This is a genomic window from Nonomuraea composti (genome assembly GCF_012034275.1).
Taxonomy (GTDB): domain Bacteria; phylum Actinomycetota; class Actinomycetes; order Streptosporangiales; family Streptosporangiaceae; genus Nonomuraea; species Nonomuraea composti.
Genome location: NZ_JAATEP010000049.1, coordinates 1 through 88,186, shown reverse-complemented (window position 1 = coordinate 88,186; position 88,186 = coordinate 1). Strand labels below are relative to the sequence as shown.

Here is an 88,186-nt window from a genome sequence, read left to right as displayed (position 1 = left end):
ATGTGCTCCAGGTCCTCTTCGAGAACGACGCCCTTGTCTGCGCGCCCGCCCGCCTCCTGCATCCCGTACGCGACATCCCACCCTTCGATTCCGCCCGGCTTCAAGTACCGGACTGGACGGGCATCGACATCACCAAGGAGTCGCAGGGACGCACCCGCGACGCCGACTCCATCCAAGCACGGATGATCCAAGTGGTCCTGGCGCGTGGCCCCTGGGACGTGGTCGTCGATGACGACGGCTCCGGCGAGGTCGCCGACATCGTCGCTCTCCGCGAGACGGAGCGCGAGCTGCACATCCTGCTCGTGCACTGCAAGTACTCATCGGAGCCGCAGGCAGGCGCACGGGTAGAAGATCTCTACGAAGTGTGCGGCCAGGCCAACAAGTCAGCCGCCTATCGCCGCGACATTACCGCCATGCTGACCACCCTGATCAACCGCGCCCGGAACAGGCAGAGGAAATACGGTCATAGCGGCATCGAGGCCGGCACCTCCGAAAGACTCCTCCGCTTGCGGGACACAGCCAGGACTCGTAAGCCGCACCTCACCATCGCCATCGCGCAGCCTGGCATGAGCCAGACCAGAGCCAGCCGTAAGCAGATGGAACTCCTGGCCAGTACCGAGGTCTATCTCCGCGAGATCGCGAATGCCGGTTTCGAGGTGTATTGCAACGTATAGATGAAGAACGGGCGACGGACTAACGGGATCGACGCGGGACTTCACCGCCGGGCACACCCGCGGTGGGAAGCAGTGCCGGATCTCCCGGCGCCGCACCCGGCCAGGCGGTACCGCTTCTTTCCTGCGTTGACTTCTGAAACCGCGCCGCGACGACTCTCCAGCAGCTACCGTAATCGGCAGCCTACCGGCGGCAACCTATTCGGAGGTCCGGCAATACCGCGCTGTCCTAAAGGAGCAGGCACTGCCTGCGGCAGCGCCGATGTCGACTGTGATCAGTCGTGGACTCTCAAGAGCAGGACTCAAGGAGTGAGGTCGATCCCGACGACACTCCCACCATGCTCGATGACCTTGATCTTCTGTTCGACTCCCCCGGCGAGCCCTCGAGCCCAAGGCGCCCGAATGCCTGTGAGAGTTCCTCGTACCTGGTTGACGGTCTGCTTGACGGTCAGCGTCGTGGCCTCCTCCCGCTCCTCCCCAAGCAAGGCGAGCGGCTGCTTGAACAATCCCTCCAGAATCCGGCGCAAAGAATCAACAAGCACGGCGAAGTCGGCCTCCTCGGCCGAGGAGAGCTGGTGCCGCTCGTGGATGTCAAGCGCATCGCGTATAGCGCTACGTAGGCTCCGGAGCGTGGCGCGAGCGATCTCAACGTGAGCACTCAGCAGCAGGACACGGCGTGGTGCCCCGGCAACGACTGCGGTCTCAGGAAGCAGCACCTCGACCTCTTCTTGGCCCTCGGCCCGAAGAACTTCCAAGGCGAAGGTACTAAGGTCCTGGCCGCCGCGCATCAAAGTCTCCGACGGTAGATCGCCTAGCCTCACCGCGTCTCTCTTTCCCCGGCTCCGCCGTTGTGGTTACCTTCGTAGCCGATGACTTCCCCGTTTTCGGTCACCGTGCCGATGCGCTGCCGCACAACGCCGCTGGCATCGCCTCGTATGCCGAGGAGGCGGCCCGCGACTCGCCGCACCTTCTGCGTCACAGTCACCGGACTCGTTGCACTTTCCTGACCGGCTCTGACGATCTCCAGCACGATCCAGCAGACCACCGTCACCGCCAGGGCCGCCGCCAGCGCCCAGCTCCATGCGCTTGTCACCAGATTCGTCAGGACACCCGCGGTGACACCACACAGGACAGAGCCACCCGCGATCAGTCCAGGCCTCCACCGACTACTCACGTCGCCTCCTGAGACTTCCTGACTACCGCGATGCTAACCCGCCAGCGAGGACGGCACAGATTCCTGGAACGGTCTACCCACTTCATGATCTGCGTCGTATGGTGACATCAAGATTTCGTGGGGGGGAAGGTCACATGGTCGATTCGCCACATCTCGAAGGACTTCGCCTGGACCCAGGCATCCGTGATCTCCTTACCGGATTTCGCCAGCATGCCTTGTACAACTACGGCGAAATGATCGCCGTGAAGCAGGTCGTCGAGCACCCGGTGGATCATGATGAGATCGAGCAACCCCTTCTCACGGCGGTAACGGCGGTATTCGCCGAACCGGATAACTTTGACGATCTGTTCAATCATCTGCGCGCTCCGGGCTCCGTACTTGTGCTGAACCTGCCCCCGAATGCGGGCCGTACCACTCTCGCCTATGCTCTGCTGGCCCGTCTCCAAGACGAAGGGCTGACTAGGCAGGTGCGGACGCTCCGATACGGTGGAGCGAGCGACTTTCCTATCCGGCGGCTACCGCACGAGAAGAACCAGGGTTTTCTGCTGGTGCTGCCAGCCGATGAGGAGGAGTCGGAGTACCAGGTTTCACCGCAGTTTGGAAGCCGAATCCACACTCTTACGAATGAGCTGAGAAGCCTGGACAATCGGCTCATTGTTCTCACTTACCCGCAGCAATGGCGTCGTATCAGCATGGGTGCTCCCGAGGGGGTCGCACCCGCAGTCAGCATCGTGGCTCCGTCCGGGATCGCAGCGAGTTGGCTGGCCGCCGAAGAGCCAAACCTCCCCCGCCAGCTTTGGCTCAATAACGCAGAGATTCAGAAGCTCCTGCGCGGCGGGACTCCCACGGACACTCTGCAGATCGTCGACCTCATCATGTCGGCGCACAGGAAAACGCTCGGTTATTCGTTGGAGCAGCCCAACTATCAGGCTGACACCGATGAAGGACGTGCCGAATTCCATAAGCTGGTGACCGAGGTGACCGAGGCTCGCCGCAACTGGAGAGGCAAGCTCCTCGAATGGCACAGGGCAGAAGGACGGACAAGCGTCGAACGCAACTTCCTTCTCGCCGCGTCCGTGCTCCGCGGCGCTCCCGTCGCGAACGTGTACGCCAGCGCCGCAGCCCTCAGCACCACGTTCAAAGAGAAGGCAGAGCTCTCGACCAGCGGACAGTCCTCACCCGGGGTCATCGAACTGCTCGACACGGTAGAAGGCGAAGTAACTGAGAAGGGGACGATCACTTTCGTCAGGCCCGGGTGGGATGACGCGGTCCTGGAGTACTTCTGGACCGACCGCCCCCTGGCTAGGCGACCATTCCTCACATGGCTTGCCGAAGCTCCCATTAAAGACCGCCAGGAGGCGCTGGAAGGCCTCACCCAGCAGGAGCGCGAGGCGCTGGCACAACGCATCGTCTCCTTCGCCCTTCGCTGGGCCGTACGCCACCGGCGGCAGGAACCCCTCAGCGCCCTGGCCGCCGCCTGGCACACCTCGCAGGCCGAGAGCCGAACCAGGCGCATGTGGAACGTCCTGATCGAGTTGCTATCCAGCGCAGCAGCGCAAGAAACGTCCTCCTACCTGCACGAGATGCTCTTGAACTGGTCCAAGAGCGATCGTCCGGCACTACAGACGGCCGTCATCGCCGTATGCGCTAGCGACTTCGGTCAGGTGCACACGGTCAAGGCGTTCCGACGGCTGAAGAAGGCCGCCACGCCCCCTGACACACAGGTAACCGCTACGTTGCGAGTGACGGTTCGTAAGCTGTGGGCCGAAGCTCACCTGCGTCAAGCGCTTCTGGAGTTCATCACGAACTGGTGCCGTGAGCCAGGCGAGGAGGGTGCCGGCGGGCATCAGGCGTTCGCCGCCCTCGCCAGCGCCCCCAGCCCCACCGACCCTTCCCTGCCGCTCCTGCTGGACAGCAGCGATGAGCAAGAGCGGGATCGCACCGTGGGCATGCTGCCTATCGGCTGGACAACGCTGCTTGATCAGGAGCCAGGCTCCGCGCAGTCGGCAGAAGCCAAGGACGCGGTACGGCTGTGGATGTCAGCCGCACTCCACGACGAGAGGCTAGGAGAACCCATATTGGGCTCCTTGCGGCAGGCGGTCGCGCCGCGCGGCCCGGAAGGATCCCAGCGGCGACGTGATCGCCTACGCACCTACGTGGTGGCGTGGTCACAAGAGGGTGAACCGACACTACGAGAGCAGCGAGAAACGATGTACGCCCGGCTTTCCCAGCTGCTTGATAACGACTTGAGCGCATCAGTGCAACAACAATTGCACCAGTACACCGTCGACGAGGAACCATAAGCCGATATGGAGTTCCTGCATCGGCGCGCACGCACGGCCGAAGCTGCGCCGACGTTGGTCGGTGTCTTCATGGACCGGCTGGATACCGCGAACGCCGGGCTAGCCTTCGATGTCCGCATCCGCATCGAATGGCGGCGCGATCTCTTCGCGCCAGGTGCGCTCGCCACTCCACGTATGATCGCACGCACAGTTCGCGAAATCGTGGCAGCAACAGTCAAAGAGACGAGCGTCTTGCGCACGCAGGACGCCGAAGAGAAAACCGATGCGATGTTGCGCAACATATTGCCCGTGCAGGGCGAAGGATTCGAAGTCCTTCGGGCTAGTGTGACCTTGAAGGCTGATGAAGAAACCATAAACGCTGCCAAGCAGATAGAGAGACTGCTGCATGAGCAAGAACTAGATAAGCTCGCGCGCAGGCAGGTCAAGGCGCGAGCGGACTTCCTGCGCGAGGTGATTTTCGCCGATCCTGCGTCCGCCTATGTGTACACGTTGCTCGACGTTCCGCAACGTGCCGGCGGGCCGGTGAAGGACGTGAACATTGACGAGATGGTCCGGCGGGTCAATGAATGGAACCCAGAATCTCGCTGGGTGGTCATTGCTCAGGTCCTGACCGACTTCGTCAATAGCCTCACCGAGAGCGGGCGCAAAGATTTGCTAAAAGTTTTTTCTACTGCTATCAACACCTTGGGCACAGCCGAGCAGTCGGAAGCACTCTCACGAGCAATGCACCTGTCTGAGGACCGCTGAAGCTTTTCAAGCTCCGTGGCGGCTGTCCTGGTCACAGCATGATCGTAACGCCAGTGTTCGGCCGGTGACATGAAGAAGCTCCTGATAGACGGGTTGACCACTACAACCCACACCGTCGCAACCAGTACTTCAGGTATCGTGCCGCCGTCGATTTGTCGCCCCAAACGCTGAAGTACGTGGCCGGGAGGATCCGGCGCCATCGTAAGGCGATCGGGTCGGCCTGGCGGCGACTGAACCCCGGCCGGCAGGCGCTGCTGGTGCTGGTCTACCTACGCAGGGCGAAACGTTCACCGAGCTCGGGCCGGGTTCGCGGTGTCGCCGGCGACCGCGTGACGGTACGTGGAGGAGACGGTCGCGCTCCTGTCGGCCCGCTCGCCCAAGCTCGGTCAGGCGCTGCGCAAGGGCAAGCGGGACGGGCTGCTGAACCGCCCCCGGATTCGGTGGAGACTCCAACAAACCCGGCGCGGTTCAGATCGACAGGAACCCTCTTCAAGCACGGACAGTAATGTGTGGCGCTGAGGTAGAGTGTCGGGACTCGCCATGAGCAGCCGTCACCGGCCCACCCGATATGAATCCGCCTGCCAAATCATCACGACTGAACGGCTACAGTGATCGGCCTCGGTCACGGCCGGATATAAACAGGCACCCGCATCTGAAGAGCGGTACCGCCTCGCAGGGTTCTCGTCGCGAATATCACCTTGACCAGCACAAACGCCCGTCAAGCGATGGACGATGGGAGGTCCTGGTCGAGGAGCCGGTGAACATCCGAGTACAACCGCATATCGCCCATCAGTGGATATGTTGGGCTCGAAATGACTGGAGCTCTCCTAAAGCGGGTGCCGCAGGTTCGAATCCTGCCGGGGGCACTCACCTAGATCGGCATTTCAGGTACCTGACCTGCGGTTTCACAGCCGCAGGTCTTTGTTTTTACGCCCTTGGTAGGCAGCAGGCGGCGTCCGCATGCAGTCGTAAGACCATGATCAGGGGACATACGCGGGATGATCTTGCTGGCGTTTCCCCAGGTCGGGCCACGATTTAGGTCGCCACGTTCGCCGGTACCCGCTTCCGGCCGCGCGTCATGGGGCGAACGCAGCCAGCCTGATCGTTCCAAATACGTGCGTAACCTCCGCTTGAAGTTCACACTCACCGGCCCAGTACGCGGGCCGCTCCGGCAACAACGGTGGTCGCCAGCACCCAGCCAGCCGCGATCAGCCCGTAAGTCAGCCACTGCGTCGCTCCTCCTGGGTTGAACGCCGATTGCTGGCCCAGATCCCCGATGGGAAGCAGCAGATCAAGGGCATAGATCACGGCGTTGAAGTGCGGTGACTCGCCCGGCTTCAGCGGTGGCGGAGGCGACACCGAGTAGATGACACCGCCGATGGCCAGCAGGACAACGAGCCAAGTGGCCGCCCGCCACGGCTTGTAGCCGAAGCCGACCGTGACGTCCTGCAGAAGGCCCCACACCCGGCCGAGCAGCACGCGATCATGCTGCTGACGCCGTTCCTTCGCGTACAGGACGGCACGGGCCTCATCATGCTGGCCCTCGGAAACGTAGGAGGCGGCGAGCTGCTCGTACGGCTGCGGGTGGAATTCCTTGCCGGAGAGCCAGCGTACCCGCTCACGCGCGAAACACCGCGGCTCCAGCACCGTGTATGTCAGCCCGTTGACACGCAGCGGACGGGGCCAACGCGCAGGATCGTCGCGCAGCAGTGCCACACGGACGCGTTCAAGGATGACCGCTCCGTCGACATCGCGCCCCGGTAGAAGGGCAAGCTCGGCGGCCTGCAGCCCACGCGCGTCGAGCGCGGCGCTGCCGGGATTGGCGAGCACGGCGCCCTCAAGGTTCAGGTCGAGCGTGATCTGGGTGTCGACGAAGCGGACTTCACCGTGGGCCGTCATGCCGCCGCACACGACATCCGAGCCGACCTCGTTACGGGTGAAGCGCAGTGCAACGGCGCCCGGATTGTCGAGTACGGCGTCGCCGAGCAGGACCCGGCCGGAGGTACGGCTGTTGCGGATGCGCACCTCACCGCGGGCCCGTAGGTAGCGCAATCGCAGTGGCCCTTCGAAGGTAGAACTGTCGACCTGCAGACAGATGTCGCGGCCGTTGTCCAGGTGCGCGCCCTCCAGGAGAAGGCCACCGCCCACCGTGGTGCCGACGAGGCTGATCCGGCCGGCTGCCACGGTCACGCCCGAAGCATCGAGGGAGCCGATGGACGCGCGGTCGAGTGTCAGGCAAGGACCATCCTCGTTACGCAAGTCCGCGCCCGTCAGGCACAGGTTCGCATCCAGCCGAGCGCCGACCAGGCGGATCTCACCAGAGGCCGCGAACCCTTCCATACACCAGACACCGCCGTTCACGGCCAGCCCGCCGCCGCTCAACGCCGCACCGGCACGGCCGTCCAGTCTGGCGCCGTTCAACCTGAGACTGGCACCGATGTGAGCGTTCATCAGACGCACACCGCCATCGGCTCGCAGCCGGTCGGCGATGAGGCGGCCCTCGACTACGGCGTTGTCGGCATTCAACGCGTAGGAGTCGCCGACCGCCGCAGCATAGGCGACCTCTGGGGAGGCCTCCGCGCCCGAGTCTGGGCGGGTTGGGGCGCCGTGGAGGACGGCGTCCTCCAGGGTGACCGAGCCCGTTACACGCAGCCCACGCAGCACCACCGGGCCATCCGCGCGCAAGCCCTGGTCGAGTTCCAAGCTGCCGTCCACATTGAGCCCGTCGGCGGCCACCGCGACGCCGGAGGAGTGCGGGCCCACCACCGCCGCGCGCAGCGAGACATCACCGAGCACGCACGCCCGGTCCAGCCTGATCCCACCGGAGACGATACTGCGGTAGAAGTTGAGAATCCCGTCCAGCCGCATCCGGGCTCCATTGAAGCCGGACAGGCTACTGTCGACGATCCTGACCGTCTTCGTGGTCGCTTCGACCAGGCGTAATTCGCTATCGAAGGAGCACCCTTCGCACGACAGCGGATACTCGACTGTCGCTCCCATGAGGTCGAGCCGCCCGACGACGCGGGCGCCCCGCAACCTGATCGCCGGCGACCAACCAGGTTCGGCCTCGGCCACCCCCAAGAGCAGCGCCCTGACCACCTCAGCCCTGACCGTTCGCGCCAGGCTCCACGACTCCCCACGAGCCGGATCGCCCCCCTTGGCCTCTCCGGTACGCAGATCCAGCCATTCACCGCGCACAAAAGGCCGCCAGCAGCGCGCGTTCCGCGCCGCGAAGCTCACCGAAATTCGCCTCTATCGCCACCGTCCCATCGAAGACCGACCGACCCAATGCCGGCAATCCCGGCTGACGTTGCCATGCTGAGACGGCCACCTGGTGCGGCAAGCGGGACGGCGTGGCCGACGTGACAGGTGACCGTGCCGGCGGCGGTGTCGATGGCGAAGTCGTCCAGGGTGAACCCGCCGATCATGACGGGCTTGAGCGCGGACGGTTTGATCAGCAGCCGGTGCCCGGCGGTGGTCAGGGCGGCGCGTAGTCCGACGGCGTCGTAGGCGGCATCGGCAAGGATCTGCAGCGGCCCGTGTTCACCGGCCAGCAGGCCGGGGGCGACGGCGGTCTCGTGGTGGGCGGCTCCGGCACCAGGGCGCAGGGCCACGGCCCGTGAACAGGCCGGTCTCCGGCTCGACAGCCAGGTGGGCCTTGTAGCCGTCGTCACGCTGCTATCCGCTCTTGGGAATGTGGCCCACGACGATCGGCGGCTGGTGCCAGCGGCATATGGAACGCCTGGCGACATTCGCCGTGATGACCGAGTGCGCGTCACAGCGGCATGCGGGCGAGCAGGGCCGGGCACAGACCTCGTTGCACACCCTCAGGGGTTCTCTCCCGGGTGAGCCAAGCCTCGAAGATCTCAGAGGTCTTACGACTCTTTCCTGGCGGGCTGTCCTGCTCCAGCCACCACCAACCATTCGCGGTGTCGAGCTGCCACCTGTCACGCCCGCTATGCAGCGTGACGGTGGAGGCGCCGGATCGCTCGTAGAGGACCACTCCCTGCTGCTCCTTGAGCCGCCGCCAGGTGTGATCGTCGGCCACCACCTCCAGCGAGTTCGGCAGCGGCCAGGGCGTGAGTGCCTCCGCGTACAACGTGCCCGCCAGTTCGCCGAGGCTCGGGTCGCGGACGAACGTCATGTTCGCCTGGTCCATGGCGTGCTCGTAATAGCGCACCGCCTCCGTGAGCGCGGTGGTGCCGTCGAGTCTCATGCCCATCTCTATGCCACCGGTGAGGCCCAGATCGGTCAGGAAGTTCGCGGAGAACAGGGCGCCGTGCCTACCGTCCGCGATCGCGGCCTTGGCGTGGTTCAGCCTGTCGGGAACTATTTCAACGCCAACCTCGGTTCAGATACCCTCGTCTTCAGGTAGCTACCGAACCGCCGCTATCAACATCGCGACGGAGGCTTCTATGGCCTTGGAATCGTCGAGCGCAAATCCGAACCAGAATGGCAGTGAGGGCCTTCGGATACTAGCAGCGCATTCCGCCCCCGTAATGGGCGTTTCCGCCGGTTTTGTCGGCGCCGAACCGGTCGTTGTATCGGGCGGGTATGACGCGCTGGTTCGGATGTGGAATCCGCTCACCGGCGAGCCAATCGGCGCGCCACTCATGGGACACCAGGGGTGGGTGCGGAGTGTGTTCCTCGGACAGGCTCAGGGCCGGAGCCTGATCGCGTCGGTCGGGTACGACAGCCGGATCCACCGGTGGGACGCGGCCACCGGGAACGCGCTCGGCGAGCCCCTCACCGGTCACCAGGGGCCTTTGCGAAGCGTCGTGATGGGCCAAGCCGCCAGCGGGTCGCTGATCGCGTCAGCCGGTAACGATGCGGTGATCCGGCGATGGGATGCGATCAGTGGTGAGGCGCTCGGCTCGCCGTCTGAAGGGCACACGGACCGGATACAGGCGCTGGCCTTCGGCACCGCTGACGGCGAGGACATCATCATCTCCGCGGCACACGATGGAACGGTCCGCCGCTGGAGCGCCGCATCCGGCGCTCCCATCGGCGACCCGATGACCGGGCACGAAGGAGCGGTTCGCGCGCTGGCGGTCGGACAGCGCGAAGGCAGGTCCGTCATCGCGTCTGGTGGCTTCGACAAAGCCGTCCGATTGTGGGACGCGAGCACCGGCGAGCTGCTGTCGGTGTGCCTGACCGGTCACGAGGACCGAGTGCAGGCAATCGCCGGGGCGCCCTCTCGGCGCCATCTGCTGGTCACCGGCGGATACGACAGCACCGTGCGAGTCTGGCATCTGGAATTCGCCGCAGAGATCTGCAGCCCGATGCGAGCGCACAAGGACTGGGTGTGGACCGTTGTCACGCTGGAGGTCGCCACAGGGATGGTCGTCGTCTCCGGCAGCGACGACGGTAGCATCGTGATCTGGCCGATTGATACTCCTGCCGAAGAGCAGCCCGCAACCTTCCGGGAGATTGTCGCAGCCACCGGTCAGCCGGGCCCGGGATCCAAGGTACGCGGCACTACCCCGGCTGCAGCGACAATCGATTCGGTGTTCGTGGAGGACCAGCTCGAGCGGCAGATCCTCGCGGCGCACATCATCGGCATTTACGAGCAGCTCTCCGCCGACCCCCGCAACGACGTAGTCGTAGTTCACGTCGACGGGCCGTGGGGCTCCGGGAAGAGCACGCTCGTGCAGCTACTTAGGAAGAGACTCGGCGCCAGCGGGCAGAGCCCCGGCAGGTTTGTCCGCATGCCGGCGCGCGAGCTGCTCATGCCGGTGGTGGCGGGCTACGATGCCTGGCGGGAAAGCGTCGTTGCTCCGGACTGGTGGTCGCTCTCGACGGCGTTGAACAGGGCAGTTCGCCACGCGAGAGCGGGCTGGACCCGGATGGCCATGACGGTGTTCGGCGGCCTCGCCCGGTTCGTACGCTCGCCGGTCGCCGTATCGTCCACGATCATCTTCCTGGTGACGGCGTACCTGCTCGCCTCCGGGAAGGTCAGTAGCGAGTTAAAGAGCCTCGCGACCGGAGTGACCGCCCTGTCCGCGGCTGCGGTGCTGTCGTCGACCCTGGCTAGAGCTCTGTTCTGGTCCGCGCCCGCCCTTGGGCGGCTGCACCTGCGAACCGAGGAGAACCCCTTGGGCTCGGTCATCGCGATGATTGCATGGCTGCGGCGGTGGAGCCCGCGCTCCCCCGCGGCGCAGCGAGCCGCCGACAACACCACCGGTAACTTGGTCGCCGTCAGTGTGGCGTGGCTCGCGGCGGGCCTGGCGATCCACCACTATTCGGCGCAGCGCCCGCACGGTCTCACGTTAGTTGTGGCGTCAACGGTCGCGGGCACGGCATATCTTAGCTGGTACGCCGTGCGTCATCCGCGCAGGCATGGTGCCCTGCGGATCGTGTTCACGGCCTGCGCCAGCGTGCCGGTCCTGTCTGCAGCGGCAACCGTGGTTCCGCTGTGGGAGCTTCTTTGGGAACCGTTGCTGCTCGCAACGATCGTCCTCGCCGACCACGTCTTCTGGTCGATGAGCCTCGCTAAGGCCCATACACGCAGGCCCCTGCTGCTTGTCGTAGACGAGCTGGACCGGTGCGAGGCGGAACGGGTCGTGCAGTTGATGCGGTCTGTGCACACACTCATGCGCGCGCCTGCGGACCCTAGCCTGGTCAGACGCTGGTCCAGCCCCGCACCGCTGCTGGTCCTCGTCCTAGCCGATGGCGACTGGCTGCGATCCGCATTCGTCGATGTGTTTGAGAGTTTCAAAGATGCGCGACCGGAGACTCGGTTGGGCGGCGATTTTCTGCACAAGATCTTCGATCACAGCGTTCTGATCCCTGAGCTCTCCGTCGTCCAGACGCAGCGGATGATCGATCTGGCCACGGGCTTCTCCGCACGGGACAGCCAACGGAGCTCAGCGAACCACCTGACCGCCCGGCGCTCACGTGAGGCGCAGGAACGGGTGGCGAGCGCATTGGATGCCGCAGCACACCTGGGCCACCGCAATGCGGATTTGCAGGAGGCCATCGATCATCCCGACCTTGACCGTCGTGACCGACTGGCGGCAGAAGTCTCCCGGGTCCAGGCCGAGGCCACGGCGGCCGCCGCAGAGGACCGTGCGCGGCATCTGCTCGCCGCCTATCACGAGGTGCTTCCGCCAAACCCTCGGATGATCAAGCGGATCGCCAACGCGTGGGGGATGCTGCTGGCCGTCCAGAGCTGCACCGGACATACGGAAACGCTCGACACCATGGCTCGGGCTGCGATTCTCTACGTGAGCTATCCCAACCTGTTGAGAGCGGTCAGAGCTGGCGAGGACCTATCGGCGGTCAGGCGCAAGCTCGCAGAGGAGACCGGCACAGATCGTCGGCTGGAGCAGCTGTTAACACGACCGGACGGCTCGAAAGTTCCCCTCGAGTCGATCGCGCGATGCTATGGCCGGAGCAGTCTGCCCCCGGACGCCGAGGCGTTCCTCGACGCGGGGCTTTAGGTTGGCCTGAGATTGTGAGCTCAGCAGATTCACCAGGGCCGGCAGCAAGCATCACTTGATCACCGAGGCCACCGGCATCCCGCTCGCGGTGATCTTGACCGGTGCCAACCGCAACGACGTCACCTCGGCTAATTCCTGGAACGACTTCACTGGGTGGTGGAGCGAACGGTGGTGTGGCTGGCCCGCCAGCTCATCAAATGGCTCACGGTCTGAAGACACCCGCATCTGAAGAGCGGGAGCGCCTTGTGATTTCCTGCTCTCAACATGACCCTGACCTGCTTGAACACCCATCGTGCCGGCACCCGTAGGAGACCTACCTCAAACAGCCCGATGAACGTCGAGCGCGCCCACATATCCACACATCTTTAGACAATCTGGACTCGTTGTTGCTGGAGCTCTCCTAAGACCCCATGCCACTTCGTGGCGCCCTCGGATAAGTGAAACTTGGGGTGCGTCGCCCGCTGACGTCGTACTCGCTTGGACCTGCGAGGCCGTTCTAAAGACTGACGCTGGAGCCTGCCCGGTAGGTACCCCGGATTGCCGCTACGAGCGCGTGTCACAGCATCTCGATGTTGTCGCGGGCTCCGCGGACGACGCACCTCATCCATCCTCGGGGGCAGAGCACGGAGGCGCAATGGAGGTCGTCCACCCGGCGGTGGCCGGGATCGACGTGCACAAAAAGATCTTATGGGTGGCCATCCGGCTGCCCGGCGAACACCGGCCGTTCATCCGGAGCTACCGCACCTTCTGGCGGGCGCTGCAGAAAATGGCCGCCGAACTGGTCGAGCTCGGTGTCACCGACGTGGCGATGGAATCGACCGGCGTCTACTGGTGGCCCGTCTACCATGCGCTGGCCCAGACGGGCCGGATCGAGCTGTGCGTGGCCAACGCCGAGCACCTCAAGAGCGTCCCGGGTCGCAAAACCGACATCCGTGACTGCCAATGGATCGCCGAACTGCACCAATTCGGCCTGCTACGGCCGAGCTTCATCCCCGCCCAGAACGTGGCGGCACTGCGGCACCGCACCCGCTACCGCAAGAAACTCATCGAGGTCCGCACGAGTGAGGGACAGCGGCTGGCCAAGGTGCTGGAGGACGCCGGGATCAAAATCGACTCCGTCACCTCCAAACTGCTGTGCCTCTCCGGCCGGGACATGATCGAAGCGCTGATCGCCGGAGAACGCGACCCGCACGTGCTGGCAGGCCTGGCCCGCGGCGTCCTGCGGCACAAACACGAGGATCTGGTCGCGGCCTGCGACGGGCGCTTCACCGACACCCACGCCGCCATGTGCCGCCTGCATCTGGACGCCTACGACCACACCACCGGCAAGATCACCGAACTCGACGGCCTGGTCGCCGAAGCCGCCACCGTCTTCGAGCCGGTCATCACCCGGCTGATGACCATCGTTGGGATCGGACGGCGCACCGCCGAGGTGATCGTCGCCGAGACCGGCGCGGACATGTCCCGCTTCCCTGCCCCCGAACAGCTGGCCGCCTGGGCCGGGCTGGCCCCGGCAACCGGGAGTCAGCGGGTAAACGCCGGAGAGCCACCACCCGTAAGGGCAACAAACACCTCAAAGCCCCCATGGTCGAAGCCGCCTGGGGCACCTCCCGCACCCGATCCAGGATCGGAGCCCGGCTGCGCCGCCTGGTACGCCGCTTCGGCAAGCAGCACGCCAAGAAGGCCGCGGTCGCCACCGCCCACACGCTGCTACGCGTCTGCTGGGTGGTCATGGCTCGAGGCGAGGACTACCGCGAAGACGGTGGCGACTTCTACGACCGGCGCGAAGCCCGCCAGGCCCACTATCTGGCCACCCGCTACCAAAAGACTCTGGAACGTCTCGGCTACCAGGTCACCCTGATCGCACCTGGTCCCGGCCCAGCAGATCACCCCGAACCCGATCAACCACAGGAACCGGCAGCCTGAAATCCCGCAGGTCAGTGGCCGGTCACACCATCACGACCGCGCCACCGATCCCGTCTGCCCATCTACTGTTCGCCGCCGCGCGATGGTCGGGACCCAAGTTTCGTCACAGCAGCGCGAAGAGCTTTCTCTGCGCCTCGATCCCTGATGGCGCTTGGAAGATCCTCAGAAGCGCCTCCGACCTGCAGTTTCACAAATGCACTTACAACCACACACACAGCAACACGTACGGCTGGAGCAGCTACCTACGTCCCTTTCCTGGCATCTGGCGACCTAGCGCACCCACGCGGGAGACTGCGGATCGCCGACAGGTAGAACCGGAGATCTCCGCGGCTGATTCGCCACCGGGCCGGACTCGATGTGCCACCTCCAGCAGCGTCCGCTACGAGCCCGAACTTCGAAGCTTTCACCCGACGCGAACCCAGCCGAGGGACTCAGGCATTCAATGGCTGTACGCTTCTCGCCGAGCAAAAAGGTGCAGGATGCTTACTTTCTTCCCCTGGTCCGGCATAAGACGCTTGAACTTCCTATATAGAAAGTCGCGATCTTGGAACACTAAATGACCGCATCGAAATGATCGCTCTATCTCCTTACTGCATAGCCGCACATCAGAGCCTGATATCCAGGCATGCCGAAGGTATTGGCTCAAAGTGAGCGAATGGCCTCCCAGCGCGTCGGTAAAGGAGTAGCCTCATGGGCTGTAACGACAAGATCCCCGGCACGGTGAGGTGCCGGGGATCATACAAGTCGTTACGGCCGGACCTGCTCGTCCCGCGGCAACCAACTTGCAATTGAGCGTTGCCAGTCTAGCTTGCCGCGGGCGTCTTGGCAGGTCCGGCACTGAATCCGTTGGTGCACTACCTGAAGGGACAGAACGTGATCACTATTCGACTTACCGGCTCGGCCTCAATCCCCGAGCCTTGGGGCCGCTACGTGCGGACCGTCATCATCGTAATTGTGTTGTTCGTGGTATGGGTGAACAGGGAGGCTCTGGCCGCGATGCTCTGACTCTGACGTCACGGGTGGGGCGTCCACGCTACTGGACGTCCCACACTCGCTCGAGGCGTACCGCTTGCCGCTGTCCACGACAATCGGTAGAGCCGCGATCCCGGAGGCGCGAGCGGTGGGAGTGCCCATCTGCGGACGGTCTTGCTTGCGCACCCCGGCCGTCCGCCTGAAGGCCGGGTCTCGTCCGCAGGCCTTAGCAAAGACGATCTGCGACCAATTCTCTCGTCCGGCCAGCCGCGCTATCAGCATGTTAGAGGGCGTTCTGTGAACCTCCGTCCGGTCTGAGTTTGGCAGCGTTTTCTATGCGTCGTGACCCGGTCGGGGCAGCGTGAATAGGCCGGGTTCGGGTTCGGTGAGGACGCCTCGAGCGACCATATGCTTGAGTTTGGCGCGCAGGCTCTCGGTGTGGGTGTGATCGGCTTCGCTGTTCAGCAGCCGGCAGATGTCCTTGGCCCGCAGCCGAGGCAGCGGATCTGGCCACTCACGAGACGAAGCCGACTCGGGCAGCGTATATTCGGAATTCGGGATATGCGAAAATCATGTTATCGGCAAATTCTTCCCACGCCAGATGCATCAGATGCGGGACGCAGCGGAACAACTCTGGGGTCGGCAAGTTGACGTGCCCGGGCAGTGGCATCCGGTCCGCCTCTAGCCTCACTATCGGACAGACAAAAACGTGTGCGATATTACCCATTTGCACAACTTGTGACGCCAACGAGCCATTTGAGCGGTTCGGCAATTACTGTGAAGAACCGACCGACATGAACGATCGATTCAATAACGACACGGTAGTTCTGGTTTCGCTCACTTTGTAGGCAACGAAGCCTCGGCTAGGATCTGCAAGCGCGTCAAGGCGCACCCCCGCGCTCAGGCCTCGGTGATCCTGAGCGGCCTGGCCTTTTCGGAGTTGTCTGTGCCCGAAGCCCTTGCAAAGAAGTCCAAGCTCGTTGCGCTCCTGCCCAGCCTCATTGCGTGGGCATTGACCATCAGTGGCACGTTCCTGATGATCGTTTTCGGAGCATTGGGCGGACAGGGTGGCGAGAACCAGAGCAGGAACTTGATCTTAGCTTGCGTGGGAGCCCTTGGCCCTATTGCGGCCTCTATTATCAATGAAGTCAGGACCGCACGCGCAAAGCGCGCCCAGGAGGACGTGGAATCCGGTCAATCCTGGCCGTCAGGACAGCACTAGCTCCTGCTGTTCATCTTCTCGGGCAACTGGCCGCCGAGAAGACGAAAGACAAGAAGCAGGAGCTTATGGGAAGCCTCCAGCATGCCGTTGTTACCGCTGCGATCCTCCTGACCGGTTCCCCAAAAGCACGATGCGTCTTCTTTAAAATATCAGGAGATGTCATGAAGCCCGTTTCATTCAACAGCCAGGAAGGGCGCGCAGAACCTTCTGATACTGTATTCAAAAACGAGAGTTCAGACATTGCAGGCGAAGCCATGTTCCGACTTGTGAGATCCGGTAAATTTGCTCAATATGATGACATCCTCGAAAAAGCGCCCGAGGGAATGCAAACCGGACGGAGCTATCGGACCTTCATAGCCGTTTCAGTAACGGCCGGTGACGAGCAATATGGTGCGCTCTCCATCGATTCTCCGGCCCCAAACTCTTTCGGAGAACGCGATGTTCAGATAATGCGAATGCTTGCTAATCTTCTAGGATCTGGGCTGGCCCTCATGCCAGAAGGGGCTTGATATGTTGGCGTCTTGGGCACACAATGAGGTAGACATCGACTCTAAGGATGTGAACATGGGGCACCAGTTAGAGCCGAGAGTTGAGAAAGTCGTGGAGCAGGAGGCAATTCAGTGGATCGAGCAGCAAGACGCCTCCCTAGACGCCCCGTATTTTAAGTCAGCATACGAGGATGCGCTCAGGACTGCTCATGCTGATCTCGCGCGACGCGAAGCGAACGATCTACTGCCTCAAGTCAGAATACTGGCATCTAGCCTGGTAGCTGCCCTGGTTGGAGCCGCAGCAATAGTCGGATCTGTCCTGCTAGACCAGTCATGGCTGGCTGCCGTCGCAGGCGGGTTCATCGGAGTTAGTGCAGCTTCTGTGCTCACATGGTTACATCGCTCCCCTTCTCAGAGATTGCGATCATTAAAGCGCTCCGACATCGGGTTCCACACTAGAACGTAGCACCTCAGATAGATCGGAATCTTCGCTTTCCGAGTAGTCGGACAGGGTGGCTTGACCTGCGCATAAGCCTGTCCTCTGATCGAGGAACTGCTTTCTGGTTCCTGTCTGTGCATCCTGCCTGCCATTAGAGCGGCCGATTCCTCGGTGTACAAACGAGGGCGGGAGGCGGCCAGGCCGCCAGAAGTCGATGGCCTTGGCAACCTCATGTTGCTGTGCCCGAGCTGCCATCGAACCATCGACAAAGAGCCGGGCCTGTGGCCGGACGAGCATCTGCGCACCATCAAGGCGGAGCACGAGGGGTGGGTGGTGGTCGAGCGGGCTCGACCGGAGCCGGACGAGCCGCTTGACGTGGAACCCACGGGCCTTTGGCGGCGAACTTTCCTGAGGGCAGGTGGGCGAGCGGCCCGTCGATCAGGTCGGCGTTGAGTCCAGCGGCGTGGACAGGGTGACGGCCTGCACGTTCAGGCCGCGGACCAGCACACTCTTGCCCTGGATCTTCGTATGGCCGAAGCCGGAGCCCTGCTTGGCATAGCCGTAGGTGCGCCGCTGCATCGAGTCGATGTCCAGGAAGGCCAGCACGTCAGCGCCGGGCAGCAGTGGCGTGTGCCGGGCCAGCGCGGCGAGCATCTGCCAGGCGACCGTGTCCAGCTGGCGTACGTTGCCCCAGGTGAAGGCGCGCAGGAACGATCCCAGCGTGGACGGGGCGCGGATGTGGTCGAACAGCTTGCCCATCCCGCCGTGCCGCAGGGCGTCCAGGCCGTCGATGCTGTCGGCGCCGCAGGCCATCCCGGCCACGATCGAGGCGATCTTCGCAGGAGCGTTCGCTCCGTCCGCCGCTGCCGGGGCCACATGCTCGCCGACCAGGCGCTCCAGGCCCGCCCGCTCAGCTAGCCGCAGCGCTGGGGCCAGCCCGCCGTAGGAGATCAGATGCTCTTCATCGAAGATCGCATGAGTGTTGCTCGCGGCGTGGGAGAATCGCACTTACGAGGTGCCTTCCTGAGCTGGCTGATTGAAGCGTAGAGAACTCCAATCTTCCCAGGTCAGAGGGCACCTCGCCGCATTTCACAACACATCCATCAGATTTCTAGCCGTGGATCCAGGCTCAGCCTCGTGCGGCGAAGAGGCTCGGGCCGAGCAGGTTGTAAGCCCGTACAAGTGTTCCTGCGCTCGTGAAGATGAGGGCTCCCGCATCCGATGCGGCTGCTATGGGCTCTTGGCCTCGCCTGGCGACACCTCCGATGGTGTGCGACGCATCTCCTCTTCGAGTGTCGCGAGAACCGCCCGTGCCACCGCTCGCACCCGAGTGCGATGCCCGGTCAACTCTCTGGCGAAGCCCTGAGCGGTGCGACCGACCCAGATGGCCTGCCCCTCAAACTGGTTACAGACGGGATCGAGCGCCGTCTCCAATCGGTCCACATGCGCCCTGACCTGGGCGATGAGCTGCTGTAATTCCGCATGGCGCGGATTGGGTACCGGAGCCATCGGCTTCCCAGACGAATTCGTTGAATGGCTTGCAGTGACCTATCGAACATTATGAGACTTGTCCGAAGGCTGGCCTGCCTTCGGAGGAAAATCAATGACGAATCCGGCATGGCGCGCGATATCGGCGCCCCTTATCGCGCTTTTCGTGCTGGCCGGGTGCGGAGGGACGGAGGATCCCGAGGTCCCCACGGCCGCCGAAGCGGGCGCGACGCTCAAGGAGCACATCACCCGGACTTTTGAAGGCGCTCAAGCCAAGGACGTTAAGGTCACGGATCCGGGTGGTAAGGACATCCCGTGCAGCGAGGGGAAGGTCAAACGCACGTACGCGGCCACAGCAAGGAATGACATCGGCTCAGGGGACCCGAACTCGATGCTCCTGGTCATGGTCGGCGCCCTCGATCTCGTCGCCGAATACGAGCTGAATGCACCCGGACAGCCCACGATGCAGGATCTCGTCAACAAGGAGTTCAGGACGCATATCGTGCTGTCGTCACCGGCCAAGCACACCATGGTCATCAGTGGCGAGACGGACTGCCTTCTGCCCGGCTGAGTTCATCGAATCGCTTCCATGCGTCTGCGGCGGCGTCCTTGGCTCCGCGGAACATCACGTCCAACTGGTTCGTCGCCTCCCCGATGCGGCTCTTGTCGGTCGAGCCGGATCCATTGGCGATCAGCCAGTTGTTCAGGTTCCGGAGCGCTTCCTTGCTCTGAGCGATCTTTTCGAAGGGCAACAGCTGTCCGTTCTCGTCGACGATCGGCGGTGAGTTGAACCGTTCGTCCGCCGCCGACACCTGCGGCTTGAACCCTTCAGCCATCAACGTGTCCACCAGCCACCTTCCTCTCGCCAGCGCAGCCAGCCTGGTCTTGTCGTCCAGAGCGTCCAGCCGGGTCTTGTCGACCTCGGTCAGGCTGTTGAGCATGGCTCCCGCGATCGTGCTCACCGCGATCCACAGCGGCTGCCCCTGCAACGCCACGGGCGCCCCCGCTACGTTGATGAAGAACCCGAGCTTGGCGGCCTGCTGTTCGCGGAACTCCTCATCCCGTACGTCGAGCAGGCCTTGCACCGCTCGTTCGGCGGCGAACTGCATTCCTGCGGTGTATCCGAGCGCCTTCATCACGCGTTCCAGGTGGTCGATGCCCTGCTTACCGTTCACCTGAGCCGCCGCGGTCATGAGCCGATCAGTCAATCTGCCCATGCCCTCTTCGAACGGCGCGATGGTGGCCGGAGAGTTCGCGAACAGCTTCAGGAACGCGTACGTCTCCTCCGGCGACAGCCGGAAGGCGGGCTTCAGTCCCGGCACGACCGTATCCACCGGCCCGAAGGCGCTGCCCTGCGTACGGTTCGTGTCGCCCAGGTTCGCCCCCTCGGTGATCTCCGTGGCATACGCGCCGGCGATCTCGGCCAGGTGCTTCCTGGTGGCATCGTCGAAGTCCACGGGCGGGATCCCCTGCCGCCGCTCGGCCGCGGTGGTATTGGCGAGCTCGGGCAGGGCTCGCATGAGATCGAAGGCGAATCTCGCCGATTCGGCAGAGTGCGCCCCGTCTTTCTCGTCGTAGGCGCCTGCCGCGGCCGCGAGCATCCGCCCGAAGGCATTCGCCGCCTCGGGGCCAGAGGACGCCTCTCTTCGGGTCCGCCAGGCGAGGTCGCGCAGCAGCGCGGACAGCGGTACGCCGTCCTTCCGCAGCGCGGCCAGGGCCAGCCGGGCGGCGGCGGGATTGTTGCCCAGCGCATCGAGATATCCCGCCATCTCCTTGCCCTGGAGTCGGCTGTCCGGTGTCAGCGCGTGCGCCTTGACCACCTTGGCCAGCCACTCGGGTGGAAAGTCCCCCGCCCGCAGCAGCCAGCCCAGCGAGCGATCGCCAGGCTCGCCCGGTCCCCGCGCGAGCTCTTCCTTGAGCTTGGCGAAGCCCGGCACATCCGTACCCGTGAACACGCCGGACCGCTCACCGTACCCGCGCGAGACGACGTCCCCGCCGCGCACCGCGGTGCCGAAAGCGCGGCTGACCACATCGATCGCCTTCTCCGGATCGCGCATGCCCGCCCGCAGCTTGCCGACAATGCCGAGCGTGCCCTTGACACCCAGCCCGGCGAAGAACGCCGCAGTGAAATCGGGATCGTCGCGATGGGCGTCAAGCTCGGCGATTAGCGCACGAAGCTCGTCATCGTAGGGCCGCTGCATGAGCGATCCGGGACCCGACTTCGCGTCGTTGAACCGCTCGGCCAGCTCCGCCCCCTTCTTCCTGGCCTCGCTCTGTGACATGAGCCGGCTCTCGTCCAACGGCAGCAGACCGGTCCGCCACGGGGTCAAGGCGTTCGCCGCCCTGGCGGCCTGGGCGCGGCGGCGCAGCTCCGGCAGCTTCACCTCCAGCCACAACAAGGTGGCGGCGAGCGGTTGCAGATCCGCCGTGGTCAGCCTCGCCTGCTGCAACAGCCGGCGCAGCGCCCCGGCCTCCTCACCGACACGGTCTCCACCGCTCTTGAACGTGGTGATGAACGTGTCCATGAGATCGGGGTCGAGGCCACTGTAGTCAGGGGATAAGGGACCGGTACCCGGCGGCATCATTCCCACGATCGCCTCCCGCCTGTTGGCAGCGCCCTCAGGGTAGGGGCAGGACCGGCCATACCGGCATCGATTGACCAGTTCGGCATAGTCTGACGACACGCTTGTCCAGCCGCCGCCCCCGGGCGGGAGTGATTGAGCACTCCTCACCCAGTCGGACACGGTACGCATGATCGTGTAAGGCGACCCGTCGCGCTGGAGGCAGGCGATTACTCACGCTGCTCGCGTGACATGCCGCACCCGCGTCCCCTTGCGCGCTGCACAGGGCGAACCATCTGGCACACAGGCCCGCCTTCCAACATTACGGCTGTCTCCGACATATCGTGATCCAATGGCTTTATCCGACCTTGATCGCGAGATGGTCCTGGCGGCCATCGAGAAGTACGACCAGCTTGGCCGCGATGCCTTCCTCGAGCGGTACGGCTACCGCGAAGCACGCGACTACTTCATCATCCACAACGGACGCCGGTACGACTCCAAGGCGATCGCCGGCGTGGCACACCGAGGCGTCGACGGGCGCGCGCTTCGCGCATCGGAGTTCTCTGGCGGGGCTGCAACGGTCGCCAGGGTTCTGGGCCACCTCGGGTTCCTCCTCGGCCCCCGCCAAGACGCATCGCCTGCCGCGGCATTCCTGGAGAAGATCAGAACTCTCGACACCGCCGTCTCGAACGGCCGCCCCAAGCGTCACCAGCCGCTCACCCTCCTGTGGGCCCTCGGCCGAGCCGCACACCAGGCGGAACGCCTTGTTCCCTGGGACGCCACACGAGCCGAGATCAGTGCCCTCATCCGAGAGTTCGGCCTACCCGGCGACCGACCCATCCCCGAATACCCGATCTTGAAACTCACCCACTTCGGGTTATGGACGCTGCCCGACCACTCGGAGCCTCCTCGCCTCAGCGGCAGCCCACCTCTGGCATGGATGAACCGCAATCAACCGGTCTCCGGCCTACGCGAGTGGGTGTACGACCTCGTAACCCAGGACCAGGCGGTACGGTCTCAGGCGAGCGCGTACCTTCTGGACAAGTACTTCCCGGACGAGGATCAGAATGCGCTGCTCATACGCGTCGGCCTGGACGACAACGACGCAGAGCCGCTCCCACCACCCGACGACGAGGCCCGTACACCGGGACGTCGCCCGACCACGGTCAAACGGATCGTCCGCGACAACGCGCTATCGCGGCTGATCAAGAGCCTGCACGATCACACCTGCCAGATGTGCGGAGTCCGGCTGCTCCTCCCCCACGGCCCGTACGCTGAGGGAGCGCATATCCGCCCGCTCGGCAGCCCGCACGACGGCCACGACGTGGCAGGCAATCTCCTTTGCCTATGCCCAAACGACCACGTGCTCTTCGACCAGGGCGCCATCATCATCGAGGACGACTTCACGGTGATCAACCGACTCACGCGCGAATCGAGGGGCACCTTGCGAACCGTTCCTGGCCACGAGGTCGATCGGCAATACCTGACGTACCACCGCAATCTGTACTGACCCATAACGCTGTTGGTGACGAGTGTTCAGGTTGCGATGGAACTCGTCGTATCTCTCTGTCATGATCCGCCTGTGACGGACCCCACGGTGCCCACGTACAAAGACCTTTTATGGCCCACCCTCACAGCCGTCCGAGCCCTCGACGGCTCCGGGTCGATCGCCGAGATCAGCTCCAAGGTCATCGAGAGCGAGCGGTTCTCGGAGGAACAACAGGCCATCCTCAACAACAAGGGCTCGAAGAGCCTCCTGGAGGAGCGGATCGGGTGGGCGCGGAGTTATCTCAAGGGCATGGGGCTCCTCACCAACAGTAGGCGGGTGTGGTCTCTCACCGAGTACGGCCGCACGGTACGACTCGACGAGATCGACAAGCTCCACAGGGACTACCAGCAGACCGCCCGAAATCGGTCGCGACAGGAGAGCAACCAGGCCACCGAGCCGGCACAGGAAGCGGTCGCTCCTCTGGAGGATGAGCTGCCGCTCCCCGACAGCAGCGCTGTGGAGTCTGGGCAGGAAGCCTGGCGGGAGGTTCTCCGTGAGGCCCTGGTGGCGATGTCCCCGGACGCCTTCGAGCGGCTGTCGCAGCGACTCCTGCGCGAGGCCGGCTTCTACAACACCCACGTCACCAAGCTTTCCGGCGATGGCGGCATCGACGGCTGGGGGAAGTACCGGATCTCGCTCGTCAGCTTTCCGGTCTTCTTCCAGTGCAAGCGTTACCGCCAGGCCGTGGGCGCACCCGAAGTGCAAGCTTTCCGCGGCGCGTTGAGCGGTCGTGGTGACCGCGGATTGATGATCACAACGGGAACGTTCACCGAGCCCGCCAAGAAGGAGGCCACTCGCGATGGAGCCATACCCATCGATCTCATCGATGGTGATCAGCTCTGTGACCTGCTCAAGGAGTACGGCATCGGAGTCACCACCACGATTCGCCAGGTAGAGGACGTGGTGATCGACACGGACTTCCTCCAAGGGATGTGACAGCTCATCAGGAGTCTCCCGAGCCGTGGAGGTTGAGCAACGACAGACGAAACGTCGAGCGCAGAGAGACGGCCCCGGCTTGGCCGGGGCCGTCGTCGTTCCAGGGCCTAATCGGTCAGCACATCAGCGATCTTCGAGTTGATGTGCTCCTGCTGGCCGTCCATGCACTTCGCGTACACGCGGAGCAGGACCTCCACGCTGTGGCCAGCGCGCTTCGCGACCTCAACAGCAGGTACGCCTGCGTTCAGCCATAGCGAGACCGCCGCATGGCGAAGGTCGTATGGTCGGCCCGCCAGGGACGAGGTGATCTGTTCTGGGCTGAGGACGAGTTTGCGGGTTTCCTGCCAGACGTAAGAGTGCGCCGAGCTGGAGTAGGTGCCGCCCGTGCCTGTGTGGAAGATCCTGCCGTCCCTGGCCGTGCCGTACTCGGCGATGTGCTCGCGGAGGATGGCGACCAGGACGGGTGGAATCGGGATCTCTCGTGTCTCCTTGTCTGCTCGGTGCTTCAGGTTCCGGGATTCGTGGGTCTCGCCGGAGTTGGTCCAGCGCTTCGTGCCCTGGGGTCGCGCCTTCTCCAAGACGATCATGCCCCAGCCCGATGCGGGCAATATGCAGTTCCGCTGTCGCAGGTCCGCCGCTTCCTCCGGCCGGAGCGCGGCGTAATAGATGCAGGCGAAGAGCGCCTTGAGACGTGCGCCCCGGTTACGTCCCACCTTGGGGACGGCGTCGAGGAGCTGTCGCGCCTGGGCGGGATTGACCACCGTTCGAGGATCGATGACCGTAACCGCCTTGGGCGCGGTCCATTTGATGCCGTCCATCGGATTGCTGTCGAACACCTTCTGTTCTACGGCGTGTTCAAGCAGGTGGTGAAGGACGGCGCGCTTGCGACGCACCGTGTTCGCCCCCGCCGGGGACCCGGCGAAGGTGACCGAGATGGCCTCCAGGGCTGTACGTAGGACGTGCGGCTCTCCCAGGGCCGCCAGCGGCAGGGAAGCGCGTTCCAGCCAGGTCAGGGTTACGGCTTGCGCCGCGGTCAGTTCCAGCCGCCGGATCTGCGGGAGGAGTACGTGGTTCCGGAGCACCTCACGGAGCGCTCCGGACGTGGGACGGCGAGGGACCTCTGTCACCAGGGCGGGGACCAGCGACAGGAGCGCGTACGCGTCCGTTTCCCGTGTCCGAGCCGCCGAAGTGTTCCATCGCCGGAGGACATAGGACTGGGCGAACTCCAGGAAGGAAGGGCCGATGGACTCGGGCGCCAACATCGATACCGGTAGACCGGTCGTGACGTCGAATTCCTCCCCTACCTTGGTTGCCTGCCGAAGATCCGACATGAACGCGGTGGCCAGCCCCTTGGTCCGAAAACTCTTGGACTTGTCCTTGCCAGCGATACGCCATCGGGCGATGTAAGCGAGCGTGTCCCGGTTGGAGCGCTGCTGAATTCCACCGAGCTTGACGTCGTACGTGGTCTTCATGCCGCTTCCCGGTGCGACTCGATCCACGCGGTGAGGTCGCTCCGCCAGACGCGGAGTTCGAGGTTGGGGAGCTGGATGCACACCGGCGCACGGCCGAGCTGTCGCCAGCGATAGAAGGTACGGCGGGAAACGCCACCCAGTTCCTCGAGCACCTGCGTGACGGTCAGCAGTTCGTCGCACCTGCTCATCTGTCACCGTCCCAGATAAGAAGGAACGCCTCCGGGCAGTGGCTCTGGTTGAAGCTGGGGCGACACGGAGCGTTGGCGCTCGGAGGGAAACCCGGCCCGCCGCTGGCCGACCCCGTTGTGGTGCAGGAGTTGGTAGGACGAGAAGCTGACGTAGCCGATCCCGCCATGGAGTGATGTGAGCTTGCGGAGAACGGCGCATCGCTCGACTGACGAGCCCAACCGTCGTCGGTAGGTCCGTCGAGGCCACCGGTCACCGTGATGACGGCGTGGGAGCGGGCAGAGTGGTGCAAAATGAAATCATCCTCTCCAGTGAGCTGGGGTGGATGGCCCTCGGCCTGGCAGACGTCTTGGCGGATGTATGGCCAGGCTGGGGCCGCTATTCATGAGCGCTGTACGGCTTGATGTCGCTACATGCGGGTGCGGTACTGACTCGTTGTTTCGCGACGGCGCTGAACGTCACGCATGAGAACCCTCCTCTCGATGCTCCGGTGGTTGAGCTCGTCGCCTGCCGCCCGATGGGATGATCGCTTGGCATAGCGGGTGTCCCAAGCTGTTGGGCGCGGGACATGGACCCGCACCTCCAGGGCGATCGTCAAGTCCGATGGCACGGCGCGTTCATGGCATGACCTTTGCCGGGCCGATTGCCTCCGGGACCTCAGCTCTTGAGCTCTTAGGCGGCTCTCCTGCACGCCGAAGCGGTTGCGGGCGCGGCTTGAGTGGAGAAGATCAGGAGATCTTCGTGCGCGGTCGCATGGATGGGGAGGCCGCGGGCCCAACCCTTACGTGCCTCGTGGAGCTGGAAGAATGAGGCCCGGTTGAGCAGCTTGCCGTGGCCGAGCCCGCACAGCAGGCATACGATTCGGTCGGCGAGTTCCAGTCCGGCACGCCGAGCGATTCTCTGAACGTGGCCGGGCAGGTCGACGAGCTCTCCACGATGGCGGTACGGGCGGACCGTCACCGCGATGACACCGTCGGAGCGCAGGAGCGTACGGCAGCCGGTGAGGATCTGGGCGAAGCCGTCCAGCAGCGCGGGAAGGCTCTGGTGGGCCAGGTTGGCGCGATCGCGTGAGTAGAGCTGGTTCCATTTGCGGATGCCCGGCTCGCCGGTGTCCCGAGTGGAGCGGATGTGGCCGTGCGTGGCCGACCCGTACGGTGGCGAGGTCAGCACCAGCGCGGCCTGGCCGGTCAGGTTCGGCAGCAGGCGGGCGATGCCGCGTGCATCGCCGGCGAGCACGGTGGCGGAGCCGGTGGCGCCCTGGCGGCGGGCGTGGGTGAGGTTGGCCACGGCGAGCTTGGCCCAGCCCTCCTCGTACTCCACGCCGGCCGCGTTGCGTCCCAGGTGGACGGCCTCGACGAGGGTGGTGCCGATGCCGCACATCGGGTCGATGACCAGGTCACCCGGCTGGGTGTAGGTGTCGATCGCGCGGGCGGCGATCGCGGGCAGCATCTTGCCCGGGTGCTGCATCGATTCGGGCAGGTAGCGGTGCCGCCGCTGAGTACGGGAGGGCTGCTGGCCGGTTGCCCACACCGAGGTCGTCCTCTTGGTCATAGTTCTCCCTCCAGCCAGGCACGATCGCCCAGCATCGGATTGTTCGCGCCCTCATCACCGCTCGCCGGTGGAGCGACTGTGATCCGAGGCCGAGTGAAGATGAACACGTCGCTGTGCGCGCGAGTGCTGAGGGGGACGCCGGCGGCAGTCGCTTCCGCTCTCGGCACGCCCCAAGTCAGTGGCGACTCGATGTGCTCACCGCGGACAGGGACGCGCAGGGCGACGATGTGCTGCAGGTACAGCAGTCCCGCGCGTTGGGCCTGTGCGATCAGGGCGGGAGCTGGGTCGACGAGAGACTGCTGGTCGCGATGCAGGCCGGTCACGACGACCAGATGACCTCCGGGTTTCAGCAGCTTCGCCGATCCGGTCAGATCCAGGGCCGTCCGTTCGGCCACGTCGGCCCGTTCGGTTCTGCGGGACGGGCAGGCGTGGCTGTGTAGGACCAAGGCGGCAGCCCCGGTCAGGTCTCGAAGGTCGGCGAGCGGTGAGTCGGGGCGGGTGAGACGGAGATCGGCGATCGCCAGGTCGTGGTCAGGGTGAGTGGTTGCCAGGGTTTGGCCGATGGCCTGGGCCAGGGCGGGGTCCGTGATGGTGGCGGTCGCCAGGCAGCCCATGGTCAGGGCGGTGGAGATGATGTGGTGGTCGGCGGCGTCCAGGTCGATCACGAGGTCGCCGAGCCGGGTGCACGCGGTGACCAGATGGCGGGCCAGCGACTCACTCACCGGGACGCAGCAGCCGCTGCGGCAGGCGGCAACGGTTTCGGTGTCAGCGGCGGCCGGCCAGACACTCAACGGCAGATGGCGTGCGTCCACTACGCGAGCGGTCTGAACGGAAGTGAGTTGGCGGACGTCGGCGGGTGTGGATGGTGTCATGGTGGTGTGGCCCGATCCCTCGGGTCACCTGATCCCTGTCACCTCTCTAAATACCGGCCTCCGAGGCCGAATTAGGACATGGCCAGAGGTAAAGATTCAGTCACACCGCCTTCGACAGCTCCCCCGGGCCAGCAAGTGCAGAGTGATCCAATGTCCGAGCGGGGCCAGCGGGCACGAGGTGATCGACGCCCATCTCGACAGCGCCTCTCACGAGCAGGACCTGGTGCCATTCGCTGCTCCGGGCCTCCGATTTCCCGTACAGATTCTGGACAAGGTCCGGACAGAACCCGTGCACCGGCCTCTGTTCTCTGGCATCCAACGCCGCCGCAGTCGGAGATCTGGCGTCTTCCATCAGCCAGGCACACCACTGCCGGGATGACGGTTGTCCTTCTCGAACGGTTCATGACGGCCGTGCTACTGCTCGGCCCTCGCGCGACCACGCGGAGCGGTGCGCCCCCGCGGGCTACTCCAGAGGGTCCAGATCACCGGCTCCTTGCTGCCTCAGCAGCGATCATCCATGAGCACTGGGAACACCGACCGCCGCGATCGTCGGCGCCACGTCCCTCAAGCCCGCCTGCCGCAATCGCATCTTTCGCGGCCACCCCACTACCCGCTTCATCGGATGCAGCGGAGTTTCCATATCTTTGACCCAGCTCTCCCAAGTCCATCTTATTTTCGCAGGTCAGAGCCCTATCGGTCAAGAAGCGGACACAAACCGGCCGTGGGCTCCGACATTCGCGAAACTACCTCCGACAACCACATCCGCCCAGGTCGAGGGCAGTTCCGAGAGCTTCTGCGCTCCTTGAAGTGATCTTTAGCCGGGCCGGAGTCTGCCCGGAAGTTGTCCAGTTCCTGTACGCGGCCTCTGACTGCATGAGCAGCATCCCAATCCGCTCACGTGCCTTCGGGGGGCTGCCATGTTTCACACCCGCTCTCACACCGTCGACGACACCGCCCACCGCCCCTCCCGCGGCATGGCCGCAGGACCGGACGACTGCCCGAGCGCCCTCTCCGCGCAAGCACGCCCGCTGGACCTGGCCGAGCGCTTGTTCAGGCTGCTCATGGAGGGACCTCAGCCGCTGGCAGTCGACGGCACTGCCCTCGGATCAGGGCTGCCCGCCCGGCCAGTCCCGCTCGATGAGTTGGGCGTCCTCCTGCTGCACCCCTCGTGCAGCCGGACCACCCGGGACGAAGTCTGGCGGCACCTCATCGAACAGGCTCGCACCCACCGGGGCGCCTGGATGGTTGCCGCCGTCGCGCTGGCGGCGCCGATGCTGCGCCGCCTGATCAGGACCTTCACCGAGACGCTCTACGTCGAGCGCGAGGAGTTGGAGGCTGAGGTGCTGGCGTGCTTCATGGAGGCACTCGGCCGGGCGGAATTGTCCTGGTCGCACCCGCTGCTGCGGCTGTCGCGGCTGACCCAGTTCGCCGTCTTGCGCTCCCATGCGATCCAGCGGCCGGATTTGCTCCCCGAGCCTGACATCGACGGTGACGGACGCACGCTGCGTTACCCGGCCGGGCATGCCGACCTGCTGCTGACCCGGGCCGTCGAACTCGGCATCATCTCCGCCGATGCGGCAGAGCTGATCTCCATGACGCGGCTGGACCACCTTCCGCTCAACGCCTACTGCCGCGCCCGCGGCGTGCTGTATTGCACCGCGCTCAAGCGCCGCCAGCGTGCCGAGGCCCGCCTGCGTCAGGCGCTGCTGAACGGCGACCTGTCCGGCAACCCCGGATGAATGCCCGCACCAACCCATGCCCTCCAACCAGAGCCGAGTGCCAGGAACGAGCAAATACTGCCGACCCTGATGTCTGATTTCGGCCTCTCCCCCCGGTCTTTTAGCAGGTGAAAGGCAGCGCGGACGGCGCCGACCGCCGGACAGGCCGCACCCGGTCACCCGGTTCCTGTCAGCACCGGACCACCCGCTCACACCACGCCAGAAGGAGGACGCCCACCCGGCCTCGCCTGGGGCCGGCACCCTCCGCGCCGCCTCTCACCCACGCCAGCCGCCACGCTCACCCATCGACATCCTGCCGGGGAGGCAGCCGTGATCCCGCGTACCCGCTTCACCACCCGCAAGACCCTGCTCGTCACCATCGTCATCCTCGCGGCCGTGACGTTCGGCACGCTTCTGGAACTCGTCCTGGCGCACCTGGCTCAGGCCACCGCCAGCGTCACGGCCCTCGCAGCCGAAGAAAGCGCTGCCGGCGGAACGGGTGCGGGTTCGCTGAACCAGGTGATCGACAACCTGCGCAACGTGATCGTCGGTCTGCTGGTGGCCCTCGCCACCCTGTTCCTGACCGTCGGCGGGGTCCGCTACATCCTGGCCGGCGGCGACCCCGGCGAGGTCGAGGCGGCCAAGAAGACCCTGCGCTACGCCGCCCTCGGCTACGGCATCGCCGTCCTGGCCCCGCTGCTCGTCAGCGTCCTCAAGGGCATCGTCGGTTCCTGACGATGACCCACCACCCGTCCACAGCGAGCACGCTTTCGGCCGTCATGTGCTACCTGGCGCGGATCCTCATGCTTCTCGCCATCACGCTGCCCATGACGGCGACCTCGGCCGCCGCCGAACCAGATCCACCACCGGCTCCCTCACCCACGGCAAATCCGCGGCCCACGCCGCCCGCCACATCGCCACCTGCGCTGCCGCCGGTTCCGCCGACGGGGCCGATGCTCACACCACCACCACACCCGCACCCGGGCAGCGGACCGGCTGTTCCGGCAGCAGAGCCGACGCCGCAGCCGGGCAGCGGTGGGGCGGAGGAGTGCGGCTGGCTGGACTTCGGCTGCAAGATCAACCGGGCGCTGAACGGCTGGTTCGGCTCGATCGTTACCGAGGCGATCCAGCCCGCCTTCCAGACCGTGGGCACGCTGCTACTGTCCGCGCCGCCGCCGGACATGGTGGAGCGGGTGCAGGAGCTGTCCGCGCACGTGCGGGTGGTGGCCAATACACTGCTGGCGCTGTTCGTGCTGGCCGGCGGTGTGATCGTGATGGCGTACGGGAGCGTGCAGATCTCCACCACCGCTGCCGAGGTCGCACCCCGCGTGGTCGTTGCCGCCATCGCGCTCAACTTCTCGCTCACCGTCTGCCAGTACGCCATCGAGCTGGCCAACGGCCTGGTCGCCGCCCTGCTCGGGGACGGTGTCGACGGGCGGCGGGCCGGTGACCTGATCGCCAACAAGCTCGCCAACCCGGTCGGCCAGCTGGCGGCCCCGCAGATGTTCTTCATCTGGATGGTCGCGATCGCGGTGGTGATGGGCCTCATCCTGGCCTTCATCGCGGTAGTGCGGATCGCGCTGCTGCTGTTCCTGATGATCGCGGCGCCGCTCGCGCTGTTGTGTCACGCGCTGCCGCAGACCGAGCACATCGCCCGGCTGTGGTGGCGCGCCTTCACCGGCGTCCTGGTCATGCAGGTCCTGCAAGCGCTGGTGCTGATTCTGGCGTTCAAGGTGTACTTCACCGACGCCGCCGACGCCTTCACCACCGGCCCCGACCAGCCGGTCCTGGCGGCAGTGAAGCCGATCGTCATGCGCGCCATCGACACCCTGGTGCTGATCGGCCTGCTGTTCATCCTGATCAAGATTCCCAGCTGGGTGGCCCGCTCGGTCTGGCAACCCGCGCAGCCGCAGCTGCTGACCCGCCTGGCCAAGGCACTGATCGTCTACAAGACCCTCGGCTTGGCCGAGACCGCGCTCACCAAGGGCGGCAGAACCGCCCGCACCGCCACCAGAAACGCCAGGCCCGCGCGCCGCCCCGGTCGCCCACCCGGCACCACCGGTAAGGGACGCCCCAGCCTGGCCGGGCCACGGCCGCGCGGCGGGCCACAGAGATCGCATCCGGCGGGAGGAACGCCACCGATGAACACGCCCAACCCAGCTGCTCAGCACGGTCCGCAGCAGCTTCAACTGCCGCTCAACCTCCCAGCCACGGCGTCGCGCCCAGGATCACAGCGGCCAGGAACGGCAGTCCCACGTGGGCGCCAGCTCGCCCTGCCGTTCCCGGTCACGCGCGTGCCCCGCCCGCCCACAGCGCCCACCCCGGCACCGCCGACCGACCCGTGGATCCGCCCGAAACCGCCCTGGACCCAGCCGATGTTGCCCGGCATGCCCACCCGTCCCGCGCGACCCCGACAGCTCCACCTGCGGCTTGACCCACCTCCCGGCCGCAGACGCAGGAGGGACAGCCAATGAACGAGCCGGAGCCACTCCTGGCACACATCCCCGCCGATATCGCGCAGCCCGATAAGGTCGTCTACGGCCTGACCATTCGGCAGATCATCATCGTGGGCGCCACCGGTGGGCTGGCCGCCCTCATCTACTATCTCTTCCACCGGCTGCTGCCTGTCCTGGTGATAGCAGGGCTGGTGCTGCCGCTACTCGCCGTCGGCCTGGCCGTCGCGCTCGGCCGCCGCGACGGTCTCACGCTTGATCTGTTCGGTCTGGCCGGACTGCGCTTCGCCCGTGCCCCGAAGCAGTTGGTGGCCGCCACCGGCGAGGTGACCGGGCCGCCCGCCTGGTGCCGGCTACGTGGCAAGCTGCCTGCGCCGCTCCGCCTGCCGGTGCACGCGATCCGCACCGACGGAGCCCTGGAGCTGGCCGACGGCGGGGTCGCGGTGCTGGTAGAAACCAGCACCGTCTCCTTCCACCTGCGCACCACCGCTGAACAAGCCGCTCTGGTGGGTGCCTTCGGTCGCTGGCTCAACTCCTTGCCGGCGCCCACACAGATCTTGCTCCGCGCTCGGCCGATCGAGCTCGGCGAACTGATCGCCGTGATCGAGCAGCGCGCCGAGGAGCTGCCCCATCCGGCCCTCGCCCAGAGCGCTACGGAGCACGCCGCATTCCTGCAGCAGCTCAACACCTCGCGAGAGCTGCTCGCCCGGCAGGTGCTCATCGTGCTGCGCGATCAAGGCCCGGCACGCGGACGCCGCAACGTCCGGCGCGAGGCCGCAGCGGCGGTCGTGCTGCGCCGGGCCGACGAGGCCGCCCGCACCCTGGCCGTGCTCGGCATCCACGCCAGCGTCGTGGACGCCGACGCCGCTCATCAGGTGCTCTCCGAGTGCCTCGACCCTGGCGGCTGGCACCCCAGCCCAGCCGCGCTGCCCAACGACGTCATCACCAGTACCGACGGCCAGGAGATCCGATGAGACGGCCCCAACCTGCTCGCGACCAGGGCGATGCGCCCGAACCGTCCATGCCGCTCGCGCCGGGCGCGCTCCAGATCGGCGCCCGCACGCTGACTTTTCCCGCCGGGGTGGCCCGCTCGTTCGCAGTCGTCGGCTACCCGCGTGAGGTCGGCGCCGGCTGGCTGGAGCCTTTGCTCACCTACCCCGGCCGCCTAGACGTGTCGCTGCACATCGAGCCGATTCCTCAGGCGGTGGCGGCGATGCGGCTGCGCCGCCAGCTCGCCCGGCTGGAGTCGGCCAGCCGGGCAGACGCCGCCCACGGCCGTCTGCAGGATTTCGCCGTCGAGGCCGCCGCCGACGACGCCACCGAGCTGGCCGCCAGCCTGGCCCGAGGGCATGGTCGGCTGTTCAAGGTCGGCCTCTATCTCACCGTGCACGCCACCGCGCAGGACGAGTTGGACGCCGAGGTGGAGCGGGTGCAGGCACTCGCCGCCTCGCTACTGCTGGATGCGCAACCGACCACGTTCCGCGCTCTGCAGGGCTGGGTCACCAGCCTGCCGCTCGGCACGGACGCGGTGCAGCTGACCCGAACCTTCGACACCACCGCGCTCGCCGCGGCATTCCCGTTCACCTCTTCCGACCTGCCCACCGCGACCGGGGACAGCGCGGTGTTGTACGGGCTGAGCACCCCCGGCACCGGCGTGGTCGTGTGGGATCGCTTCGCCCAGGACAACCACAACTCCGTCACCCTGGCCCGCTCCGGCGCGGGCAAGAGCTTCTTCACCAAGCTCGAAGCCCTGCGCCTGCTCTATCAAGGCGTCGAGGTGGCCGTCGTCGACCCCGAAGACGAATACGCACGCCTGGCCCACGCGGTCGGCGGCATACACCTGCGGCTCGGCGCCACCGGAGTGCGTTGGAACCCGCTCGACCTGCCGACCAGCCACGGTCCTCACGACGATGTGCTGTCCCGGCGCGCGCTGTTCCTGCAAACGCTGATCGCCACCATGCTCGGCGGCCCGCTGGCCCCGTCCCAGCGGGCGACGCTCGACTCCGCGATCCTCACCACCTACCAGCAGGCTGGCATCACCCGCGACCCGACCACCTGGACCAGACCCGCACCGCTCCTGGGAGACCTTGTCACCGAGTTGCGGGCCGGCAAGGCGGGCTCCGAGTTGGCCGCCCAGCTCGTTCCGTACGTCGCCGGCTCCTACCGGGAGCTGTTCGACGGCCCCACCACCAGCACGCCAGCAGGACATCTGATCGTCTTCTCCCTGCGTGACCTGCCCGAGGAGGTCAAGGCGGTCGGCACCCTGCTGGCGCTGGATGCCATCTGGCGGCGCGTGGCCAACCCTCGCGACCGGCGCAAACGCCTGGTCGTGGTGGACGAGGCCTGGCTGCTGATGAAGGAGGCCGAAGGCGCACGGTTCCTGTACCGAATGGCGAAGGCCGCTCGTAAGCACTGGGCCGGCCTCGCCGTCATCACCCAGGACGCCGCCGACTTGCTCGGCAGCGACCTTGGCCAAGCCATCGTCGCCAACGCCGCCAGCCAGATTCTGCTCCGCCAGGCCCCGCAGGCCATCATCGCCGTCGGAGACGCCTTCGACCTGTCCGACGGCGAACGACAGTTCCTCCTCACCGCCGAAAAGGGCGAGGCCCTCATGGTCGCTGGCCCCGCGAAGCGCATAGCCCTGAGCATCGTCGCGTCGCCCGCCGAGGCGGCTCTGATCACGACCGACCCTGCCGAGCTGGCCCTCCTCGGCCAGCCAGAAGACCCGCCGATTCCCCTCCCGGATCAACCATGCAGCGCCATCGCCTACGACCTGGATGAGGAGAGCGACCCGCTATGAACCCGACCGTACCCTACCTGTTCTGCGACATCAGTGATCAGGACGTCCAAGAGGGACTGGAGTTCCTGCGCGAGCTGCCGGCGCGGCTGCCTGAGTACGCACTGCGCTACGGCTGGCACGTCGCCGGCATCGTGCTGCTCCTCGTGGGAGTGCTGATGCTGGCCCACACCATGCTGGGCTGGCTGCGGCACCGCAGGCTGGCCCCGGACGCCCGGCTGCTCGAGATCTCCTGTCCGCCCGACAGCGACCCGCATGGGGCCCAGGTGTTGTGGAGCCAGCTCCTCGGTCTGCTTCACCCCGCCTGGAAACGCCTCCTTGCGGGCCAGCCCCACCTGGTGTGGGAGTACCACGGCGACGACGCCGGCGTACGCATTCGCCTCTGGGTGCCCGGCAGTGTCTCTCCCGGCATCGTGGAGAAGGCCGTCCACGCAGCCTGGCCCGGCGCGCTCGTCACCACAACCCCCGCCACCCACCCGCTTCCACCAGGTACGCATGTCGTGGGCGGGCGGCTGATCCTCGGCCGCGCCGAGCACTACCCGCTCAAGACCGACCACGCGAGCGACCCGGTCCGTTCCCTGCTCAGCGCTATGAGCGGGCTACGCAACGGCGAGCACGCGCTCGTACAAGTGCTGGCCCGGCCCACCACCGGCCACCGCCTGCGCCGCGCGCACCGCGCAGCCGCGCACCTGCGGGGCGCACGCAGCAGCAGCCCGCTCGGCCACGTCCTCGACGAGTTCGCCCCGATGTCCGGCCATCACAACCCCGGCGAGCTGGCCCGCACGTTCCCAGAACGCGCCGAGCAGGTCCGCGCCATTCTCACCAAGGCAGGACAGCCCCGCTATCAGGTCGCCATCCGCTATACCATCGCCTCCACCCGCGAGGACGCATCCGCACCCGGCCGGCTGCGGGGGCTCGCTCATAGTCTGGCCGGCGTCTTTGCCCTGTTCACCTCCGGGCATCAGCACCTGCGCCGCGCCCGCATGTTCCGCGTCCACGCAGTCACCCGCAGCCGTCGCCTCGATCGCGGCTACCTGCTGTCCGTCGACGAATTGGTCGCGCTGGCCCACCTGCCCTGGGACACCGACGCCCCCGGCATCGCCCGCGCCGGAGCCCGCCCCATCGCCCCCAGCCCGGCCGTACCGTGCGACACGGTGAACGGCCCGGTCCGGGTACTGGGCGACAGCGACAGCGGCCCACAGCGCCCCATAGCCCATCCGGTCGCCGACGGCCGCCACCACACCCACGTCCTCGGCGGTACCGGCGTCGGCAAATCGACCCTGCTCGCCAATCTCATCCTCGCCGACGCCGCCGCAGGGCGGGGCGCCCTGGTCATTGACCCCAAGGGCGACCTCATCAACGACGTACTCGCCCGCCTTCCCGAGCGGGCGATCGGCAGGACCGTCGTGTTCGACCCGCAGGACCCAGCGCCACCACCGACGATCAACGTACTCGCCGGACCGAACCCCGCCTTCGCCGTCGACTCCATCGTCACCATCTTCCACCGTTGCTTCCGCTCCGCCTGGGGACCTCGCGTCGACGACCTGCTCCGCTCGACATGTCTCACCCTGACCCGGGTGCTCGGCTCGCGCGCCACCCTGGGTGAGGTACCCCGGCTGCTGACCGATGCCGCCTTCCGCGCTCGCATTACCGACAAGCTCGACGACGACCTGCTGACAGGGTTCTGGAACTCCTACGAGGCCCTCACCCCCGCCGGTCAGGCCGCCGTGATCGGCCCGGTGATGAACAAGCTGCGCGCCGTGCTGCTGCGCCCCTTCGTACGCAACGCCCTGACCAGCCCGACCACCAGCGTGTCCATCGACAAGCTGCTCAACAGCGGCGGGCTCATCCTGGCGCGTCTGCCGAAGGGCATCTTGGGCGACGACGCGGCCCGGCTGTTCGGCTCCATCCTGCTCGCCCACACCTGGCAGGCCGCCACCCGCCGCGCCACCCAGCCAGAAGCGGAGCGCTCGGACGCCACCATCTACCTCGATGAATGCCAAAATTTCCTGAATTTGCCCGGCCACATCAACGACGTCCTGGCCGAGGCACGCGGCTACCGCCTCTCCCTCACCCTGGCCCACCAGCACCTCGATCAGCTCCCCGCTGATCTCCGCGAAGCATTGTCAGCCGATGCCCGGAACAAGATCTACTTCAACGCCTCGCCCAAGGACGCCGCCGAGCTCAAACACCACACCAGCCCGCTCATCACTCCGCACGACCTCACGCACCTGGGCGCCTACCAAGCCGCCACCCGCCTGGTCATCAACGGGCAGCAGACTCCCGCCTGCACCCTACGGACGCGGCCGCTTCCGCCCCTCATCGCCGACAGGGAGCAGGAAATCCGGCAGTCCTCGCGCGATCGCTTCTCCAACAGCCCGGCACCAGCCGACGCCCCGCCCCGGCAAGGGGCCAAGCATTCCCAACGAGACGCACCCGAACTCGATCCGCGCACCTACAACACGTAGCCGCCCGTCGGCTCGAACCAGCAGACCATCCACGAAGGAGATCCGTTATGCCCGCAACGCCCGTACCCGCTGGCCAGCCCCGCCTCGACCGCGTCACCCTGGCTACACTCGCCGCCCGGTTGACGCCCCGCGACTACAACATCCTCGCGTACCTGCACCAGCACCGCGTCCTGACCACCCACCAGCTACAGCGCATCTTCTTCGGCATTCCGCAGTCGGCCCGCAAGCGCCTGGGAGCCCTGTACGCGCTCAACGCCGTTACCCGCTTTCGCCCCTGGCCCCGTACGGCACCGGCTCCCAGCCCGTGCACTGGCTTCTCGGCCGTGCAGGCGCCGCCGCTCTCGCCAGCCGAAAAGGCGTCACCGTCAGAGAACTCGGCTACAACCCAGACGACCCCATCGCCGTCTCCTCCCGGCTCCGGCATCAGGTCGGCGTCAACGACTTCTTCTCCCACCTGCACCACCACGCCCGGCGACCCGGCACCGAGGCCGAGGTGAAGGCGTGGTGGTCCGAACGGCGCTGCGCCCGGCTCTAGGGCGACCTGGCCCGTCCCGACGCCTACGGTCATTGGATCGACCAGAACCGGGAGATCGACTTCTTTCTCGAGCACGACACCGGCACCGAGACTCTCACCAAGGTCACCGCCAAGCTGCATGGCTATGCCGATCTCGCCGAGGCCACCGGCATCAGCACACCTGTCCTGTTCTGGCTTCCCAACCGCACCCGGGAAACCAACCTCCGCAAACATCTCGCGGCCAGCACCGAGGTCCCGGTGGCCACGGCCGTGCACACCGCCAACGGCCCGGCCGGACCCGTCTGGCTGCCCCTCGGCCCTGACCGGCCCCGGCTCCACCTCGCCGACCTCGGCACTGTTTGGCCCCGGCAAGCTTCCACCGCCGACCGGCAAGCCGGTACGTGACCTGCTGACCGGTCCCGCCCCGGAACGGAGCTGAGCGAGATGAAGTACGCCGTGGCCGGCACCGCCTTCCTCCTGCTTCTCATCATCGCGGTCATCGCAGCCGTCACCAGCATGCTGCTCGGCCCTTCCGGCCTGGGCGGCGCGACCTGCCTGACTGCGGCAAGGAGCGGCACCTTCGGAAGCGGTCCGGCCTCGGCCGTGCCAGCCCTCCAAGGCTTCGGCGAGAGCTTGACGGAAGAGCAGCGGGGCAACGCCGCGCTCATCATCCAGGTTGCCCACGAGCGCGATCTGCCTGCGCGAGCGGCAGTCATCGCTGTCGCCGTGGCTCTACAGGAATCCCGGCTCCGCAATCTCGAGTACGGCGACAAGGACTCTCTTGGCCTGTTCCAGCAGCGCCCCTCCCAAGGCTGGGGCACCCGTAAGCAGGTCCTCGACCCTGCTCATGCCGCCCGCCAGTTCTACGGCCGCCTCGCCGACGTTCCCAAGTGGGAACGGCTCCCGCTCACCCGAGCGGCGCAGGCCGTGCAGCGCTCGGCCTACCCTGACGCCTACACCCGGTGGGAACCTCTTGCCCAGCATCTCGTCGACGCCCTCACCAACGCGTGCGTGCTCCCCATTGCGGGCGAACAGGTAACAGCCGTTCTCGCCTACGCACACGCCCAGCTGGGCAAACCGTACATCTGGGGTGCCGAAGGACCAGCTGCCTTCGACTGCTCCGGCTTGACCATGCGCGCCTACCAAGCAGCCGGCATCGCCATCCCCCGCGTCGCCGCCGACCAATGGCGCCACGGACCACCCATCCCAGCAGGCCAGGAACAGCCCGGGGACCTCGCCTTCTTCAACATGCAAGCCGACGGCCCCGGGCACGTCGGCCTCGTCCTCGGCAACGGGCAGATGATCCACGCCCCCAACCGCCGCAGCGTCGTCAGAATCGAGACCTACCAGCGCCGTGACCTGGTCGGCTTCACACGTCCCGCCACCGGGCAAGCAGACCCACGCTGACGTACACCAAAGAAGACCGCACCCATCATGGCGGGTGAGCACCCCCCGGTCATGGGAAAGACCCTGGCAGACGGGCCTGATCCGGTGGTGCAGGAGGTGTGCCCCGGCCAGCACACTGGACTTGTGCTGGGCGGGGCATGCCACCTACGTCACCGGCTCAGGCGCTACCGGCCATGTCCTCCTCCGCTACCGGCGCTTCTCCGCCGCAGATCCGGCAGGCGCGTTCCTCCTCGGCGGTGAGCACCACGGCGTGCAGTTCCGGAAGGCCGATGGTCACGGCCTTGCAGAGGCGGTGCCAGCCGTCGATGATCAGGATGCCGCCGGTCGGGACCGTGGCCGCGATCAGCGGCTCGGTCAGATCGACCCGCGCGGCGTGCTCGGCATCGATGGCGACCAGGTTGAGCATGGCCGCCCACCATTCGGTCACGATCAGCCTCTCCGGGGCCCGGCCCTGGGTGAGCTTCTTGGCCGTGGTGATGTCCCAACTCCAGCCGAGTATCTGGAAGAACTCCAGACGAGACCGATCCGTCCGCTTCAGCTCCGGGCCGTTCCCGGCGGCCAGGGCCGTGGGTTCGCCGCTGCGATCGGGGTGGATCATGCCGTGGTCTCCTGCCCGGTCGAAGCGCCAGGGCTCTGCTCCGCCGAGCAGACCACCGCAAGCGTCTTGGCTTGGGAGAGGAACGTGCGGGCGGCGTCTTGCCGGATCAGTGCCAGGCTGCGCTCGAGGTGGTCCAGGGCAGGCGCGCGCTCGACGTCCGCCCGAGGCGCCGTTGCGAGCATCGCGGGTTCGGGCGGGATGGGATCGGTGGCGTAGGGGGCGATCCAGGAGATGAACCTGGCGACGGCCTGGGACGGGCGCAAGCCGCCACTGTCGGCGTACTCGATGTGCCGGGCCACCAGCAGCCACCAGGTACACACGGTGTGCGCGTGCAGGGTGTCGTAGATCTGCCCGGCCGTCAGCCGCTCGCCCCGGCCCAGACGCCGGAACAGATCATCAGTGTGATGCTGGCGAGCGCTGCGAGCCTGCTCGATGATCGCCTTCAGAGGGGTCGGAGTCCCTTCGGGAGGTGCGCCGGTGGCGGGATGCTGCTCGGGGTTGTTCATGACCTGGGTGTCCTTTCCTTCGGGGGTGTCGCCAGCGCCGGGATGCGTTGGCGCGGTCGGTTTCTCGCTCATGGCGTTGCAGGCGTGGTCGGTGCGGCAGACCCGTCGGGGGGTGTAGCCGAGTTAGTTGCCTGGTGGATGAGGTGCTGGGTGAGCAGGTGGCCGCTGTCGTTGAGGAAGGCGCGGGCGGCCATGCGAGCAGCGTGGGCGAGGGCGTGATCGAACAACGTGCCCGGCCGGGCGGCCGGAGGTTCTGTGGTGAGGTAGTGGCGGGCCCAGGACCGCACCCGGCGTAGCGCGTGATCGGAGGTCAGCTTCTTACCGCTGATCTCCTCATCCACCAGGTCCCACCAGGCGCGTACCGCTTGGGCGTGGGCGGTGACGAACAGCTGCTCGCCGGTGAACCGCTGTCCGTTCTGCAAGGCGAAGATCGCCTTCGCTGCCGCGGTGTAGCAGGTGTGACGAGTGGCGGTGATCTTTTCGGTGGTCAGCTGATCGCACGAGGGCCACGCCTGCTCTTCGTGGTCGAGAGTGGCGTCCCGCGCGGGGGTGATGCTGCCCACCGGACAGAGCGGAGGCAGAGGGCCGGGCTGGAGGGACTCATCCATCGTGTGTCGTCCTTTCGTGAGGTGACAGGGGTTTGGTGAGAGGTGAGGGTCATGTGGTGAGCGCCTGGTCGGGGCCTCCAAGCTGCACCTGGCGCATGGCGTCACGGACAGCTCCCCTCGACCTGCTCAGTCCCGGAGGTGGTTGGCGTGGTCCCCTCGCCCGGGCGGGCGTCGTGGTCGGTTAGGAGAGCCAGTGCGTCGGCGAGTTTCTCGGTCGCGTCGAGAAAGGCTCGGGCCCCGCCCCTGCGGGCCTCGGCCATGGCCAGGACGAACAAGCCTCCGTTGTTCACCGGGCGGGCGTTGATCAGCAGGTCCTGGGCGCGTTGCCGAACGGTGAGCAGTGCGGTCGCGCCGTCGATCGGTTCTTCGCGGCCGTGGGTGAGGTCGGTGACTTGCTGCCACCACGACATCCGCTGGTAGGCGTAGGCGATGCGGCCCAGGTCCTTGTCGTGCAACGTGCCCTCGTCGTCGAGGGTGGCGATGCGGGTGAGCGCCTCGCTCAGTTCCCAGCGGGCGGCGTTGGCGTAGTGGACGGCCAGGTCTTCGAGTCGTCCCATGACGATCTCCTTCGGTGTCGGTTGATGACGTACGTGAGGTGGGCCGGGCCGGGTGGCCCATGTGGCCATGGGCCCGGCGTCGGGGGCGGCTCCGGGCATGTCGCCGTGTAGCGGCGTGGTGCCCGGTACGGCCCCGCGCCGGGGCCGTACCGAGCGCGTGGGACTACGGTTCAGGCGGTGGCCAGCAGGCGGAACGCGCGGGTCTTGATCTTGGCGTGGTCGTGGTCGTCGAGCAGCGCCCGCTCGGCCCGCACGGCGGCCACATCGCGGCCGCCGAACACCGGGCTGCGGTGGTCCAGCCGCTCGGTCACCGCGTTGTAGGCGGCCCAGCGGGTGTTGCGGATCGGCTCTTGCGTGGCCGCGTGGGCGAACAGGTGCTCCAGCTGGCGCAAGGTCAGCTCACGGTTCTTGCGCGCCAGATTCTTCGCGCCCGCCGGGATCGGGTACAGCACGTTGGTGAACTGGCGGAACTCGGCAAAATCCATCGGGGTGGCCAGGAGCTTTTCGGCTTCGGCGGCGAACGCCTGGCCGTGCTTCCAGGTCAGCTTCAGCGCATCGCGCGCCTCGGCGATGCGCCCGGCCATCCGGCCGGTGTGCCGGACGGTGAACTTCGAGGCATGGTTGGCCAGCGCGGCCCGTTCGGTGTTGGCGCACACCACCCGGACCGGGGTCGCCACGGTGACGAACGACCCCCACCCGTCATGCCGGGAGAACGCCGCCAGGTACAGGTCGATCTGATCGAACCCGCCGACCATGAGCGGCTCGGGCAGCCGCATGGTGACGAAGATGCGCCGCCCGTTGTTCAGCGACCCGCCGGTGTCGAACACCGCCCCCGACTCATCCACCAGGGTCTGCAGGAACGCGGTCACCTCCTCGTTCTGCAGCACCTCATACTCCCGGCCGACCCGGCCGAGCCGTTCCGGCGCACCGGTGACCGGGTTGGTGCGCACCACCAGGAAGTCCTCATCCGTGGTGACCGGCTGGCCGGTGAGCGGGTCGGTCACCGGACCGACTGGTACCTTGCGCACGTTCCACCCGGCGAGCTGGGCGTTCGACAGGAGCTCCTCGGCGGTCATCGGGCCGGGCGCGGTGTAGCCGAGCCCGTGCCAGCCCGGCTTACCGGCGGCAGCGAACCCGGCCGAACCGTTGGCGAAGATCTCGATCTCGTGAGCCATGACAGTTGCCTCCTTCAAAGGCAGGTCGCGAAACAGGCGTGAAGGGGAGGGACAGAGGCCGGGCCTCGGCACGGGAGGGGAGGCGTACGTGCCCGGTGCAGGAGGTGATCCCAGGCGGAGAGCGGACCTTCATGTGAGGCCGCTCTCCGCCTGGCGTCAGAAGGTGGGGGACGTGCTGGCGAGGCGGAACCGGCGAGGCCGTTCGCAGGTCAGCTCGGCCTGGTCGAGGCTGACCAGCCGGTCCAGGGCGTTGGCCACGGCACCGGAGGAAGAGTCCAGGGCCCGCCCGATCTCGTACGGGGTGAACTCCTTGCCCGGGTACTCGTTGAGGTGTTCCAGCACTCGGTCGCGCAGCGCACCGTGCCGGATCGAACTCCCCGCCGCCACGCCCTCGCCCCTACCCGAAGGGCGGGCCGGGGTGGTTCCGGTGAGCACCGCGCGGGCGCTGCGGTGCACCTGCGGCGCGCGGGCAATGGCCATCTCCAACCGGCCCAGGGCCAGCACCGCCTCCTCGCCCTCCCCTATCGCGGTCGCCGCACCGATGAACAGCTCGGCCAGTTCCAGGAGCTCGGTCCGCGCCTGCTCGCGCGCCGGATCCATGTCGGCCGCCGGGGCATCCTCGCCCTCTCCAGACTCCTGATCCTGGGCCGCCACCTGGCCGTCACCAGGAGCGGGAGTGCCCTCCGGCTCCGCGACGCCGGGCTCCTCTCTGACTGCTTGCGGCATCTCCATGTCGGACTGTGGGGAGACGGTGCTCGCAGCGGTCTCTTGTGCGTCCTCCGTCTCGGCGCTCGTCGGGGCCGAGTCATCGCTGATCACCTCGTCAGCGGGCTGGACGGGTATGACCGTGGCGTCGTCCTGCACCGCTCGGAGGTCACCCTCGCCGTGGTCCTGCTCAACGAGCGACGCGGTGTCGGTCACGGCCGGATACCAGCGGTCGGGGGTGCGGCCACGGCCCGTTCCGTCGTACCCGCCCGTCTCCCTTCGGGCCCGTCCTTCGGCCACGAGTTGGTTGAGGATCTTGCCTGCAGCCATCCGGCTCATTCCCGCCGCCGCGCCGATCACCGTGGCGGATGCGCCGGGGTTGGCCACCAGTGCGGCCCACAGCGCCTCCTGACGGTCGTTCGGCATGTCCCCCACCGTCGCCCCGGAGGGCGGTGTGGCAGCCGTGTCCGTCGCGTACGGGGCCATATCAGCAACGTTGCCGGAGGTGATTTCGAGGGTGTCGCCAAAAACGATTTCCGGGGCACGAGTTTCGAGGTTGCGAGTTGCCATCGCGGGCACATCCCTTCCATTTTTCCGGCCCTGAATTCCGGGGCCGACGATTTCCGTGTGGCTCGACGATGTCTCGGCTGGCCGGGCCATGGCAAGCGGTCGCAACGTATTTCTCGGTTACCGCAACGGCTGGAGAGGCTGTCCTCACTAAATGATTGGTGAGCTGCTAAACCGTTCTGCGAGAAGGCACTAAAAGAAGCTTGACTTCCTAACCGGAACCGGGTCGCCCTAAATTCGCCAACCCTCAACGCAACGATGGGGATGCATCCACTTCAAGAAGAAGCGCGAAGACTTCAGCGACACTCCCGCCCTGGGCGGCGAAACGAAATATGTACATGACGGAAAGTGCACTCGAGGTGGGCGCGGCCCACATTCGCAGGCCGGTCGCCTGCGGTCCCGTACGGGTACTGATGTACGACGGCGCCAGCCCGGTGATCATCCTTACCCATCGCTGCGACGACGATCGAGACGCCCTTCTAGGAGATGGCGTCTCAACCCCTCCAGACGCCCACGACCCCGGGCACAACCGACGAACATTCGGCTCGGCGGGCGCCGGTCAAATGCACGCCGGCACCGCGGCACAAGCATCAAGATGTCCGGTGATGAACAGTCAGGCGGGCGGACACTAGACAGCCGGCCAGTCAAGCCGCCGGCCACCACCCACAACAAGCCCACACACCTATTCCCCAGTCGCCTTAAGGCGAGTCGGGGCGCGCAGCGCGCCACCCGAAAGGCGCTGACCATGGAAAACGGCACTGCCCGGAGTAGCGGTCTTAACCGCGCAGACGAACGCTACCCGCAACTTCACACCGACATCCCTTGCGAGCGCCTCCAGCCTTGGCCCTGCCTCACGCGCTCATCTCAAGCCGTTTGCAGGTCACCGGGCAACAGGCCGTTGCAGAGTCACCCCATGACCATGGGCAACCATCCGCTCATGCGATGCCTTCCGCCAGCGGGCTGCTTGCGCGACTCTGTACGCTTTCGCGCGTGACGAGCACGCCGACGTGACCACGGCCATCGCCATGGCCGCCGTCCCGTCCTGACCGGACGCGGAATGGCCACCCACGTGCCTGTCCCGGACAGGCGCGCGGGCAACACCCCGGCCTTCACAGCCGGCATCGCCCCGCTCAGCACTGTCCCGGCGGGTATATCAACCGTCTCCGCTCTCTGGGGTTCGACGTGATCCATCTCTGGCCCCATGGCGGACAGGAGTCGGTCGCCGCTTATCTCGGGCAGCATCGCCCGCAGCGTGTCGGGTCCGGTAGCAACGATGACCGAGTGCTTGCCGCGCAGCGCCAGCCAGCGGTAATGCACCACCAAGAACGCCCAGTTCGGGCGCTCTCTCCGCAGCTTCCGCAGCTCATGCCGCGCCCACGCCTCCTGACCGTATGCGGACACCTGGTCCGCCTTCTGGCTTACGCGGCCCTCCGCAGCGCGATCGAAGGGTCCAAGCTATTCACATCTCCTACGCTCGCGGCCATGACGACGCCCTGGCTGTGCTCATCGAACCCCTGATGACGACCTGACGTGTCGCGCCCGACTCGCTGACGGGGCTCGGCACCGCCAGAGACGAGGCTGAACTCGGCCCAAACCGCATGCCCGCACGCGGGGTTCCCCGCCAGCCCAACCCGATCGGCAAGTGCAGCCACCCCAGCCAGTCCCCTGCCGCTCTCGCTCAGGTCCGGCTCCTCCCGCCGGGCGGCGGCCACCGCTCGGCCGAAGTCCGGAACAGCTCCCCCACCCAGGTCGTACACCGTCACCCGAGCGACCGAAGCGGTCCGTGCCACCTCCACCACAAAGAACCCGCCCCGCGCACCGGACTTCGTGTGGTGAAGCGCGTTGCTGGTCAGTTCGGCCGCCACCCACTCCGCGTCCTCCGCCCGGACCGTGTCTCGCAGCAACAGCCGCACCAGATGACGCGCGGGCGCGGCCTGATCCTCTCGGCCGGCGAATGCCTGCCGCCACACCAGGCCGTCTCCGGCGCATCCGGCCCGAACGCCCTCCATGACCTGAGCTGGCCGCAGATCCGGCAACCGGCCCTGGCACAGCGGCTCTCCTCCATGCCGAAAGCCGCCTTCTGGAACGCATATCTCCTGGTCGTAGTACTGGTTCACCGCTGATCTCCTCCGATGACACCCCGGTCGATCCGGGGAGCGGCCAGCACCATCAACCACCTTCGCGCCCGATTCACACCCCCAATCCCACGGCCCAGAACCACCCAGCCTCCAGCCACAACCACCTGCGACAACGCCAGCGCCGTCATCCCCGGCCACCCCAGGCCGGACGGATCGATCACCCCAAACAGCAGCTTGAGCCGCTCAACCCAGCCGCCCTACCCTCCACCGACCCGATCCCGGGTGCACCCATCAACGCCATCACCGGGAAGGAACACACGCATGTCCGGCCAGGGCTATCAGACGCTTCTCGACTGCCGACGCCGCAGCCGCCTGCTGCGCGAGCATGGCTTCACCATCGATCAGATCGCCATCGTCCTCAGCCTCGACCACCAGGTAAGCCCGCTACGGCTCTACCGCTACGCCGCAGGACTCACCGCAAGGCAGGTCGTCACCGCCCACGCCCGCCTCGACCTCGCGAGAGCGGCTTTGCGCGAAGATCGCTTGTACGACTACGAGCGCTGGCCCCATTCGGGCCGCCGCCCGCCAGCGCATGCGCTCCGCCTCCTGGCCCGCATCTACGGCACCACGCCTGCTCACCTCGTACCGAACGAGGCCCTGGCCACGTACCCGGCACGCGATCAGAAGGCACTCACCCAGGCGGAGTAATCCACACAGAGGTGCGTTGCCAGGCGAGCCGTCAACCTACTTGATGAAGCGCTCGTAGGTGCGCCGAGCCTGCGCCCCAGGCTTGGCGTCAATCTCCGACAGGCGCTCGGTGAGCTGCCGGAAGGTCAGCTCCACTGCCGGCAACCGTCCCAGCTCGCCCTGGATCGTCATGATCTGGCACCACAGCACCTCGCTGTGGGGATCGATCCGATTGACTGCCAACGTCAGGGTGCCCAAGGCGCCATCCGGGTCCTGTTTGCGCTCCAACTCGGCCAGCTGCGTCACCGCCGTCAGGGCTTGGTTCAGCGCGGCTTGACGGAGGGGAAGGCACCACAGGTCATCCCGACCGGCCAGGAACGGGCCTTGATACAGGTCCAGCATCTGCCGCAGCGCTTCCCGCCGACCGGAGTCGCAATCGGCGGTGTTGGCCTTCACGTACGCCTGCTCGAACCGCCACCAGTCGACGTCGAAGTGCACCGGCGGCAAGCTGCGCCGTTGTTCCGCCTTGACGACGAACTTCACCTCGGCACCGAGTCCCGTCGCCCGGCGCATCGCACCGTTGATGTCACGGATGGCGGTCTCCAGCCGGCGCACGCCCCGCTCCCCGTCCCTGGGCCACAAGCGCGCGATCAAGGACTCCGACGATTCGCCGTCCTTGGACGTGGCCAGCAGAGCGAGCAGCGCACGGCCATCGGCCCTGCCGAAGGAAACTTCCTGCTCCGCTACTCGCACCCGCAAGGGGCCGAAGACCTCCACCTGTGCAATAGCCGGCTTACACACGACCAGCGACGCTGTTGGAGGCTCGCTCGGTGTGACCCCCGCTTCTTGGTGGCTCCAATTCCGCTCCTCGACCTCAGGAGAAGGCTCCGCCGCGGTCACCTCCTTGGTCGGACAGGCTGTAGATGCCAACGCATGGTTGTGCTGCACTTGTGGAGGAGCAGACGGCTGCTGACGCGGGCGAGTTCCTGCAGGGAGCGTCGTCATCGTAAGACTCGGTACGGTCCGTACGCGGGCCCAGCGCATCAGCAAACCGCTGACCAGCATCACGACCAAGGCAAAAACGGCACCGCCTACCGGAACAGGCCAGGTGTCACCGGAGACGTGCTTGTCCGGAAGATTCGCGGGAGAACTCATGCCGGGTGCTGGTTCCGTGCGGGACCTGACGGGCGACGGCACTGGGATGCTTGAAACCGAAGGTGGCGCCGCGGTAGGCCGTTCCTGATGCCGAGAACCCTTCTTCTTCCGCTTGCGCGAGCTTTCGCGCTTCTCTTCGGGGTTGACTGGCCGTGGCCGCTCGATCTGGTCCCCATGCTGGCGCCTCGGCTCAGTCCGGCTCCGGTTATCAGCACCTGGCCTTCGCTCAACCGCCGGAGCCCTACGTGTTTTCACTGGATCTGGATCTCGATCCAGCCGCTCACCGCCGGAGGGACGAGAAGGAGTGATCCTCACTCTTGGCTGGTCTGATCGGTTCTGAGGAGGTGCGGAAGGAGCAGGACGCTTCCGGTGTTTCTGCAGGCTCCCGATAAGGTCTACGGGCCGCCCGTTCCTGAAGTCATCGTTGACAGCGGCGCACCAACTCTTGATGTCGAACATCTGATACGCCTGCTCGGAGACTGGCGGGCAATAGTCAGCGGCACCTGCTTGCGCTGCAAGCGGTGCCCCGAGGCTCACGCCGAGCGTGACAGCGATTAGGGCAGGGTAACGGGTGGAACCCGAACGCCCTACCCTGTTGCCCCTTACGAGAAGGTTTTCCCGAATCATCAGGCACCTCCCGCGGAGCCGGTCATGTCAGTTCCGGTATATCAACTCCTCCACCCACGATGATCAGAGAAACGCGATGCAAATCACCAATAATCAGCCTCGGTCGATAATTTTATGCAGCCAGACGGCAGGACAGACGCCAAATATTCATCACATGGAAGGCATCATCGGTTGCATCAGTCTACACCGGGACACCAGGCACCATAGAAGTGGACTATCCGACAAAAACGCTCCTACCCGACTTGGCGATCTCTACCTGACCTAGAAGGAGCACCGCATTGATGTCTACATCGCATTTCGATCCCTCGTGGATGAAGGCGACGTGACTGGTGTCATTGAAGACATACGCTGGCAACTCGTCAATCGGGAAGCAGCCGCTCGGGTTGTAATAGAGCCTGTCATTGATGATCAGGACCCCTCTTGCGGCTTCGGCCGTCGCGGGGACTCCCATCACTAGCATCCCGACCATGGCAATAGCACCGCATCTTGCGACAATACGTCTCATCGCAGCCCCCGCGCGATCTCGATGGCGACATCCGTACTCTCAACAGAGAGTAATGCATTGAATACGAAGAGGTATATGGGTGAGGCTTATCGCCTTCTTGGGATCATGATCCCGCTTCGACTGCTGACAGATCGCCAACCACGGTAGAGCTGGAATCGCCAAGCGCTTCACGCTCGGCCGGCACCGCAACATCCAGCCAAGGCTTCGCGCACCGACGCCGCCATGAACAAGGTTCGTCATGGGCAGCCTTACGGAAGATCAAAGCCCGCAGTGAAGCACGAGGAGCCGCACGTACGCTGCGCGCGCATAAGGATCATGTGCATCGGGGTGGGGAATGCACAAGAAGGCTGAGCGGCCGCGAGGACGAGTGAGCGCCAAGATTCTCCTGTTGGTGGGCGGCGCTGCCGCCATGGCCGGTGCGGTAGCTGTGGGAGGGCTCGGCCCGGTCCCACCTGCCGATGGGGCGGAGCTCCTCGCCGCATGCCATGAGTACCCTGCCAGATCTCACTCGTGATGTTGCTCCCGCGGAGTCCCTGCCGTCGCGTCCGTCCAGCGCGGGATCCGCCTTCCCTGTCCCGGCTTCCTTGGCCCTCCCCCATGTTAGGACCGCAGCACGGGGACAAGGCGAGGGCACCGAGCAGGTTGGCACAGGGAACAAGCGTGAAGAGGTTGACGAGCCGCACCCTCGCCGCCAACCCTCACAGCCGCGCCGGCTGGCCAACACAGCAAGCGACCACCGCCCCTCCCGGCCGAGCCCCCGATCGAAGCGTGGCCAAAGCGGCCCGCGCCCGGATTCGACGACACCATCCGAACGCGGTGGAACTCCATCGCTGTTCGTGATGCGGTGCGACGAGCTGTTCCCCGCTCACAAACGGGAGTTTCGACTGCGCAACATCGCCTGCCACCGTCTCCTGGGTTACTGAAGCGCGCTCAACCCATCTCGGCCCCGCAGCACCTCGACATCACCCACCGGTCCTGACACGCTGTCCCTCGATCGACAACCGCAACGGGTATGAGTAGAGCCTTCCTGGTCACGGCGCCCATGTCGTTGCCATGGTCGATGGCAACGTGCTTCGCGGTGGTCCACGACCAGTCGTACATGGTGGTTCAGCGGAATCTGGATCAAAGCTCGAAGGAAAGGCGCGGAGGGGGACGGCTGCTGCCGCCGTCCCCCTCCTCGTGCAGCAGAAGCTACTGTCGACCGATGGCGGCCAGACCGTGCGGATCCGGATCGCCTGAGCCGTCAGGTCTGCAGCGTCCACAATCGCCTGAGCCGTCAGGTCTGCAGCGTCCACATCCGAGCGCTGGGGTGATCGAGCCACAGATGGGTGCCCGCCGGATCGACCGTCAGCCCGAACCGGTCATAGCCAGGTCTACCGAGTGAGATCCATTGCCGGTAGGCGGACAACAGTTCGTCCCAGAGCCGCCGGTCGCCGTACTGTGTCACCTCCGCCTCTGCCGCTCCGGGCTTGTGGTCGCAGGCCGCCCAGGAGCCTTCGGCGGTATGGTCGTCCAGCTCGTACAGCAGCAGCGAGTTCTCGCCGTCTTCGCTGAGGTCGTACCAGCCGACGCGGGGCACCAGGGCGATGCACAGCAGTTGCGCACCCCGGTCCAGGTCCCAGAAGGTGCGAGGGTTGATCCTGGTCGTGGATCGGTGCGCTGCCTCATGGTGATGGCCGCTCCATCTGGAGTTGTAGCGCTGCTCGCGCAGCATCATGAAGCTGGCCGCCCCGTGGAGGCGGCCGACCGCGGTCGCCTCGTCCACCACCGTCAGGCGCAGCTGGTGACCGACGAGCCCGCCAGCGTGCCAGGGCAGGACGATGATGCCCCCTGGCCGGGTCTGCTCAATCCAGGCCATCGGGATGTCGGACACGCCCACCGTGACGTGCACGCGATCGAACGGCGCGTGCTCAGACCAGCCCTTGATCCCATCGCCGACTACCAGATGAGGGCTGTATCCCGCCTTACGGAGGTTGACTGCCGCACGAGCAGCCATTTCCGGATCCACTTCGATGGAGGTGACGCTGTTCGGTCCGGTAGCCCACGACAGCAAGCCTGCCGTCCACCCAGAGCCGGTCCCGATCTCCAGGATGCGATCACCTTCCTGCGGATCCAACAGCTCCAGGAAGGGGAACACGATGCCGGGGGCCGATACCGACGACGAGAAGAGCCCCTTCCCGCTGAGCGGGTCACCGGCTCCATCGTCGGCCTGCAGGACAATCGAGGTGTCCGAGTACACGGCCGCCCACCAGGCCGCTGGATCATCGTCGAGGGCGAACCTTCCTCTTGGCGCGCTGGCGTGGTTCGAGGTGCACCAGATCGCAGCAGGAGCGAACAAGTGCCGGGGCACGTCACGCAGCGCCCTCTCCCATCGCGGCTCCGTGAGCGATCCTCGTGCCCGCAGGTGGCTGGCCAGTCTTGCTGTCAGTTCGTGGACCGTGAGGCCGTCCGGCGGCGTCAGCGTACCCATGCCGGCCCCTTCTGCAACACGTCGGCCAGAGCCCTCGGTACGGGGAGGCCCGCCTCCTGGTTCAGCCATCCCCACTCCCCGCTCTGGTTGGTCTCCAGGAAGTGGTACCTGCCCTGCGGGTCGCAGATCAGATCTGCAGCGCCGAACACCAGGTTCAGCCGGTCGTGCAGCTCTACCAGCCGTTCCTCGACCTCGACGGGGAGATCGATCGGCTCGTACGTGAGCGAGTTGTAGTCGCTGCGCCAGTCGATCCTGCCTTGCTCGCTGTCGCTATCGATCCGGACCGCGAGCACCTCGTTGCCGACGACGAGGGCCCGCACCTCGTACGCCTTGTCGATCCACTCCTGAAACAACTGCGAGGTGTGGCCCAGGGCCGGGTCGAGTAGCTGGTCGGGATCGTCGACGGGCTTGGTGTAGATGACGCGCACCTTGCCCTCGTCGGCATGCCAGATGCCACCGACCGCCTTATAGACGAATGGCTTACCAAGCTCCTTCGCCCACGCGTACGCCTCCTGGAAATCATTGGTGATGATCGTCTTCGGCACGCTCAGCCCTACTCGAGCGGCCATGACGAGCTGGATCGGCTTGTACTCGGCGCGCACCGCGGCCATGGGGTCGTTGAGCCACAAGCAGCCGCTCTGCCGGAGTGCGGCCAGCACGCCGCCGAAGCCGTAGCGCGCTTCCGCGTAGGCGAAGGCCCGTTCCGGCGACGACATCCGCCCGTCCATCCGGAACTGGGTCGGCCGTCTGCTGTACACCGCCCCCACCTCGGCCAGCTCGAACTCCCCGCGCTGGGTGGTGACGACGCCGGTCCAACCATTACTGCCGGTCTCGATGCGGGCCGCCATCGAGATCAGCGACGGGAAGTCGGCGCTGTCCAGGGTGACGACAGGGACCTCGCGGCCGGCCAGTTCAGCCGCGACGCGCGCGGCTGCCGTGTCGGAGTCGTCCGTGATGATCAGGACTGTGTGCGTCACGAGCTCAGTCCTTGACCTTCTCCTCGTTGGGGCCGTTTCCATCGCTGCTGGTCTCGCTGGTCTCGTTGCTTCCCCCACCCCCGTGGTTTCCTCCCGTGATGGGAGTCGGCGCGACGAGATGGCGCAGCCCCCAGGGCCGCGCGGCGCCGGCGGGGCTGTCGGTGGCCGACAGGATGTGCTTGGTCGGAGACATTGGGAAGAAGTCCCCGGCCCGGAAGAGCCTTCCTCGCGATTCCCCATCCGGGGAGTGGGTGATGAGGTCGAGGGCCGGCTGGTCGTCCTGCCGGGTGTGCGTCAGCATCGAATTGATCCTCTTTCTGCCTGTTCAACTGGTGAGGTCAGGCATCAGGCGCATTCACGCGTGTACGTTCTCGGTAGTCGTTCTCTTCTGAGGTCGACGAGTACGCAGCCTCAGAACCGCAGCAGGCCGCGCCGATAAGGCGATTAATGGCTGGCGGATAATCTCCCTCCTGCTGGCAGCGTTTTCGAGTGAACCGGGAGGCCTCGCACCGTAGGCACTTCCTTGGCCTCGGGTCGGTGCATGATTGCGCGTGTGCGGAGGCAACGTGATCGTCAGCGCCGGTTCAGCTCAAATCCCGCCGTCCACGAGAGGGTCGAAGTCTGCTGCTTCCCCTCTCCTGCGATGGTCTTGGCGATGCTGTCGTACGAGGGCTACGTAGGCGGCAACCGCCGCGTGATAGCGGCCTCGACCGGTCTCCTCATAAGCTCCCTGCTCATCAAGCGGGCGCAGCACCAGGTATTTGCCGTTGAGGAACGCGAGCTCGAAGGCGCCGCAGCAGGACGTGGTCCTGATCCGCAGGGTTCCCCCTGTCAACGGCGGGAACAATGTCCACTCAAACGCCGGTATCGACTCATCCTGCCGCGATCGGCGGCGATCTTCCCTTTTCATGTCAACGTCCAGCGGCCTTCTCGCTGAAGACGCTCGGCTTCTCGGATATGACGCGCGAAGCCCTCGGAATCTGCGAGCCACGGCGATCCTGCCACTGCGCGTGAACAGCATCGCTCATGAGACGCAGCAGCTGCTCCGGACGGCTGGCTCCGACAACGATTCCGCCCGGAGCACAGGCTCCGCAGTAGAAGGCGAGGATGCCGCGATCGCGTAGGGAATACATGAGCATCCAATCAGGAAAGCGGAATTGGTACTTGTGCACGAAGTTCCTCCCGAAGGCGTCGGCAGCGGCGTCGCTCATGCTCATGAATCTCTCCTGACGAGTGGGGGATAGAGGCGCAGGCCGGGCGGCCGGCGGGGTGTGGGCGCCCGGCCTGCGCGGGTGTGCGGGACGGCGGGGAGAACACACCGGGCCACCCGCACATGGCGTGACAGAACAGCGCACATAGATGCGCCGGCCCTGGGCCAAGGGCGCCACGCCACGATCACAAACTGGGAAGGCTACGCGGCCAGTCGGCCGTGATCTGAGTGTCGTCATTCACAGGCCGGCAGAGCGACAGCTCACCCGGCGCGACTTCGCTGGGAGGTCATAGCCATTTGTCCGATTCGTTAATCATTGCGGCTTTCCTCGTGGAATCCTTATCGACAACCTGCCGCAATGGCTTGATCTCAAGGATCCGCACACTTGCCCATCGAAACAACCTCGCTACACAGGGATCATTTCCCGGCGTTATCCCAGCAGGAATGGGAATAGTTCGCCAGCCAGCCCGTCGACCAGCCGCAAGACGTAATATGCGGGGGAAATCAAGTCGAGCCAATAGGGTGGATTGCATGTCGAACGGCAAGCCTGGGCGCCGACAAGCTCAAACGGAGTACGCATCAGAATTGCGTAGCAGAGGATTGACATGGACTGAGGCCGCCGAGGCAATCCGCGTCCGTTACCGGGTCAACATGCGCGTGGCGTTCCGCATCGCCCATGGATGGAGTCAGAGCGATGCGGCTCGCGAGTGGAATAAACGATGGCCGGAGGACGAAAAAACCAACAAAACGTTCTCCTATTGGGAGATGTGGCCCGGGCCCACCGGCTTCGCGCCAAGCATGGAAAGCCTCGGCAGGCTCGCCGAGCTGTACCAATGCAGCGCCAGCGCCCTGATCTGCGATCAATTCGACTTCCGGCACCTCGATCAGGAACAACAGCACCGCGAAGCCGACCAGACCGTTCTCGGACCGGGAGCAGGCGTGTCGCTGGACACGGCAGCGCTGGAGCTGCCGACGCCCCCGGAGGTCGCTGAGCTTCAGCCGAGCGGCTTCGTAGCTCCCGGCCTGGTCGAAGGTCTCACCGCGATGACCGAGACCTACCGGCGGATGGACTACCTCTCGGGCGCCCGCAGCGTACAGGGGGAGGTGACGACACACCTGAGGCGGATTCTCGACCTGCAAGACCGTGGCCGCACTACGGCGATCAACCGAGACCTGCTGCGCGCAGCCGCCGATGCCGCCCAGCTGGCGGCCTGGCTGGCCATCGACGTTCAGCAGTACCCCACCGCGGACAAGTACTGTCGCCTGGCTCTCTCGCTCGCCAATCGCGCCAACGATCGCGGCATGCACGCCTACGTACTCGGCGTGCTGAGCTACATCTCCCTGCACGCCAGGCAGGGACAGGACGCCCTGACGCTGCTGACCACGGCCAAGGAGAAGACGGGAACCGCAATGCCTCCCGCGGTCCGCTCGTGGATCGCCGAAGCCGCCGGCGAAGCACACGCCATCCTCGGAAACCGCCTGGCGGGAACCAAGGCACTACACGAAGCCGAAACCGCGTTCGACCGGGTGACCGAGGAAAACACACCACCCTGGCTGGCCTTCTACAACTCCCCCATTCACCTCGCGCGGCTCAAAGGACGCTGTCTCATGCGCCTCAACGAGCCACAGGCAGCGATGAACGCGCTGAACGAAGCGCTCGCCCGCTTCCCTGACAGCTACGTACGCGAGCGAGGCGGCACCCTGATCGACGCGGCGAACGCTCTGATCCAGGGCAGAAATCTCGAGAACGCCTGCCGTGTCGCCATCCAGGCAGAAGCACTTGCACGTGCGACCTCGTCTGCACGAAACCTTCTTCGCCTCCGCGAACTCCTGGTAATGCTTATGCCATGGAGCCGATCGGACTGCGTCCAGGAACTCGCCACAAAGCTCCTGCTCACGCGTTAACCGGATCCTCCTCGCGGCACGCGCGTCGATGAACCGCCGCGCCTGGAGCCAACTCATCGTCCTTTCCGCCTTATGGGGGACGGTGTACCTCCTCATCGAGATCACGCTCAGGGAACTGTCCCCCACCCTCGTCGTGCTCGGCCGGACCGCCTCCGCCGCAGCTGTCCTCACCCCCATCGCCCTCCACCGCCAGGCCCTGCAACCCCTCCTCCAACGCCCACGCGCCGTTATCGAAACCGTGCTGATGCAGTCCACAGCACCGCTCCTCTTACTCACCGTGGGACAGCAGTACGTATCCGCCGGCATCGCCAGCATCCTGGTTGGAGCGCAGCCGCTCTTTGTCGCCCTGTTAGCGATGCGATTCGCGCCTCAGGAAAGGCCGCGAGGCCGGCAAGGCGCTCTGGGGCTTCTCCTCGGCTTGCTCGGCCTCGTCCTCCTGTTCGGGATCGATCTACGCGGCGGATATCAAGCCCTGCTGGGTGGCCTCCTCGTTCTCGCGTCCGCCGTGTGCTACGCCGCCGGCGCGTTGATGATTCGACACCGTCTGGCTGACGCCGAGCCCCTCGGCGTGGCCACGGGAGCGATGTTGATAACCACCGTGGCGCTCCTGATCCCGGGCCTGTTCTCGCTCCCCGCAAGCATGCCAAGCTTGCCAGCCCTGGGCGCCCTGCTGGTGCTCGGCGTGGTGTGCACCGGGGGCACTCTCGTCCTGTTCTACACCTTGATCAGCCGCTCAGGACCGGCCCACGCAGCACTCGCCTTCTACCTGTCGCCGGCCTTCGCCGTAGTGCTCGGAGCCGTCCTTCTGCAAGAACAACCGGCTATCTCCACCGTGTTCGGCCTAGCCGCAATTGTCGCCGGCGCCATACTGGCTGGGAGATCTCAAAAGCCCACCGTTCTGTGAGAGAGAACGAGTTGGAGTTGCTGTTGCCGATGTACGTGGTGGTCTCGTTCGGGGTGAGGGCGATTCACCAACGAGGCCAGCGAGCTGCTGTTCATCCGCCGCTCCGGCAACGACAACTGGGCCATGCCCGGCGGCGCCTGGAGTTGGCCCGGTTTGGTGGACACCTGACCTCTGGGGAACCCTGGTTCCCGGAAGAAGGAGTCTGCTGTGCCGAACAACTATCCGCCGGAGTTTCGCCGGCAGATGGTGGAGCTGGTGCGTGCGGGGCGCACGCCTGAAGAACTCGCCAAGGAGTTCCAGCCCTCCGCGCAATCGATCCGTACCTGGGTGCGTCAGGCTGACCTGGATGACGGCCGCCGCCAAGACGGCCCGACCAGCGCTGAGAAGGACGAGTTGGCCCGCCTGCGACGCGAGGTGAAGATCCTGCGCGAGGAGAAGGAGATCTTGCGCAAGGCTGCGGCTTTCTTCGCGCGGGAAACGGATCTGCCGAGATGAAGTTCCGGCTGATCCATGCGGAGAAGGACCACCACGAGGTCTCCCTGCTGGCCCGGGTGCTGGGTGTGTCGCGCCAGGGCTACTACGCCTGGGCCACTCGCCAACGGCGAGGCCCGCCTGCTCGGGCCCGCCGCGACGCCGAGTTGACGGAGATGATCCGCCACCATCACCGGACCTCGGATGAGATCTATGGTGCGCCGCGCATCCATGCCGACCTGCGTCATATCGACGGGGTCCGGGTGGGTCGCAAGCGGGTGGCCCGGCTCATGCGCCGAGCCGGGCTGGCCGGGGTGAGCAGGCGTAAGGGCTGCCGGACGACGATCGCAGACAGGCGCGCTGCAGCCGCGTCCGACCTGGTCAAACGCCAGTTCAGCTCCGTAGCCACGGAACCGCGTCTGGACCGCCGACATCACGTACGTGCCGACCTGGCAGGGCTTCGTCTACCTGGCAGTGGTTCTCGACGTCTTCTCCCGCCGGATCGTCGGCTGGGCGATGACCGATCACATGCGCACCGAGCTGGTGACTGACACGCTGGCGATGGCGCTGCACCAGCGCCGGCCCGAGTCCGGGGTGATTCATCACAGCGACAAGGGCAGTCAATACACATCGATTGCCTTCGGCAGGCGCTGCGAACAGGCCGGCGTCCGTCCCTCGACAGGAAGAACCGGGACGTGCTTCGACAATGCCGTCACCGAGAGCTTCTTTGCCTCTCTGGAGTGCGAGCTGATCGACCGGCGCACCTTCCACACCAGGTCAGAAGCCGAACGGGCCCTCTTCAGCTACCTCGAAGGGTTCTACAACCCCCGCCGGCGCCACTCTGAAGCGCCCCGGCTTTGATGGAGACCTCAGCGATTGATTTCTAGGGCTTCGTTGGGGTGGTGTCGAGCGTAGTAGATCGCCTCGAACTCCTCGGGCGGGAGGTGTCCGATGGCTGAGTGCAGGCGGGTGCTGTTGAACCAGGCCACCCACTCGGCGGTAGCCAGTTCCACCTCGGCCAGGCTGCGCCAGGGGCCTCGAGGCTTGATCAGCTCGGTCTTAAACAGGCCGATCTGCGATTCCATCAGGGCGTTGTCGAGCGCGTCGCCGACCGTGCCGATGGAGGCGTCGATACCGGCCGCCAGCAGATGGGTGGTGAACCGGAAAGAGGTGTATTGGCTGCCCGCGTCCGAGTGATGAATCAGTCCCGGTCCGACCGGGTGTCCGGTGCGCTCGCGCCGCCACAACGCCATGTCCAGGGCGTCCAGTACGAGGGTGGTGTGCTTGGTCGGCGAGGCGGCCCAGCCGACGATCGCCCGGGAGTAGACGTCGACGACGAACGCGACGTAGACCACCCCGCACCAGGCCGTCACGTGGGTGAAGTCGGCCACCCAGGCGGCGTTCGGCCGGGAGGCGGTGAAGTCGCGCTGCAACCGGTCGGCCGCCCGCTCGTGCCCGGGATCGGATGTGGTGGTGCGGATCTTCTTACCGCGGCGGGCGCCTTGCAGGCCGAGGGCGCGCATGCGCCGTTCGACGGTGCAGCGGGCCACCCGATGCCCCTCGCGCAGCAGCTGCTGCCAGACCTTGCGGGCGCCGTAGACGCCGTAGTTGGCGGCATGGATGCGCTGGATGACTTCGTCCAGCTCGGCGTCGCGCATCGCCCGCGCCGAGGGCGGGCGCCTCTTGGCGGCGTAGTAGGTGCTGGTGGAGATGGGGCAGCCGTGCTCGGTCAGGACACGGCAGATCGGCTCGACACCGAACACATCGGCGTGCTGGTCGATGAAGGTCACGAGTGCGTGTGTGGCCGGTCGAGCTCGGCGATGCTCCTATGTCGTCAAGCCGCCATGGCCATCTTGTGATCATTCGTCTGCGAGGCAGTAGTGTCGGTGCGCCGGAGGGCACGGTAGACCACGTCAGAGATACGTCGGCGCAGCAGGCGAACGGCCTCGGTGCGGGTCTTGCCCTCGGCCATCAGACGCTCGACGTAGGCCTTGCCCGGGCCGACGCCACGCGTCTGCGTCACGGCGATCATGTGCAAAGCCGAGTTCAGACGCCGATTGCCGCCGCGGTTGAGCCGTACCCGGCTGCTGTTGCCTGACCAGACCGGGATGGGCGCGGTGCCGGTGAAGCGGGCGAAGGCCGCCTTGGACCGGAAACGGTGCACTCCCGCGGTCTCGCCGATGATGGTCGCCGCGCCGAGCACGCCGCACCCGGGGATGGCCAGCAACTGCGGGGCGAGGGTCTGGACGAGCTTGCGCAGCTGGCTCTCCAGCTGGTTGGTGCGCACGGTCAGCTGGCGGCAGCGCTCCAGCAGCTCACGGGCCAGATGGGCGACGATGCCGAGCATGCCGGCCAGGTGCTGACTGAGCCGGTCTTGCACGCACCGGCGGCGCAGCCCGCGCGAGGCGATCTCCAGCTCCGGGTCGAGCTCGTGCAGGGGCCAGCGCAGCTGGCTGCAAATCCGGGTCCGCTGCCTGACCAGGTCATCACGGTAGTCGGCCAGCAGCTTCACCCTCGGGAAGGGCCCTCCAGATGCGCCATCGGCAGATCCGGCTCGCGCAGTGCCACCCGGGCCACCGCCAGCGCGTCGATCGGGTCGGACTTGCCGCGTTCCCGGCCGGAGCGGCGTTGCCCGGCCATCAGCTGGGTGGTGACCCGCACCACTCGATGACCGGCCCGTAGCAGATCGCCTTCCAGCCGTCTGCTCACATGCCGACAGTCCTCGATCGCGAACAGCACCTTGGGCCATTGCCCGGCCCAGGCTGCGATGTCGGCATGTCCCTCCGCCGTGGCGCGGACGGTGCGCTCGGCCAGCCTACGACCGACCTATCCACGGCGACGAGGGTGTGGGTGCGCTTGTGGACATCGATACCAATGACGATCAACCGTTCCTCCCGACAGGGCTCCTACCAGGCAGCTTGGGTCCATACCGGTCTGGCGGGCACGCCTAAATCGAGCCGGGGCACGCTCCTATCAAGCCACACCAGGCGGCAGGACCCCGCCGGGCCGCACATCGGGACAAGCCACCAGCAGTCGGCTGGGGCAGCGAAAAAACGAGCGAACCCGACGGGGACGACATCGATGATATTTACGCGAAGAAAGCCGACGCGGCCTTCAGGATCTCGTTCGCCCGCCGGAGTTCGGCGTTCTCCCGGCGCAGCCGCTTCAGCTCGGCCGACTCGTCCGTGCTGCGGCCGGGCCGGCTGCCCTCGTCGATCTGCGCCTGGCGGACCCAGGTACGCAATGTCTCCGCGGTGCCGATGCCGAGCTTGGTCGCCACCGCGTTGATCGTGGCCCACTCGGTCGGGTAATCCGGCCGCACCTCGGCGACCATCCGCACCGCCCGGCGGCGCAGCTCGGCGGGGTAAGGAGACTTACCAGGCATGGACTTGATCCTCTCAAGAGATCAAGTCTCCAGCGAACCCGGGGCGATTCAGTCTGGTCTCACTTGATGCTTGACGCTTTGGCATCGGATGACGCTTGACACTCCTAGCCGGTCTTTCGCCTCTTAGTATGCGCCTGGGACTTGATCCGGGTGATCTCCTGGGTGGTGGTTCGGGGCACGACGCGGATGGGTTCGCCGTTGTCGTGCACGGTGATGTGGGTATCGTCCACGGTCACGTCCAGGATCTTGCGGGCGTGTACCCGGCCGACCTGGATCTTCTGCCCGACGACCTGGAAGTGGCCGCGGCTGCAGACCACCCGCTGGACGGTGACAGGCTCGGACGGGGAGGTAGGCGGTGCTCCGGCGGGGCGGGCGTTGCGCAGGGTGAGGCATTCGGCGAGCGCGAGCGGGCAGGGCACGGCGCGCAGCAGCAGGCGCTGCTCGTCCATGGCACGGGCGGTGATGCCGTCCAGGCGCACGATGACGCGCCGGCCGGCCAGATGGGCGCCGATGCACAAGGCGCGGCCGGCCAGGCTGATGGTGCCGATCGAGCTGACCTGCCGGTCGACCTCGACGGCGCTGGCCTCGATCGGCGGTTCGGGAACGTGTTCGTCGGCTGCCGGTCGGGCTTGGCCCGAGGCCAGCAGCGCGGCCAGGTCCTTGACGGTCAGCCGGGAGGCCACACTCTTCAGCCTGCCGCCGCCGGCGGTGAACACATGCAGCCGCTGCGTGCTGATCCACACGGTGATCGCCAGGCCCGCCCTGTCAGGTCCGAGCCACAGCTGCTGGCCACCGATCGACAGGTTCCCCGAGGCGGGCACGATCCGATCGACCTCGATCGCCTGCCGCGACAGCGGATCGACCGAGGTCCTCAGGACGAGCGCAGGCCGTTCGCCCTGATCACCGTGGTTGCCGGTCGGGATCAGGGAAGTCGCGGGCGCAGGCGCGGCTCCAGGAGCGGGAGAAGGAGGAGACGTCACTGGGATCAAACTGGCGGGCAGGTGCAGCGGCAGCTCCCGCTCAGCCCGGCGCTGGCCGTCACCGCGCTCGGCGAAGAACCGGTCAGCCGGGAAGGCCATGTCCAGCGCCTGATGCGGACGGGCGGTGTTGTAATGCTCCACGAACGCGTCCGTCTCGGCCTGGGCCGCCTCGATCGAGGCGAACGGCAGCGCCGCATCCAGCCATTCACGGCGCACAGTCTGATGAAACCGTTCGATCTTCCCCGTCGTGGTCGGAGTCCTGGGAGCGGTGTGACGCAGCTTGATGCCGTTCTCCCGGCAGACCCGCTCGAACAGCACCTCACCCGCCTTCGGCCCGCCGAACCGGCCGGTGAACTGCTTACCGTTGTCGGTCAGCACCTCCAACGGCACCCCATAGCCGCGCATCGCCTCAGCGAAGGCCGCGCACACCATCCGCCCGGTCGGCCGGGCCACCACCGAGGCGATCACACAGAACCGGGAATGATCGTCCACCCCGGTGATCAGCTTGGCCTCGCTGCCGTCGGCCAGCAGCAACCCGCCCATGATGTCCATCTGCCACAACTGCATCGGCCCCGGCCGCTCCCACCGCCGGTAATCCTCCCGCCGGCGCCGACGCGCCACCGGCTCGACCAGCCCATTGCGCACCAGCGCCCGATAGATGCTCGCCCGCGACGGCAACGGCTCCACCCCACGCCGCCCCAACTCCCACAAGAACGTGCGCGGCCCCCACCGCGGATGAGCCCGCCGCAGCTCACAGATCAACGCCTCGATCGCCGCTGAGGTCTGCATCGGATGCGCTTTGGGTGCATGCGACCGGTCGGCCAGCCCCGCCAGGCCGCCATCTTGATACCGGCGCACCCAGGCATGCACCGACTGCCGAGACACCCCGTACCGTCCAGCCACGTCGGTGACCTTCGCCCCCGACAACACCTCGATCACCGCGTGATAGCGCTGCTCCACGACACTCAACTCCACCAATGCCACCCGAGCCTCCCCCGAAGCGCCGACAACGCCACGAGCAGGCACAGATAACGATCAAGGTGTCAAGCATCAAGCGAGGCCAGAGTGTCAACCATCAAGCGAGACAGGACAGTCGGTTGCACACGGCCGGATGAGAACTTTCTCTACGACTTCAAGGCGGTCCGCCTTTGGCGGCCCGCGGCGCGCTCGGCGGTCGCTGGCCGCGCTGCGGCTCTCCGGCCGGTCGCGGCCCGCACCGCCACGCGCCAGGGAGGCCCACTTTTCCGACCACCTACGCCGACAAAGGTTGCATCCTTCGCATGCATCGGCAGCCAGCTTGTTAGCTCGTGACCAACCTGGAAGGGGCTTCGTCGCAGGACGAGGTCAGTGCTGCAACAAGGTCGGTTTCAGCCTGCTCTCGCAACTGTTCAGCGTCATCCAGATACGACCGTGCCTCGGCGAGCCCTTCTTGCAATTTCGCGATGAGTCGACCTTGGTCTTCGACAGGCGGGACAGGAACCGGTGCGTCGGCGAGCACATTGACGGGGATCGTGTAGAGCGTACCGCTAGTCGTACGGGCACGAGCACGGACATGAGACCCCCCAGCGGGAGAATTGAACCAAGCTTCCACGTATTCAGGCAACAAGTCTGTTGTTCGGAGTCGAGCCCGAATGACATGGTTTTGGTGGATACATAGGGGGATCTGCCCGTCCCAACGTGCGCAACGTCCGACTTCCTCCAGCGAGTTGGCTTCGAGAAATAGTAGATCGTCACGCTGCAGCGCGAGTCGAGCGACCGTGTCGGGACGGACGTTCATGGTCTTAACGTCAGTGAGATCGAGATAGCCGCGCTGGACATTAGCGACCCGGAGGTAGGGCACGTCTTGCCCTCCTGTGTTAGAACGCTGCAACTGGACACCAAGCCGTATGTCCGCGACCGTGTCGAGGCGAACTATCGGATGCGAACTCGTAATACCCATTGGAGTGATGTCAGTGTCCCAGCGGTCGAGAACCGAGAACTCGGCCACAGTTACCATGTCTGCAGCTGCAGCCGTTCCCGCTGCGTCAATTAGTTGAGCGTCGAAATATTCCCAAGCGGCATTCTTGAGGACAACGGACTTGCTCTTAGAGGTTTCAGCAGAGTGCAGAATTTCTCGATAAGCGGCAACCACTTTCCGCTGAATATCAATCGGTGGAATTGGAATGGGGGCGCCAGCGAGCTTGCTGGCGCCGATGTGATAAAGGCCGCTCGTTGTTGTGGCTTGCTCACGAACGTACGCGTTGCCCGCACGCGAATTGAACCAGGTGATGACATACTCGGGATCCAGCCGCTCGTCATGAAGGCGGGCCCGTATCACGCTGTTTTGGTGAACCACTCCTGAAATGCTCTCATTCCAGAGCGCAGCGCGTCCGACCTCGGTGACTGAACCAGAGCCTTCGACGAAGAGAAGGTCTCCCTGCTGCAACGCCAAGTCGATGGCCTGCGCCTCGGGCAAGTACATAGTCTTGACGTCAGTCAGATTGAGCTCGGCACGACGAACGTTTATTGCCCTGAGGTACGGCCTGGCCACGCCTCTAAGCTTCGATCCCTTCCTCGGCACTTGCACGCCGAGCCGTACATGTGCCACTTCGCCGAGCGTCGCGACTGGCCATGCATACGATGTTGGAGCGCTAGAGATCTGCGGAGAGTCCCAGCGATCGAGCGCGGCGAAGCGCACGACGCTTGTCGTCTTCTCGATCATGCAACGTCCTCAGGAAGATGCTCCGCCTTGAACTGCCTCCAGGCAGCAAGGACAGCCGGAAGGTCGTCAGGGACGTCTTCCCCCGTTTCTCCCGTAGCCGTGATCCCAACCGCATTCGGCGTCGCCATGAATACTGGATAGTCGAACGCCTTGCGGACGTACTCCCACATCGCGGTAGTTTGCTGTTGATCAAGATCCTTCAGTGCAGCCTTAAGGGATTCCATAGCCTTCTTGAGGCCAGACACCTGAGCAGCACGTTCGGTGTATGCCTTCTTGAGATCTCGTATCGCTGCAGTTACGGGACCTTGCCACGTGAGACCTCGCACAATTGTGGTGGGCGCGCCTCTGACAAGACCGTCCTTCGGCACCCGTGTGGGCTTCGGTAGGACCCGGGTGACTCCGAGTTCGGCCAATTGCTCAAGCAGATCACGCAGCTCAGTGTCATTGCTGTGCAGCAATGACACTACAGCGTCATCAATCAAAGAGTCACGGCGGGATTCATACTCCTGCTCAGTAGCCGTAAAGGCATCCGCCCAGCACCGTTCCCAGCGCTGCGCGTCATCTTCGGTGAACTTTTGCATGAACAGGACCGATGCGGTAATAGATGCTCCAGAGAACTTGAATGTCTCTGGAGGCAGAGCTACAACGGCCCGTAGAAACGCTTTTCCTTCTCCCCAGCGGCGGAGCCATGCTTGCGAAGAAGCGTTCAGGTTTCCATTGGGAAGGACGATGCCAAGCCGACCCCCAGGCCTGAGCAGACGGAGGCATCGTTCAAGGAACATCTGCTCTGTCTTGCGGGAAGAGGCAACCCTTCCGATCTCGAACTGGTCGAGAATCTTCTGCCCGCGCGCATTAACCACGCGCTTATGCGCGTCTAGCCAGTCCTTGCCATATCGCTGCTGCTGACGCCGCTTATAGTCAGGGTCATCCGGCACGTCCGTCTCAGGCCCAGAACCGATACGTTGAGACGAAGTTACTGTGGCCCCGAAGGGTGGATTGGTGACAACAACATCGAACCGACCCTCAAAGATGCCATTGATGTCGACGAGGCCATCGTGCCAATGGATGCCACCATGACCGTCCCCATGCATAATCATGTTCATTTTGGCGGTCCGAGCGGCGCGCGGCTCCTTGTCGGTACCGTAAATGCATTGCCAGGCGAGCCGTCCGACACGGGTATCCGTCGTAGTACCGTCCGGTTTGCTAGGAGCGAGCTGCTTGTTCAGTTCCTCCACGGCGGATTCGATGCGCTTGTCGCGTTCATCGAGAGCTTCGTCGGAGGCGTCGTCAGGATACTCAGAGATGATCGAGTCGATGAGCTGCTGTCGTTTGGCGGCGATATCGGCAGCGATCTGGTCGCGGACATGGTCGAATACCTTGATGAGGAACCCGCCCGAGCCTGCCGCCGGGTCGCAGACAATCTCACCTTCCTTGGGGTTGAGGACATTGACGATGAAGTCAACGACGGGGCGAGGCGTGAAGAACTGGCCGAGCTCGCCCCGGAATGTGCGCCCTAGGAACTTTTCGAACGCGATACCTTTGATATCCTCGCCAGTTTTGGACAGATTGAATCGCTCGAGCTTGCCAACCAGCTCGCGAAAAGTGTCCGGTGAGATGTCTAAACGATCCTCTTCCGCAAATAGATCGTCAGTCGAATAGGCAGCTTTCGTCTGATCGAACATCTGCTCATGTAGAGTGAGCTTGGGATTGGTCAGGTATCGGGCGGCGTCGTCCAGATACTTCGTCGTGAAAGTTTCGTGAGTTCGTGTCCGTTCGACGTGGAGCTTGATAAACAGAACTTTCGAAATTGTGTCAAAAGCACGATCTGGAGTCATCGCGTGGTTGTCGCGCAGCAGGCTGTGGCACTCAAAAAGTACTCGCTGAAACTGCTCGCGGTCGAATACCTCAAGCCGGTTAACCAGCGCCTCAAGTCGCTTTTCGTCTCCGATATCCACGACTGTCGGCCAATCGTTGATTTGACGGGCACGCCCGGGTAGGCCCTTCGACAGCTCAAAGACGACGTGATTACTAGCGTTTGCGAGCACGAGGAACCGTGCTCCGGCCGCTCGCGCGTAAGACTCGCCTTGCCAGAAGTCAGCCGGCCGGACGACACCTTCGTCTGCCTTGGTCTCCACGACCAGCACCGGCTCTCGCCCCGCCTGCTTATCGGCCGCGCTGCGCCACACCACAATGTCGGCACGCGGCGAGCGCCTGCCGGAGTGCGTGCGACGCTCTTGATCCATCTGCTCTAGAGGGAACCCGCCATCGAGGTGAAGACGCCGGACCCACTGCTGCCGTACGACTTCCTCCGGCTTGTGCGTGACGTCAACCCAGCCCCGCAGAGGGGCCCACACCAATGCTCCGTGTTGATGAAGTCCTTGAGACGGAAACGGCGTGGACGGCGTGCTGAGGGAGCCGGAGCGCGAGCCAGTCATGAGAGAAGGCTAGCGCCCTTAGCATGCGTGAGATGCTACTTCCCTCGCGCCGCGCTACCCTGCTGCTGGGTAAAGGGCGAGCAGTCGCCGTCTTCCTGGGCACGACACCGTTGTCCCAGGACTGAACTCTTCCTTAGAACCTACCGCAGTCATCCCCAAGGGACGGATCCGGCTCCTGGTCGAATCCAGCCTGACGGCACAGACTCCCATCACACCACCAAGGCTCGCAGGCACCTGACCGCCGTGAGCGTGCGTCATCAGCTGGCCAGCGCCACGCTGTCACTCCTCCGGTCAACGCGACGCCGCCATCGGTCAGGGTAGGCATGCCTGCCGCCTTGCTGGCGACTCGGAACGCCATGTCGCTGCGAATCGTGCTGGGTGTGCGTACCTCGGCGACGTTGTTGCGTGTACCAGCCGTCCCCACGGCGAAGCCTACGAACCCCAGTAAAGCGGCAGGACGTCCGTGTTGTGTCGTAGACATGAGGTAAAGATTGTAGAGGGCGAGTGGCATGAGGTTCCGTCAGTAGCTGCCGGCTGCGTGATCGCCTGGGAGCCTTTGCAGCCATCGCCCTAGCTACGGTCATCCGCTGGCGTCGTCAGGTCTCCTCGGTCTCCTTCTCGAGCAGTTGTAATGCTGTATCCCAAAGCGACAAGCCGCTCTCCAGCTTCCACCGACCCGGTCCCTGCACTGAGACTGGCGCATCATCGTATCCGGCAAGCTCCCAGATTCGATGCACCAGGCCGCTGGCCGAATACTGCTTCTCGTCATACGACCACAACAGGCATTTGACCCGGTCATTCACCCAGGTCGCACGTGCTCGGCGGCGATCAGTGGCGAGCCAGTCACGAACCGCGGCATGCTCCGCATCGCTCTGTGGCTGGTACGTCACCGGGGTGCCCTCAGCGAGAACGCCGGCGTTGACGAGAGTAGGAACCGCGTTGGGGCGGCGTTGCTTGCGGGTCTGCCGGGCTGGGGGCTGGTAGTCAGCCCTTAGCTGCGGGGGATTCACCCCACGGTGGACGTTGTCCAGGACCAGTTTGGCCAGGCTCCGACAGCGGGTCTCGTCGTTGAAGGTACTGCTGAGGAAAGAGGTCCGGCTGAACTCGTCATCCACATGGAAGATCAGCCACGGCAGGACCCGGGAGACCAGGTCGGGCACCTGGTCCAGTACGGACTGCCAGTTGTACCGTGGATCGTCGAGCCCGTCCTGGTCGATGAGCTGGAAGACCAGGTGAGTGATCAGCAGCTCGCCGCGCCGCGCCATGTCAGCGGCGCGTCCGTGCAGGCGCTTGCGCTCGTTCTCCAGCGCCGCGCCGACCGCGCTCCGAACCTGCACCGAGCGCCAGACCCGATGGGCACTAGGCATCTCACCGAATAAACGAGGGTATGCGCCGCGGCCACCGCGTTCCCAGAGAAGATCGACGCTCCTACCAGCGCGCACAGCAAGATCTGGTATGTGATGGGCGCAGGCTAGCGCGACCGCGGCATGTTCCACCGAGCATCCTGCTTCTGGTGCTGGATCCGGCTCACCGCGCTTGTAGGTATAGATCTTGCCTAGTCCCGAGAGCAGGAAATCCTCCCGAATCTCGGCCTGTACCGGATCCAGGGCGATGAAGTCCCGCTGCGACACGTCATTCTGCGTATTGGTGGTCTCGGTGATCCGCGTCGCGTAATTCTCCCGTTCCTTTCCCAAGGAGAAGACACGGACGGTAACCTCAGCGTCCTCGACCGCGTCCGGGTCCGATCCAAACGCCTCGTGGATCGCCGCAACGGTCTGTGCTCCGTTGACAACGCTAACGCCTTGTAGGGTCAGCTCTACCGGGTCATCGCCCCTGCGGCGATTGAGATAACGTTCTTCGATACGGTCGCACAGCACCGTGATGCCGTTGTTGAAGTACCAGAAGTTCTCCGGCTCTTTGAGCAGGGTCTCCTTAATGCCGGAGTTGATACGGGTCAGGCCGAGCGACTTACGCACGTTCTGCTCGTAGAGTGCATCCCCGTGCTCGGCATGCCATCCAGCGATGTCCCTGACCGCCACAGTGCCCTGCCAAGCCTCGAACGGCGTATGTTTGAACAGCCAGTTCCCCATTACCGCTTTGACGTTTACCGGTTCGGGGGCGACGTCCTGACGAAGTCGCCGGTGGAAGTCGGCGACGCCCAGCACCTTAGAGCGAAGCATCGGCCCCTTGTTGTTCGCATCATCGCGGAGGCGATCCAGGACAGCGGTCGCGGCCTCGGAAAGAACAGGCTCTCCCATAACGGCAACGACGAGATTGATCCGGAGCCGGGCGTCTCCCATGACTGCGTCTAGCCGGGGCAGGAATGGGTCCATCCGCTCGTTGAACGGCTCGAAGTTCCTGCTTTCGATCAGGCGCACACCGTCGGCGAACGCCAGCGTTTCTCCCTTGGGTAACTTCGCTGTGCCCGCATCGCTCCACTTCGCCTGAACCAACCAGACCTCCGCGGAGCCATCGCCTACCGCAACAGCGTCGATGCCCTGATCCCTGTCCCCGTCGATGACTCCTTGGCCGGCGACTTCGTAGTCGCAGCCGGTCACGATGCGCAGAGCTTCAGCCGACAATGCCCGGGAGAGAAACCGCTGCTCCCGGCCTGCCGTGTCGTAGCCGCGCAGATCTTCATCGTAGATCAGTCCAGCGTAGTTGCGCAGGAGGGCCGCCCGGACATGCTCGACCTGTATCGGAGTCTTCGCTCCACCTTGCTTCGCACTCATCCCCACTCCGAGCCGACTCGTAGCCACTCTCTCCCGTCCGGCCTCACGGTAGTCTTTACGTAGAGCCGTCTACCAGAAGGGCATTGTTAAGGGTCTCACAATGAGAGAAGGCCAGACACCCATGACCTCCTGTGGCCCGGGCGTACTTGCCTGAGGGGCCACGGAGATTCCGGACAGCCGTCTTATGGGCGTAGCATATGCGGCTGCTTGGATTGAAGGGACTCGTTGAGCACTTCCAGGGGCGGCCGGTAGCCGAGCGCCGAGTGCAGGCGCCGGTGGTTGTAGAACCCTTCGATGTAACGGATGACCTGACGTTTCGCTTTGGCCCGGGTGGTGAAGACGAAGCGGTGCAGCCATTCGTTCTTGAGCGTGGAGAAGAACGAGACGGGACTCTCATCCCGATCGACCGCGTCGCCGACGAGCGGCCCTACTACAGCGGGAAACACAAGCAGCACGGGATGAACGTGCAGCTACTGGCCGATCCGGTGGGCCGGCTGGTGTGGACCTCACCCGCGCTTCCGGGCGCCGTTCACGACGTGACCGCCGCTCGCACGGTCGGCCTGATCGACGCCCTGACCAGCGCCGGCGTCAAGACCTTCGCCGACAAGGGCTATCAAGGCGCGGGCGGCGCCATCCGCACTCCGTTCAAGCGTCATCGTCACCGTCGATGGCTGTCACGCGGGCAGCGAGAGGTCAACCGCTCGCATGCCCGTATCCGCGCCATCGGCGAGCGCGCCGTCGCGACCTTGAAGGCATGGAAGGTCCTGACCAAGCTGCGCTGCTGCCCGCATCGCGCGACCACGCTCGTGCAGGCGATCCTCGTGCTGCAGCTCGTCGAAGAGGGCCGTTACCCAGGATGTAGGGTCGGGAGCTGGCGCGGTGGCGTTGCCTGGCGGTAGGGCTCGGGGCCTGTCTTCCGCCGGTTTCCCGGTCTGCTGTGCTCTCCCCGATGACCATGGCCAGTTCGTGGCTCCGTTTCCAGCTCCCGCCCGTCGAACCGTGCATGCGGTTCTCCCGCACACGGCTCACCGACGTCGTTCACCGGCGGCATTCGGTCTGTCCCGCCAGGGCTTGCCCGCCCTGGGCGCGACGACGATTACATACAAGCTGATCAATCCGAGATCGGCAGGCCGGGCGCGGGTCAGCACCCACCAGCCGAAAGCCATGCTGCGGCGGTGGCGTCTTCGGACGAAGTGCGCCAGCCGCCACTGGGCGTATCGTCTGATCTTGCTGAGGCGCTGGCCGGAGTGTCCGTAACGGAAGTATCCGGCCCAGCCGCGCAGGAAGCCATTGAGGTCCCGCACGATCGCCTCCGGCGGCAGCAGCATCCAGCGCCGGGCGGTGATCTCCCGGATCCGGTCGCGGGCATGCCACATCGCCCTGTCCGCGGGCCAGCGAGCCAGGAACACCACCCGTGGTCTGCCCCGATCACCCCGCGAGCGCACCAGCCGATGGTGAAAGCCCAGAAAGTCGAAGCCATCACCACCGACTTCCAGGTGCACGATGCGGGTCTTGGCCGCCTTCGGCTCCAAGCCGAGCCCGGCCAGCAACTCCACCAGACAGGCCAGAGCCCGTTCGGCTTGACCGCGCGACCAGCACATCACCACCAGATCGTCGGCGAAGCGCACCAGCACCCCATCACCCTGATCCCAGGCCCGGTCGAGCCGGTGCAGGTAGATGTTGCACAACAGCGGCGAGATCACGCCGCCCTGTGGTGTCCCGGTGACCTCGCGCCGCACCTGCCCGTCCTCGGTCAGCACCCCGCTGCGCAGCACCTGCCGCAGCAGGGACAGCACCGGCCGGTCGCAGATGCGTTCCTCGATCGCCTGCATCAACTTCTCGTGCGGGATCGCCGAAAAGCAGTTGGCGATGTCCCGTCTCGACCATCCAGCGGCGTCCCCGCTGCTGCTCATCGATGAGCACCTGCAACGCATCATGAGCCGATCGCCTGGGCCGGAACCCGAAGGAGCAGTCGGCCATGTCGGCCTCGAAGACCGGCTCGAGCACGATCTTCAACGCAGCCTGCACGATACGGTCACGAACTGCAGGGATCGACAACGGCCGCATCTCGCCGCTGCCCGGCTTCGGGATGAGCACCCGCCGCGCAGGCAACGGCCGATAGCGCCGCTGCCGCACCTGTTCAGCCAGCTCACCGAGCAGCCGGTCAATGCCGTACTCCTCGACCTCGGCCAGGGTGGTCTTGTCGATGTCCGGCGCGCCATTGTTCCGGCGCACCATAACCCACGCACGCTGCAACACGTCCCTGCGGAAGACCTTGTCGAACAGCGCATGGAACCGACGCCCGGGATCGGCCTTGGCCGCCCGGTAGAGCGCATGCTGCAGGGCACGGACCGGATCACGCGGAACCCGTGGCTCCCGTGACCCCTTCACGGCGGGACTAGCCTGACCGGCACTCACCGGGCCCCTCCCTGTCAGTCGTTGCGCATCGACGAAGCAGCGGCCCTTCCCTCGCCGCCGGTTGTGTTGTCCGGCCGGCTGATAGCGGTACTACGGCCGCCTCCGACGCCCACCCGGCACGACGCCCACTTCCCGAGACCATCGGTTATAGGACGCGACGCTCCGGCAACACGATCATCCGCAGGTTGCCGGGCCGGGGAGGGCCTCCCCAGTTCCCGCCGCCACTATCGATGCGTTCCGCGCCCCATACGCCGGGGAGTCCTTGACGGCTGCGCTTCCAGGCTCTTCACCGCGTCCATGGCCTTCGCCCCGATTTCGAGAGGCTCGGCACTCCCTCGTCCCACCCGAAGGCGGGCTGAGTAACGACGCCGCAGGCTTCGCTTCATGCTACGGACCGCACCATCGCTCCCCCTTACAGGGCTTTTGACGCCGGGCTTCGACCCCGCCCGTTTCCAGACGAAACCGCCAGCCTGCTACCGGGCCTCCTGGCAGCTACCCGGACCGGACTTCCACCGGCAAGCGACGACGAGCTTACGAACAACAAGCTCCACCGCTACGTCACGGCTTCACCTCCTGCTCTGCTGGGCGCACGGAAAAGCCTCACTGGATGATCACGGTTGAGGAGACCAGTAGCTCTCACTGGGAGCAACGTCCCACGTACCGGCACGGCTGCGCCCCAACCTCACAGGCGGCTTGACCCGCGTGTCAACCACCGTCACCAGCACATACGGCCAGCAATCAGCAATCAAGTCGCGATCTAAGGGCGCTAATTCCGCCAGATAGATCATCATGTCGGATGACTAATATGCTATATCCGGCATCCTTCAATGAAGCGCGCCGAGCAGCGTCGAGGCGAGATTGCAGGGGTGCATCATGGATCCCACCGTCAAGGAAGACTGCCAGGTGCATGCCTTCCCCTTCATAATAGAGGTCAGCGGACGCGACAGGGTTCTCTGAAGGCAGAGCCTTGTGAGCGGCAGTCGGTGCGGGAACTCCTGCGGCCTTGATCGCTGCAACCATCTTCTCCTCTGTCGCGGAATCAAACGTGGTCACGACCTGGGACCAATCGGCTCCGACCAGTTCAGTGGTCAGGTCGAGCCGTTGCAGGATCGACAAGAAGAATGGGACTGCTAAATTGCGGTCCAATACGTCGTGATGCCACTGATTGTAAAAGCTGTGGAGGCACTCGTAGCACGACGTGTGGCAGGCGTCGGCTTGGGGGTGCCCATGCCGGTCGACGTGCAAGATGTCCAACGCCCGCTCGGCGATGGCGAGCCACATGTCCCGAGCGATCATCCGGTCGAGGACCCCGATGCCGCCCTCATCTACCTCGTACAGCAGGATCCGTCGTGCCTGGGGTGCGCCGGCCTGCGGGTAGACCTGTCCGGCGAGCTCGCTCTCCTCGATGCCGAACTGGGTGCCCATCGCCGCTTGCAACGCGTACATAAGGCTGTACGCGTGCGTGTCCGCATCGATACCTTCGGGGGCGGCGACGTCCAGCAGCAGCATGTCATGCCGGTCGTCGTTGAACAGCACGACGTTCTCGATGAGGTTCTCGCTTTGGGGCAGGCAATCGCTGCCGGTCTTGTAGTGCTCGGCCGGATCCGGGTTCCACAACCGGCAACGCGCGCACAGGCTGAAGGGCTCTCCGCTGCGAACGAATCCAGTGTTGGCCTGGAGTACGAATCCGAGACGGGCCACGGTGAGCTCAGCCGACACGTCGTCTCCGGCTGCCATAGTGCCTCGCCGTACCCGGGTGCTGGGCAGCCGGTACGCGGCGATGACGTTATACCCCTGCCGTAGCCGCTCCTCCGCGTCGGCTCCGACACTGTCGCGTTGGACGGCGTACTGGTCGGTGACGGGCATCGCATTGCGGTAGATCCGCTGCTGGTCGACCTGTGAGTGGCAGTTGGGGCACTTGCTGGTGGTGTCGACCGCGTCGCGGTCGAGGTAGTAGCCGCAATGGCACAGGAATACCTTCGAAGTGATGGCTTCAGCGTCCCGGCCGGATGACGCACGGGTGACCTGGTAGCGGCGGCCCAGGTGGTAGATGGAGTTGCCGGGCGCGAACTCGCGCAGCGCGATGGACCTTGACCTGACCCGGGGGCGTTCACGGTCGCTGAACCGAAGCATGAGCGCCTTGCGCGGGAACGCGTAGCTGGGAAGGAACCCTCGCTGGGCGAGCCACGACAGGGGGTGATAGTCGCCATCGCCAGTGCGGATCTTCCCTCGGATCGCTTCGACTGCCTCTCGGCGCCGTCTCTCCGACTTGTCCAGCGGCTGCTTGTCAGCCCGGGCATTGAGCTCGTCGAGTTCGACCTTCAACTCGGCGGCGTAATCCACCAGTGATCCCATGGCGTCGTCCAACGCAGCCACGAATCCGTCCACGGCCAGTCCGACCAGTTGAGGGGTTACGGCAGTCGCGTCGTCGAACACGTCCTTGAACGCCGCAGTCCCGGCCTCGATAAGCCGGTCCCTGTTGGCTCCAATGAACCCGTCGAGCGCCTCGCGCATGTCCGGCAGCAGCCCGCCGATGCCTTCGTCAATGCGCGTCCATGTGCCGATCTCCCGCGGGAGGTCATCGTGCTCACCTGCCCATGCGCCCAGAATGATCGCGTTCATGTGCGCCCGGATCAGGGCCTCGTTATCAAGAAGGAACCGGGGCGCTGCGATCTTGCCCGCGATGATCCGCTCAGGCCGTTTGAAGAAGTATTGGTCGTGAGACGCAGCTCGGCCCTGGGCAGAGCAGAACGTGACGACCGTGGCGGGTTGTGCAGCGCGACCAGCGCGGCCTTGCCGTTGGGCGTAGTTCGCAGGGGACGGAGGGACATTGCGCATGTACACCGCGGAGAGAGTGCCGATGTCGACACCGAGTTCCATCGTGGGGGTGCACACGAGCACGTTCAGCGGGTCGGTCTGCTCGCGAAAACGGGTCTCAACGACCTTGCGGGCATCGCCATCGAGGCTGCCGGTGTGTTCCTCAGCCTCGACCCGGGTGGTATCGGCTAATGCGCCGATGTAGGCGCTGCGGAAGAAGTCGTCTCGACCGGTGCGGTCCGGTCGGACGCGAGCCTTCACGCAACGGGGGCACGCCCGTTCACGGGACAGGATCCACCGGCCAGCACAGCGGGTGCATCGGAACCCTTGCGGCTCCTCAGCGAACCAGTACCGGATCCGTTCCTCGTCGACGGCCAGCCCGCCGTCAGAGACAAGGTAGCCATACCGGACCAGGCACTCCGCAGCCTGCCGGATGAGCCGCTTCGCCGCCGCACTCCCGGTCGCGTCCGCAGGCAGCCCGGCCTCGACCTTGACCCACCGGGTTAGCGCCGTTGTCTGGTGCGCGTCGCTGCCATCAGGCATCTGCTTACCGGCGATGCGGCGGTACTGCGCCCGCGCTCTGGACTCCTTCTGCTCGTCGTACAGGGTGCGGCGGCGCGGCAGCTCGGGCCCGCCATGGAAGAACGCGGCCTCGCTGAGCTGTTCGAGGACGTCGCTGCGGAACCGGTCCGGGTCGGTGAACGCGGCGGCAGGGCCGTCCATACTCGCTGACACGATCGCGCGCTGGCGTCGCATCACGTCGAGGATCACCCGCAGCAGGTCCTCCACTAGGTCAGGGTGGGCGTCGGCGTAACCGCGGAGGAACGGGTCTAGCCGTTCGTCCGCGGCGACCGTGGAGGCGATCTTCCCTGGCGTGAAAGCTGCGTAGTCGACAACGATCAGCCCGGTGTCCTCCAGGTTCGGCTGGGTCTTCCGCGGCCCGCCGCTAGTTTCCATCAGCACACCAGTCTTGAGGTACCTCAGGTAGCGTCCCCTGGACTTGCCTGCTCCCTCCTGTGGGTCGAAACCTCCGCCGCCATCGGTATTGCGGGAGAACTTCGGAACCGTGCCGGTCGCCTTCATTTGCTCGAAGGCGGCGTCCGCCATCTCACCGGTGTCCAATGCGGCCTCGCGGGTAAGGGCGCCCTTGGCAGCAAGCCCGGAGATGATCGCGCGACGCACATGGAACCGGCGAGACATCGACCGCATGTGTGCGGCCTGGAACGAGGAGTCCTGCTGATTGTCTGTGAACGCCATCACCTGCGGCTTGGCATGCCCTGGTCCAGTGTCCTGCCGATTCAGCATGCCCTCAACAAGCACGTCCGTTGCGGTGGCCCGACCGACCGTACCAACCTGGAAGAACTTGTTGTATTCCGAGTGCGAGGCGTCATACCGGACTCCACACGAAGGGCATAGCAGCATCGGGGCCGCCACTGTCACCACGTCCCGGACTCGTGCGTGACCGCAGTTTCCGTCCCATTCGCCGCACGTGCCGCACACCCGCGCCCGACGTGGCACCGCGCCTTCGCGACCCTTCTTTGGGGTCACCCCGTCCTTATAGGTGTCCTTGGGGTGAATCGGTGCAGAGTCCTCGTCCCACTCGTCCGTCATCACATAGACCGCGTCGCCGTCCTCGGCCGCAGCGAGGAAGTCCCGGGACACTAGGTGTTGCCCTGCGTCCTCAGCGACGTAGTAGTCCTGGCCGCAGGACTGACAGAACACGACCGGGAACGCCGGCACGCCGACGAGTTCATCATCGGCGCACCCCCTGCACGTCGCTTCGCCCTGTTCGGACAGATGCGGCGGGTCTTCCGACACCAGGCACCGGGTGACCGGCAGGCCCTGGGAGAAGAATGCGTGCGCCTTCGGGGTGAGTAGGCCCACCGGGTCGCCCTTCGGGCCGGGCGTCTTCACCGCGGAGGCCAGCATCAGGGCCCCCTCGATCTCCGCCCAGGCCACGTCCGGGGATACACCGGGGCGGACCTGCTCCACGTACCGCTCCGTAAGGAGCTTCGCCGAAAGAACCCCACCCCACAGGGCACGCTCCAGCCACGCAACCGGCAGACATGACCGCACCGCGTCGACCGTCACCGGGCCACCCAATAGACCCGGTCTGAGCAGACCAGTTGTCTCCTCGTCGGTACCGGCAGCCGCTGCCTTGGCAACGACCTCCGGGGAAATCGGCGAAGCCGCGAGGTAGAGCCCGCCGGACGCAGGGTCATCGGTCTCGTACTGTCCATAGGACTCCCGCACGACGTGCTCAGGCAGGAACGGCTCTCCGAACAGCTTGCTGGCGAACCCGGCGATGACCGCACTGGCTTCTGCCGGGTCGCCTGAGTCGACGGTTGCTGACGTGCCGATACACCGCAGCGATCCCGCTGTGCCCGTGCGCGTCTTGAACCGGCGCACTAGCAGTGCCATGTCTGCGCCCTGGTGACCGGAGTAGGTGTGCATCTCGTCGAGGACGAGGAACTTCAGCCGTCCGCCGCGGCTGAGGGTTTCGAAAAGGGTCGCGTCCTCACGCCGTACGAGCGCGTACTCAAGCATCTTGAAGTTCGTCAGCAGGATGTCGCACCCGCCGCTGTGCAAAGTGTCGCGGTCGATGACCTCGCTGTCATAGGGCGTGTCCCGGCCGGTGAGCTGTTTGAAGTCCTTCATCGCCCCCTCGGGGGTGGTCTTCAACGAGCCGGTGTAATTGCACACCGTCAGCCCCGACCCGGCCAACCGCGCCGCGATGTCCTCGTACTGACTGTTCGCCAGCGCGTTCATCGGGTAGATGATCACCGCGACCGGTGACCGGAACGCCCCCTCATCACGGCCCGCGGCCAGCGTCAGGGCAGTCGAGACGATCGGCATGTAGAACGTGAAGGACTTACCCGACCCGGTGCCCGTGGTCACTGCCGTGTTGACCCCGGCCATGACCTGCCGGATCGCGGTCTCCTGGTGCACGAACGGCGACACCGGACCGCTGCCCACATCGCCGGGCTTGCGGGTGAACACCGTCAGCGCGCCAGGATCCAGGACACCCTCGTCTACCAGCGACTGAAGGGAGCAGCCGTCCGCGAACGGCTTCGCCAACGTGAGAAACGGCTCCCGATACAGCAGCCGACCCTCACGCCGCTTGGCCTGCACCCAGTCCCGGATGGCGGGGTTCTTGTAGAACTGGAACGAGTCGACGTACCGCTCGTAGTCCCCGCGTAGCCCGGCCAGCATCGCCAATGGGTGCATCAGCGTCCTCCTCCGATTTCCTCGAACGCCTCCAAGCGGAGGCGCTTGCTGCGGTAATCGCCGAACTGTTTAGTCTCGATCTTCGCCAACAGGGCGAAGTGGTCGAGCACGGTCTCATAGTCGGCCGTGCTCAATCCGTATGCCTTCGCGATCAGCGCGTCCGCGTGGGCATCCAGGCGTTCGCGTGCCGCTGGATCCCATGGAGCGGGCTCTCCACCGAGGCAGACTGCGAGCCGGCTCGAGGTGAGTGTCAGCTTGGCCGCTGCCTCAGTCGCAGCGGCGGGAAGAGCCAGCGGACGCGGTGCCGCGCACTGCGACAGGACCCAAGGGGTCACGTGACCACCTGGCATATGGAGTCGCACCAGAAAGTCGAGCGTCATCGAGTTGAGGAGGGCTGCGATCCCCAGGACTTGCTCAGTCGGCGCGACGAGGACGGGCAGCGTGTGCGTAGCGGGCAGCGGCTCCATCACGGCCACGCGAAGAACACGCCGATCCGTCCACAGTCGACCGATGTCCCGAAGCGCCATGACTGAGTGTCCTTCCGGAACAACCTCCTGCATGCGTTTTAGGGCGACCTTCTCGTGCATCCAGTAGCGGGGTTCGACCTCAAAATCCGGATCGGCGTGCTGCGCATCAGTCACCCAAGGGATGTGAGGTTTGCGGCCGTAACGGTCCTTGCCCGTGAACCCTTCGAAGGTGCGGGCGCGGTGGTCCCACCGGTTGGCCATCTGTCCCTCATACACGGGGACGGCGACCCGTCCATCGGGATGCCGGTACCGCTTGTCCTTTCCGAGAGCGAATCGGTCGGCTTCCAGCGTGGCGCCGCGCAGAAGCAGTCCCTTCTCCCTGGCGCCAGACGAGTGAAACAGTGTGGCGTAGCGCAGTCTCCAGGGATTCGCCCCGTCCTCCTCGGCGAAGTCCAGGGTTCCGAAGCGATCGTGCAGCTCTAACGCAAGCCTGATCTCCGCCGGGTTATCGGTGGACAGGAGGGTGTGCGTACGCGGCGCGACGGAGCGCAGCTCGTTACGGGACCATGCACGCAACGGCCTTGAAGCCGCCTCGGAGACCCCGAAATTGAGCAGCGACGCCTTGACCGGCTCTGCGGAGGCGGGGCCGAGGTGGACGATGCTGAACCGTTCGACGGCGGCAACTGCAGGGAAGACCCGTTTGCCGTTCCGTTCCTGGTTGACCATGTCGATCACTTGACGCACGCGCCGCTGGTCGAGCAGCCGTTTCCACACGGGGGACTGGGCGGCGTCGGTCGCGATGCCGCTCTTGACGATGAGGCCGACATGGCTGCTGGACCGGGCGGCGAGCTCGGTGAACAAGACGTATGTGTTCGCCTCGTTGCTGGTGCGCGTGTAACGGCAGCACGTCTTGGCGTAGTGTGCGAGCCTGCCCTGCAGGGCTTGGTAGGTCTTCCATCGCGCGAACAAACGCGGATCGGACTTTTCCAGTTCGGCGATGGCCGTCTTGCGGGTCTCGCTTGTCATCGCTGCGATCGCAGGCTTGTGCTGCTTGAAGAACGGCTGCTCTTCGCCCTTGAACTGCTCCCAGGGCGGGTTGCCCAGGACGAGGTCGAATCCCCTTGCGGCGTATGCCTCCGGGAATGCCAGCGGCCAGTGCAGTGGGTTGATATCTGAGAGAAGGCTTTCGGCGGACTTTGCTAGCTCCTCGTCGGGGTGCCCTTCGAGAGCGGCGGCGTACTCGACGCTAGTGGGGGGCCGCTGGTCGGTGTCGGTCCAGAAGAACGCAGCGGTCCACAGGTCTGCGGTCTTCTTCCACCGGGCATACTCATCACTGGCCCGCCACGATCGATATGCGGCAGCCTTGCGGCGTACGTCGGCCGGGGTGTGCTCGTCGGCGTGCAGCTCATCGGGAAGTGTCAGGGTGAACGCGACGTCGCCCTGCTGGAACAGGTCGGCACCGGAGGCAGTGAACTGCTCGTTGCGGCGCAGCCCCTTCGTCAGCATCGCCCGCTCCGCCCCCTTGGCCTTCTGCACCTCGTACGCGGTGTTGGGAATGGTGGTGGGCACGTCCAGCAGGGGCCACCCGACGAGGCTGTCACCACACACGATGTGGTGGTCAAGGAACGTCAACGGCTCATCGGGGACAACGCAGTGGATCCACAGCGCCACCTTGGCGAGCTCCGCGGCGAACGGATCCTTCTCCGCCCCATAGATGCACCGTTGCAGCACCTCACGGCGAGCGTGCGCCAGGTCTGTGTCACGCGGCTCCTGAGGGGCGCTGCGCGCCTTGGCGACGGCGTATGCGATCCGGTCCAGCGCACCGATGAGGATCGCCGCGGACCCGCACGCCGGATCGATCACGCGCAGCCCCAGCAGCGCCCGAACCTGGTCGTCTTGGTTGTCACCGGCTTTGGCGAGGGTGTCCTCGATCAGCGGGTCGAGCGACCGCGCAAGAAGCAGGTCGACCAGATCTGTGGAGGTGTAGTACGACGCGAGGTCGGATCGTTCAATGCTCAGCGGCGCCAGGTACGCTTCACCGGGCCGCACGGTCCGCCCGTCGACGTTGGTGGCGGTGGATGCGATGGACAGAGTGTAGTCGAGCAGGGACTCGTACACCGCGCCGAGTTCCTCGACGCCGAGGTTGCGGTAGTCGACGTGCATGCGGACCCGCCCGGTCTGCACGGTGGTGAGCGCCTCGATTGCTTGGGTGAGGTGCAGGTTCGGCAGTCGGGCGCCGCTGGTCAGCGGTGTCTGGATCTGGTCAAACAGGAAGCCGTTGTACGGGTACACGCCGAGTTTGGCGGCATCTTCCTCGTTGCTGAAGGCCTGGAACGTGGTCTTCAGTCCTTCCCACAGGTCCATCCGGCGCGGTTCAGCGTGGCCGTCGGTGGCGACCGCACGCAGCCGGGTGAGGCTGTACGTCTCGTCATAGAGCGGGTCGGCGTTGTTCAGCATGCCGCGCTGTTCCGCGAACAACAGGAACAGCACCCGGTACAGCACCGTGAGGAGCTCGCGGTACAGGTCGCGGCCGGTGTCCGGGTCCGCTTCCATCCGGTGCCGCAGCCCGTGGTTGGCGTCAAGGAACCCGTTCGCGAGGACACTAATGGCCGCACGGACCTGCGGCTGCACCCGCTTTCCGGCCGCTACACCGGCCGACAGCGCTTTGGCGTGGAGCCGTTCCAGCAGGGTGTCCGGCGGGTCGTCAGCGACCGGCCCCGTGCCACCAGACTCCTCGTCGCTGTCCTCACTGTTCAGATCCTCGTCGGTGGTTGCGGCTTCCGGTTGGAGCCGCTGGAACCGGGAGGCGTGGCACAGCCGCCACAGCGCGAGAAAATCTGGATAGCTGCTGGCTTCGAAGATCGCTATAAGGTCGAACTCGACATACCCGCGACTACGCGTGTGGTGGTAATCGCGCAGCAGCCGCAGCATACGCCCGTTGGTGAGGATGCCCCACCGAACCGAGGCCGCGTTCAGATACCCCTGCAGCTGTTCATGGGGACTGCGCCTGCCCGCAATGCGGGCGTCGAGGTCAGCGGCAGCAGTGGTGTGGACCGGTGGCGCATCGTCTCCCACCCAGCCGAGATGGCTGATGTCCCACCCAGCGCCGCCGGCGACGAGTCGGGACCGCTGGTACACCGGTTGGAAACCGAGCAAGTCGAGCAGCTTGAGGACGAGCCGGTCACGGATCCGTGACACGTCCATCCCGTCGCGCAGCTCGTCGGCGTACGCGGACCAGAGCGCGACACCGGTCCGGAACGCCGCCTCTAAGTCGGAGGCGTACTGCGCCTTCGTCGGCGACTGCCCGGTACGGTCGTTGAACGTGGCCACATCGGCAAGGAACTTGGCGTCCCCCTCGACGTCGGGTTGGCGGAGGTTATCGGTGATGACGTCGCCGATCAGTCCGCCGCTGGTGTGGACGAGGCTGACGTCGGTCACCGGGTCACCTCCGGGTAGATGACGGTCACCGCGACCAGATCTAGCGAAGTGGGTTCGACCCGGTCCAGGCCGTGCGCCCAGGCCGCGGATAGTTGGGCGTGCCGACGCGATAGTTCGTTGGCACGTTCCGCAGCGATGCGCTCGAGCCGGCCCCTAAGGTCAGAAGCATGAAGGATGTCGGTCGCGTCATCGAGGACGTCGTCACGGTGGCGGGTGCCGGACCCGGGGGGCGCGGCCATCACGGCCTCAGCGTCGAATGTGGTGTTCTCGTTGGTGCGGTAACCGATCGGGAGGATCTCTTCGAGCAGCACAGGCGGTTCGGCCTTCGCAACGTACCGGAACAGGACGTGCAGGACAGCGGCGTGTCCCACCTGTGCTGTGGTCGTTCGGGCCGCGACTCTGCCATGGCAGTCCGGGAGCTGTGCTCGATCCAAGGTGATGTCGATGAGCCGACGTAGCAACGGGTGGGCCAGGTCGATGACGTCGATCTCGGGGTGGTCGATCCCGATGGAAGGGTCGAACGTGAACCGGTACCCCGCCGAAGCGAGGTCGGCCACGGGCGCGGGTAGTTTGGCGAGCCGGAACATCGACCCTTCCTCGGTGATGTCAGCGTGCATGTCACGAAGGCACCGCAGGGTGAAGTCGCGTATCTGCTCGGTGGTGCCGGTCAACGCTCGGGACTGGTTGAGCGCGTCCTCGATCGCTGTCAGTGAGATCCGGGTCTGGCCGTAGAACGACTCATCCCGCACCCGATCGAGCTTGTCGGTCTCCCCCAGCGATGTCTCCGCCATGCGGGCGAGCTCCTCGTCCAGGTCGCTGAGGTCGCTTTCCGCTTCGTGGTTGAACAGGTCCACGATGCTGAGCTGTTCGGAGCTGGACCGGGCGCTGAGCCTGCCGCGGTATGCGGCGTCAGGGTCGGACAGGTGGAGCAGGATGTCCGTGTTCGCCAGGAACGGGGGGACGAACCCGTAGTCGGCGCGCATCTGCTCGGACTTGCGAACGATCAGATACAGCAGGCTCGCGTCCAGCGGGTCGTCGAGCACGAGAGTCCGAATCCCCACGAACGGTTCACGCTGCTGGAACCGGTCGATGCGGCCGTTGCGTTGCTCGAGCCGGTTGGGATTCCACGGCAACTCGTAGTGGACGAGTTCGGCGCACGCCCGTTGCAGGTTGACGCCTTCGCTGATGCAGTCCGTGGCGACGAGCACAGCCCGGTCGGCCTGCTCGAACGCGGCAAATACCTCGTTGCGTTGCGCAAGGTTTAGTCCGCCGTGGATCGCGAACACCTGGGTCTCGGCTGGTAACCCGTTCTTGCCCTTCCCGACGGCCCGGAGAAGGTGGGTCACCAGGTAGTCGAGGGTGTCCTTGTATTTGGTGAACACGAGCACGCGTTGCGCGCGCGGGTGGTCTGCCATGCGCTCTGGAAGGAGCCGCAGGAGCGCAACAAGTTTCGGGTCCTTCGCGGGGGTGACCTTCTTTGCAAGGTCAGCGATGACACGCAGCCTTGCTACCTCGACCTCTTGTGCGAGGCCGACGGAAGCGTTCAGGTGTGCCGCGTCGGCTTCGTCGTCCTCGGTGAAGATGAGGTCGCTGGTCGTCTCCTCGGCGAGCTTCGCCGTGGTTGTTCTACCATCAAGGGCCGTGCCGCGGCTGAGAGTGGAGAGTCGCTTGTCAATGCTGGACCGCAGCGCCGCGGGGCTGGACAGTAGTCGTTTCTGTAGATGCGCCGCGACCCAGCGGTCGACACTGCCCGTGGCGGCGTCGTACAGATCACCGGCGTACGCCTTGAGCTCGCTGAGCAGCGCGACCATGTCAGGAAAACGCCGAAGATCGACAATCTGCTCGTCGGCACGGCGAACCGGGAATGGAGAGGGGACACCGCGCTCGCGATACCACTCCTCGATGTCGACGCGACGACGCTGGACCACATGGTGTTCGCGAGCGGCAGCACGTTGCACTCGCGGACCGTGGATCCCATCCTGGACCAGGGCCGAATTGAGCATCCGGAACAGCGACGCGTACGAGTCGGTATACCCGTTGTGCGGGGTGGCGGTCAGCAGCAGCAGGTGCCTGCTCCGTGCTGCTGCTTCTTGCACGAACGCGAACCGTTCCATGTCGGGTGTAGCCCGGCCGGGGTCGGTGTGCGGCTGGGCGGCGAGGTGCGCCTCGTCCACGAGGACGAGATCCCAGCCGTGGGACAGGACTTCTTCGGTGCGCGTTTTGAGGTAGTCGATGCTCGCGATGACCACATCGTGGGTGGCCCACACGCTCTGGCCTGGCAGCAGACGCCGCTCCAGCGAGGGCAACAGGTGGCCGGCGACGATCGTGGCGTCTATGTGGAACATTCTGTCCAACGTGTCGCGCCATTGGTCACGCAAGTTCGCAGGCACCACGATCAGCACCCGTCGTGCGCGGCCGCGAGCGAGCAGCTCAGAAAGAATCAAGCCGGCCTCAACGGTCTTGCCCGTGCCGACGTCATCCGCGATCAACAGTCGCACCCGATCCGACCCGAGCGCCATGAGTAACGGGACGATCTGGAAGTCGGTGGGGATGGCCCGTGAACGTTGGAGCCCCAGGATTGGGGCGGTCCCATGAAGTAAGGAGAACCGGTATGCGTCGAGCAGCATGCGCTGCTGTTGCTCATCGCCGATCGCGTTCGGGTCCGGGAAGGGCAGCTCTCCGGACTCGACGCGTTCGAGCTCAGCGTGGTATCGGGTGGGCCGGTTGTCTCTCCCGTCGAGCGCAGTCGCACCGAAGACGGCCCCGTCCCGGTAGTCGACCCGCCACAAGCGTTCCCGAAGTCGAACGACCCGCCCGGGCATCAAGAGGTCTTTTTCGTAATCTTTTTCGCTTACAGCCCTTCTCAGCGAACCGTCCGACGCGGCAGAAGAGTCAAACCGGGTTCCCTTCACAGAAATGATGTACGCGTGGACACTGCAATCGTTACAGCCGATCCAGAAGTCGCAATTACAGCAGACCGATAATGTAGCGTTTCCACAAGAATGACCAATATGCCCGTTTGTAATCCAGGGCCCCAATCATCAACTATGCGGTCATCGATCCCGCAACCCTTTTCGAGGAACCCGATGCCGTTCAGATAAGACATGATCACGGCCTTACTCGTGCGACCAGTGGCGTGGGCAAGAGTGCGGCGGTCGGAGGTCCTGCGTATCGGATGCCCTTGTCGGAAGGGTGTAGCTCACGGTAACTACTCTTGCGCGAGCCTTTACGGCTCGCGGAGAGGAGCGGTGGCGGCGGTGAGGGTCGAAGTTCCGTCGATGCGCGGACACCAGGCCCGGCGCAGCGGCGCGCACCTGCTCTAGCGGTGCAAGCCAGGCTGCGCCCGTACTGGCGCGCGACCGGGCCACGGGTCCTGGCTTACCGTCATCACCAAGCCCGCCGGCCTGCGCCGCTCACAGAAGGACCGGCTACTCGAAGCCGCCCGTCGGGCCACCACCTCAACCCCGACCACTCGGTGATCGTCCGGTGGTTGACTTATATTGTGCCCAATCGTAAGGGCGAGCACATACGGCTGATCACCAGCATCCTGGACCCGGCCGAGGCCACCGCCGAGGACCTGGCCCGTTGCTACCACGACCGCTGGGAAGCCGAAACCGGCATCAATCAGCTGAAGACGCACCTGCGCGGGCCGGGCCGCATCCTGCACTCACGCACCCCCGAGCTGGCCTACCAGGAGATCTGGGCCTGCCTGCTGACCCACTGGGCGTTATGCACCCTGATGTGCACTACCGCCACCACGGCCGGAGTCGATCTCGACCAGATCATATTTCTGGACACCGTCCGCATGGTGCGCCGCTCGGTCACCAACTGCGCGGCCTTTCCTCGAACCATCCGACACCTCCTGGACCCAGGCCCTCGGCCCAATCACGCGCCGACGGACCATCAACCCTCAACGCCGTCACCGTTCCTACCCGCGAGCCGTCAAACGCTCACACAAGAGCAGCTACCGCGAACTACAGATACCCTGCTTCTGGCGAACTCTACGCAAGGAGTCAACAATTGAGCATGTGCCAATGGTGCAATCAGCCAATTCCTGCAACTAGGGCAAAAAACTCCCTCTACTGCAGTGCAGAATGCAGAGAAGAACGAAGAGTTAACGAAAGGAGAGGGACTAGACGCGTCCCCCTTAAGATCGAGCAATGCGCCGTATGCGGCGGCCCCATGCCCCTTGATCGGCATCGAGCAAACATTACCTGTTCCTCTGAATGCAGAGTTAGACGTAAGCGTTCATTAGACGCCGCCACACGCAGAGGAGCCACGGCAGTAAGACTTGCTTCCATCACAAATATTTGCACGTTCTGCGGCTCTATTTTTTCTCCGAGCAGGATGCCTTGGGAGAAATATTGTAGCAAAGCCTGCGCACAACGGTCCGCAATTTCAAGGGCCACCGAACGTCGACAGGAACGCGTACTGAAGGCAAAAAATGGCCACATAAGCAAGCAAGAGACGTGCTCGATTGAAGGTTGCAGCAATCTCATACAAGCCCGGGGATGGTGCTCAACACATTATTCGCGTTGGCGTAATTACGGTGACCCGCTACATGTACTCCACCGAGAGAGGCAGCAATGTCAGCAAGAGGGCTGCGAGAAGGAGGCGAAAAGCCTAGGCTGGTGCCTCAGTCATCGGCGAAACGTAAAGATTTACAGGGACGCACGAGGACCTCGCTGTAGAGTATGCAACAGAAATTACACGGTTTCGGGCAGGCCGGGATGGTGCGCGGCCTGCGTGACGGAAGCTTTTGCGAATTCCGGTTATCGGATTATCAGCGAGTTCAAGGGGTCCGCGCATCCGGTCGATGCAGTGTGCTTGTCATGTGGCGAGCGATCTCAACCACTCCTCAGCAATATCGAGCGCGGAGCGTCTTGCATTCACTGCTTTAGAAGATTACGCGCTGGGAGAGATACAGCGCTCCCCTTGAACGTCGCGAACTCCCTGCTCTCCGACCTAGGATTGGAATTGAGCAGTCCATACAAAAAGGCTACGTCGCCTGTATCGGCAAACTGCATCAAATGCGGGTCCGAGACGAAGGTGAAGATCTCCGACATTTCTCGCGGGTCCCGCAGGATAGGTTGCCGAAGCTGTGCAGAAGATGCCGCGAAGGCGGACGTTAGTTATTGTGCAGCGGGATGCGGGTTGTCATTCAGCCAACACCCGACTGGGGCGCGAAGGATTTGGTGCAGTCAAGCCTGCATGGAGTATTTCGGAAAATATGGAAAGCCGTATCCGAAGCACATCGAAAGAAGGAGATGCAAGGATTGTGAAATCGATATATCCGAAAAGAAGCTGTCGGCAGTTCGATGCGACATGTGTGCAGCGAAATGGGGTAGTGAATGGCGGCGTCAGCGCTGGAAGAACGATCCAGAGCTTGGCCGACGTGAGCGAGCGCGCGCTAACGGCCGCCGACGGGCCCGGCTTCGTGGAAATGGATTCGAAGATTACGATCGCCTTGAGGTCTGCGAACGAGACGGCTGGATTTGCCAACTATGCTTCTACGAAGTAGATCGCGAGGCACAATGGCCTCACCCTTTGTCCGCAGCAATAGATCATATTGTCCCCATTGCTGTTGGTGGGCCAGACATTCTCGACAACGTGCAACTTGCCCATCAGGGATGCAACTGGAGAAAATCAAGCAAAGATTCAATAGGATGCAACCCTAGGCAATTTATCCATCCGGCGGTTATTGCACGCTATGTCGGTCCCGGCATGGCGCTCGATACCGACCAGACCGGTGATTAGTTTATGTCAACTTATAGATTCGCTCAAACCCCTGGGCGGAGTGCCGCGTAAACATGCCGATCAAGGTCGAGTGGCGTATAGTGACGGGCTCATGTTGGAGCTATTAAGATGTGCGCCGGTTGCGCTTTTGCGCGACTGAGAGGGACTCGAAACCCCCAGGGCCGGAGCGTTCTCGCCTGATGGGACATGTACTGGCTCGATGTAGCCGGGCGGTGGAGAGCACCCCAGTGTCCACATGACAAACGCCACCCCTGAAGATCATTCGGTGTCTACGCCAGTCGATCAAGAACAGGGGCCGCGTTCGCATGCCATCATCCCCGATCGACGTGCTCGCCCGCCACTTGGAGCACGTCACTATCACCGACCCACCGGCTGACCTGTCCACACTCGCCGAACTGCTGGACACCATCGCGGCCATGTAGCCAACGGAGACGCCGCTACCGACTCGGCCCTCAACTGGCGTTATCCCTGATCGCCGTGCTCGGCGGAGCAACCTCCCTGGCAAGATCACCCGGTTCATCGTCAGGCACGACCCTGACCTGCGCGCCCGAGCCGGTCTGCCCGGAACAATACGCCTGGCCGTCAGCACCCTGGGACGGCTGCTCGCCCGCCTGGACGGCGACGCCTTCGACACCGCCACCTACGGCTACCTGCCGCCCTCGCCGTCTGCGCCCCATCCGCCACTATCGACAGCCACTCTCCAGTTAGGACCGCGCTCACTGGCCGGGCCTAGTGCTGTGACCGGAAATGATCACCGGGTTGGGTGA

At 65.2% G+C, this 88,186-nt stretch carries 57 protein-coding genes and 9 pseudogenes; 28 read left to right on the top strand and 38 right to left on the bottom strand.

The features are described from left to right. Window positions 1-674 (top strand): hypothetical protein (locus HCN51_RS44675; RefSeq protein WP_206068612.1); only part of this gene is annotated, 674 nt, incomplete at its 5' end. Between the two features lie 299 nt (window positions 675-973). Here HCN51_RS44675 and HCN51_RS44670 read toward each other — a convergent pair. Together HCN51_RS44670 and HCN51_RS44665 are read right to left on the bottom strand one after the other, a co-directional pair. After that, complete coding sequence (locus tag HCN51_RS44670; RefSeq protein WP_168018045.1) at window positions 974-1,459, bottom strand: hypothetical protein; 486 nt, start codon at window positions 1,457-1,459, stop codon at window positions 974-976. Window positions 1,460-1,488: 29 nt separating this feature from the next. Further along, window positions 1,489-1,764, bottom strand: coding sequence for a hypothetical protein (locus HCN51_RS44665; RefSeq protein ID WP_168018044.1), 276 nt, complete (start codon window positions 1,762-1,764; stop codon window positions 1,489-1,491). Between the two features lie 215 nt (window positions 1,765-1,979). Here HCN51_RS44665 and HCN51_RS44660 point away from each other — a divergent pair, with 215 nt between their 5' ends. From HCN51_RS44660 to HCN51_RS60490, 3 genes and pseudogenes are all read left to right on the top strand, one after another. After that, window positions 1,980-4,148, top strand: a complete 2,169-nt coding sequence (locus HCN51_RS44660) for a hypothetical protein (RefSeq protein ID WP_168018043.1) — start codon at window positions 1,980-1,982, stop codon at window positions 4,146-4,148. 6 nt (window positions 4,149-4,154) lie between these two features. Beyond that, complete coding sequence (locus tag HCN51_RS44655; RefSeq protein ID WP_168018042.1) at window positions 4,155-4,895, top strand: hypothetical protein; 741 nt, start codon at window positions 4,155-4,157, stop codon at window positions 4,893-4,895. 152 nt (window positions 4,896-5,047) lie between these two features. Next, window positions 5,048-5,315: pseudogene (locus HCN51_RS60490) on the top strand (helix-turn-helix domain-containing protein); the annotation flags it as partial. Between the two features lie 723 nt (window positions 5,316-6,038). Here HCN51_RS60490 and HCN51_RS44650 read toward each other — a convergent pair. From HCN51_RS44650 to HCN51_RS44640, 3 genes are all read right to left on the bottom strand, one after another. Beyond that, entirely contained in the window at window positions 6,039-8,135 is a 2,097-nt protein-coding gene (locus HCN51_RS44650) for a hypothetical protein (RefSeq protein WP_168018041.1), read from the bottom strand. Then, window positions 8,132-8,509: a hypothetical protein gene (locus tag HCN51_RS44645; RefSeq protein ID WP_168018040.1), complete on the bottom strand. Its 378-nt coding sequence runs from the start codon at window positions 8,507-8,509 to the stop codon at window positions 8,132-8,134. Before HCN51_RS44645 ends, HCN51_RS44650 begins: the two co-directional genes overlap by 4 nt. Before the next feature lie 161 nt (window positions 8,510-8,670). After that, on the bottom strand, window positions 8,671-9,111 hold the full coding sequence (locus tag HCN51_RS44640; RefSeq protein WP_168018039.1) for a hypothetical protein: 441 nt from the start codon (window positions 9,109-9,111) through the stop codon (window positions 8,671-8,673). Window positions 9,112-9,310: 199 nt separating this feature from the next. Between HCN51_RS44640 and HCN51_RS44635 the strand changes: the two genes are divergently transcribed. The 4 genes and pseudogenes from HCN51_RS44635 (at window position 9,311) to HCN51_RS44620 (ending at window position 16,966) form a co-directional block, all read left to right on the top strand. After that, on the top strand, window positions 9,311-12,337 hold the full coding sequence (locus HCN51_RS44635) for a P-loop NTPase fold protein (RefSeq protein ID WP_168018038.1): 3,027 nt from the start codon (window positions 9,311-9,313) through the stop codon (window positions 12,335-12,337). A 34-nt stretch (window positions 12,338-12,371) separates the two neighbouring features. Beyond that, a pseudogene (locus HCN51_RS44630) lies at window positions 12,372-12,461 on the top strand (IS5/IS1182 family transposase); the annotation flags it as partial. 510 nt (window positions 12,462-12,971) lie between these two features. Next, a complete protein-coding gene (locus HCN51_RS44625) occupies window positions 12,972-14,198 on the top strand; it encodes an IS110 family RNA-guided transposase (RefSeq protein WP_168018037.1) in 1,227 nt (408 codons plus the stop codon). A 2,324-nt stretch (window positions 14,199-16,522) separates the two neighbouring features. Next, window positions 16,523-16,966, top strand: coding sequence for a GAF domain-containing protein (locus tag HCN51_RS44620; protein WP_168018036.1), 444 nt, complete (start codon window positions 16,523-16,525; stop codon window positions 16,964-16,966). Window positions 16,967-17,822: 856 nt separating this feature from the next. Here the strand turns inward: HCN51_RS44620 and HCN51_RS44615 are convergent. Further along, complete coding sequence (locus tag HCN51_RS44615) at window positions 17,823-18,392, bottom strand: hypothetical protein (RefSeq protein WP_168018035.1); 570 nt, start codon at window positions 18,390-18,392, stop codon at window positions 17,823-17,825. Window positions 18,393-18,987: 595 nt separating this feature from the next. Here HCN51_RS44615 and HCN51_RS44610 point away from each other — a divergent pair. Further along, entirely contained in the window at window positions 18,988-19,443 is a 456-nt protein-coding gene (locus HCN51_RS44610; protein WP_168018034.1) for a hypothetical protein, read from the top strand. Here the strand turns inward: HCN51_RS44610 and HCN51_RS44605 are convergent. Then, entirely contained in the window at window positions 19,409-21,397 is a 1,989-nt protein-coding gene (locus HCN51_RS44605) for a DUF6571 family protein (protein ID WP_168018033.1), read from the bottom strand. The two genes, HCN51_RS44610 and HCN51_RS44605, sit on opposite strands and share 35 nt — an antisense overlap. A gap of 388 nt (window positions 21,398-21,785) precedes the next feature. On the opposite strand from HCN51_RS44605, the gene HCN51_RS58520 reads away from it, so the two are divergent. Further along, window positions 21,786-22,943: an HNH endonuclease gene (locus tag HCN51_RS58520; RefSeq protein WP_206068611.1), complete on the top strand. Its 1,158-nt coding sequence runs from the start codon at window positions 21,786-21,788 to the stop codon at window positions 22,941-22,943. A 72-nt stretch (window positions 22,944-23,015) separates the two neighbouring features. Further along, window positions 23,016-23,918 (top strand): restriction endonuclease, encoded by a 903-nt coding sequence (locus HCN51_RS44595; RefSeq protein WP_206068610.1) that lies wholly within the window; start codon window positions 23,016-23,018, stop codon window positions 23,916-23,918. A gap of 107 nt (window positions 23,919-24,025) precedes the next feature. Here the strand turns inward: HCN51_RS44595 and HCN51_RS44590 are convergent, their stop codons facing one another. The 4 genes from HCN51_RS44590 to HCN51_RS44575 all read right to left on the bottom strand — a co-directional run bounded on the left by HCN51_RS44590 (window position 24,026) and on the right by HCN51_RS44575 (window position 27,939). Continuing rightward, window positions 24,026-25,390, bottom strand: a complete 1,365-nt coding sequence (locus HCN51_RS44590; RefSeq protein ID WP_168018031.1) for a tyrosine-type recombinase/integrase — start codon at window positions 25,388-25,390, stop codon at window positions 24,026-24,028. Further along, on the bottom strand, window positions 25,387-25,578 hold the full coding sequence (locus HCN51_RS44585) for a helix-turn-helix transcriptional regulator (RefSeq protein ID WP_168018030.1): 192 nt from the start codon (window positions 25,576-25,578) through the stop codon (window positions 25,387-25,389). The genes HCN51_RS44590 and HCN51_RS44585 overlap by 4 nt, the downstream gene beginning before the upstream one ends. A gap of 670 nt (window positions 25,579-26,248) precedes the next feature. Continuing rightward, on the bottom strand, window positions 26,249-27,127 hold the full coding sequence (locus tag HCN51_RS44580; RefSeq protein WP_168018029.1) for a TRM11 family SAM-dependent methyltransferase: 879 nt from the start codon (window positions 27,125-27,127) through the stop codon (window positions 26,249-26,251). Then, window positions 27,124-27,939 carry a hypothetical protein gene (locus tag HCN51_RS44575; protein ID WP_168018028.1) on the bottom strand — a complete coding sequence of 272 codons (816 nt, stop codon included), beginning with the start codon at window positions 27,937-27,939 and terminating at the stop codon, window positions 27,124-27,126. The genes HCN51_RS44580 and HCN51_RS44575 overlap by 4 nt, the downstream gene beginning before the upstream one ends. Before the next feature lie 1,034 nt (window positions 27,940-28,973). Between HCN51_RS44575 and HCN51_RS44570 the strand changes: the two genes are divergently transcribed. From HCN51_RS44570 to HCN51_RS60480, 9 genes and pseudogenes are all read left to right on the top strand, one after another. Beyond that, a complete protein-coding gene (locus HCN51_RS44570; RefSeq protein WP_168018027.1) occupies window positions 28,974-29,738 on the top strand; it encodes a hypothetical protein in 765 nt (254 codons plus the stop codon). 309 nt (window positions 29,739-30,047) lie between these two features. Continuing rightward, window positions 30,048-30,452, top strand: a complete 405-nt coding sequence (locus HCN51_RS44565) for a TrbC/VirB2 family protein (RefSeq protein WP_168018026.1) — start codon at window positions 30,048-30,050, stop codon at window positions 30,450-30,452. Window positions 30,453-30,454: 2 nt separating this feature from the next. Further along, complete coding sequence (locus tag HCN51_RS44560; protein ID WP_168018025.1) at window positions 30,455-32,191, top strand: TrbL/VirB6 family protein; 1,737 nt, start codon at window positions 30,455-30,457, stop codon at window positions 32,189-32,191. Then, entirely contained in the window at window positions 32,188-33,144 is a 957-nt protein-coding gene (locus tag HCN51_RS44555) for a PrgI family protein (protein ID WP_168018024.1), read from the top strand. The genes HCN51_RS44560 and HCN51_RS44555 overlap by 4 nt, the downstream gene beginning before the upstream one ends. Beyond that, window positions 33,141-34,970, top strand: a complete 1,830-nt coding sequence (locus HCN51_RS44550) for a VirB4 family type IV secretion system protein (protein WP_168018023.1) — start codon at window positions 33,141-33,143, stop codon at window positions 34,968-34,970. The genes HCN51_RS44555 and HCN51_RS44550 overlap by 4 nt, the downstream gene beginning before the upstream one ends. Next, complete coding sequence (locus HCN51_RS44545; RefSeq protein WP_168018022.1) at window positions 34,967-37,435, top strand: type IV secretory system conjugative DNA transfer family protein; 2,469 nt, start codon at window positions 34,967-34,969, stop codon at window positions 37,433-37,435. The genes HCN51_RS44550 and HCN51_RS44545 overlap by 4 nt, the downstream gene beginning before the upstream one ends. A 47-nt stretch (window positions 37,436-37,482) precedes the next feature. After that, a pseudogene (locus HCN51_RS63175) lies at window positions 37,483-37,701 on the top strand (replication-relaxation family protein); the annotation flags it as partial. Between the two features lie 8 nt (window positions 37,702-37,709). Beyond that, window positions 37,710-38,354 (top strand): annotated as a pseudogene (locus HCN51_RS63170) (replication-relaxation family protein). Window positions 38,355-38,393: 39 nt separating this feature from the next. After that, entirely contained in the window at window positions 38,394-39,356 is a 963-nt protein-coding gene (locus HCN51_RS60480; RefSeq protein ID WP_168018020.1) for a C40 family peptidase, read from the top strand. 157 nt (window positions 39,357-39,513) lie between these two features. Here HCN51_RS60480 and HCN51_RS44520 read toward each other — a convergent pair whose 3' ends face one another. From HCN51_RS44520 to HCN51_RS44490, 7 genes are all read right to left on the bottom strand, one after another. Beyond that, complete coding sequence (locus HCN51_RS44520) at window positions 39,514-39,954, bottom strand: hypothetical protein (RefSeq protein WP_168018019.1); 441 nt, start codon at window positions 39,952-39,954, stop codon at window positions 39,514-39,516. After that, the gene (locus HCN51_RS44515) at window positions 39,951-40,460 is read right to left on the bottom strand and encodes a hypothetical protein (protein ID WP_168018018.1); all 510 of its coding nucleotides are present in this window, start codon (window positions 40,458-40,460) and stop codon (window positions 39,951-39,953) included. The genes HCN51_RS44520 and HCN51_RS44515 overlap by 4 nt, the downstream gene beginning before the upstream one ends. A 68-nt stretch (window positions 40,461-40,528) precedes the next feature. Further along, window positions 40,529-41,023 (bottom strand): hypothetical protein, encoded by a 495-nt coding sequence (locus HCN51_RS44510; RefSeq protein WP_168018017.1) that lies wholly within the window; start codon window positions 41,021-41,023, stop codon window positions 40,529-40,531. Window positions 41,024-41,169: 146 nt separating this feature from the next. Beyond that, a complete protein-coding gene (locus tag HCN51_RS44505; protein WP_168018016.1) occupies window positions 41,170-41,625 on the bottom strand; it encodes a hypothetical protein in 456 nt (151 codons plus the stop codon). 170 nt (window positions 41,626-41,795) lie between these two features. Further along, window positions 41,796-42,800, bottom strand: a complete 1,005-nt coding sequence (locus HCN51_RS44500; RefSeq protein WP_168018015.1) for a DUF932 domain-containing protein — start codon at window positions 42,798-42,800, stop codon at window positions 41,796-41,798. A gap of 156 nt (window positions 42,801-42,956) precedes the next feature. Continuing rightward, window positions 42,957-44,075 carry a hypothetical protein gene (locus HCN51_RS44495; RefSeq protein ID WP_168018014.1) on the bottom strand — a complete coding sequence of 373 codons (1,119 nt, stop codon included), beginning with the start codon at window positions 44,073-44,075 and terminating at the stop codon, window positions 42,957-42,959. Between the two features lie 1,415 nt (window positions 44,076-45,490). Next, a complete protein-coding gene (locus HCN51_RS44490) occupies window positions 45,491-46,189 on the bottom strand; it encodes an ATP-binding protein (protein WP_168018013.1) in 699 nt (232 codons plus the stop codon). A gap of 282 nt (window positions 46,190-46,471) precedes the next feature. Between HCN51_RS44490 and HCN51_RS44485 the strand changes: the two genes are divergently transcribed. Beyond that, window positions 46,472-46,858, top strand: a complete 387-nt coding sequence (locus HCN51_RS44485; protein ID WP_168018012.1) for a hypothetical protein — start codon at window positions 46,472-46,474, stop codon at window positions 46,856-46,858. Window positions 46,859-46,894: 36 nt separating this feature from the next. On the opposite strand, the gene HCN51_RS44480 is transcribed toward HCN51_RS44485, so the two are convergent. The 7 genes from HCN51_RS44480 to HCN51_RS44450 form a co-directional block, all read right to left on the bottom strand. Continuing rightward, window positions 46,895-47,614 (bottom strand): BTAD domain-containing putative transcriptional regulator, encoded by a 720-nt coding sequence (locus tag HCN51_RS44480; protein ID WP_168018011.1) that lies wholly within the window; start codon window positions 47,612-47,614, stop codon window positions 46,895-46,897. A gap of 1,219 nt (window positions 47,615-48,833) precedes the next feature. Next, the gene (locus HCN51_RS44475; RefSeq protein WP_168018010.1) at window positions 48,834-49,124 is read right to left on the bottom strand and encodes a hypothetical protein; all 291 of its coding nucleotides are present in this window, start codon (window positions 49,122-49,124) and stop codon (window positions 48,834-48,836) included. 1,276 nt (window positions 49,125-50,400) lie between these two features. Next, window positions 50,401-51,594, bottom strand: a complete 1,194-nt coding sequence (locus HCN51_RS44470) for a protein-L-isoaspartate O-methyltransferase family protein (protein WP_168018009.1) — start codon at window positions 51,592-51,594, stop codon at window positions 50,401-50,403. Further along, a complete protein-coding gene (tgmB, locus tag HCN51_RS44465) occupies window positions 51,582-52,571 on the bottom strand; it encodes an ATP-grasp ribosomal peptide maturase (RefSeq protein ID WP_168018008.1) in 990 nt (329 codons plus the stop codon). Before tgmB ends, HCN51_RS44470 begins: the two co-directional genes overlap by 13 nt. 4 nt (window positions 52,572-52,575) lie before the next feature. Then, a complete protein-coding gene (locus HCN51_RS44460; RefSeq protein WP_168018007.1) occupies window positions 52,576-52,872 on the bottom strand; it encodes a hypothetical protein in 297 nt (98 codons plus the stop codon). Window positions 52,873-53,160: 288 nt separating this feature from the next. Continuing rightward, window positions 53,161-53,481, bottom strand: a complete 321-nt coding sequence (locus HCN51_RS44455) for a hypothetical protein (RefSeq protein WP_168018006.1) — start codon at window positions 53,479-53,481, stop codon at window positions 53,161-53,163. 1 nt (window position 53,482) lies between these two features. Next, complete coding sequence (locus HCN51_RS44450; protein WP_168018005.1) at window positions 53,483-53,788, bottom strand: hypothetical protein; 306 nt, start codon at window positions 53,786-53,788, stop codon at window positions 53,483-53,485. 524 nt (window positions 53,789-54,312) lie between these two features. On the opposite strand from HCN51_RS44450, the gene HCN51_RS44445 reads away from it, so the two are divergent. The 3 genes and pseudogenes from HCN51_RS44445 to HCN51_RS44435 all read left to right on the top strand — a co-directional run bounded on the left by HCN51_RS44445 (window position 54,313) and on the right by HCN51_RS44435 (window position 57,922). Beyond that, on the top strand, window positions 54,313-55,686 hold the full coding sequence (locus tag HCN51_RS44445) for an NsdA family TPR-like regulatory protein (RefSeq protein WP_168018004.1): 1,374 nt from the start codon (window positions 54,313-54,315) through the stop codon (window positions 55,684-55,686). Between the two features lie 28 nt (window positions 55,687-55,714). Next, the gene (locus HCN51_RS44440; protein WP_240973900.1) at window positions 55,715-56,590 is read left to right on the top strand and encodes a DMT family transporter; all 876 of its coding nucleotides are present in this window, start codon (window positions 55,715-55,717) and stop codon (window positions 56,588-56,590) included. 207 nt (window positions 56,591-56,797) lie between these two features. Continuing rightward, a pseudogene (locus HCN51_RS44435) lies at window positions 56,798-57,922 on the top strand (IS3 family transposase). Window positions 57,923-57,930: 8 nt separating this feature from the next. Here the strand turns inward: HCN51_RS44435 and HCN51_RS44430 are convergent. The 9 genes and pseudogenes from HCN51_RS44430 to HCN51_RS44395 form a co-directional block, all read right to left on the bottom strand. Further along, window positions 57,931-58,851: an IS3 family transposase gene (locus HCN51_RS44430; RefSeq protein ID WP_168018002.1), complete on the bottom strand. Its 921-nt coding sequence runs from the start codon at window positions 58,849-58,851 to the stop codon at window positions 57,931-57,933. Window positions 58,852-58,895: 44 nt separating this feature from the next. Next, window positions 58,896-59,573 (bottom strand): transposase, encoded by a 678-nt coding sequence (locus HCN51_RS58510; RefSeq protein ID WP_206068608.1) that lies wholly within the window; start codon window positions 59,571-59,573, stop codon window positions 58,896-58,898. Then, complete coding sequence (locus tag HCN51_RS58505) at window positions 59,570-59,830, bottom strand: hypothetical protein (protein WP_428981573.1); 261 nt, start codon at window positions 59,828-59,830, stop codon at window positions 59,570-59,572. The genes HCN51_RS58510 and HCN51_RS58505 overlap by 4 nt, the downstream gene beginning before the upstream one ends. Window positions 59,831-60,158: 328 nt before the next feature. Further along, window positions 60,159-60,446 (bottom strand): annotated as a pseudogene (locus HCN51_RS44420) (transposase); the annotation flags it as partial. Window positions 60,447-60,970: 524 nt separating this feature from the next. Beyond that, a pseudogene (locus HCN51_RS44415) lies at window positions 60,971-62,395 on the bottom strand (IS481 family transposase); the annotation flags it as partial. Window positions 62,396-62,726: 331 nt separating this feature from the next. Beyond that, on the bottom strand, window positions 62,727-64,127 hold the full coding sequence (locus HCN51_RS44410; RefSeq protein WP_168018000.1) for a restriction endonuclease subunit S: 1,401 nt from the start codon (window positions 64,125-64,127) through the stop codon (window positions 62,727-62,729). After that, window positions 64,124-66,562: an N-6 DNA methylase gene (locus tag HCN51_RS44405; RefSeq protein ID WP_168017999.1), complete on the bottom strand. Its 2,439-nt coding sequence runs from the start codon at window positions 66,560-66,562 to the stop codon at window positions 64,124-64,126. Before HCN51_RS44405 ends, HCN51_RS44410 begins: the two co-directional genes overlap by 4 nt. A gap of 596 nt (window positions 66,563-67,158) precedes the next feature. Further along, window positions 67,159-69,294 (bottom strand): AIPR family protein, encoded by a 2,136-nt coding sequence (locus tag HCN51_RS44400; RefSeq protein WP_168017998.1) that lies wholly within the window; start codon window positions 69,292-69,294, stop codon window positions 67,159-67,161. Window positions 69,295-69,476: 182 nt separating this feature from the next. Beyond that, window positions 69,477-69,677: pseudogene (locus tag HCN51_RS44395) on the bottom strand (integrase core domain-containing protein); the annotation flags it as partial. On the opposite strand from HCN51_RS44395, the pseudogene HCN51_RS44390 reads away from it, so the two are divergent. Then, window positions 69,678-70,193, top strand: a pseudogene (locus HCN51_RS44390) (transposase family protein); the annotation flags it as partial. 126 nt (window positions 70,194-70,319) lie between these two features. On the opposite strand, the gene HCN51_RS61815 reads toward HCN51_RS44390, so the two are convergent. Continuing rightward, complete coding sequence (locus tag HCN51_RS61815) at window positions 70,320-71,126, bottom strand: reverse transcriptase domain-containing protein (RefSeq protein WP_277350242.1); 807 nt, start codon at window positions 71,124-71,126, stop codon at window positions 70,320-70,322. Between HCN51_RS61815 and HCN51_RS63335 the strand changes: the two genes are divergently transcribed. Then, window positions 71,104-71,676: a hypothetical protein gene (locus HCN51_RS63335; RefSeq protein WP_277350241.1), complete on the top strand. Its 573-nt coding sequence runs from the start codon at window positions 71,104-71,106 to the stop codon at window positions 71,674-71,676. The two genes, HCN51_RS61815 and HCN51_RS63335, sit on opposite strands and share 23 nt — an antisense overlap. 774 nt (window positions 71,677-72,450) lie before the next feature. Here HCN51_RS63335 and HCN51_RS44375 read toward each other — a convergent pair. Genes HCN51_RS44375 through HCN51_RS44365 form a run of 3 tightly spaced genes read right to left on the bottom strand, consistent with a single transcriptional unit; the run spans window position 72,451 to window position 84,574 of the window. Further along, complete coding sequence (locus HCN51_RS44375; protein WP_168017995.1) at window positions 72,451-77,757, bottom strand: DEAD/DEAH box helicase; 5,307 nt, start codon at window positions 77,755-77,757, stop codon at window positions 72,451-72,453. Continuing rightward, the gene (locus tag HCN51_RS44370; RefSeq protein ID WP_168017994.1) at window positions 77,757-81,662 is read right to left on the bottom strand and encodes an Eco57I restriction-modification methylase domain-containing protein; all 3,906 of its coding nucleotides are present in this window, start codon (window positions 81,660-81,662) and stop codon (window positions 77,757-77,759) included. Before HCN51_RS44370 ends, HCN51_RS44375 begins: the two co-directional genes overlap by 1 nt. Then, window positions 81,659-84,574, bottom strand: a complete 2,916-nt coding sequence (locus HCN51_RS44365) for a helicase-related protein (RefSeq protein WP_168017993.1) — start codon at window positions 84,572-84,574, stop codon at window positions 81,659-81,661. The genes HCN51_RS44370 and HCN51_RS44365 overlap by 4 nt, the downstream gene beginning before the upstream one ends. A gap of 413 nt (window positions 84,575-84,987) precedes the next feature. On the opposite strand from HCN51_RS44365, the gene HCN51_RS44360 reads away from it, so the two are divergent. Beyond that, entirely contained in the window at window positions 84,988-85,686 is a 699-nt protein-coding gene (locus tag HCN51_RS44360) for a transposase (protein ID WP_168017992.1), read from the top strand. A 1,187-nt stretch (window positions 85,687-86,873) separates the two neighbouring features. Beyond that, the gene (locus HCN51_RS44355) at window positions 86,874-87,419 is read left to right on the top strand and encodes an HNH endonuclease (RefSeq protein ID WP_206068607.1); all 546 of its coding nucleotides are present in this window, start codon (window positions 86,874-86,876) and stop codon (window positions 87,417-87,419) included. Window positions 87,420-88,186: the final 767 nt, after the last annotated feature.

Excerpts from the sequence above, each read along its gene's own strand:
- HCN51_RS44625 (WP_168018037.1), top strand. The coding sequence starts at position 12,972 with ATGGAGGTCGTCCACCCGGCGGTGGCCGGGATCGACGTGCACAAAAAG.
- HCN51_RS44670 (WP_168018045.1), bottom strand. The coding sequence starts at position 1,459 with ATGCGCGGCGGCCAGGACCTTAGTACCTTCGCCTTGGAAGTTCTTCGG.
- HCN51_RS44560 (WP_168018025.1), top strand. The coding sequence starts at position 30,455 with ATGACCCACCACCCGTCCACAGCGAGCACGCTTTCGGCCGTCATGTGC.
- HCN51_RS44440 (WP_240973900.1), top strand. The coding sequence starts at position 55,715 with ATGAACCGCCGCGCCTGGAGCCAACTCATCGTCCTTTCCGCCTTATGG.
- HCN51_RS44550 (WP_168018023.1), top strand. The coding sequence starts at position 33,141 with ATGAGACGGCCCCAACCTGCTCGCGACCAGGGCGATGCGCCCGAACCG.
- HCN51_RS44500 (WP_168018015.1), bottom strand. The coding sequence starts at position 42,800 with ATGGCTCACGAGATCGAGATCTTCGCCAACGGTTCGGCCGGGTTCGCT.
- HCN51_RS61815 (WP_277350242.1), bottom strand. The coding sequence starts at position 71,126 with ATGCAGGCGATCGAGGAACGCATCTGCGACCGGCCGGTGCTGTCCCTG.
- HCN51_RS44555 (WP_168018024.1), top strand. The coding sequence starts at position 32,188 with ATGAACGAGCCGGAGCCACTCCTGGCACACATCCCCGCCGATATCGCG.
- HCN51_RS44460 (WP_168018007.1), bottom strand. The coding sequence starts at position 52,872 with ATGCTGACGCACACCCGGCAGGACGACCAGCCGGCCCTCGACCTCATC.
- HCN51_RS44585 (WP_168018030.1), bottom strand. The coding sequence starts at position 25,578 with ATGAGCAGGTGCGACGAACTGCTGACCGTCACGCAGGTGCTCGAGGAA.
- HCN51_RS44545 (WP_168018022.1), top strand. The coding sequence starts at position 34,967 with ATGAACCCGACCGTACCCTACCTGTTCTGCGACATCAGTGATCAGGAC.
- HCN51_RS44515 (WP_168018018.1), bottom strand. The coding sequence starts at position 40,460 with ATGAACAACCCCGAGCAGCATCCCGCCACCGGCGCACCTCCCGAAGGG.
- HCN51_RS44610 (WP_168018034.1), top strand. The coding sequence starts at position 18,988 with ATGACGAATCCGGCATGGCGCGCGATATCGGCGCCCCTTATCGCGCTT.
- HCN51_RS44660 (WP_168018043.1), top strand. The coding sequence starts at position 1,980 with ATGGTCGATTCGCCACATCTCGAAGGACTTCGCCTGGACCCAGGCATC.
- HCN51_RS44455 (WP_168018006.1), bottom strand. The coding sequence starts at position 53,481 with ATGAAAAGGGAAGATCGCCGCCGATCGCGGCAGGATGAGTCGATACCG.
- HCN51_RS63335 (WP_277350241.1), top strand. The coding sequence starts at position 71,104 with ATGCGTTCCTCGATCGCCTGCATCAACTTCTCGTGCGGGATCGCCGAA.
- HCN51_RS44505 (WP_168018016.1), bottom strand. The coding sequence starts at position 41,625 with ATGGGACGACTCGAAGACCTGGCCGTCCACTACGCCAACGCCGCCCGC.
- HCN51_RS44580 (WP_168018029.1), bottom strand. The coding sequence starts at position 27,127 with ATGACCAAGAGGACGACCTCGGTGTGGGCAACCGGCCAGCAGCCCTCC.
- HCN51_RS44605 (WP_168018033.1), bottom strand. The coding sequence starts at position 21,397 with ATGGACACGTTCATCACCACGTTCAAGAGCGGTGGAGACCGTGTCGGT.
- HCN51_RS44445 (WP_168018004.1), top strand. The coding sequence starts at position 54,313 with ATGTCGAACGGCAAGCCTGGGCGCCGACAAGCTCAAACGGAGTACGCA.
- HCN51_RS44470 (WP_168018009.1), bottom strand. The coding sequence starts at position 51,594 with ATGGGTACGCTGACGCCGCCGGACGGCCTCACGGTCCACGAACTGACA.
- HCN51_RS44635 (WP_168018038.1), top strand. The coding sequence starts at position 9,311 with ATGGCCTTGGAATCGTCGAGCGCAAATCCGAACCAGAATGGCAGTGAG.
- HCN51_RS44570 (WP_168018027.1), top strand. The coding sequence starts at position 28,974 with ATGGCCGCAGGACCGGACGACTGCCCGAGCGCCCTCTCCGCGCAAGCA.
- HCN51_RS60480 (WP_168018020.1), top strand. The coding sequence starts at position 38,394 with ATGAAGTACGCCGTGGCCGGCACCGCCTTCCTCCTGCTTCTCATCATC.
- HCN51_RS44655 (WP_168018042.1), top strand. The coding sequence starts at position 4,155 with ATGGAGTTCCTGCATCGGCGCGCACGCACGGCCGAAGCTGCGCCGACG.
- HCN51_RS44355 (WP_206068607.1), top strand. The coding sequence starts at position 86,874 with ATGGAGTATTTCGGAAAATATGGAAAGCCGTATCCGAAGCACATCGAA.
- HCN51_RS44400 (WP_168017998.1), bottom strand. The coding sequence starts at position 69,294 with ATGAGTGCGAAGCAAGGTGGAGCGAAGACTCCGATACAGGTCGAGCAT.
- HCN51_RS44450 (WP_168018005.1), bottom strand. The coding sequence starts at position 53,788 with ATGAGCATGAGCGACGCCGCTGCCGACGCCTTCGGGAGGAACTTCGTG.
- HCN51_RS44520 (WP_168018019.1), bottom strand. The coding sequence starts at position 39,954 with ATGATCCACCCCGATCGCAGCGGCGAACCCACGGCCCTGGCCGCCGGG.
- HCN51_RS44375 (WP_168017995.1), bottom strand. The coding sequence starts at position 77,757 with ATGCACCCATTGGCGATGCTGGCCGGGCTACGCGGGGACTACGAGCGG.
- HCN51_RS44475 (WP_168018010.1), bottom strand. The coding sequence starts at position 49,124 with ATGAGACGTATTGTCGCAAGATGCGGTGCTATTGCCATGGTCGGGATG.
- HCN51_RS44590 (WP_168018031.1), bottom strand. The coding sequence starts at position 25,390 with ATGAAGACCACGTACGACGTCAAGCTCGGTGGAATTCAGCAGCGCTCC.
- HCN51_RS58520 (WP_206068611.1), top strand. The coding sequence starts at position 21,786 with ATGGCTTTATCCGACCTTGATCGCGAGATGGTCCTGGCGGCCATCGAG.
- HCN51_RS44485 (WP_168018012.1), top strand. The coding sequence starts at position 46,472 with ATGTCCGGCCAGGGCTATCAGACGCTTCTCGACTGCCGACGCCGCAGC.
- HCN51_RS44410 (WP_168018000.1), bottom strand. The coding sequence starts at position 64,127 with ATGATCGAGAAGACGACAAGCGTCGTGCGCTTCGCCGCGCTCGATCGC.
- HCN51_RS44620 (WP_168018036.1), top strand. The coding sequence starts at position 16,523 with ATGGGAAGCCTCCAGCATGCCGTTGTTACCGCTGCGATCCTCCTGACC.
- HCN51_RS44640 (WP_168018039.1), bottom strand. The coding sequence starts at position 9,111 with ATGAGACTCGACGGCACCACCGCGCTCACGGAGGCGGTGCGCTATTAC.
- HCN51_RS44405 (WP_168017999.1), bottom strand. The coding sequence starts at position 66,562 with ATGACTGGCTCGCGCTCCGGCTCCCTCAGCACGCCGTCCACGCCGTTT.
- HCN51_RS44495 (WP_168018014.1), bottom strand. The coding sequence starts at position 44,075 with ATGGCAACTCGCAACCTCGAAACTCGTGCCCCGGAAATCGTTTTTGGC.